General features: G+C 73.6%; 95 protein-coding genes and 2 pseudogenes (2 of these 97 running past the window's edge). 53 read left to right on the top strand and 44 right to left on the bottom strand.

All coding sequences use genetic code 11. The annotated features are described in order from the left end of the window. The 5 genes in view from ACIRBY_RS03880 to ACIRBY_RS03900 are tightly spaced (at most 52 nt apart) and all read left to right on the top strand, a layout consistent with a single transcriptional unit that may run on beyond the window. Window positions 1–780, top strand: partial view of a DUF6603 domain-containing protein gene (locus ACIRBY_RS03880; protein ID WP_403895670.1) — the final stretch only. Its footprint begins 3846 nt before the window's first position; 780 of the gene's 4626 nt are visible here — the last part of the coding sequence; its start codon lies beyond the left edge, outside the window; its stop codon occupies window positions 778–780. A gap of 52 nt (window positions 781–832) precedes the next feature. Beyond that, window positions 833–2017: a Kelch repeat-containing protein gene (locus tag ACIRBY_RS03885; protein WP_403895673.1), complete on the top strand. Its 1185-nt coding sequence runs from the start codon at window positions 833–835 to the stop codon at window positions 2015–2017. Next, the gene (locus tag ACIRBY_RS03890; RefSeq protein WP_403895676.1) at window positions 2014–5277 is read left to right on the top strand and encodes a hypothetical protein; all 3264 of its coding nucleotides are present in this window, start codon (window positions 2014–2016) and stop codon (window positions 5275–5277) included. The genes ACIRBY_RS03885 and ACIRBY_RS03890 overlap by 4 nt, the downstream gene beginning before the upstream one ends. Continuing rightward, window positions 5258–10552: a hypothetical protein gene (locus ACIRBY_RS03895; protein WP_403895679.1), complete on the top strand. Its 5295-nt coding sequence runs from the start codon at window positions 5258–5260 to the stop codon at window positions 10550–10552. Before ACIRBY_RS03890 ends, ACIRBY_RS03895 begins: the two co-directional genes overlap by 20 nt. After that, window positions 10545–12578: a hypothetical protein gene (locus tag ACIRBY_RS03900; RefSeq protein ID WP_403895682.1), complete on the top strand. Its 2034-nt coding sequence runs from the start codon at window positions 10545–10547 to the stop codon at window positions 12576–12578. The genes ACIRBY_RS03895 and ACIRBY_RS03900 overlap by 8 nt, the downstream gene beginning before the upstream one ends. A gap of 56 nt (window positions 12579–12634) precedes the next feature. Here the strand turns inward: ACIRBY_RS03900 and ACIRBY_RS03905 are convergent, their stop codons facing one another. Then, the gene (locus ACIRBY_RS03905; RefSeq protein WP_403895685.1) at window positions 12635–14143 is read right to left on the bottom strand and encodes a DUF4246 domain-containing protein; all 1509 of its coding nucleotides are present in this window, start codon (window positions 14141–14143) and stop codon (window positions 12635–12637) included. A 109-nt stretch (window positions 14144–14252) separates the two neighbouring features. Next, window positions 14253–15401, bottom strand: a complete 1149-nt coding sequence (locus ACIRBY_RS03910; protein WP_403895687.1) for an FAD-dependent oxidoreductase — start codon at window positions 15399–15401, stop codon at window positions 14253–14255. Window positions 15402–15507: 106 nt separating this feature from the next. Between ACIRBY_RS03910 and ACIRBY_RS03915 the strand changes: the two genes are divergently transcribed. Next, entirely contained in the window at window positions 15508–16068 is a 561-nt protein-coding gene (locus ACIRBY_RS03915; protein ID WP_403895690.1) for a TetR family transcriptional regulator, read from the top strand. Here the strand turns inward: ACIRBY_RS03915 and ACIRBY_RS03920 are convergent. After that, window positions 16065–16730: pseudogene (locus ACIRBY_RS03920) on the bottom strand (IS481 family transposase); the annotation flags it as partial. The gene ACIRBY_RS03915 and the pseudogene ACIRBY_RS03920 overlap by 4 nt on opposite strands. Window positions 16731–17211: 481 nt before the next feature. On the opposite strand from ACIRBY_RS03920, the gene ACIRBY_RS03925 reads away from it, so the two are divergent. Continuing rightward, window positions 17212–18468: a pentapeptide repeat-containing protein gene (locus ACIRBY_RS03925; protein ID WP_403895692.1), complete on the top strand. Its 1257-nt coding sequence runs from the start codon at window positions 17212–17214 to the stop codon at window positions 18466–18468. Window positions 18469–18527: 59 nt separating this feature from the next. Here the strand turns inward: ACIRBY_RS03925 and ACIRBY_RS03930 are convergent, their stop codons facing one another. From ACIRBY_RS03930 to ACIRBY_RS03940, 3 genes are all read right to left on the bottom strand, one after another. Continuing rightward, a complete protein-coding gene (locus tag ACIRBY_RS03930; RefSeq protein ID WP_403895695.1) occupies window positions 18528–18695 on the bottom strand; it encodes a hypothetical protein in 168 nt (55 codons plus the stop codon). A gap of 21 nt (window positions 18696–18716) precedes the next feature. After that, entirely contained in the window at window positions 18717–19073 is a 357-nt protein-coding gene (locus ACIRBY_RS03935; RefSeq protein ID WP_403895698.1) for a PRC-barrel domain-containing protein, read from the bottom strand. Window positions 19074–19256: 183 nt separating this feature from the next. Beyond that, window positions 19257–19460, bottom strand: coding sequence for a CsbD family protein (locus tag ACIRBY_RS03940; protein WP_403895700.1), 204 nt, complete (start codon window positions 19458–19460; stop codon window positions 19257–19259). Between the two features lie 176 nt (window positions 19461–19636). Between ACIRBY_RS03940 and ACIRBY_RS03945 the strand changes: the two genes are divergently transcribed. The 4 genes from ACIRBY_RS03945 to ACIRBY_RS03960 all read left to right on the top strand — a co-directional run bounded on the left by ACIRBY_RS03945 (window position 19637) and on the right by ACIRBY_RS03960 (window position 23917). Continuing rightward, window positions 19637–19912 (top strand): isoamylase early set domain-containing protein, encoded by a 276-nt coding sequence (locus tag ACIRBY_RS03945; protein WP_403895702.1) that lies wholly within the window; start codon window positions 19637–19639, stop codon window positions 19910–19912. Between the two features lie 158 nt (window positions 19913–20070). Continuing rightward, entirely contained in the window at window positions 20071–21186 is a 1116-nt protein-coding gene (locus tag ACIRBY_RS03950) for a CapA family protein (protein WP_403896878.1), read from the top strand. 250 nt (window positions 21187–21436) lie between these two features. After that, a complete protein-coding gene (locus tag ACIRBY_RS03955; RefSeq protein ID WP_403895705.1) occupies window positions 21437–22330 on the top strand; it encodes a universal stress protein in 894 nt (297 codons plus the stop codon). 306 nt (window positions 22331–22636) lie between these two features. Next, window positions 22637–23917 (top strand): MFS transporter, encoded by a 1281-nt coding sequence (locus tag ACIRBY_RS03960; RefSeq protein WP_403895708.1) that lies wholly within the window; start codon window positions 22637–22639, stop codon window positions 23915–23917. Window positions 23918–24048: 131 nt separating this feature from the next. Here ACIRBY_RS03960 and ACIRBY_RS03965 read toward each other — a convergent pair whose 3' ends face one another. Next, entirely contained in the window at window positions 24049–24468 is a 420-nt protein-coding gene (locus tag ACIRBY_RS03965) for a CBS domain-containing protein (protein ID WP_403895710.1), read from the bottom strand. A gap of 617 nt (window positions 24469–25085) precedes the next feature. Here ACIRBY_RS03965 and ACIRBY_RS03970 point away from each other — a divergent pair. Then, the gene (locus ACIRBY_RS03970) at window positions 25086–26429 is read left to right on the top strand and encodes a phosphoribosyltransferase family protein (RefSeq protein ID WP_403895713.1); all 1344 of its coding nucleotides are present in this window, start codon (window positions 25086–25088) and stop codon (window positions 26427–26429) included. 111 nt (window positions 26430–26540) lie between these two features. Here ACIRBY_RS03970 and ACIRBY_RS03975 read toward each other — a convergent pair whose 3' ends face one another. The 3 genes from ACIRBY_RS03975 to ACIRBY_RS03985 form a co-directional block, all read right to left on the bottom strand. Beyond that, window positions 26541–27044, bottom strand: a complete 504-nt coding sequence (locus ACIRBY_RS03975; protein ID WP_403895716.1) for a flavodoxin domain-containing protein — start codon at window positions 27042–27044, stop codon at window positions 26541–26543. After that, entirely contained in the window at window positions 27041–27499 is a 459-nt protein-coding gene (locus ACIRBY_RS03980; protein ID WP_403895719.1) for an Hsp20/alpha crystallin family protein, read from the bottom strand. The genes ACIRBY_RS03975 and ACIRBY_RS03980 overlap by 4 nt, the downstream gene beginning before the upstream one ends. A gap of 494 nt (window positions 27500–27993) precedes the next feature. Beyond that, the gene (locus ACIRBY_RS03985) at window positions 27994–28638 is read right to left on the bottom strand and encodes a helix-turn-helix domain-containing protein (protein WP_403895721.1); all 645 of its coding nucleotides are present in this window, start codon (window positions 28636–28638) and stop codon (window positions 27994–27996) included. Between the two features lie 360 nt (window positions 28639–28998). On the opposite strand from ACIRBY_RS03985, the gene ACIRBY_RS03990 reads away from it, so the two are divergent. Continuing rightward, entirely contained in the window at window positions 28999–29463 is a 465-nt protein-coding gene (locus ACIRBY_RS03990) for a Crp/Fnr family transcriptional regulator (protein ID WP_403895723.1), read from the top strand. A gap of 67 nt (window positions 29464–29530) precedes the next feature. On the opposite strand, the gene ACIRBY_RS03995 is transcribed toward ACIRBY_RS03990, so the two are convergent. The 3 genes from ACIRBY_RS03995 to ACIRBY_RS04005 form a co-directional block, all read right to left on the bottom strand. Then, on the bottom strand, window positions 29531–29782 hold the full coding sequence (locus ACIRBY_RS03995; RefSeq protein WP_403895725.1) for a DUF1918 domain-containing protein: 252 nt from the start codon (window positions 29780–29782) through the stop codon (window positions 29531–29533). Continuing rightward, window positions 29779–32370, bottom strand: a complete 2592-nt coding sequence (locus ACIRBY_RS04000) for a cation-translocating P-type ATPase (protein WP_403895727.1) — start codon at window positions 32368–32370, stop codon at window positions 29779–29781. Before ACIRBY_RS04000 ends, ACIRBY_RS03995 begins: the two co-directional genes overlap by 4 nt. 253 nt (window positions 32371–32623) lie before the next feature. Continuing rightward, entirely contained in the window at window positions 32624–33532 is a 909-nt protein-coding gene (locus ACIRBY_RS04005) for a universal stress protein (protein ID WP_403895729.1), read from the bottom strand. 300 nt (window positions 33533–33832) lie between these two features. Between ACIRBY_RS04005 and ACIRBY_RS04010 the strand changes: the two genes are divergently transcribed. The 3 genes from ACIRBY_RS04010 to ACIRBY_RS04020 all read left to right on the top strand — a co-directional run bounded on the left by ACIRBY_RS04010 (window position 33833) and on the right by ACIRBY_RS04020 (window position 36290). Continuing rightward, window positions 33833–34702 (top strand): universal stress protein, encoded by an 870-nt coding sequence (locus tag ACIRBY_RS04010; RefSeq protein WP_403895731.1) that lies wholly within the window; start codon window positions 33833–33835, stop codon window positions 34700–34702. 41 nt (window positions 34703–34743) lie between these two features. Next, the gene (locus tag ACIRBY_RS04015; RefSeq protein ID WP_403895733.1) at window positions 34744–35346 is read left to right on the top strand and encodes a CBS domain-containing protein; all 603 of its coding nucleotides are present in this window, start codon (window positions 34744–34746) and stop codon (window positions 35344–35346) included. A gap of 65 nt (window positions 35347–35411) precedes the next feature. Continuing rightward, window positions 35412–36290, top strand: coding sequence for a universal stress protein (locus ACIRBY_RS04020; protein WP_403895735.1), 879 nt, complete (start codon window positions 35412–35414; stop codon window positions 36288–36290). A gap of 98 nt (window positions 36291–36388) precedes the next feature. Here the strand turns inward: ACIRBY_RS04020 and ACIRBY_RS04025 are convergent, their stop codons facing one another. From ACIRBY_RS04025 to ACIRBY_RS04045, 5 genes are all read right to left on the bottom strand, one after another. Further along, complete coding sequence (locus ACIRBY_RS04025) at window positions 36389–36676, bottom strand: dsRBD fold-containing protein (RefSeq protein ID WP_403895738.1); 288 nt, start codon at window positions 36674–36676, stop codon at window positions 36389–36391. An 18-nt stretch (window positions 36677–36694) separates the two neighbouring features. After that, window positions 36695–39367, bottom strand: coding sequence for a cation-translocating P-type ATPase (locus ACIRBY_RS04030; protein ID WP_403895741.1), 2673 nt, complete (start codon window positions 39365–39367; stop codon window positions 36695–36697). Then, window positions 39360–39956 carry a hypothetical protein gene (locus ACIRBY_RS04035; RefSeq protein WP_403895743.1) on the bottom strand — a complete coding sequence of 199 codons (597 nt, stop codon included), beginning with the start codon at window positions 39954–39956 and terminating at the stop codon, window positions 39360–39362. The genes ACIRBY_RS04030 and ACIRBY_RS04035 overlap by 8 nt, the downstream gene beginning before the upstream one ends. Window positions 39957–39998: 42 nt before the next feature. Beyond that, on the bottom strand, window positions 39999–42440 hold the full coding sequence (gene ppsA, locus ACIRBY_RS04040) for a phosphoenolpyruvate synthase (RefSeq protein ID WP_403895745.1): 2442 nt from the start codon (window positions 42438–42440) through the stop codon (window positions 39999–40001). A gap of 568 nt (window positions 42441–43008) precedes the next feature. After that, on the bottom strand, window positions 43009–44094 hold the full coding sequence (locus ACIRBY_RS04045; RefSeq protein WP_403895748.1) for a zinc-dependent alcohol dehydrogenase family protein: 1086 nt from the start codon (window positions 44092–44094) through the stop codon (window positions 43009–43011). A gap of 392 nt (window positions 44095–44486) precedes the next feature. On the opposite strand from ACIRBY_RS04045, the gene ACIRBY_RS04050 reads away from it, so the two are divergent. From ACIRBY_RS04050 to ACIRBY_RS04085, 8 genes are all read left to right on the top strand, one after another. Next, on the top strand, window positions 44487–44828 hold the full coding sequence (locus ACIRBY_RS04050) for an MBL fold metallo-hydrolase RNA specificity domain-containing protein (RefSeq protein WP_403896881.1): 342 nt from the start codon (window positions 44487–44489) through the stop codon (window positions 44826–44828). Beyond that, window positions 44825–45484 (top strand): DUF305 domain-containing protein, encoded by a 660-nt coding sequence (locus tag ACIRBY_RS04055; protein ID WP_403895751.1) that lies wholly within the window; start codon window positions 44825–44827, stop codon window positions 45482–45484. Before ACIRBY_RS04050 ends, ACIRBY_RS04055 begins: the two co-directional genes overlap by 4 nt. 126 nt (window positions 45485–45610) lie before the next feature. Then, the gene (locus tag ACIRBY_RS04060) at window positions 45611–46165 is read left to right on the top strand and encodes a hydrogenase maturation protease (protein ID WP_403895754.1); all 555 of its coding nucleotides are present in this window, start codon (window positions 45611–45613) and stop codon (window positions 46163–46165) included. Window positions 46166–46318: 153 nt separating this feature from the next. After that, complete coding sequence (locus ACIRBY_RS04065; protein ID WP_403895757.1) at window positions 46319–47488, top strand: 4Fe-4S dicluster domain-containing protein; 1170 nt, start codon at window positions 46319–46321, stop codon at window positions 47486–47488. Continuing rightward, on the top strand, window positions 47485–47961 hold the full coding sequence (locus tag ACIRBY_RS04070) for a cyclic nucleotide-binding domain-containing protein (protein WP_403895760.1): 477 nt from the start codon (window positions 47485–47487) through the stop codon (window positions 47959–47961). Before ACIRBY_RS04065 ends, ACIRBY_RS04070 begins: the two co-directional genes overlap by 4 nt. Continuing rightward, window positions 47958–48764, top strand: a complete 807-nt coding sequence (locus ACIRBY_RS04075) for an FAD/NAD(P)-binding protein (RefSeq protein WP_403895763.1) — start codon at window positions 47958–47960, stop codon at window positions 48762–48764. The genes ACIRBY_RS04070 and ACIRBY_RS04075 overlap by 4 nt, the downstream gene beginning before the upstream one ends. 1 nt (window position 48765) lies before the next feature. Further along, window positions 48766–49584: an oxidoreductase gene (locus tag ACIRBY_RS04080; RefSeq protein WP_403895766.1), complete on the top strand. Its 819-nt coding sequence runs from the start codon at window positions 48766–48768 to the stop codon at window positions 49582–49584. Further along, entirely contained in the window at window positions 49581–50963 is a 1383-nt protein-coding gene (locus tag ACIRBY_RS04085) for a Ni/Fe hydrogenase subunit alpha (RefSeq protein WP_403895769.1), read from the top strand. Before ACIRBY_RS04080 ends, ACIRBY_RS04085 begins: the two co-directional genes overlap by 4 nt. Window positions 50964–51020: 57 nt before the next feature. On the opposite strand, the gene ACIRBY_RS04090 is transcribed toward ACIRBY_RS04085, so the two are convergent. Then, window positions 51021–51632 carry a hypothetical protein gene (locus ACIRBY_RS04090; RefSeq protein ID WP_403895772.1) on the bottom strand — a complete coding sequence of 204 codons (612 nt, stop codon included), beginning with the start codon at window positions 51630–51632 and terminating at the stop codon, window positions 51021–51023. Window positions 51633–51909: 277 nt separating this feature from the next. After that, window positions 51910–52398 (bottom strand): annotated as a pseudogene (locus tag ACIRBY_RS04095) (PEP/pyruvate-binding domain-containing protein); the annotation flags it as partial. On the opposite strand from ACIRBY_RS04095, the gene ACIRBY_RS04100 reads away from it, so the two are divergent. Both ACIRBY_RS04100 and ACIRBY_RS04105 read left to right on the top strand, forming a co-directional pair. Continuing rightward, window positions 52343–52987 (top strand): CBS domain-containing protein, encoded by a 645-nt coding sequence (locus tag ACIRBY_RS04100; protein ID WP_403895775.1) that lies wholly within the window; start codon window positions 52343–52345, stop codon window positions 52985–52987. The pseudogene ACIRBY_RS04095 and the gene ACIRBY_RS04100 sit on opposite strands and share 56 nt — an antisense overlap. A 52-nt stretch (window positions 52988–53039) precedes the next feature. Further along, window positions 53040–53921 (top strand): universal stress protein, encoded by an 882-nt coding sequence (locus tag ACIRBY_RS04105; RefSeq protein WP_403895778.1) that lies wholly within the window; start codon window positions 53040–53042, stop codon window positions 53919–53921. 143 nt (window positions 53922–54064) lie between these two features. On the opposite strand, the gene ACIRBY_RS04110 is transcribed toward ACIRBY_RS04105, so the two are convergent. The 6 genes from ACIRBY_RS04110 to ACIRBY_RS04135 all read right to left on the bottom strand — a co-directional run bounded on the left by ACIRBY_RS04110 (window position 54065) and on the right by ACIRBY_RS04135 (window position 62727). After that, window positions 54065–56002, bottom strand: a complete 1938-nt coding sequence (locus ACIRBY_RS04110) for an amino acid transporter (RefSeq protein WP_403895781.1) — start codon at window positions 56000–56002, stop codon at window positions 54065–54067. Between the two features lie 265 nt (window positions 56003–56267). Beyond that, on the bottom strand, window positions 56268–57506 hold the full coding sequence (locus ACIRBY_RS04115) for a serine hydrolase domain-containing protein (protein ID WP_403895784.1): 1239 nt from the start codon (window positions 57504–57506) through the stop codon (window positions 56268–56270). A 77-nt stretch (window positions 57507–57583) separates the two neighbouring features. After that, window positions 57584–57961 (bottom strand): DUF1048 domain-containing protein, encoded by a 378-nt coding sequence (locus ACIRBY_RS04120; protein ID WP_403895787.1) that lies wholly within the window; start codon window positions 57959–57961, stop codon window positions 57584–57586. A gap of 2 nt (window positions 57962–57963) precedes the next feature. After that, a complete protein-coding gene (locus tag ACIRBY_RS04125) occupies window positions 57964–58296 on the bottom strand; it encodes a PadR family transcriptional regulator (RefSeq protein ID WP_403895790.1) in 333 nt (110 codons plus the stop codon). Between the two features lie 118 nt (window positions 58297–58414). After that, window positions 58415–60565: a potassium-transporting ATPase subunit KdpB gene (gene kdpB, locus ACIRBY_RS04130; protein WP_403895793.1), complete on the bottom strand. Its 2151-nt coding sequence runs from the start codon at window positions 60563–60565 to the stop codon at window positions 58415–58417. A gap of 254 nt (window positions 60566–60819) precedes the next feature. Then, window positions 60820–62727 (bottom strand): APC family permease, encoded by a 1908-nt coding sequence (locus ACIRBY_RS04135; RefSeq protein ID WP_403895796.1) that lies wholly within the window; start codon window positions 62725–62727, stop codon window positions 60820–60822. A gap of 239 nt (window positions 62728–62966) precedes the next feature. Here ACIRBY_RS04135 and ACIRBY_RS04140 point away from each other — a divergent pair, with 239 nt between their 5' ends. From ACIRBY_RS04140 to ACIRBY_RS04175, 8 genes are all read left to right on the top strand, one after another. Next, window positions 62967–63716: a DUF4118 domain-containing protein gene (locus ACIRBY_RS04140; protein WP_403895799.1), complete on the top strand. Its 750-nt coding sequence runs from the start codon at window positions 62967–62969 to the stop codon at window positions 63714–63716. Between the two features lie 98 nt (window positions 63717–63814). After that, the gene (locus ACIRBY_RS04145; RefSeq protein ID WP_403895802.1) at window positions 63815–63970 is read left to right on the top strand and encodes a hypothetical protein; all 156 of its coding nucleotides are present in this window, start codon (window positions 63815–63817) and stop codon (window positions 63968–63970) included. After that, window positions 63967–64056 (top strand): K(+)-transporting ATPase subunit F, encoded by a 90-nt coding sequence (gene kdpF, locus ACIRBY_RS04150; RefSeq protein WP_267039940.1) that lies wholly within the window; start codon window positions 63967–63969, stop codon window positions 64054–64056. Before ACIRBY_RS04145 ends, kdpF begins: the two co-directional genes overlap by 4 nt. Before the next feature lie 6 nt (window positions 64057–64062). Continuing rightward, window positions 64063–65727, top strand: a complete 1665-nt coding sequence (kdpA, locus tag ACIRBY_RS04155) for a potassium-transporting ATPase subunit KdpA (protein ID WP_403895806.1) — start codon at window positions 64063–64065, stop codon at window positions 65725–65727. Next, complete coding sequence (gene kdpB, locus ACIRBY_RS04160) at window positions 65724–67829, top strand: potassium-transporting ATPase subunit KdpB (protein ID WP_403895809.1); 2106 nt, start codon at window positions 65724–65726, stop codon at window positions 67827–67829. The genes kdpA and kdpB (ACIRBY_RS04160) overlap by 4 nt, the downstream gene beginning before the upstream one ends. Window positions 67830–67835: 6 nt before the next feature. Then, window positions 67836–68552 (top strand): potassium-transporting ATPase subunit C, encoded by a 717-nt coding sequence (locus tag ACIRBY_RS04165; protein WP_403895812.1) that lies wholly within the window; start codon window positions 67836–67838, stop codon window positions 68550–68552. 101 nt (window positions 68553–68653) lie between these two features. Further along, on the top strand, window positions 68654–69343 hold the full coding sequence (locus ACIRBY_RS04170) for a response regulator (protein WP_403896884.1): 690 nt from the start codon (window positions 68654–68656) through the stop codon (window positions 69341–69343). Between the two features lie 55 nt (window positions 69344–69398). Beyond that, complete coding sequence (locus ACIRBY_RS04175; RefSeq protein ID WP_403895815.1) at window positions 69399–71945, top strand: ATP-binding protein; 2547 nt, start codon at window positions 69399–69401, stop codon at window positions 71943–71945. Window positions 71946–72067: 122 nt separating this feature from the next. On the opposite strand, the gene ACIRBY_RS04180 is transcribed toward ACIRBY_RS04175, so the two are convergent. Next, window positions 72068–72595: a hypothetical protein gene (locus tag ACIRBY_RS04180; protein ID WP_403895818.1), complete on the bottom strand. Its 528-nt coding sequence runs from the start codon at window positions 72593–72595 to the stop codon at window positions 72068–72070. A gap of 130 nt (window positions 72596–72725) precedes the next feature. Then, on the bottom strand, window positions 72726–73022 hold the full coding sequence (locus ACIRBY_RS04185) for a hypothetical protein (protein ID WP_403895821.1): 297 nt from the start codon (window positions 73020–73022) through the stop codon (window positions 72726–72728). 520 nt (window positions 73023–73542) lie between these two features. Between ACIRBY_RS04185 and ACIRBY_RS04190 the strand changes: the two genes are divergently transcribed. Further along, window positions 73543–73785 (top strand): hypothetical protein, encoded by a 243-nt coding sequence (locus tag ACIRBY_RS04190; RefSeq protein WP_403895823.1) that lies wholly within the window; start codon window positions 73543–73545, stop codon window positions 73783–73785. 285 nt (window positions 73786–74070) lie between these two features. After that, window positions 74071–74457 (top strand): hypothetical protein, encoded by a 387-nt coding sequence (locus ACIRBY_RS04195; protein WP_403895826.1) that lies wholly within the window; start codon window positions 74071–74073, stop codon window positions 74455–74457. Window positions 74458–74549: 92 nt separating this feature from the next. Here the strand turns inward: ACIRBY_RS04195 and ACIRBY_RS04200 are convergent, their stop codons facing one another. Beyond that, window positions 74550–75269: a hypothetical protein gene (locus ACIRBY_RS04200; protein ID WP_403895829.1), complete on the bottom strand. Its 720-nt coding sequence runs from the start codon at window positions 75267–75269 to the stop codon at window positions 74550–74552. A gap of 408 nt (window positions 75270–75677) precedes the next feature. Between ACIRBY_RS04200 and ACIRBY_RS04205 the strand changes: the two genes are divergently transcribed. After that, window positions 75678–77042, top strand: a complete 1365-nt coding sequence (locus ACIRBY_RS04205; protein WP_403895831.1) for an NAD(P)/FAD-dependent oxidoreductase — start codon at window positions 75678–75680, stop codon at window positions 77040–77042. A gap of 330 nt (window positions 77043–77372) precedes the next feature. After that, window positions 77373–78743, top strand: a complete 1371-nt coding sequence (locus ACIRBY_RS04210; protein ID WP_403895834.1) for a 3-hydroxybutyrate oligomer hydrolase family protein — start codon at window positions 77373–77375, stop codon at window positions 78741–78743. A gap of 19 nt (window positions 78744–78762) precedes the next feature. Here the strand turns inward: ACIRBY_RS04210 and ACIRBY_RS04215 are convergent, their stop codons facing one another. Continuing rightward, window positions 78763–81228, bottom strand: coding sequence for a heavy metal translocating P-type ATPase (locus ACIRBY_RS04215; RefSeq protein WP_403895837.1), 2466 nt, complete (start codon window positions 81226–81228; stop codon window positions 78763–78765). 371 nt (window positions 81229–81599) lie between these two features. Here ACIRBY_RS04215 and ACIRBY_RS04220 point away from each other — a divergent pair, with 371 nt between their 5' ends. Beyond that, entirely contained in the window at window positions 81600–82508 is a 909-nt protein-coding gene (locus ACIRBY_RS04220) for a GNAT family N-acetyltransferase (RefSeq protein WP_403895840.1), read from the top strand. A 53-nt stretch (window positions 82509–82561) separates the two neighbouring features. On the opposite strand, the gene ACIRBY_RS04225 is transcribed toward ACIRBY_RS04220, so the two are convergent. After that, on the bottom strand, window positions 82562–82936 hold the full coding sequence (locus ACIRBY_RS04225; RefSeq protein WP_403895842.1) for a VOC family protein: 375 nt from the start codon (window positions 82934–82936) through the stop codon (window positions 82562–82564). A gap of 261 nt (window positions 82937–83197) precedes the next feature. Between ACIRBY_RS04225 and ACIRBY_RS04230 the strand changes: the two genes are divergently transcribed. Both ACIRBY_RS04230 and ACIRBY_RS04235 read left to right on the top strand, forming a co-directional pair. Beyond that, entirely contained in the window at window positions 83198–85381 is a 2184-nt protein-coding gene (locus ACIRBY_RS04230) for a SpoIIE family protein phosphatase (protein ID WP_403895845.1), read from the top strand. A gap of 166 nt (window positions 85382–85547) precedes the next feature. Next, window positions 85548–85739, top strand: a complete 192-nt coding sequence (locus ACIRBY_RS04235) for a hypothetical protein (RefSeq protein WP_403895848.1) — start codon at window positions 85548–85550, stop codon at window positions 85737–85739. Window positions 85740–85775: 36 nt separating this feature from the next. Here the strand turns inward: ACIRBY_RS04235 and ACIRBY_RS04240 are convergent, their stop codons facing one another. Further along, a complete protein-coding gene (locus ACIRBY_RS04240; RefSeq protein WP_403895851.1) occupies window positions 85776–87029 on the bottom strand; it encodes a phosphatidylserine/phosphatidylglycerophosphate/cardiolipin synthase family protein in 1254 nt (417 codons plus the stop codon). Then, the gene (locus ACIRBY_RS04245) at window positions 87026–87781 is read right to left on the bottom strand and encodes a restriction endonuclease (protein WP_403895854.1); all 756 of its coding nucleotides are present in this window, start codon (window positions 87779–87781) and stop codon (window positions 87026–87028) included. The genes ACIRBY_RS04240 and ACIRBY_RS04245 overlap by 4 nt, the downstream gene beginning before the upstream one ends. Before the next feature lie 242 nt (window positions 87782–88023). Between ACIRBY_RS04245 and ACIRBY_RS04250 the strand changes: the two genes are divergently transcribed. The 4 genes from ACIRBY_RS04250 to ACIRBY_RS04265 all read left to right on the top strand — a co-directional run bounded on the left by ACIRBY_RS04250 (window position 88024) and on the right by ACIRBY_RS04265 (window position 92309). Beyond that, window positions 88024–88467, top strand: coding sequence for a peptidase inhibitor family I36 protein (locus tag ACIRBY_RS04250; protein ID WP_403895857.1), 444 nt, complete (start codon window positions 88024–88026; stop codon window positions 88465–88467). 41 nt (window positions 88468–88508) lie between these two features. Next, complete coding sequence (locus ACIRBY_RS04255; protein WP_403895860.1) at window positions 88509–88937, top strand: peptidase inhibitor family I36 protein; 429 nt, start codon at window positions 88509–88511, stop codon at window positions 88935–88937. Window positions 88938–88960: 23 nt separating this feature from the next. Next, entirely contained in the window at window positions 88961–89398 is a 438-nt protein-coding gene (locus tag ACIRBY_RS04260; RefSeq protein ID WP_403895863.1) for a peptidase inhibitor family I36 protein, read from the top strand. A 190-nt stretch (window positions 89399–89588) separates the two neighbouring features. After that, window positions 89589–92309, top strand: a complete 2721-nt coding sequence (locus ACIRBY_RS04265; RefSeq protein ID WP_403895864.1) for an AAA family ATPase — start codon at window positions 89589–89591, stop codon at window positions 92307–92309. Window positions 92310–92325: 16 nt separating this feature from the next. Here the strand turns inward: ACIRBY_RS04265 and ACIRBY_RS04270 are convergent, their stop codons facing one another. From ACIRBY_RS04270 to ACIRBY_RS04285, 4 genes are all read right to left on the bottom strand, one after another. Continuing rightward, window positions 92326–93396: an alpha/beta fold hydrolase gene (locus tag ACIRBY_RS04270; RefSeq protein WP_403895867.1), complete on the bottom strand. Its 1071-nt coding sequence runs from the start codon at window positions 93394–93396 to the stop codon at window positions 92326–92328. Between the two features lie 81 nt (window positions 93397–93477). Continuing rightward, window positions 93478–96264 carry an AAA family ATPase gene (locus ACIRBY_RS04275; RefSeq protein WP_403895870.1) on the bottom strand — a complete coding sequence of 929 codons (2787 nt, stop codon included), beginning with the start codon at window positions 96262–96264 and terminating at the stop codon, window positions 93478–93480. A 396-nt stretch (window positions 96265–96660) separates the two neighbouring features. Further along, window positions 96661–97068 (bottom strand): VOC family protein, encoded by a 408-nt coding sequence (locus ACIRBY_RS04280; RefSeq protein ID WP_403895873.1) that lies wholly within the window; start codon window positions 97066–97068, stop codon window positions 96661–96663. Between the two features lie 248 nt (window positions 97069–97316). Continuing rightward, window positions 97317–98255: a helix-turn-helix domain-containing protein gene (locus ACIRBY_RS04285; protein ID WP_403895876.1), complete on the bottom strand. Its 939-nt coding sequence runs from the start codon at window positions 98253–98255 to the stop codon at window positions 97317–97319. A gap of 224 nt (window positions 98256–98479) precedes the next feature. Between ACIRBY_RS04285 and ACIRBY_RS04290 the strand changes: the two genes are divergently transcribed. Beyond that, on the top strand, window positions 98480–98848 hold the full coding sequence (locus ACIRBY_RS04290) for a helix-turn-helix transcriptional regulator (protein ID WP_403895878.1): 369 nt from the start codon (window positions 98480–98482) through the stop codon (window positions 98846–98848). 64 nt (window positions 98849–98912) lie between these two features. After that, a complete protein-coding gene (locus ACIRBY_RS04295) occupies window positions 98913–99344 on the top strand; it encodes an STAS domain-containing protein (RefSeq protein ID WP_403895881.1) in 432 nt (143 codons plus the stop codon). 18 nt (window positions 99345–99362) lie between these two features. Here ACIRBY_RS04295 and ACIRBY_RS04300 read toward each other — a convergent pair whose 3' ends face one another. Both ACIRBY_RS04300 and ACIRBY_RS04305 read right to left on the bottom strand, forming a co-directional pair. After that, on the bottom strand, window positions 99363–100349 hold the full coding sequence (locus ACIRBY_RS04300; RefSeq protein WP_403895884.1) for an L-threonylcarbamoyladenylate synthase: 987 nt from the start codon (window positions 100347–100349) through the stop codon (window positions 99363–99365). Between the two features lie 236 nt (window positions 100350–100585). Then, the gene (locus ACIRBY_RS04305) at window positions 100586–102610 is read right to left on the bottom strand and encodes a putative Ig domain-containing protein (RefSeq protein ID WP_403895887.1); all 2025 of its coding nucleotides are present in this window, start codon (window positions 102608–102610) and stop codon (window positions 100586–100588) included. A gap of 245 nt (window positions 102611–102855) precedes the next feature. Between ACIRBY_RS04305 and ACIRBY_RS04310 the strand changes: the two genes are divergently transcribed. Further along, window positions 102856–103698, top strand: coding sequence for a TrmB family transcriptional regulator (locus tag ACIRBY_RS04310; RefSeq protein WP_403895890.1), 843 nt, complete (start codon window positions 102856–102858; stop codon window positions 103696–103698). A 293-nt stretch (window positions 103699–103991) separates the two neighbouring features. Here ACIRBY_RS04310 and ACIRBY_RS04315 read toward each other — a convergent pair whose 3' ends face one another. The 3 genes from ACIRBY_RS04315 to ACIRBY_RS04325 all read right to left on the bottom strand — a co-directional run bounded on the left by ACIRBY_RS04315 (window position 103992) and on the right by ACIRBY_RS04325 (window position 106626). After that, entirely contained in the window at window positions 103992–104276 is a 285-nt protein-coding gene (locus ACIRBY_RS04315; protein ID WP_403895893.1) for a hypothetical protein, read from the bottom strand. 16 nt (window positions 104277–104292) lie between these two features. After that, window positions 104293–105597 carry a ferric reductase-like transmembrane domain-containing protein gene (locus tag ACIRBY_RS04320; protein ID WP_403895896.1) on the bottom strand — a complete coding sequence of 435 codons (1305 nt, stop codon included), beginning with the start codon at window positions 105595–105597 and terminating at the stop codon, window positions 104293–104295. 477 nt (window positions 105598–106074) lie between these two features. Beyond that, window positions 106075–106626 (bottom strand): YceI family protein, encoded by a 552-nt coding sequence (locus tag ACIRBY_RS04325; protein ID WP_403895899.1) that lies wholly within the window; start codon window positions 106624–106626, stop codon window positions 106075–106077. A gap of 410 nt (window positions 106627–107036) precedes the next feature. Here ACIRBY_RS04325 and ACIRBY_RS04330 point away from each other — a divergent pair, with 410 nt between their 5' ends. Beyond that, window positions 107037–107444: a PPOX class F420-dependent oxidoreductase gene (locus tag ACIRBY_RS04330; RefSeq protein WP_403895902.1), complete on the top strand. Its 408-nt coding sequence runs from the start codon at window positions 107037–107039 to the stop codon at window positions 107442–107444. A gap of 141 nt (window positions 107445–107585) precedes the next feature. On the opposite strand, the gene cynR is transcribed toward ACIRBY_RS04330, so the two are convergent. Next, entirely contained in the window at window positions 107586–108494 is a 909-nt protein-coding gene (gene cynR, locus ACIRBY_RS04335) for a transcriptional regulator CynR (protein WP_403895904.1), read from the bottom strand. Window positions 108495–108619: 125 nt separating this feature from the next. Here cynR and ACIRBY_RS04340 point away from each other — a divergent pair, with 125 nt between their 5' ends. Together ACIRBY_RS04340 and cynS are read left to right on the top strand one after the other, a co-directional pair. Continuing rightward, on the top strand, window positions 108620–109207 hold the full coding sequence (locus ACIRBY_RS04340) for a carbonic anhydrase (protein WP_403895907.1): 588 nt from the start codon (window positions 108620–108622) through the stop codon (window positions 109205–109207). Between the two features lie 127 nt (window positions 109208–109334). Then, entirely contained in the window at window positions 109335–109805 is a 471-nt protein-coding gene (gene cynS, locus ACIRBY_RS04345; protein ID WP_403895910.1) for a cyanase, read from the top strand. A 15-nt stretch (window positions 109806–109820) separates the two neighbouring features. On the opposite strand, the gene ACIRBY_RS04350 is transcribed toward cynS, so the two are convergent. Next, window positions 109821–110429 (bottom strand): GPP34 family phosphoprotein, encoded by a 609-nt coding sequence (locus ACIRBY_RS04350; protein ID WP_403895913.1) that lies wholly within the window; start codon window positions 110427–110429, stop codon window positions 109821–109823. A 358-nt stretch (window positions 110430–110787) separates the two neighbouring features. On the opposite strand from ACIRBY_RS04350, the gene ACIRBY_RS04355 reads away from it, so the two are divergent. Together ACIRBY_RS04355 and ACIRBY_RS04360 are read left to right on the top strand one after the other, a co-directional pair. Beyond that, window positions 110788–111528: a class I SAM-dependent methyltransferase gene (locus ACIRBY_RS04355; protein WP_403895916.1), complete on the top strand. Its 741-nt coding sequence runs from the start codon at window positions 110788–110790 to the stop codon at window positions 111526–111528. Window positions 111529–111687: 159 nt separating this feature from the next. Then, window positions 111688–113347, top strand: partial view of a BTAD domain-containing putative transcriptional regulator gene (locus tag ACIRBY_RS04360; RefSeq protein WP_403895919.1) — the start only. The gene runs 1739 nt beyond the window's last position; 1660 of the gene's 3399 nt are visible here — the first part of the coding sequence; its start codon is at window positions 111688–111690; the stop codon falls past the right edge of the window.

A 113347-nucleotide genomic window follows, 5' to 3' on the forward strand; every position in this document is an offset into this window, starting at 1 on the left:
CGCGGCGACCACGCGGCGGTCCCGCTGGGCGACGGCCGGATCCTGGTCTGCGGCGGCACGGCCGAACGGGACGGGGAGGGCGTCCGTACGCTGGCCTGCGCCGAGCTCTTCGACCCGCGTACGGGGGCGTGGTCCACCACCGGGTTCATGACCGACGCCCGCTCGGGCCACCGGGCGGTCCTCCTGCCGCAGAGCGGCCGGGTCCTGGCCGTCGGCGGCGCCCTGGCCACCGGCACCGGCACGGCCGGAGCGGCGCTGGCGTACTGCGAGCTCTACGACCCGGCGACCGGCGCCTGGACCCCGGCCGGTTCGCTCGCCACGCCCCGCACGGGCCACGGGGCGACGGTGCTCGACGACGGCTCCGTCCTCGTCACGGGCGGCGGGGCGAGCGGGCTGCCGCACGCCGGGCGGTTCGGCCCGGATCCGCTCGCCACGGCGGAGCGGTACGCGCCCGGCGCCGACTCCTGGAGTCCCGTACCGCCCATGCCCGCAGGGCGCAGCGGACACCGCGCCCTGCTCCTGCGCTCCGGAAAGGTCCTCGTCACCGGCGGCGCCCGGGGCGCGGCGGGCACCGCCGGGTTCCGCAGCAGCCTGCTCCACGACCCGGCCACCGGCGCCTGGACGGCCACCGGCTGCTTGGCCGTGGGCCGGTACGACTTCGCGGCGGTGGAGCTCTCCGACGGCCGGGTCCTGGCCGTCGGCGGGATCGAACGCTCGGGTCCGGCGGCCCCCGGGGACACCGCGGTCACCACCGCCACCACCGAGATCCACACACCGTGAACCGCACACGGCGGACCGCCCGCCCCACACCCGGCACGGAGGGTTCCACGCGATGACCAGTCCCATCACGGCAGTCGGCGGAAGCTGGAGGAAGACCGGCGACCTGCCGCTGGCGGCCAGCTGGTACGGGCAGTACGACGGCCCGGTGCTCCTCGACGGCAGGAAGGTGTTCGTCGCGGGCGGCACCGACGCCACGGGCGCGGCCCTCGACAAGACCGCGCTCTACGATCCGGTCGCGGGGAAGTGGACGGCCGGCCGGGCGATGGGGATCCCGCGCCGGCACCACACGGTGACCCGGCTCGGCAACGGGAAGGTCCTCGTCGTCGGCGGCACGAGCGCTCCGGGCCGGATCGCGCCCGCCCTGGCCTCGGCGCAGCTGTACGACCCGGCCCACGACACGTGGACGACGGCCGCTTCCCTGCGGGAGGCCCGTTGGGACCACTGCGCGGTACTGCTGGCCGACCGGACCGTGCTGGTCTGCGGCGGGGTGGCCACCCGGTCCGGGGATTCGCTCAAGGCCCTGCGCACGGCGGAGATCTACCATCCCGACACCGACACGTGGTCCGACGCCGCCGAGATGAACGACGCCCGCAGCGGCCACGGGGCCGTCCTGTTCAAGGGCGGCCGGGTCCTGGTCTGCGGCGGAACCGCACCGGTCTCCGGGGCCGCGGACGCGGCGCTGGCCTTCTGCGAGCTGTACACCCCCGCCACGGCCCAGGCCCGCGACACGTGGACGCCGACGGGCAGCATGGCGGCGCCGCGCAGCGGCCACCAGACCGTACCGGCCTCCGAGACCACGGCCCTCGTCGTGGGCGGCGCCCTGCCCGGCGTTCCCGGGGACGGGACCTTCGACCCGCACCACGCGCTGACGCTCGAACGGTTCGACCTGGCGCAGGGCCGGTGGACGGCGCTCCCCCCGCTGCCGGGCCGCGGGCGCGAGGCGCACCGCCTGGTACCGCTCGGCTCCGGCTCCTTCCTGCTGATCGGAGGTACCGGGGAGGTGGGCGACGGGGTCGGCTACCAGAACACCCTGCTGGTCGACGCCGCTACGGGCGCGGCCTCGCCGGCGGCCGCCCCGGCGGCCGGACGGTGGGCGCTGGGCGCCGTCGCCCTGGCCGAGGACGAGGTCCTGGTGACGGGCGGCACCGTGCGGTCGGGTCTGGCCGCCTCGAAGCCGGGCGAGGACGACCTCACCGCCACCACCGAGGTGTTCGGCCCGGCGGGGAGCCTGACATGACCGCCAACGCCTACTCCTTCCTGCCCTGGCTGCGCACCGGCATCGCCACGAAGATCGTCCGGCAGGCGGGTGCCCAGCGCGCCGCCGTCGACGTGGCCCTGACCGTGACCAACGAGACCGGCGGCCCGGGCCGCACGCTCCACCGGCCCGTCCAGCTCTACGGGCCCGGCGACATCGTGGGCGTAGACCCGCGGGCCGTCTCCCGGGTGGAGCCGCGGCCCGGTGTCACGGACACCGAGCCCAACTACCTGGCCCACATCGAGTTCTACCCCGAGGACTACCTCTGGCGGTACAGCCCGGACGTGCCGGATCCCGTCACCGGCAGCCTCCGCCCCTGGCTCGCCCTGGCCGTCCTCGAACGTCCCGGCGACTCCGGCGGCCCGGGAGAGTTCCGGGAGGGGCCGCCACTGCCGGGCCGCCCGCTGCCGTACGTGGTGGTCGGCGACCCGGTCGCCTGCCTGCCGCCCGCCGAGCAGCTCGGGGCCTGGGCCCACGTGCACGTCCACGGCGCCGTCGACGAACCGCTCGTATCCGAGCCGCACGACATGCCCGCGGCGCTGGCCCGGCTGCGCGAGGTGCTGCGCACCGACCCGGACCGGGCCTGCTCCCGGCTGATCTGCCCGCGCCGGCTCCGGCCGAACACGCCCTACGACGCCTTCCTCGTCCCCGCGTTCGAGACGGGGCGGCTGACCGGCACGGGTGAGACCGTCCCCGACGACATGCCGGCCACGCTCGCCGCCTGGGGGCCGGGGCGGGCCGGTCTGCACCTGCCGTACTACCACCGCTGGTCCTTCCGCACGGGACCGTCCGGCGACTTCGAGCAGCTGGCGCGGGCGCTCAAGCCCAGGCGGCCCGATCTGCGGGTCGCCCGCCGCGACGTGGACGTGCTGCGGCCCGGGACCGGGCTGCCGCCCGTCGACGCGCCGGCGGCCCTCGGCGGAACGCTCAAGCTCGGCGGGGCCCTGCGCGTCCCCCTCCGCGATCCGGACGTGTGGGACAACTGGGACGGCCGCTTCACCCTGCCGCCGCCGGCGCGACCGTACCCGCACCCCTTCCAGGAGGCGCTGGCCGGGCTGGTCAACCTGGCGGAGGCCTATCTGACCCGTACGCCCGCCCAGGCACACCGGGAGCTGGCCGCGCGGCTCACGGAAGCCGGGGCTGCGCAGGCGCAGTCCCCCGCCCAGGTGGATCCGGTCATCACCCCTCCCCTGTACGGCCGCTGGCACGCCCGCACGGCCCGGCTGCTGTCCGACGACGCCGGGCGGCCGCTGCCCGCTCCGCTGAACCGGAACTGGGTGCACCGGCTCAACCTGGACCCACGGTTCCGGATCGCCGCGAACTTCGGCACCCAGGTGGTGCAGGCGCGCCAGGAGGAGTTCATGGCGGCCGCCTGGCAGCAGATGGGGGACGCACTGGCCGCCAACCACCGGATCCGGGCCGCTCAGTTGGCCCGCGAGGTCGGGCACGCGCTCCAGGACAAGCACCTGCCGAAGCCGCCTGCGGTCCCTCCGCCGGGCGGAGCGCAGGGCGCGGCCGCGCGCGTGGCGGCGCCGACGGGCCGTGCCCTGCGGCTGACGGCGCCCGCGAACTTCCGGGTACGCACGGCCGGGACGGCCCTGCAGGCGAGCGCGGGGGCGGGGGCGGTGAGCGGACCACCCGTGGCAGTCGGACACCAGGTGGCCAGCAGCCGGGTCTCGGCGGCGCCGCTGTCACCCGAGATGCGCCGGATGATGCGCCCGGGCTCGCGCCTCATGCGGGCCCTGTTCCCCCCGGACCGCACGCCGCTGCGCGCCGGATCCGAACCCCCCGACGCCCTCCTGGCCAAGATGGACCGCGACGCGGACCCGGTCACCGCGGCCGCTCGGAAGGGCACCCCGGCCACACTGGTGACCCCGCAGAACGTGGCGGACGTCCTCCACCCGGGCGCCCCGCCGCCCGGCGAGGACCCCGAGGCGGAGCTGCCGACCTGCGGGGCCTTCCGGATCAGCCTGCCCGCCGAAGGGTTCGTCCCGGCCCCCGGCGGCCCCGACAGCGAGGAGGCCGCACGGTTCAAGACGGCGCTGCGCGAGCTCCGGCTCGGCCGTGCGGCCGCGGCGGCCGCGGCGCGGGCCGACACCCGTGACCCGCTCGGGGTCGCCGGGGCGGGCGAGGCCATGCTCACCGGGCTGCGGGCCGACACCACCGTGCCGAGGAGCCTGCTCAGCGAGGTCCGGCTGCCGGGCCGGCTCACGCCGTTCGCCGAGCGGTTCATGGAGGTCATGGCCCACCCGGTCATCGACCTGCCGATGTACCGGGCCCTGGTGGACAAGTCCGTGGACACCTTCGTGCCCAACCTGGGCCTGGTCCCGCCGGACTCCGTCACCCTGCTCTCTCCCGACCAGGAGTTCATCGAGGCGTACCTCGTGGGACTCAACCACGAGATGGCCCGGGAGCTGCTGTGGCGGGAGTTCCCCACCGACCAGCGGTGCAGCGTCTTCCGCCAGTTCTGGGATCCCCGCTCCGGCCTGGCGCGGGCCGGCGAGAGCCCCGCCGAGCAGCGGGAACGCCTGTACGACATCCCCGCGATCGACACCTGGGACCAGCTCTCCGAGCTGGGAAGCCACGACCTGCGGGACGAGGAGAGCGGCGGCACGGGCGCGGAGGAGGACTTGGTCCTCGTCATCCGCGGGGAACTGCTGCGCAAGTACCCCACGGCCGTGGTGTACGCGCACCGCGCCGACTGGGCGCGTGACGAGGACGGGACCGAGCACCGCGACCGGGAGCGGGTCCTGGCCGAGGTCCCGGACGGCGCACGGCCGCCCGCCCACCTGGTGCGCCTGCCCGTCTTCGAGGCGAAGGTGGAGCCCGACATCACCCTGCTCGGCTTCGACCTGACCCCGTCCATGGCCAAGGGCGAGCGGCCGCGCGACCCCGGCTGGTTCTTCGTCATCGAGGAGCGGCCCGGCGATCCCCGGTTCGGTGCGGACGAGACGCCGTCCGGCCCGCTGGAGGTGTGGAACGACCTGTCGTGGCAGGACCTGGCCGTGCCCCCCGGCCGGTTCATCACCCTCGATCCCGGCGGCCCGGACCTGCCGCTCCTGCCCTTCGACGGCTCAGAGGACGACGCGGAGAAGACCGAGCAGCGCCGGGAGGACACCCGGCTGCCGCCCTGGTCCGGCCGGCTCGGCTCCGCCGACCTCGCCTACATGCTCTTCCAGGCACCCGTCCTGGTCGCCGTACACGCACAGGAGATGCTGCTCGATGCCCGACCCGCTGAGTGACGAGTACCCGGTGCTGCTCGGGCCCGTACGGATCGAGACCCGCTTCACGGCCGACGAGCTGCTCGTGCGGATCTTCCCGGACGAGTGGCAGATCGACTCCAGTGAACCGCAGCCCAGCGAGGCCGAGTTCGCGGCGCTCACGGCCTACTGGACCGCGCTGTGGCGGGCCGCCGGGGACCCGGCCGGTGAGGAGGAGGCCTGGCGGGAGCTCTCCGGCCGGGTCGCGCCCGGACGCGCGCTCTGGCTGCGCGACGAGCTGCCCCCGGCCAACCCCGGGGAGAAGCCGGCGCACCTCCCCGCCGGGACCACGGTGCTGGTGATCACCACCGCCGCCGCACTGCCCGCCGCCGACCGGCGGCCCACGGCCGACTACTGGACCGCGGTGTGGCGGGCGCACGGCGACCGGGCGCGGATCGTGGCCGCCGACGCCGCACTGCTCGCCGCCGTGGGGGCGGCCCGCGCCCGGGCCGTCCGGGGCCGTCCGCCGACCGGGGTGGAGGCGGCGCCCTCGCGCACCTCGGACGCGGTGGTGGTGGCCTTCCTCGTGGTACCCCGACCGGAGCGGGTGGGCAGGGACTCCTGGACCCGGGCGGCCCGGGCCGGGCTGCTGCCGGACCGCTTCACCGTCCTCGGCTGGGCGGGCGACGCGCTCGTCGTCGACGAGACCGGCGCGGACGTCCCGGACGGGCTCGCGGTCAGCCCCGACCCGGGCGCCACCGGGGGCCAGCTGAAGGTGGACGAGGAACACGGGACGCTGAACGTCCCGGACGACCTGCGCTGGCTCACCGAGTTCCGGCGGGCCGTCGACGTCGGCATGGGCCTGCGGATCGGCCTGGACGACCGGAGCAGGGGCGGACTGGACCGGCTGCTCGTCCTCGGCCTGCGCAGGCGCCAGGGCCCGGAGGCGTCGGCCGGGGCCCTGGCCGGGCTGATCACGCGCCAGCTGCGCAGCCCGGCCGGCTTCGGGCTCGTACCGCAGGGCACGCCGACCAACAACACCGAGCGGGACCCCGCGGGACCGGGTGCGCAGCGGGAGGCGGCGGCCGGACTGCGGGCGGCCGCCGCGGCCGCCGGACTGCGGGCGGACACCGGGGCGGACCCCGGTGACTGGACGACCAGGACCGACGGCAGGTGGCTCACCGACCTCCTCGGACTCGACCCGGCCGTCCTCGCCGGCGTACCGCACGCCGACGGCACCGACCTGCGCGACGCCCGGGCCGCGAACACCGCGCTGTGGCCCGCGACCTGGGGCGACTTCCTGCGCACGGCGCTGAGCCCGGTCCTGTCGGAGGAGGACGCGGAGCGGACCCGCGCGTTCTTCGTACGGTACGTGTCCGGGCGCGGCCCGCTGCCCGTCGTCCGCATCGGCCGGCAGCCGTACGGGATCCTGCCCACCACCTCCTTCGAGCGGATCCAGTGGCCGGCCGGTGCGACCGGGACCCACCGGGCGGCGCTGCACGGGGTGCTCGAGGCGATGGCGGCGGACTGGACCGACGCCGTCTCCAAGGTGGCCCGGCTCGACGCGGGGAGCGCCGACCCGCACCAGCGGCTGCTGGACATCCTGGCGCTGCACCCCACCTCCGCCGAGTACCACCAGCGGTACGCCCGGAGCGTCGCGGACCTCTACAACCAGGAGAACCTCGCGGGCCGCGGCCCGGCCGTCACCGCGGCGCTGGAGGACCCGCTCCACATGCCGCAGCCCGTACGGGCCCTGCTGGCCCGGCTCGGCTACGACGCCCGGCCCCCCGGCGGGCCCGCCCGTCCGGACCCCGAGCTGACGGGACGGCTCTTCGAGGGGACCCCGTACCCGCTGCTCGGCCCGCTCGTCGACGACCTCCCGCTCTCCGAGGACCGGCCGCCGCGCCCCTGCACCCCACCGCCCGAGCGGCTGAACTACCTCGGCTGGCTGGCCCGGTACGGGCGGACCGATCTCGACCGGATCCGGCTGGAGGACGGCTTCGCCGGGGCCCGTCCGCCGGCGGCGCTGCTGTACCTGCTGCTGCGGCACTCGGTGCTGCTGGGCTGGGAGGAGGCGGCCTGGCGGCTGGCGGCCGCCGCCGGGCAGTCGCCGGCGCCGATCACCGACCCGCCGTTCGTCCACATCAGGTCGCGCCGCGACGGCGAGGCCGCGGACCCGCCGAGCGAGAGCCGGTACCGCAGGCTGTACGCGCCCGACCGGGCCGTGACCGGGAGCACCGATCCCGCGATGCTCGTCCACCGGTACGTCCCGCAGGTGCTCGGCACGCATCCGGCGACCGCCCGGCTGGACGAACAGCTGCGCGCCATCGGGCTGCTGGCCGACGTGCCCACGGCCCGGCTGGACCGGGTCCTCGCCGAACACCTGGACCTGGCCACGCACCGGCTGGACGCGTGGCGGCTCGCCCTGGCCGGCGAACGGCTGGCGGAGATGCGGTACGGGCCGGGCGGGGGCGACGGGCCCGGCGCGACGGCGCGTCGCGGGATCCACCTCGGATGCTACGGCTGGCTGTACGACGTGCGCCCCCGCAAGGTGCCCCTCGCCGGGCACACCGTGCCACCCGAGCTCGTCCCGGTCTTCGGCACCGACCCGGTGAGCCGGGATCCGGACAACGGCGGCTACGTCCACGCCCCGTCGCCGGCGCAGGCCCGCACGGCAGCCGTGCTCCGGGCCGGGTACCTGGCCAACGGAGCGCAGGACGCGACGCGTTCCTTCGCGGTGAACCTCTCCTCCGAGCGGGTGCGCGACGCCCTCACGGTCCTCGACGGGCTGCGCGAGGGCCAGTCGCTCGGGGCCCTCCTCGGCTACCGCTTCGAACGGGGGCTGCACGAGCGCCGGCTGCCCGACGGATCGGGCCTCGACAGGTTCCTCCCGGCGCTGCGCGGCGCGTTCCCCCTGCGGGCCGGCCGGCTGTCCGACGTGACGCCCGGGCCCGGGGTCCCGGTGGAGGTGGTCGAGGCCCGCACCGTCGTGGACGGACTGGAGCTGGTCCGCCGGGCCACCCGCGACCACGCCGCCGCCTACCCCTTCGGCGCCGAGCACATGCCGGCGGCGAGCGCGGACGAGAGCACCGCCCTCGACGCCGAGCTGCGCCGGCTGCTCCACCTCCACGACGCCCTGGCGGACCTCGCCGTGGCCGAGGCCGCCCACCAGGCCCTGTCCGGCAACACCGAACGGGCCTCGGCCACCCTCGACGCCTACGCCAAGGAGGGCCTGCCGCCCGACCCCGAGGTGGTGGCCACCCCGCGCAGCGGGGTGACGCTCACCCACCGGTTCGGCATCCAGCTGACCCCGGGGCTGGCGGTGGGTCACCTGCCCCCGCTGTACTTCGGTGACGGACCGCGCGCCAAGGCGGAACCCGCGGTCAACGACTGGCTCCCCGCCCTGCTGCCGGCCCAGCAGGACCTCGCCGCGCTCGTCACCTGGACCGATCCGGTCAGCGGGGAACCGCGGAGCAGGGTCGTCACGATGCACGACCTGCGGCTCCAGCCGATCGATCTGCTGTGGGCCGTGCGCCCGGCGGGCGAGGCGGGCAAGAGCGATCTCGACGACCGGATCATCGGGATCGTGGTGGAGGAGGACCGGCCCCGCCCGGACGCGGAACTGAGCATCCGGTACACGCGGCGCGTACCGGACAAGATCAGCTTCTTCGAGGTCGCCCCGCTCGTCGACGCGCTGCGCACGCTGCTGACCACGGCCCGCCCGCTGCGCCCCACCGACCTCATGGCCGCCGCCGGGCCCGCGGGCGCGGACCGGTCCGCCGACGAGGAGGTCTCGCTCCCCCGGGAACGGCCCGACGCGGTCCGCGCGGACCTCGCGGAGCTGGGCCGCAAGGTGACCGAGCAGACGGCCGATCTGACCCGGCTGTACCCGGCCGCGCCCGCGCAGCCCGACCGGGAGGAGGTCATCGGCCGGATCGACGCGCTGTTGGCGCGCTGCGCGGAACTCACCGCCACGGCCGGCGGGTTCGGCATGGTGCGCAGCGGCTGGACCGAGCTGACCGAGTGGCGCCGGGGCATCTACGCGGGCGTACTGGCCGCCGTCGCGGTCGCCGCGAAGCGGATGGGCACCGCCCTGCTGGAGGCGGACCGGCTGCTCTCGGACTACGACACCCTGCCGTCCGGCGCCTCCGACGAGGAGCGGTTCCGGCTGCTGGAGGCCGCCGAGCGGCTGCTCACCACCTCCGCGACCCGCCCGCGCCCGGATCGCCCGGCCCTCCTCTGGGCGATCGTCAGGAACCGGCGGGAGGCCTTCCGGCGCCGGCTGGCGGATCTGGAGGCGGTGGCGCGCACCACGCAGACCACCCTGAGCGGGCTGCTGGCGGCGCTCTCCCGGCTGCTGCCGATCGGCGACGTCGATCCGGTCGGACTGGACCTGACGCCCTTCCACGACGCGATCGTGGCGTACGGGAGGGAGCTGCTGGAGCGCTCCCTCGCGCTGGGCCGGGAGATCGACGCCCGGACCGGGGCCGCGGACCGGGCGCTCGAAGCCTGCGCCGGGGCGGTGACGGGCCCGGACCGGGTCCGTGCGGCGACCGACGCGCTGCGGGCCCTGCTGGGGCCGGACGTGCTGGTGGTCCCGGAGTTCACCCCGTCGGAGGATCTGGCCGCGCAGTGGCGGCGGGCCCGGGCCGACAGCGCCGCGCTGACCTCCCATCTGGAGACGGACTTCGGCCGGGACTTCCCGGTCGACGACTGGGTGCACGGCATCGCGCGCGTGCGGGAGAAGCCTCGTCTGTGGGAGAAGGCGGTGCTGCTCGGGGACGCGCTGCGCGGTCCGGGCGGGCCGATGAGCGATGCGGGGGGCTGGCAGGAGCCGCTGCTGACCCCGGTCCAGCTGCCGTACCGGACCGGGGACCACTGGCTGGCGATGGAGTTCAAGGCGGGGACCGAGATCAAGGAGGACCGGGTCCTGTTCACGGCGCACTGCACGCCCGAGCCGCTCATCGGGACGGAGCGCTGCGGGCTGCTCTTCGACGAGTGGACGGAGGTGGTGCCCACCGTCCGGGAGACCACCGGGATCGCCGTCCACTACGACCGGCCCGGCTCGGAGCCGCCGCAGGCGATGCTGCTGGTCGTACCGCCCGTCCGGACCGGTGCGTGGCGCGAGGAGGACCTGGTGGCGGCGGTCACCGAGACGTTCGGGCTGGCGCGGGCGCGGGCGGTCGAGCCGGCCCACCTCGAAGGGCTTCCGTACGCCCAGCTGCTGCCCGCGACGGTGCTGCCGGCGGCCCGGCAGCCGATCACGCTCACGACGGATCTGGCGCTGTGCAACCTGCGGGGGAAGGCCGATGACTGAGGTGGACGCGAGGGGCGCGGCGGGCGGAGCGGGCGGAGCGGGCGGCACGACCGGCACGGGCGAGATCAGGATCGAGAAGCTGCGCGAGGCACTGGACGCGCGCAGCGCCCCCACGGTGGGCGTGTGGAACCGGCTGGAGGGCCGGCCGAGGACCACGGACTTCGACCGGGCCCTGCGGGTGGAGGTCCGCGATCCGCTGTGGATGCTGACCCGGCAGTGGCAGCTCGGGGAGTTCCGGGGCGAGGACGGCGGCTCGCCGGTGACCGCCACCTACTCCGTGGCCGCCACCGCCCCGGCACGGCTCCGGCCGGCGGGCGGAGCGGTGGAGCCACTGCCGGCGGACCGCCCCCTGGAAGGCGTGGTCGAGCGGCGGCCGCTGCCCCTCGCGTTCGGCACCGAGGCCCTTTGCCTCGACTGGCGGCTGGCGATCGGCCGGCGCTGGCTGAAGCTGGTGGCCTCCAGCCAGCGGGTCAACGCGGTCAGCCTGAACGTGCGCCGCCAGTACATCGCCCGGTATCCGATCGCCCTGCCCGATCCGGAGGGGGAGGCGGACCCGGACCTGTACCGGGTGGCGCATCCGGAGGTGTGGTCGGCGTTCCAGGCGGTGGCGGGGCGCAGGATGGACGGCTACGCCTTCTATCAGCGGCTCAAGGAGGGCCGTCCCGCGTACGAGGGCATCACCGGGCTGCTGAACCTGCACCGGGACGAACTGGTCAGGCTGGGCGCGCGGCTGGTGGCCTGGTTCGACGCGCTGGTGGACCAGCCGAACCAGGACCCGGCGCGGCGGCGGCCCAACACGGCCTGGGACCCCCAAGCGCTGGAGCACCGCTTCTCCGTGCACCTGGACGCAGCGGGCGGGCCGGGCGGCCCGGCGGAACAGGTGCTGACCGCCCCCGAGTACCCGGGCGGAACACTGGACTGGCACGCCTTCTCGGTCGCCCCGCCGGCCCCCGCGGGCGCCGCTTCCGCGGAGGCCGCGCAGGCGACGGCCGGCGCCGCGCCGCAGGTCCTGAACCGTACGGTCTTCCCCGCCCCCGTCCGGTATTCCGGGATGCCGCTGCCCCGGTGGTGGGCCGTGGAGGACGGCAGGACCAACTTCGCCGCCGTCCGCCCGGACAGCACGGACCTGGCCCGGCTGGTCTTCCTGGAGTTCGCGCTGGTCTACAGCAACGACTGGTTCCTGCTGCCCTGCGACCTGCCGGCCGGGACCCTCGCCTCGATCCGCGGCCTGATGGTCACCGACGTGTTCGGGGAGCGGCTGTGGATCGGGCCGGCCGACGAGCACCATGACGAGCACCGGGGCGGGGCGGACCACGAGCCCGCGGAGCCCCGGCCCTGGGCCATGTTCTGCCTCAACCCCCTGGGGCGCACGGGCGACGACGCGATGGACGGTTCCGGCCCGGGCCTCCTGCTGCCCTCCGCCGTCGCGAAGGTCGCGGAAGGCCCGGTGCTGGAGGAAGTGGCCCTGATCCGGGACGAGATGGCCAACATGGTCTGGGGCGTCGAGCGCACCGTGACCCTCGCGCACGGCGAGCCCCGCCGGGGCGGCGAGGCCGCGGCCGAGGTCCTCGCCCACCGGCTGCGCCTGCACCCGCCGAGGCCGCCCGCCGCCCCTGCCGCTCCCGACGCGTACAAGGCGATGAGCTCGGTACCGGAGAACTGGATCCCCTTCATCCCCGTGCACGTCCCGGACCAGGACCGGGACGTCAGGCTGCAGCGCGCGGCGATGCCGAGCGTCATCGGCGACGACACACTGGTGCACCCCCGTACCTCGCTGCTGCGCGAGGGCCTCGACGCGGGACGGCAGTACTACGTCAACGAGGAGGAGGTCCCCCAGGCCGGGACCAGACTCACGCTCGCCTACAACCGCACCCGCGGGCACGACGGCCGCGTCGCGCTCTGGCTCAGCGCCCGTACCCACGCGGGCCGGGGCGAAGCCTCCAGCGGCCTGTCCTTCGACCGCCTCACCGACACCCGGCCACCAGGACGGGCCCCCGGGCCGGCCGGCCCGGCGCAAGGCGGGTAGGCAGATAGGCAGGTCATCGACGGTGATCGACCCGCAACCGGTCCGGGGGCGGTGGTTCAGTGCTCGCAGAGGGAGAACTCCCGTTCGTAGAGCTGCTCGTTGTGTTCGTCGACGAAGAACTTCCTTTCCTGCATGAGTTCCTCGCGGTACGCCTTGGCCTGCTCCAGCGTCATGGTCGAGGTGTCGGACCAGGGCTGCTGCGGCGGTATGTCGGAGGTCGAGACGATCTGCTCCGTCGGGTCGACCAGGAAGAACGCGAGGATCTTGCGGTGTCCCGGCCGGGTGGGGTCCGCGAGGCGGAACGCGTCCACGCGGTGCTGCAGGGCGTTGGGGAACGCGAGGCAGCGGCCCGCAGGGGTCGGTACCTGCCCCAGCATCTGGTTCAGCGCGTCCTCGTCCTCCAGGCCGTAGACCTCGCGCAGGCCGGCGTCGTCGTTCTGTTCGTAGTGCGGGTCGTCGAGAGCGGCCCGGAACCCCAGCCGGCTCTCCGTGATGTTCTCGCTGTCCCAGTAGTAGATGCCGGTCGAGACGATCCGTTCGTTGAGCATGCCCTCGACGTGCCAGGAGCCGCCGGGGTACTCGGGCTTCTCCGGGGTGAGGTGGACGGTGGCGAGCTTGACGACGGCCTGGAGCCGGCGGCCGCGCAGATCGACACGGTCGGACGCGTCGGGCCGTGCGGGCGCGGTGAAGGCCGGGGCGTCGGGGACGATCGGGCGGCGGTTCTCCAGCCAGGCCTCGTAGGCCTCTTCCCAGGCAGCGCGGGCGTCCATGTAGGCCTCGTTGTCGCTGTAGGAGGACTGGCGCGGGTACTCCGGTTCCGAGTCGTACCAGCCGCAGGGATCGGCCTCGATCCGCAGGGGGCGCGGGTGGCGCAGATCGGTGAGGACGTTCTCGAACAGCGGGCGCAGGCGCGCGAACACGTCCGGCAGGACGGAGGCCAGCGCGCGATGGGTCTCGGGGTGGACGTTGTTGACGTAGGAGCGGAAGGCCACGGCGCCGTCGTCACTCACGTCGATGTCCGTGGGCAGCCACTGGAACCTCTCGGAGAACTCGTACTTCGCATAGTGGTTCGTCGGGTTCCGCCAGGCCCGCTCGGGCCCTCCGCTCGCCTCCCGCACCAGGCAGAACAGCGAGGGGTGCACGAGGTCCAGCACCTGGCCGTCGGATCCGGGATGCCAGTCCCGCTCCGCTTCAGGGACCTCTTCCAGGACCCGGACCGCCTCGCGCAACCGCGTCCTGAGCTGCTCGTCGACGAGGGCGTCCGACTGCCACACGCCGTCGACCGCGGACACCTCGATGCCGGTCCCCGCGTCCCGCAGCGCCGCGTAGTGCGCCAGTTCGGCGAGGACGTAGCCCACCTGTGCGCCGGTCAGGCCCTGCGCCACCGCTTCCCGCGTCCACTTGGCCACGAGGTCGGCGTCGTTCATCTTGTCGAACCATGCGGGCTTGGCGCGCAGGTGCGCGCTGCACTGCATCATCTGCAGTTCCCGCAGCGTCCGGGGCGCGGCGAACGCCGGGGAACGGGAGGTCTGGAAGGGGAGCGGGAAGGCGGACGGGCCGGTCACTTGTGCTGGTCCTCACGATCGGTGTGCGGTGCCGCGAAGGATAGCCCGGCCCACTGACACCCCGGCCGCGTGCCGGTCGTTCCCACGCGGGCGCGGGCCGGTCAGAGGGCTAGCGGTAGTCGAGCTCGGCCAGTTCGGCGGCCAGTCGGCGGCGCAGTGCGGGGATGCGGGAGGCGATCGGGAGCACGGTGTCGCGTGCGGCGCGCAGGGCCGGGTTGCGGGTGGCCGCGATCCGGGTCATGCGGTCGGTGAGGGCCACCACGCGCAGGGCGACGGGCCGGCGACGGGCCTCGTAGCCGTCGAGGGTCCCCTCGGCGAAGGCGCGGCCGAGCGCGTAGGCGTCCTGGATCCCGGTGTTCATGCCCTGGCCGCCGGCGGGGCTGTGCACATGGGCGGCGTCGCCGGCGAGCAGCAGGCGACCTGCGCGGTAGCGGTCGGCGACGCGGTGGTGGATGCGGAACCGTGAGGACCAGGCGAGCTCGTGGACGGCGGCCTGGCCGGGCGCGCGTTCGTCCAGCAGCCCCTGCACGAAGGCCAGGTCCGGTGCCGCGGGGGCCTCGGCGACGCTCGCGACCACCCGGTAGTGCCCGCCGGGCAGCGGGGCGACGACGGTGAGCCCGGCGGCGCCGAGGGTGAGGGAGACCTCGCCGGCGCCCGGAGCCCAGTCCATGAGGACGTCGGCCAGGACGAAGGACTCCTCGTACGCGCTGCCGGTGAAGGCGATCCCGGCGGCCTCCCGGACCGCGCTGCGCATCCCGTCGGCGCCGACGGCGTGGCCGGCGCGCAGGGTCTCGCCGGTGGCGGTGGTGAGGGTCACCCCGTCCGGGTCCTGGGTGATCCCGGTGACCTCGTAGGGGCGGTGGACATCGCCGCCGAGGGCCCGCAGGCGGGCGAGGAGGACGGCCTCGGTCCGGTCCTGGGGGACCATCAGCGCGTACGGGTGGGCGGTCGGCAGGCCCTCGAACCCGACCTCGGCGAGCGGGCGGGCGCCGTCGCGGATCCGGAACGTGCCGACCGGGACGCCGCGGCCGATCAGCTCGGCGGAAAGGGCGCGGGAGGGGTCGAGCTCGTCGAGGACTTCGAGGGTGCGGGCGTGCACGACGGCGGCGCGGGAGGTGTTGGCGCCCTCGGCCTGCCGGTCGAGGAGCACGAAGTCGATGCCGGCCTCGGCCAGGGTCACGGCGAGGGCGAGGCCGGTGGGGCCGGCGCCGACGACGGCGACGCCGGTGGTGGCGGGGAGCGGGGCGGGGCTGGTCATCGCTGGCCTCCTCCAGTAGGCCAACACATGTTGGCCAACGGCTGTTGACTGAAGGATGGCGCTGCCGGGCTGGCGTGTCAACGGTTGTTGGCCTACGGTTGTTGACATGACGGCACGACGCACCTCCGGCCACACCAAGGCGGCCATCCTGCGGGCCGCGCGCGAGCGCTTCGCGGTACAGGGCTACGAGCGCACCACCATCCGGGCCATCGCCGCGGACGCGGAGATCGACCCCTCGATGGTCATGCGGTACTTCGGCAGCAAGGAGCAGCTCTTCGGCGCGAGCCTGGCCATCGACCTGCGGCTGCCGGATCTGGGCGCGGTGCCGGCGGCGGAGCTCCCCTCGGCGCTGGTGCGGCACTTCGTGGCGCGGTGGGAGGGCGACCCGGCGGACGACGCGCTGCTGGTCCTGCTGCGCTCCGCCGTGACGAACGAGCAGGCGGCGGCCCGGATGAGGGAGATGTTCGCGGCACAGGTGGTCCCGGCACTGGCAGCGGCCCTCGGCCCGGAGCGGGCCGCGAGGGTGGCGGGCCTGGTCTCGACCCAGCTCCTGGGCCTGGCCCTCACCCGGTACCTCCTGAAACTCCCCGGGGTGGCCTCCCTGTCCCCGGAGGCCGTGGTCGACGGCCTCTCCCCCGCCCTGGCGGCCACCCTGGCGACCCCCTAGGTGTGTTGCTCGGGGAGGTTGGTGCCGCGGCCGGCGGGTGTTTGGCCGCCGATGCCGGTGTGGGGTCGGTGGTAGTTGTACCAGTGCAGCCAGTCGGTGAACGCCTCCATCCGTTGCCGGTCTGAGGTGTAGGGCCGCTGGTAGGCCCATTCCTCGAGCAGGGTGCGGTGGAAGCGTTCGACCTTGCCGCTGGTCTGGGGCCGCCATGGCCGGGTCCATCGGGGGCTGATCCCCAGGTCACGGCAGGCCTGGCGCCAGGTGTTCTTGCTGTAGGCCCAGGCATTGTCGGTCAGGACCCGTTCGACGGTGATCCCGAGGGACGCAAACCAGGCGGTGGCCCGCGCGAGGAAGGCAGCGCAGGTGGGTGCGGTCTCGTCGGCGAGGTCTTCGGTGTAGGCCAGGCGGGAGTGATCGTCGAGTGCGGTGTGGAGGTAGGCCCAGCCGGTGCCGGTCTTGTTGCGCCGGCCTTCGGCCCGGCCGAGGGTCCTGTGGCCGCCGCCGTCGGGGATCCGGCCCAATTTCTTGACGTCGACATGGACCAGCTCGCCCGGCCGGGCCCGTTCGTAGCGGCGCACGGGCTCCCCGGTGGCCCGGTCCAGGGCGGCAAGGGGCGGCAGGCCGTTGCGCACGAGGATGCGGTGGGCGGTCGAGGGGGCGATGCCTTGGGCATGTTCGGGGCCCGTTTCCGGGGCTCAGCGAGCGATCCGCCCGTGCTCGCGCTCGTGCGCACGGCCGCGGCAGGGCCAACCGGAGGAGGGTCCGGCGTGGTGGGCGGGGGTATGCCTGTGCGCCCGGTCGAATCTTGGCGTGAGACCCGGCGCGGCCGGCACGGGTACCGAGGAAGGGCGCTCTTCGATGTGGTGTTCGAGTCGTGGTCGGGCGCGGCTGGCTTTGGCTGCCGTGGTGATGGTGAGCGGCGGTTTGCCCTGGGTTGCGCCGACGGCCTCGGCCGCCGCGGCGGTGCCTTTGCCCCCTGGATGTTCTCAGACCGGCGGCACGGTCAACTGCACGATCACCGCGCAGGGATATACGCCGATTCCCGTCGCGCCCGGAGTGTCGGTGCACGTCACCAAGGCGCAGGGCGCTGCCGGCGGGCCCGGGGGCGGCGGCGTGTCCATGAGTCAGGGCGGTGCCGGGGACACCGTGAGCGGAACCATCGTGGTCCCGGCCGGCATCACGACCCTGTACGTCGGCGTCGGCGTGGGTGGCGGCGCCGCCGGCGCCACCAGCACGGGATCGCCTGCCGGGGCGGGTGGCGGGGCCAGCAGCGTGTCAACCTGCGAGCCCACCGTGAGCGGGTGCACCCTGACCGGCGATCCGTCGACCGACCCGCGCCTGATCGTCGCGGCCGGCGGCGGGGGCGGGGGCAGCGACCTCATTGCCAACCACACCAACGGCACCGGCGGTGCCGGAGGTGCGGGCGGTACGGGTACCCCCGCCGGCAGCGGCAACGGCAGTCCGGGCGGCATGCGGCCGAGCGGCGGCGCCGGGGGCGGGGGCGGTACGGCGACGGCAGGCGGTACCGGCGGTGGCTCCTGCTCCTTCGGTGCCACGGGCCCCGCCAGCACCAACGGTGATCACGGCACCGGCGGCCAGGGCGGCGGGGGCGGCGCAGCCGGCGGTGGTGGGGGCGGGGGCTGGTTCGGCGGCGGAGGCGGCGGAGGCTGCAACCTCGTTCAGTACACGCCCACGGTTGCATATGGCAGTGGTGGGGGCGGAGGCGGGTCGGACCACGTCCCGGCCGGCGGTCAGATCAACCAGGGGACGGGAACCGGCACGGGTGAGGTGACGCTCACCTACACGCTGCAGTCATCGACGAGCACGTCCCTGACCTCGGCGCCGAACCCCTCGCGGGTCGGGCACACGGTGACCTACACCGCCACGGTCAGCCCCACACCGGACGGCGGCACCGTCCAGTTCACCGACAACGGTCAGCCCGTACCCGGATGCACCGCGCCGGTCCCGGTGTCCACCACCACCGGCACGGCCGTCTGCACCACCACGCCGCAGACCACCGGCGCCCACAACATCACCGCCGCCTACAGCGGTGACGCGGCCTTCTCGCCCAGCACCTCCCCCATCCGCACCCAGATCGTCACCCAGGTGCCGTGCCAGACCCTGGTCGGGTGCAATCTGAGCGGCTTGAACCTGACCGGCGCGAACCTTCAGGGAGCGAACCTGATGGGTGCGAACCTGAACGGTGCGAACCTGACCGGCGCCAACCTCCAGGGGGCGAACCTGACCGGTGCGAACCTGAACCGTGCGAACCTGACCGGCGCCGTGATGACAGGAGCGACCGTCACCGGGGCGAACCTGAACCGCGTGATCTACGGCAACACCACCTGCCCGGACGGTACGAACAGCGACAACCACGGCGGCACCTGCACCGGACACCTGTAGCCCGTCGACCCGGGTGGGAACACCTCGGTCACCACGACTCCGCCGCGGCGGCACCCACCTCAGCGGACCAGGCGGCTGCCCCCGCGGCGGAGTCGGAAGGCCAGGACGACGATGTCGACGATCAGAACGGCCACGCCGACGACGAGGAGGTAGAACAGGCCTTCGGCGAGCACTCCGATGAATCCGAGTACGACGGCGACGAGGAGCAGGAGCAGGAACAGTGCCATCGGGTCCTCCCGCGGGAGTGGTCAGCGCCGGGCCAGGCGCCGCTCGCCGCCCGATCCCGGCTGGTGGGTCAGCTCGTAGTGGGCGAAGAGCGCCGGTTCGTCCTCGGCCGCCAGGACGTCGTCGATGCCCATCGACGGGGAGGCCTTGACCGCCTTCCGGGAGTGGGCGACCTTCAGGTAGCCGGGCCCCACCATCGCGCCGGCCAGGGGTACGAACACCAGGCGGTGGCGGGTCGGCAGCCCGACGGTGACGGTGGCGAAGGCCGGCTGGTCGGTGGCCGTGTCGACGTAGACGGACTCCATCGTGCCGATCTTGTGGCCGTCGGAGTCGAGCACGTCGTGGCCGCGCCACTCCCGGATGTCACTCGCCTCGAACATCACGTCTCCGCTTCTCCTGCGGGCATGCGCCCCACCCTCGGGGGCGGGAGTCGTCCCACACCGCACCTGCCCCGCCCACACGGGCCCAACCTCCTCCCGGGCCGCTACGGCCACCAGGTGCCCGGCAGCGCGTGCCGGGCACCTGGTGCAGGGGGGCCTGTGGTGGGTGCGTGCGTGAGCGGTTCAGGGTTCCTGGCGGCGGTCGCTCAGGGAGTCCTTGATCCCACGGGCCTTTTCCTCGGCCTTGCCCGCGGCCTCGCGGGTCTTGCCCTTGAGCTGGTCCGATTTGCCCTCGGCCTGCATCCGCTCGCTGCCGGTCGCCTTGCCCGCGACTTCCTTGGCCTTGCCCTTGGCCTGCTCCATCTTGCCCTTGGCCTTCTCCGCCATGAGGAATCTCCCTTTTCCGAAGAACGGTCGGTCGCTGCACAAGCTAGGCGAAGTCGGGAGGATCCGCTCGTCGGGGCGTGCGCCGAGCAGCCGGTGTGACGGTCCGGGGTGCGCACCGGCGGGCCTGGGACGACGATGGTCGGCGTACCCCGTCCGCCGTTGTGAGGAGCCGGCCCGTGCTGGAGCGCACGCTGAAGAAGGACCGCACCGAGGTCACCTTCGTCCTTCCCGCCGACAGCCCGCCCGGCCCCGTCAGCGTCGTCGGCGACTTCAATGACTGGAATCCCGGCGTCCACACCCTCAAGCCCCGTAAGGACGGCAGACGGGCGGTCACCATCGAGCTCCCCGGCGAAGCCGTCCACTCCTTCCGCTACCTCGCCGCGGGCGACTACTGGTTCAACGACGAGAGCGCAGGCGATCAGGACGGCCCCAACAGCCGCCTCCACACCTGACCTCCGGACGGTGTGACACCCGGCGTGCGGCCTCGACGGCGCCGCCCTCGCGAAGGCTCGGCCTCCCGCGAGGGAGCCGGGCCTACGGTGGAGGAGTGGGAGCGGGCGGCAGCGCCGAGGTGGACCGCGAGGTCACCGTCTGCCTCGCCGGCGACGTGATGCTCGGCCGGGGCATCGACCAGGTGCTGCCGCACCCGGGTGACCCGCGGCTCGCCGAGCCGTGGGTGTCGGACGCCCGCGCATACGTCGAGATGGCCGAAGCCGTGAACGGACCGGTCTCCAGGGCCGACGGCTACGACGGGCCGTGGGGCGACCTGATGGCGGAACTTCGGGCCACCGGGCCCGACGCCTGGGTGTTGAACCTGGAGACCAGCGTGACCCGGGCGGACGGTTTCGCGCCCGGGAAGAGCGTCCACTACCGCATGAACCCGGCGAACGTGCCCTGTCTGACCGCGGTCCGGCCCGACGTGTGTGCACTGGCCAACAACCACGTCCTCGACTTCGGCCGGGACGGGCTGGCCGAGACCCTCGACAGCCTCGGCGCCGCCGGGCTGCGCACCGCGGGTGCGGGTGTCGATGCAGCCGAGGCGTGGCGGCCGGTCCGGGTGGTGCTGCGGTCTGCCTCGTCCGGTACCGGGTCCACGTCCCGTCACGGGCCGCGGCTCCTCGTGTTCTCGATCGGATTCCCCTCGAGCGGCATCCCGCTCGACTGGGCCGCCGGCCCGGACCTCAGTGGCGTCGCCCTCGCCTCCGCGCCCTCGCCGGCCGCCGCCGCCGACCTGGTCTCCCGTATGCGGGCCGCCCGCCGGCCGGGCGACCTGACAGCCGTCTCGGTCCACTGGGGTTCCAACTGGGGCTACCGGGTCCCGCCCGAGCACATCCGGTTCGCCCACGCCCTCGTGGACGGCGGCGCCGACCTCGTCCACGGCCACTCCTCACACCACCCCCGCCCCCTGGAGGTCCATCACGGCCGGTTGATCCTCTACGGCTGCGGGGATCTGGTGGACGACTACGAGGGGATCAGCGGTCACGAGCAGTACCGCAGCGACCTCCGCATCCTCTACACCGCCCGCCTCGACGGGGCCACGGGGGCGCTGCGAGGACTGCGCCTGACACCTTTCCAGGCCCGACGCCTCACACTGCACCGGGCCCGCCTCCGCGACGCGTACTGGCTGCGCGCCGCGCTCACCCGGCACGGCAGTCCCTTCTCCACGACCCTCGCCGTCGGCAGCGACGGGGTGCTCACCCTCACCCCGGGGAAACGCGGGGTGTGACTCCAGACCGCGCGCCCGGCCCCACCCGGTATCGGCGCTCCCGCCGGACCGCCGGCCTTGGAACCACCGTGAGGTGCCGCAGTGAGGCCGTGCGCACTTCGGTGGCGCCCGCCGCTGCCGAGTGCGCGCACGTCCGCCCCGCCACTGCAGGGTGAGAATGGAAGCAGCGGGTACCGCCGGGATCGAGCAGGCCTGGCCGGGTATGGATGAGGCGGTTCGCCGATCCGAGTGCCGAGAGGTGGTGGCGACGATGGAACGCCTGGCCCCCCTGGTCGTAGGAGTCGACGGTTCCGATTCCAGTCTGGCCGCGGTGGATTGGGCCGCCGATGAGGCCGCACGACTCGCTCTTCCCCTGCGTATCGTGTACGCCTCCCTCTGGGAGCGCTACGAGGGGGCCGCACCGGACTGGAGCCTGGACCGCCCTTCCGGACAGGTCCTCGCCGAGAACATCGTGGCGGCCGGCGCCGAGCGTGTCGGGCGGCACAGACCCGGTCTGCAGGTCACGACGGACATCGCGGCCGAGGACGCGGTGAGCGCTCTGCTGCGCGAGGGCCCCATGGCACACGCCGTCGTCGTCGGCTCGCGCGGCCGCGGGGAACTGGCCGGTCTTCTGCTCGGATCCGTGGCGCTCGTCGTGGCGGCCAGGTCCTCCGGCCCGGTCGTCGTCGTACGGGGGGACCGGCAGGCCCTGGAAGGGCGCCACGGCCGCGTACTGCTCGGCATCGGCGCCTACGACGTGGAGTCCCCGGCCGTGCGCTTCGCCTTCCGCGAGGCAGCCGCGCGGGACGCGGACCTCGATGTCGTCTGCGCCTGGCGGCCGTCGCCGCACGGACCGGTCGACCAGATGGCCCTGCCCGGCGACCATGAGGAGCGGGCGGCGGCGCTCCTGGACAAAGCCGTGGCAGCCGCGGCCCGGGAACATCCGCAGGTGCGGCTCCACCGGACCGCCCTCGAAGGCACCGCACGCAAAGTGCTCACGGAGCGGTCTGCCGCAGCGGACCTCCTGGTCGTCGGCGCACGGCGTCCGGGCGCCCCGATCGGCATGGAACTCGGGAGGGTCGCCCACCGGGCCCTGCACCATGCCCACTGCCCTGTCGCAGTCGTCCCGCAGCACCACGGCGCACCGGTCCCGAAGGCATCGTGACGGGCCGGGCTCGAGGGCGTTCGCGCTCTCGGACGGTGTTCGCCCGGCTGCGTGTTCGGCGGTGCGGGATCGCGGCGCGGCCGTCGGACCCAGTGCGGCTGCGGTTGACACGGCTGACGCCCGGCGGGGCGGCGTGTCCCCCGTCGGGGCCCGCATCGCCGCCGTAGCGTGGTTTCGGGGTGCGTGGCCCTGCCGGGCGAACCGTCGATGCCGGCGGCTGCGGCACGGACCTGGAGGAGCGGGGATGAGCGTGTGGTCGCGGCCGGGCTCTGCCCCCGTCGCAGCGCTCGGGGCGGAGCCCGACCCGTGAAGGTCTCGCCGAAGGTGACGTTCGCGGCGCTGGCGGTGCCGAACTTCCGTCTCTTCTTCGCGGGCCAGTCCGTCAGCCTGATCGGCACGTGGATGCAGGCTGTGGCCCAGGCGTGGCTGGTGCTGCAGCTGACCGGGTCGGGGACGGCCCTCGGGCTGGTGGTCGCCGCACAGTTCCTGCCCGTCCTGCTGGGCGGCCCCTACGGCGGGCTGCTGGCCGACCGGGCCGACAAACACCGGCTGCTGACGGCCACCCAGTCCACCCTGGGAGCCCTCGCCCTGGTGCTGGGGCTCCTGACGGTCACCCATGCGGTCCGGCTGTGGATGGTCGTGGTCCTGGCGGTCGCGCTCGGTGTGGTGAACGCGGTGGACCTCCCCACCCGCCAGACGTTCGTACCGGAGCTGGTCGGCCCGGAGCTGCTGCGCAACGCGGTCGGCTTGAACAGCATCATGATCAGCGCGACACGCGCGATCGGCCCCGCGGCGGCGGGGATCCTGATCGCCACCGTCGGGGTCGGGGCCTGCTTCCTGGCCAACTCGGCCAGCTTCCTCGCCGTCCTTCTCGCGCTCCGCCTGATGCACACCGACCGGCTGCAACCCGCGGGGGCCGTCGAACGGGCACCCGGCCAGCTGATCGAGGGCCTGCGCTACGTGCGCCGCACGGCCGGTCTGTGGGCACCGCTGGCGATGATGGCCCTGATCGGCACCTTCGCCTACGAGTTCCAGGTCGTACTGCCGCTGCTGGTCAGCACCGTCCTGCACGGCGGAGCGCCTACCTACGGATTCCTCACCGCCGCCATGGGGCTGGGCTCCGTGGCCGGCGGACTCGCCGTCGCCGCCCTGGGCCAGGCCGGCGTCGTCCCCTTGGTCGGCGCTGCGGCCGGCTTCGCCGCAACGCTCGCCGCAGCGGCGGCGGTGCCGACCGTGCCCGCCGAAGTGGCGGTCCTGACCCTGGTCGGGGTGGCCAGCACGGTCTTCCTCGCCCTCGGCAACACGACCCTGCAACTGATCAGCGATCCAGCGTTCCGGGGCCGGGTCATGGCCCTGTGGTCCGTCACCTTCCTGGGCAGCACCCCCGTCGGCGGACCCGTCGTCGGCGTGCTCTCCCAGCACCTCGGTCCCCGCGCCGGGCTCGCCCTCGGAGCAGGAGCCTGCCTTGCCGCCGTCGTCCTGGGCCTGCTGGCCCTGCCGGCGATCCCGCAGGCGGACCGCTTCGTCGAACGTACGAGATCCCGCCGGCCGCCTCCTCCGCCCGACACCGAGACCGACCGGGCCTGAGGCTCCACCGCGAGACCCCACGGAGGAGGGAGCCCGCTCGCCGGCCCGGTGCACGGGCTCCGTCAGGCTGTCCGTCTCATCCCCGTCCCGTTCCCGGCCCCTCGTCGTGGGGCATGCGGCGCCGACGACGGTCAGGAGGCGGCGCAGACGGTCTCGACGAAATGACCGATCTGCTCTTCCGTGAGGTGTCGGGCGAGGTCGGCTTCACTGATCATGCCGACCAGCCGGTGGTCTTCGATGACGGGCAGGCGCCGGATGCGGTGCTCCTGCATGATCTCCAGCACCCGGCCGGTGTCCGCATCCGCGGCCACCGTGAACGGCTTGCCCTGAGCGAGCATTCCCGCCGTCATGTGGTGGGGATCCTTGCCCTTCGCCAGGCACTTCACCACGATGTCACGATCCGTGATGATCCCGTGGAGCCGGTCGTCCGGCCCGCAGATCGGGAGCGATCCCACCCCCAGTTCGCTCATGCGGCGCGCCGCGTCCATGAGGCTCTCGTCCTCCTGCACGCAGGACGCGCCCTCGTGCATGATTTCTCGCGCCGTCGCCATGGCCTCCTCCTCGCGCTGGGGGCACCGGCGGAAGTTTCCCCGAAACAAGGGCCCGCGCGGCTGCCCCCGGTCCGGTGCTGTCGCGAACGGCCTCGACCGGCCTTCGCGTCCTGTACCGGTCCGTCCCTCCCCATTCTCCGTCCCGGTGGTCGGCGGCGCGAGCGCGGTCGGGTCGGCCGTGTGCCACCTTCGTCGCGGCGGGCCGTGCGCCCCGGGCCCCCGTCCGTTGTCACCCCACGCTGGGCCGCGGCGACCCGGCCCGCCGCGGCGAGCGTGAGCAGACCCGTCGGGGGACACCCGTCGTCACCGATGACGGGAATGGCCGGCCGGTTGTGCCGGAGGGGCCGACCGGTGCCTTTCGCCGCCCCCACCGTCCCCGACCCGGCGATCACGCCCGGTGCCGGCCCGGGCGACCGGTCGCCTCGTACCCCTGACACCGCCCTTCGGGGTGCAGACCGTGCTCCCCGGCACGACGCTGGAAGCAGGGCGTGCTCCCCTCCGCACGAACGGCATCCGTCGCGGAGCCGGCCCGGGCTCCCCGTCGTCCGCGGCAGTACCGCGCACGGCGAGCGGCGGAAGGCCTGCAGGCGGGTCCCGGCCGCGACGGGAGGCCACGCATGGTGTTCTCTGACCGAACCGCCGCCGGCAGGCTGCTGGCTGCCGACGTCGCCCGGCTCGCCCTGGCCCGGCCGGTGGTCCTCGGTCTGCCGCGCGGCGGGGTACCCGTGGCCGCCGAGGTGGCGAGGATCCTGGGGGCGCCGTTGGACGTGATCGTGGTCCGCAAACTCGGGGTACCGTTCCAGCCCGAGGTGGCCTTCGGTGCCATCGGGGAGGGCGGCGTACGGCTCGTCGACGAGGCGACGGTCGGGGCCGCCCGCCTCGGGGAGCGGGACTGCGCGCGGGTCGAGGAGGCGGAGCGGGCGGAGCTGCAGCGGCGGCTGGCGCGCTACCGCCGGGGCCGGGAACGGACGCCGCTCGCCGGACGCGTCGTGGTCGTCGTGGACGACGGGATCGCCACCGGGTCGACGGCGTCCGTGGCCTGCGAGGTGGCGCGGCGGCAGGGAGCGGCGCAGGTGGTCCTGGCCGTGCCCGTCGCAGCGCCGCAGGCATGGGAGAAGCTCCGGCACGAGGCCGACGCCGTGGTGTGCCTGTCGGCGCCCGCGCGCTTCTCCGCCGTGGGCCAGTGGTACCAGGACTTCCCGCAGGTCGGCGACGAGGAGGTCGCGGCGCTGCTGGCCGCTGCGGCGAGGGCGGGCCCGCATCCGGCGCAACCGGCCGGGGCCGCGAGCCCGGTGGAGATGGGCGAGGTGGTGGTGGACGCCGGTGGAACGGCCCTGCCCGGGCTGTTGGCCGTGCCCGGGGATCCCGCGGGCGTCGTCGTCTTCGCGCACGGCAGCGGCAGCAGCCGCCTGAGCCCCCGCAACCGCCGGGTGGCCGAGGCTCTCAACGACGCGGGACTCGCGACACTGCTCTTCGACCTCCTCACCCCGACCGAGGCGCAGGACCGGACGAAGGTCTTCGACGTCCCCCTCCTCGCCCTCCGCCTGACGCAGGCCACGCGCTGGCTGCGGTCGAGGCTCCCCCTGCACGTCTGCTACTTCGGTGCGAGCACGGGCGCCGCGGCGGCCCTCGCGGCCGCGGCCGAACCGCGGTCGGAGATCGCGGCGATCGTCTCCCGGGGCGGCCGTCCGGACCTGGCCCTGACCCGGCTCGAGGCGGTGCGCGCTCCGACCCTGCTGATCGTCGGCGGCGCGGACCTGCAGGTCCTGGACCTGAACCGCCAGGCCGCCGCACACCTGCGCTGCGAGCACCAGGTCGCCGTGGTCGCCGGCGCCACGCACCTCTTCGAGGAACCCGGGGCGCTCGACGCGGTGGCTGACGCGGCACTGGGCTGGTTCACCCGTCACCTCGCGCCTCTGACCGCCACGGCACCGCGGTCGACCGACCGGCACAGGACGTGACGGCCGGCCGGGTGGGACCCGGACAGCCCTCGCGCCCCACGAGACGGTGGGGCACGGTGGTGGGGAGCGCGTTCCCCGGGGCGCCGGGGGCCGGCTGCGCGGCCGGGCCGCTCAGGCGGCCGTGGCCAGTTCGCCGCTGATGTGGTGGGCCCAGGACTGGATCCGCTCCGAGTCGCGGAAGTCGCCGCCCTTGCCGTGCCGGACCATCGCCTTGGCGATGATTCCCGGCGTGTGTTCGGTGATGCTGCCTCCGAACGTGACGTGCTCCCGGGCGCCGAGCCGTTCCATCTGCCTGGCCACGGCCGGCACCGGCGGGATCTCGTGCTGTTCGGCGCTGCTGTCCAGCGGGCCGCTGCTGAACAGGAAGACCGGACGGTGCCTGAGGTACTGCTCGTTGCGTTCCGCGCAGTGCAGGGCCTTGCCGCTCCAGCGGCCGGCGTACAGGGCACCGCCCAGGACGACCGCGTCGAAGCCCCGGACGTCGTCCACGTCGTCGGCCGGAAGCACCACGGCGTCAAGACCGTCCTCGCGCAGTGCCCGTCCGATCTCGGAGGCGATCCCGGCCGTCGCGCCGTGCCGGCTGCCGTAGGCGACGAGCACCCTCTTGGCGGTCATGTCCGCTCTCCTGTCCGCGGGGCCCGGGTTCGCTTGACGGGAATGCTGCGGCGGCCGGCGGGGGGTTCGGCCTCCATCGGGACCCGCACCGTGAGGATCCCGTCCTCATAGGCGGCCTCGACCCCCTCGGTCGGGATCTGTCCGGGCAGCCGTACGCTGCGGAGGAAGGATCCGTAGCGGAACTCCGAGTGGTCCTTGTCCTCCGTGCTCTCCGTGTGCTCGGCGCTGACCGTGAGCGTGTCGCCGTCGACGGTGATCTCGACGTCCTTCTCGGGGTCCAGCCCGGGCATTTCGGCGCGGAGCGTGTACGTGCCCCCGCTGCTGGTCACCTCGATCGGGATCGGGTGGGTGCCCGGGCCCGGCCGCCACATGGGGAAGCGCGGGAAATCGGCTCCGAGCCAGTCGGTGAGGTCGGGGAAGAGGCTGTGCCTCCGCTCCATCTGTGTGCCTGCCATGGGGTGCTCCCGGGTCCTCGGCACCGTGTGACGGCGCCTTCGTGGGGTTCCTGTCACCACTGTCGGCCTGTCGGCCCAGGGCCCGCTTGGGCCTGTCGGGGCACCGCCGGGACCATTCGGCCCCGGGCCGCAGGGCGGGGCTTCCCGGTCGCCGCCGGCCTGGAGCCCGCCCTCGACCGCCTGGCCCGGTAGGAGGTGACGGCGGACGACGTCCGCGTGTTCGCCGAGGCGCTCCACCGGCCGACGGCGGATCCGGCGCAGCTGGTCGGTCGCGGCCCGGGGGTGAGGTCCGCCCGGTCCCCGAGGGGCCGCCCGGTCCTGGCCGGTGAGCCCCTGCCGGAAGTCACGGCGCCGCTCGCCCGGGCCCAGCGCGTCTGCCGGGCCGGCTCCGCCACCGGACCGCCGTCGCCTCCGAGGCGCGCCGTGTCCCGGCCGCCCGCGGCCGATCGGTGGTCGACTCCTCGCTGTCCTCGGGTCCCCGAGTGCCGCCTGTTTCACGGACGGTACTCCACCCGGCGGCCCGTGAGCCGGTCCGGAGCCAGCGTCATCCAATGGGTGCGCTCTCCGCCCGCCCAGGGCGTGGCGTGGGCGGCCTCGGCCAGGCCTTCCAGCACGTCGGGACGGGAGGCGGCCGCGAGCACTCCCACGGCCAGGACGCTCCACCCCTTCGCGGCCACCTCGTCGATGCGCTCCGCCTCGAAAGCGGCCTCGGTGCCCGCGGCCCCTGCCAGCACCGTGCCGGCGGCGGTCCGGAAGGCGACCCCGTCGTCGACGACCAGGTAGTTCACCGGGAGGACGGCGGGGCCGTCCGCGGTGAAGACGGCCACCCGGCCGATGCCCCGGACGCCGAGCAGCCGTCGGCACTCCTCCTCGCCCAGGACGACAGGCCGGGCTTCGGTGTGGGGCGGTCTGCCCGGTCGCGCCGGACCGGGATCGGCGCGGGTGCCGGCCAGGGCGCCGACGGTGGTGCCGAGCGCCTCGGCGAGGCGGGCGAGCGTCCCGACCGTCGGAAGGGCGACGTGGTCCTCCAAGGAGGCGATGTAGCGCGCGTCGGCCCCGCAGCGCTCCCCCAGCTCCTCGCGACTCATTCCGGCCGCGGTTCGACGGGCGGCGATCCGCCGCCCCAGGTCGGTGGTCATGGTGGGGGTCCTCCTCCGGCCGGTGGATCGCCGTGTCGTGCCGCTTCCGACGGGACGCTCCCGTCGCTGTTCCCGCTACAGCCAGGCTGGGCCGCGACCGGGCCGCTCCGCATGGGCCGGTCGGTCCCCTCCGCGCGGCGGAGCCGTCCCCCGCGGTGCTCTCGGCGGAGGCCGGAACACGGCGGCGGAAGCCTTCGCCGCACCACGGGGCGCCGCATGGAACTCCGCCCGGACGTCGAGCACACTGGTGGAGCGGACGCGCCGGTGGACCGTTCGGCCCCGGGAGGGGGCCACGGGGCACGCGCCGGGAAGCCGGGGGCACGCGAAGACCGGAGATGGACTCGACCCAGGAGGCCGTCAATGAGCACCCCGTCACCCACCCGAATCGCCACGGCACTGCCGCCGGACTGCCGCACGCGCCTGATGGAGATGGCCCGAGAGGTGAACTTCACCGAGGGGGCCCGCCTCTTCCGCGAGGGCGGCCACGCCGACAGGTTCTGGATCGTCCGGTCCGGCACCGTCACGCTGGACGTCCACGTTCCCGGCCGCCGGGCCGCGGTCGTCGAGAATCTGGGCGCCGGCCAGCTCGTCGGCTGCTCCTGGCTGTTCAAGCCCTACACCTGGCACCTGGGCGCCGAAGCGATGACCCCGGTACGCGCCTACGAGTTCGATGCCGAGCGCGTGCGGATGCTGATGGACTCCGATCCCGTATTCGGCTCCGCCCTCGGCCGCTGGGTGGCCGAGGTCCTCGCCCACCGTCTGCAGGCGACCCGCGTCCGCCTGCTCGACCTGTACGCCCCCTACGGAAGCGGCAGCTCCCTGTGAGTACCGTCCGCCCGGCCGCCGTCGCCCCTGCACAGGCGGTGCCGGCCGTCTTCCGCTCCGGGCGGGCCTACTCGGCCACGGGGTGTCCGGCCGCCTTCTCGTGCAGGTGCCGGACGTGGGCGTCCGGGCCCGGGAAGAACACCGTCGTACGGCCGGTGTCGGACCAGCGCACGTCGTAGGGCGGCGTTCCGTCGTCGTGGTGCAGGGCCACGACCTCCCCGTCCCGGCCGGGCCGCCCGACGACGGGCCCGCCCACGACGATCTGGTCGCCGACCCCGGCGTGGATCCCGGACCCGTGTTCCCGTGCATGGGCGTTCATGATCGTGCCTTTCTGTGGAATGCGCCCCGCAGGAGCCGCGCGGCCGCGAATGCGCACAGTGCGGCGGCCGCGGCGAGCCACGTGCCGGCCCAGCCGACGGGCTCGGTGTCCAGCAGCGAGCGCAGGGAGGGGACGTACAGGGCGGCCACTCCCAGGACGGCGGACGCGGCGGCGGAGGCGGGCAGGAAGAGGTTCTCCCGGGTCATCAGACGGGCCCTCAGTCCCAGCGCGACGCCCAGCTGGGCTGCGAGCAGGGCCAGGAAGAGCACGCTCTGCCAGGGCAGCCCGAGGGCGCGGGCGGCAGCGCCGGCCAAGAGGCTGACGGCCGTCACGGCGGATGCGAGAACCAGGAGGCGCTGCCAGACGCCCGCGGCGAGGATGTGCTGACCGGGCGGCCGGGGCGGGCGCCTCATGGCCTGCGGCGCTACGGGCTCCGCGCCCATGGCCACGCCCGTGAGGCCGTGGGTGAGGAGGTTGATCCACAGGATCTGCCCCGCACGCAGCGGCAGGGCCAGGCCCAGCAGGGGACCGATCAGCATCACGAGGATCTCCGCGGCTCCGCCGGCCATGGCGTAGACGAGGAAACGCCGGATGTTGTCGTAGACCCGGCGGCCTTCCTCGACGGCCGTGACCACGGTGGCGAGCTCGTCGTCGGTGAGGACGAGGTCGGCGGCCTGGCGTGCCACCTCCGTGCCCCGGGCACCCATGGCGACGCCGATGTCGGCCTGGCGGAGGGCGGGGCCGTCGTTGACTCCGTCGCCCGTCATGGCGGTGACGGCACCGCTCTCCCGCCAGGCGTGGACGATGTCCAGCTTCTGTTGCGGGTCGGTGCGGGCGAAGACCCTGACGCCGGTCAGGTCGGTGTCCGGCGCGGCGGCCAGCTCGGGGCCGGTGAGGACCTCGCCCGGCTCCCCGTCCCGGACGAGGCCGGTGCGTTCGGCGATCGCGCGCGCCGTCGCGGGGTGGTCGCCGGTGATCAGGACGGGGGTGATGCCCGCGTCCCGGCAGGCCGCCAGGGTCGCGGCGGCAGCGGCTTTCGGCGGGTCGCTGATGGCGATCAGCCCGAGCAGCCGCAGTCCCTGCTCGGCCTCGACGGCCGGCAGGTCCCACAGGAGCCGTTCCGTGCCCGCCACGGCCAGCACGCGGAACCCGTGGGCGGCCCGGGCGGCGGCCTCCTCGCGGGCCCGGTCCAGCAGCGGGGGCGGGTCGGCGAGCACGCGGGGCGTGAGAACGGCTTCGGGTGCCCCTTTGAGGCAGACCAGCACGTTCCCGTCGGGCAGGTGGTGCACCGTGGTCATCCGCTTGCGCAGGCTGTCGAAGGGCGCTTCCGCGATCCTCGGGCAGGCCCGGTGGAGCTCGGCCGGGCCGGGGCAGCCCGCTTTGGCAGCGGCTGACAGCAGGGCGGCCTCCATGGGGTCGCCGACGGCGCTCCAGGTGTCCGATCCGGGTCCGGGTGGCTTGAGGACCGCGTCGTTGCACAGGGCCGCCGTGGTGAGCAGCTCCCGCAGCGGGCGGAGCGCTTCGGGCGTCAGCAGGCGCCCCGCGCGGGTCAGCTCCCCGTGCGGGGCGTATCCGGTGCCGGACACGTCGGCGCCGCCCGAGGGCGTCCACAGGTGCTGGACGACCATGCGGCCCTCGGTGAGGGTGCCCGTCTTGTCGGTGGCCAGCACGCTCACCGACCCGAGGGTCTCGACGGCCGGCAGGCGGCGGACGAGAGCGCCGCGTGCCGCCATCCGGCGGGCTCCGAGGGCGAGGGCGAGGGTGACCACGGCCGGGAGGGACTCGGGGACCGCGGCGACGGCCAGGCTGATGGCGGTGACGGCCATCGTGCCCGGAGCCAGGTCCCGCAGCACGCCGAGGGCGAAGACCAGCACGCACAGGGCGATGGTGACCAGGGCGAGTACGCGTCCCAGGGACGCGAGCCGGCGCTGGAGCGGGGTCGGTTCGTGGCCGCCGTCCAGGAGTGCGGCCATGCGGCCGAGGGCGCTCGCCGCGCCGGTGGCCGTGGCGGTGGCGGTACCGCGACCGCGTACGACGACGGTTCCGGCGGACACCGTCCCGCCCGCGTCCCTGTCGACCGGTTCCGACTCGCCGGTGAGCATGGCTTCGTCCATCAGGAGCGCGGACGCCTCCGTCAGCACGGCGTCCGCGGCGACGATGTCCCCCTCTCCCAGCAGCAGGGTGTCCCCCGGTACGACCAGGGCGGCGGCCACCTCGTGCGGGGCTCCGTCGCGCCGGACCCGGGCGTGAGGGGCCGAGAGGGCGGAGAGCGCGGCGACGGCGCGGTCGGCCCGGACCTCCTGGGCGACCCCCACCGTGGTGTTGACGACGATCACCAGTCCGATGACGACGGCGTCCGGGTGGTCGCCGATCGCGATGGTGAGCACGGCGGCACCGAGCAGCACCATGATCAGGGGGTCTCGGAGCTGGGCGAGCACGCGCTGGTGGAGGGGCGTCGGCGGGGGCGGTGCGACCTCGTTGCGGCCGTATCGGGCCAGCCGGCGTTCGGCCTCGGCCCGTGACAGCCCCGAAGGGTCCGGGGCCTGCGGGGCTCGGACGGGCTGCGCGTCCGTCGCGCGGCAGGTCACGTCGGCCTCATCGCTCCGGGACGGTGGTCACCGGGCAGCGGGCACGATGTGCGCACGGGGACGATGAGCGATCCCGCGATGACCGCGGAGGGGAGGCCTTCTCGCGGATCGGTTGCCACGGCCTCCTCCGGATGGCGTTCACGGAAGAGGTGGCGCGGGTGCGCTTCGTCGGCGGCCCGGGCCTGGGGCAGGCGCCACTCCCGTTCGGGGTCGATGCCCACGAGGACGTCACGAGGAGATTCCCACGGGCCGGTCATGACCCGCTCCCGGAGTCGGCCCCCGCTCGGGGGAGGAGGAGGACCGGGCAGTGGGCGTGGTGCAGCACGCGGTGCGGGACGCGGCCCAGGCTGCGGCCGAGTCCGAGGGCGGTGGGTGCCCTGCGCCCGCCCATGACGAGCAGGTCGGCACGACGGGAGGCCTCGACGAGAACGCCGGCCACGGAGAGGCTCTTCTCCGCGTCGCTCTCGACCGCAAGCTCGGGGAACTCCGCGTGGACCCTTTCCGTGACGGCCTCCAGAACCGACGCGTGCTCGTCGGCGATCGCGTCGACGTCGTCGAGCATGGGCGCCACGCTGCCGACCGACTGGAGGATGTTCCACACGTGCAGCAGCCGCAGCGACGCCTTGCCCAGCTCGGCCTCCCTCGCGGCGTACCGGGCGCACACGAGGTCGTGCTCGTCACGTACGGCGGCGAGGACCGTGCCCCGCCCACCCGCCTCGTCGACGCCGCGGACCACGATGACCGGGGTCCGCGCGGCGGCTGCCGTTTCGAGGCCCACAGAGCCCAGCATGAGCGAGTCGAAGCCGCCCAGACCTCGGTTGCCCACCACGAGCGTGCCGTGCAGGCCGCCGGCCCTGTAGAGGCTCGTGACGGCGTCCGCACGGCTGAACTCGGTGGTCACCAGCAGACCGGGATGCTCGGCCGCGACGGCCTTCGCCGTTTCGTCCAAGAGCGCGCGGCCGGCCGCGCGGACCTCTTCGACCTTCTCCGCGGACAGGTACAGGGCCCTGCCGTCGGTGTCGGCCCCGTGGACGATGCGCAGGGGGCGGCCGCGGCGCACGGCCTCCCCTGCGGCCCAGAGGGCAGCACGTCGGGCCGGCTCCGAGCCGTCCACCCCGACGATGACCGAGCTGGTGTCCGGGGTACGGATGGTGCTTTCCACGGTTACTCCCCACAGAGAGGCCGATGGGGGGGACACCACCCACGCTGACACCGGCGGTGCGGTGGGAAGAGGGCCGCACGGGACCGCTGCCAGGACCAAAGGTCCCCATCGTGACGGCCCGGCTCCGCCGCGCCGCAGCCGGGTGGCCCTTCCGGTCCCGGAGAGGGGCTGTTCGGCCCTCGACTGCCTCCTTCCTCCCGGCGGAGGGTGGGCAGCACACGACGCAGGGCGTCGGGCTCCCGCGGCACGGCACGACTTGCCGTGGTGGCGCCGGGCCGCCGCAGGAAGGAGCTGGTCGTCGTGAACAGCCATGTAGCGGTCGGAGTCGACGGCTCCGCCGAGGGCCGGGCGGCCGCCCGCTGGGCCGCCCAGGAGGCCGTCCTGCGCCGAGTGGCCCTACGGCTCGTCCACGCCGTGGACTGGCCCCTGGACCCGCTCGTCCCCGGCCTGGGCCCACAGGACGTGGACCGGTGGGCGGACCGGGCCCTGGCCGACACGGCGCAGGAGCTGCACCGGCGCCATCCTCACCTGGAGATCACGACGCGCTGCCCGAGAGGCCGTCCCGCGGCCGCCCTCGCCGCCGAGGCCGCCGACGCCTCGCTGCTGGTGCTGGGCTCGCGCGGGCTGGGCGGCCTGGCCGGCTTCCTCATCGGCTCGGTGGCGCTGTCCACCGTGGTCGCCACCGACGCCCCCGTCGTCCTCGTCCGCGTCGCCGACGACCCGGACGTCGTCGGCACCCGTACGGCCGCCGAGGTGGTCGTCGGCGTCGACATCCGCGAGGCGGGCGACCGGATGCTCGCCTTCGCCTTCGAGGAGGCGCAGCGACGCGGATGCCCGCTGCGGGCGGTGCACGGATGGAAGATGCCCCCCGCCTACGCGTACGTGCCCTTCTTCGACCCGGACAACGAGCGGGACATCGGCCGGAGCGTGGCCCACATGGTCGACGACATGGTGCTGCCCTGGCGGCACAAGTTCCCGGACGTCGAAACCACCACCGGCGTGTTCATGGGATCCGCCGGCGAACGGCTCGTCCAGGGCTCCCGAGGAGCGGGACTGCTCGTGGTCGGCCGCCACCGGCGCCGCTCCCCGCTCGGCGTGCACCTCGGGCCCGTCGCCCACGCGGCACTGCACCACGCGGCAGCGCCCGTGGCCGTCGTCGCGCACGACTGACGCGTCCCCGCCCTCCGCCGGCCCGTCGCAGAGGAAGAGCCATGGAACACCTGCGCACCGTCGACGACGTCATGACCCAGGCCGTGGTCTCCGTCGACCACGACACCGCCTTCAAGGACATAGTGGAAACGATGCGGATGTGGAACGTCAGCGCCCTCCCCGTCCTGTCCGCGGGGGGAAAGGTGACCGGCGTCGTCTCGGAAGCCGACCTGCTGCTCGCCGCAACGCACATCGACCCCGACCGTGCCATCACTGCGGAGCGGCTCATGACGCGCCCGGCCGTGACGGTGACGAAGGACACCACGATCCAGGCCGCGGCGCGCCTGATGGCGCGCCGCCACCTCAAGCGCCTGCCCGTGGTCGACGGCGACGGCCACCTGATCGGCGTCGTCAGCCGCGGCGACCTGCTGAAGGTGTACCTCCGGTCCGACGCCGACATCGGAGCCGAGATCCGCGAGCTGATCACGGGCCTCCTCGTCCAACGCGGCTCGGCCGAGATCCACGTCCACGTCGCCTGCGGCGTCGCCTACCTGTACGGCTCCCTGCCCGATCCCACGCTGGAAGACGTGGTGGTGCGCGCCGCCGCCGCCGTACCGGGAGTCGTGGACGTCAGAGCGGACTTCACGGTCACCGTCCCCGCGTGACACCCGGGCACCCGACGAGCAGCGGAACCCGGGAGCGGCCGGCGTCCCGTCCGAGGAGGAAGACCATGTCGAACAAGATCACCGCAGGCCTGGACGGATCGGGCGCAGACACCGCTTCCGCCGACTGGGCGGCCGAGGAGGCCGAACTGCGTGGTGCGGGGCTGGAGCTCCTCCACGTGGAGGACTGGCCGGAGTACGCGCCCTTCGCCCTACCGCTGCCCGAGGCGCGCAGACGGTGGACCGACGACCTCCTGGCCGACACGCGGAAGCGACTGGAGCGGGCGCACCCCGCCCTGGCCGTCCACACGCGCCGGATCGACGGGCGCCCGGTGTCCGACGCCCTCGCGGCAGCCGCCGCGGAGGCGGAGCTCCTCGTTCTCGGCTCCCGCAGGCTCGGCGCCGTCGCCGGGTTCCTGGTCGGCTCCACCGGCTCCGACACCCTTCCCCGGACCGAGACACCCGTCGTCCTCGTCCGCGCGGCCCCGCCCACCGGCGCTACGGCCGGGCGGAAGGGCGACGGCGGACCGGTGGTGCTCGCCGTGGACCTCCGCAGCAACTGTGACCGGCTGTTCGCCTTCGCCTGCGAGGAAGCCCACCGGCGGTCCTGCCCGCTCGTCGTCGTCCACGGCTGGTCACCGCCGCCCGTGCTCTCCTACGCGCCCGCCCTCGACCCCGGAGTCGGACAGGAGATCGCCGACGGGCTGGAAGCCACGCTCCGGGAACTGCTGAGTCCCTGGCGGTCGAAGTACCCGCGACTCGCCATCGACCCACGCCCTGTCATCGGACGGCCGGCGGTCCAGATCCTCGAAGCGGCCACCGATGCGGAAATCGTCGTCGTCGGCCGGCGCGTGCGCCGCGCGGCCCTCGGCTCCCACATCGGCCCGATCACGCACGCCGTGATGCACCACGCCACCTCCCCGGTCGCCGTCGTCGCACACGACTGAGCCCGCGCCACCGCGAGCGCCGGCCCGGTAACCCACCCGGCCGCGAACGGGAAAGGGGAACACGGATCAACGCGCCCCGTCGGCCTCACCCCGGGGCGTCATTCGGACGCGGTCGCCCACGGTGCGCTGTTCCTCCGTGGGAGTGCTCCGGCGCCCTCCATGTCACCGAAGGCGAGGACTTTCAGCTGCGTGCCGAGGTCTTCCATGGCGCGGGCGGCGGCGAGCTCGTCACCGATCTCCGGGACGTCCGCGTCGGTGGGGTTGCAGCGCGCGGTACCGCGGCCGGTGAGCTTCGTGGTGCCGGTGTCCAGCTCGACGCGTACGTCGGTCGTCCCGTCCTCCTCGAACAAGTAGACGCGGGTCTTCCATTCGGCGGTGTGCGACATGGTGTTCCTCCGGTGTTGTCAGGAGCGGTGGCGGCGTCGGCGGGCCCAGCGGCGGGCTTCGTCGGTTCCCCAGACCAGCGGCGGGAAGGCCGCGATGAGGAGGACGACGTCCAGGGGGAGGGCCGCGGTGCCGAAGAGGTGCTGGAGCGGGGGCGCGTAGACGAGCGCCGCGGTGAAGGCGAGTTCGAAGGCGATGCCGGCGAGCAGCAACGGGTTGGAGAGGAAGCCGATGTCGCGCAGGGCGGCGTGGTCGGTGCGTGCGGCGATGGCGGTGCCGACCTGGCAGGTGACGATCGCGGCGAAGGTGGCGGTGGTGGCGGTGAGGTAGGCGTGGTGGAGGGGGGCGCCGGGGCCGGTGGGGTCGCCGGGCTGCCATCCGGCGCGCTGGAGGACGTAGAAGAAGGCCGTCATGACCAGGGCCGCGGAGACGGTGCCCAGCCAGCCCCAGCTGCGGATCAGCATGTCCTTGTTGATCACGCCCTGGGTACCGGGGCGCGGCGGCCGGGACATGATGCCCGGTTCCGCGCTCTCGCGGCCGAGGGCGAGGGCCGGGAGGGTCTCGGTGCCGAGGTCGATGGCGAGGATCTGGAGCACGGTCAGCGGCAGCGGTACCGCACCGGCGGAGAGGGCGAACACGAGGAAGGGAACCACCTCGGGGGTGAGGTGGGCGAAGATGTAGACGATGAACTTGCGGACGTTGTCGTAGACCCTCCGCCCGGATTCGACCGCGGTGACGATGGTGGCGAAGTTGTCGTCGGTGAGGACCATGGTGGAGGCCTCGCGGGCCACGTCCGTGCCCGACTTCCCCATGGCCACGCCGATGTGGGCGCGGTGCAGGGCAGGGGCGTCGTTCACGCCGTCGCCCGTCATGGCCACGATCTGCCCGTGCGCCCGCAGGGCATCGGCCACCTTCAGCTTGGTCTCGGGCGAGGACCGCGCGAAGACGATCTCGGCGTCGCCCCGGAGGAGGTCGTCGAGGTCGTGGTCGGCGACCGCCTCGGACTGGGCGATCACCGTCAGCCGGGGTGCGCCGATTCCCACGGACCGGGCGACGGCGGCGGCCGTGGCGCCGTTGTCGCCGGTGACGATGTGCACGGTGAGGCCCGCCTCGTGGCAGCGTTCGACCGCGGCCGCCACCTCGGGACGCGGCGGGTCGTAGAGACCGACCAGCCCGAGCAGGTGCAGGTCCCGCTCGGCCTGCTGACGCCGCACCGGGGGCGGGGCACCCGCGGGCAGGTCGCGCACGGCGACGGCCAGTACCCGCATGCCGTCGGTCGCCAGCGCGTCGGCCGCCTCCTGCGCCTCGCGGGCCGGCTCCCCGTCCGTCAGCAGTGGCAGGACGGCCTCCGGTGCTCCCTTGGCGACCACGCGAAGGCGGCCGTCGTCGTCCGTCAGCTGGACCACCGACATCAGACGCAGGCGGGGATCGAAACGGAAGCAGGCCCGGCGGTGGGCGTCACGGTCTGCCGGGTCGACGGGCAGGGCCCGCTCCGCGGCTCCCTCGACCAGGGCGATCTCGGTCGGGTCTCCGTGCAGCCGGCCGTCGGTCTCACGGGTGACGGTGGTGCACAGGGCTGCCGCGCGGATCAGACCGGCGCTCTCAGAGCCGGTCTCCGACCCGTTCCCGGGTGTCCAGAAGCCGTGCAGGCGCATCTCGTTGCGCGTGAGCGTGCCGGTCTTGTCGGTGCAGATGACGTTGGTGGAACCGAGCGTCTCGACGGCGCTCAGCCGTTTGACGACCGCGCCCTGCCGGGCCAGCACGCGGACTCCGACCGCGAGGGCGAGGGTGATCGTGGGCAGCAGTCCTTCGGGGACGTTGGCGACGAGCAGGCCGATCGCGAACATCAGCGAATCGGTCACCGGCAGGCCCACCGCCACACCGGCCACCAGGAACAGCGCTCCCATGGCGACGGCGACGGCCGCGATCAGCCAGGCGACCCTCTTGACCTGCTTCTCCAGCGGGCTGGGCTCGCGCCGGGTGCGCTGGCTGAGGGCCGCGATCCGGCCCAGCTCCGTGTGGTCGCCGGTGGCGAAGACGATGGCCCGTGCCTGTCCTTCCGTGGCGCTGGTGCCGCTGAACACCAGGTTCGGCTCCTGGAGCACCGGCACCGCCTGCAGCCCGGGGCCGGCCACGCGCTCGACCGGGGTGGACTCTCCGGTGAGCATGGACAGGTCGGCCTCGATCCCGCCCTCCGTCAGACGGGCGTCCGCCGGGATGCGGTCGCCCTCCTCCAGGGCGATGAGGTCGCCGGGGACCAGATCACGGGCGGGAACGTGCTGCGGCTGCCCGTCACGGATCACCTGGGCCTGGGCGGGAAGGTAGTGGGCCAGGGTCTCGACGGCCTTCTCGGCCTGCTGTTCCTGGACGAGGGCGAAGCCCGCGTTGACCAGGACGACCGCGACGATCGCCCAGCCGAGTACGTCGATGGCCGCGATGAAGGAGAGGGCGGCCGCCGCCCACAGGAGCAGGGCCAGGGGGTGGAGCAACTGCCTCAGGAGTTCCCGCAGGATGCTCGGCCGGGCCGTGCGGCGGACCTCGTTCGGCCCGTAGACCGCCAGACGCCGCTCCGCCTCCCGGCTCGACAGACCCAGGGGCCCGGTGTGCAGCTCACGGCGGAGCAGCGGCAGGGGCTCGAGCGGATCCGGGGTGACGTCCGGCCTCAGGTCCGGGTCCACGGCGCTCTCAGCCATCGTCGACTCCCCGGCCCGGCCGCAGGCGCCCGGACCACAGGGGTTCGACGCCCTCCCACTCGGTCTCCCAGGAACGGGAGTTGCGCGCGTCGACGGTCCGGAGCCCGAAACGGACGAGGACGCCCGAGACGAGCAGGATCCCGGTGCTCGCTCCCATTCCGAGGCCGGACGCCTCCAGCCCTATGTCCATCGCGCCGGGTGGCGCTCCGGCCGCGCCGCCCGTGTCGTCGACCCAGACGCGGACCGTATCCCCCTCGCGCGTGCCCACGGGGACGGGAACGGCTCCCGTGCGGGTGCGACCGGCGGGGTAGTGCCACGTGGCGGGAGCGACGGTCACGGGCGCCCCGCTCGGCCCGTCTCCGGCCCGGTAGGTGGTGCGGCCGACCGTGACGGCCCGGACGTCGTGCCGGTGCCGGGCGATCGAATCGGCGGCGCGGCTGCCGTCGTTCCAGGCGGCCCGTCCGACGGCGACGCCGCAGACCACCGCGACGAGACAGGCCAGGACGAAGGCGGCGTGCAGAAGGGTACGGATGCGGTCGGCCCCCCGCCGCAGCGGATGGTTTCCCGCCACCGTCGTCCGGTCGTCCATGGCACGCCTCCGCACTGCGCTCCTCATGGGGCGATGTCACTGTCACGCGGCCGACGGCGGTCGCGCATGGGCCGGACGGATCCCGGAGGGGACCATTCGGTCCCCTCCGCAGCGGCTCCGCTCGGCTGCGGCCACGTGCTGCTTGACGTCGGCGAAGCTGTCGGGGACCACGGAGATCGAGTCGACCTCGACACCGACCAGGAACGCCGCGAACGCGGGGTCGTCGCTGGGGCGCTGGCCGCACAGGCCCACGGGGCGTCCGACGGCGTGGGCCCGTGGGACGAGCATCCGGATCAGGGCGGTGACGGCCGGGGCGTTCTCGTCGAAGACGTCGGCGAGGGCTTCGGAGTCCCGGTCCACGCCGAGGGTCAGCTGCGTGAGGTCGTTGCTGCCGATGGAGAAGCCGTCGAAGCGCTCGGCGAAGTCCTGGGCGAGCAGGACGTTGGCCGGGATCTCGGCCATCACGTAGACCTTGAGCCCGTTCTCGCCCCGGCGGAGCCCTTCCGCGGCCATGACGTCGAGGACCTTGTCGGCCTCTTCGAGGGAACGGCAGAAGGGGATCATGACGATGACGTTGGTCAGGCCCATCCGGTCGCGCACCCGGCGCAGGGCCCGGCATTCGAGGGCGAAGCCCTCTCTGTAGCCCTCGCTGTAGTAGCGGCTGGCGCCCCGCCAGCCGATCATCGGGTTGGCCTCGACCGGCTCGAAGGGCCGCCCGCCCAGCAGCTTGGCGTACTCGTTGGTCTTGAAGTCGCTGGTGCGCACGACGACGGGGTCCGGCCACCGGGAGGCGGCGATCCGGGCGATGCCGTACGCGAGGCGGTCGGTGAAGTAGCCGGTGCGGTCGAGGCGGCCCTCGGTGAGCTGGTCGACGGCGCACCGGTCGGCCGCGTCCAGGCGTTCCGGGTGGACCAGCGCCATGGGGTGGACCTTGACCTGGTGCGCGACGATGAACTCCAGGCGGGCCAGTCCCACGCCGTCGGCCGGCAGCCGCCACCAGCGGAACGCCGCCGAGGGGTCGGCGAGGTTGAGCATCACCCGGGTGCGGGTGGCGGGCAGGGCGGCGAGGTCGGTCTCGGTCTCCTCGAACGGCACCAGGCCGGCGTACACACGGCCGCGGCTCCCCTCGGTGCACGAGACCGTGACGTGCCCGCCGTGGCGCAGGACCCGGGTGGCGTCGCCGGTGCCGACGACGGCCGGGACGCCGAGCTCGCGGCTGACGATCGCCGCGTGGGAGGTCCGGCCGCCGTGGTCGGTGACGATCGCGGCGGCCCGCTTCATGATCGGTTCCCAGTCGGGGTCGGTGATCGACGTCACCAGCACGCCGCCCGTGGGGAAGCGGTCCAGGTCGACGGGGGTGTCCAGGCGGCACACGGGGCCGGCCCCGATGGCCTCGCCGACGGCGATGCCTTCCGCGAGCGGCTCGCCGGGCATGCCGGTGAGGCGGCAGCGGCGCAGGGTCGTGGACCGCCGACGGGACTGCACCGTCTCCGGCCGGGCCTGGACGACCGCGAGCCTGCCGGACATCCCGTCCTTGGCCCACTCCAGGTCCATCGGGCAGCCGTAGTGTTCCTCGACCGCCACCGCCCACTCCGCGAGCTGCCGCGCCTCGGCGTCGGTCAGGACGCGGCCGCCGCGCTCCTCGGCGGTGGTGTCGACGGTCTCCGTGAACCCGCCTTCCGCGTAGACGGCCTTGCGCCGCTTGGCCCCGATGCGCACGTCGATGACGGGATGCAGGGCCGGGTCCTTCAGAGAGGGCTTGAAGACGGTGTACTCGTCCGGGTCGGTCTGCCCGCTGACGACGGTCTCGCCGAGACCCCAGGCGGCGCTGATCACGACGACCTCGCGGAAGCCGGTCTCCGGGTCGAGGGTGAAGATCACGCCGGCGCCGGCGAGGTCGGAACGGACCATCGCCTGGACTCCGACGGAGAGGGCCACGCCCAGATGGTCGAAGCCCATGCGCTCGCGGTAGTCGATGGCCCGGTCGGTGTAGAGGGAGGCGAAGCAGCGGTGCACGGCCTCCAGCAGGCGCTCGGCGCCGCGGACGTTCAGGAACGTCTCCTGCTGCCCGGCGAAGCTGGCCTCGGGGAGGTCCTCGGCCGTGGCGGAGCTGCGCACGGCGACTTCCGGGTCCGGTCGGCCCAGTTCCCGCCCGAGGGCCTCGTACGCGGCGGTGATCTCGCCCCGCAGTGCCTCCGGCAGCGGCTCGGCCGTGATCAGCGAGCGGATGGCGGCACCGACGTCCTCGAGCGCGGCGCCCTCGCGGTACCGGTCCAGCTGCTGCGCGATGCGGATGCGCAGCCCGTGCCGGTCGAGCAGTTCCCCGTAGGCGTCGGCGGTGGTGGCGAAGCCGGGCGGTACGGTGACGCCGGCCGGGGCCAGCCGTACGGTGAGCTCGCCCAGCGAGGCGTTCTTCCCCCCGACGCGGCCGAGGTCTCCGCGGCCGAGCCGGGTGAACGGCATGACGCGTCGCATCTGTCCCATGACGACCTCCGCGGCCTGGCTGACGGTGGGTGGGCTCAGTAGGGCAAGGGGCGGCCGGACGGCGTGCGCAGGTCCAGTGGAGCGGGCTCGCGCGGCTGCTTCGGCCGGGTCTGCATCCGTATGCGCTGCATCAGGGGTCACCCTCTTGGAGAAGCGGCGCCGCTCCGGCGTCCGGGTTCCACGATCACACCGTGTCCCGCCCCGTCCCCAGTGCCGAGGGGGTCCGTCGCCCGGGGCCGAGTGGTCCGCTCACGCGGGGGCCGGTCGGGCCGCGGGAGGGGCCCCGAGCGGCGGGGAGTCCGGGGCCGCGGCACCCGGTGCGGCTCACGCCGCGGACACGTCCGGTCGGACGGTCGTGACCGGACACGGGGCGGGGAGCCCCACGTGGCGGCTCACCGGGCCGAGGACCCGGCGCAGGGCGGTCCGGGAGGAGCCCGACCCGTCGACGCCCACGACGACAGGCGGACCCTCATGCCGCCCGTCCATGTCCTCGCCCCCTTCCGGGACGTACCTTCAGCGTGTGCGAGATCACCGGCCCCCGCCACGTGAGGCGGTGGCGTTGCACCGGTCACGGCGCCGACCGCCCCCGCGGCGGTACGGCGACCGCGTCGTGGTGGTGGCCGCCGAGCACGACCTTGAGGGCGCCGGTGTCCGCGGCGCGGGAGAAGACGTCGTACGCCTCCTCCATCTGGTCCAGCTCGAAGCGATGGGTGACCATGGCGGGTCCGGGAAGGCGGCCGGCGGCCATCATGCGCAGCAGCATGGGGGTGGAGGAGGTGTCGACGAGGCCGGTGGTGATGGTGACGTCCTTGATCCACAGGTCTTCGAGGTGCAGGGTGGCGGGCTTGCCGTGGACACCGATGTTGGCCACGCGTCCGCCGGGGCGGACCATGCGCGTGCACATCTCGAACGTCGCGGCCACACCCACCGCTTCGATCGCCACGTCTGCGCCGAGCCCGTCGGTCAGGTCCTCGACCAGACGCCCGGGCTCCTCCCGCGCGCTCACGGTGGCGTCCGCACCGAAGTCGCGTGCCGCGGTCAGGCGGGACGCCGCGAGGTCCACGGCGATGATCCGGCCGGGGCTGTAGAGCGACGCGGTGGCGATGGCCGCCAGCCCGATGGGCCCGGCACCGACCACGACGACCGTGTCACCGGGGCGCACGTGTGCGTTGAGCACACCGACCTCGTAGGAGGTCGGGAAGATGTCCGCGAGCAGCACGGCGTCCTGGCTGCTCACCGCGCTGGGAAGCGGGTGGACGGAAAGGTCGGCGAACGGGACGCGGACGTATTCGGCCTGGGTGCCGTCGATGGTGTGGCCCAGCACCCAGCCGCCACCACCGCGACACTGCCCGTAGCGGGCCTCGCGGCAGAACCGGCAGCGTCCGCAGGCCGAGATGCAGGAGATCAGCACGCGGTCGCCGGGGCGGACGCTGCGGACGTCCCCACCGGTCTCGACGACGGTACCGACGGCTTCGTGGCCGAGTACGCGACCCGGGGTGACCTCGGGGACGTCGCCCTTGACGATGTGCAGGTCGGTGCCGCAAACGGTGACGGCGTCGACCCGTACCACGGCGTCGGCGCCATCCTTGATCCCAGGGTCGGGAACCTCCTGCCAGGAGGTCAGTCCCGGGCCTTCGAAGACGAGTGCCTTCATGATCGGGTCCTCTCTGCACCGGGCGGTACGGGGTCACCGTCAGGCTGCGCTCCCGCGCTTCCACGGCGCTTGGGCCGGTCGGCCCCTGCCGAGGGGACCGGTCGGGTCTCGTCGGCGCATCACGGTGGATGCCACGGTGGAAGCCGGCACCCGTCCCCGGAAGGAAGGCCGCCGCCATGTCCCCGGCCCCGTCTTCGTCTCCGCGCCCGGCGCTGCGGAGGCTCCTCGGTGGGGTCAGGACGGTCACGGGCAGCACGTTCCTGGTCGAGAGCGACCATGCCCGGATCCTCGTCGACTGCGGGCACTTCCAAGGTGTCGCAGACCTGCGGCGCCGCAGCGGCTACCTGCCGCGGCTGGTCCGGCACGGCTTCCGAGACAGCGCGAGGCCGCAGATGGAGGCCGCCGAGCACGCCACCCCCTCCCCGCCGCGTCCCCGTCTACGTCGACAGCCCCATGGCCCTGGCCGCCCTCGACGTCTACCGCGACGCCGACGGCCCCACTTCTCCGCGCACGCCGACGCGGATCAGATCGTCGACTGGCTGCGCGGCGCGCGGCCGCGCACGCCACCTACCTCGTCCACGGCGAGGAGGCCGGCGCCGAAACCCTCCGGGCCCGCATCGACCGCGAGCTGGGCTGGACGGCCGTGGTGCCCAAGCCCGGGGAGGCCGTCCTGGTCCGCTGAGCCGGCGGCACCCTCCGATCCCGCCCTCCACACCACAGGAGCCACACCGTGAACACCACCCGTAGTGCCGCCCGCCGCGCCGCACGGACCGGCGCGGCCGGCGCCGCGGCCCTCGTCCTGTCCGTGACCGGCGTGACCGGCGTGACCACCGCGGCGCACGCCGTGAGCACCGCCGGTAGCGTCGGCGCGGTCCGCGCCGCGGACCGCACCGACGACCACGACGAGGCCGACGTCGCCTTCGCCCAGCAGATGATCCCCCACCACCGCCGGGCCCTCGTCATGTCCCGGATGGCCCTCACCCACAGCGACGACCCGGACATCAGGGCGCTCGCCACCAGGATCCTGCAGACGCAGGCGCGCGAGATCGACACGATGACCGGCTGGCTGAGGGCGTGGGGCGAAACCGTCCCCCGCGGTGGGGGCACCATGGACGGCACGACCGGCATCGGGCGCGACGACGACGGAGCGACCTCCATGCCCGGCATGATGGACGGCCGGCCGACGACGAGACCGAACGGGACCACCGGTCGGGCCTTCGACACCATGTTCCTGACCATGATGATCGAACACCACGAGGACGCCCTCGACATGGCGCAGACGGAGCTGGCAAAGGGCTCCTACGGCCCGGCCAAGGACCTGGCCGCCGACATCATCCGGACCCAGACGGCCGAGATCGCCGACATGCGCGTGATGCTCAGGACCGACTGAAGCGTCCGGGAGGGCCGGACCCGGGGCCGTGCGGTCGTCGGCGGGCGCGCTCCGTGCCCACGGGCGACACTGCGGGAGGGGTGGTCCGCAGGGCGGGCGGGGCAGGCCCGGGAAGAGGGGATCGGCGTGGCCGAGATCGCGGTCCGTGCGACGGTCATCGGCGTGGGCAACGACTTCCGCCGGGACGACGGGATCGGATGGGCCGTGGTCGCGGCGCTGAGGGAGCGGGCGGCCGGGCTGGAGCTGCCCGCGGGGACCGTGCTGGCGCAGTGCGACGGCGATTCCGGTCGGCTGCTGGAGCTGTGGGCGGGCACCGGCCCGGTGATCGTGGTGGACGCCTGGTTCCCGCCCTCCGCACGGCCGGGGCGGACCTGCCGCTGGGACAGCGCGGCGGGCGGCGCCCCGCTCGCGGCCGGGCCGGGCCGGCACAGCACGCACGCGCTGGGGCTCGCCGAAGCCCTGCGGCTCGGTGCGGCACTCGGGCGCGGCCCCGATCGTCTGGTCGTGTACGCGGTGGAGGGGGCGGACCGCTCGGTGGGACCGGGCATGACCCCGGCGGTGGCGGCCGCGGTGCCGCGCCTGGTCCGGCGGGTCGAGGCGGAGATCGCCCGGCACGCCGTCTCCCGGGACGGCGCCCGCACCCGTACGGCCCCCCGGACGGGACTCGCCGGACGGCGTTAGCGGCCCGCGGACCGCCCGCCTGACACCCTGTCCGTACGCAGTCGCACGCCGTGGCGCCCGGCGCTCGGGCAGGGCCCGCGTTCCGTCCCCGGCAGCGCCGGAAGCGCCCGCGCGCCCTCCCGGGCCGCGGGGGCGGCGGAGGAGAGGCAGGAGATGGACGACCCCGACGGCACCGCAGCCGCCACCGGCGGCGGAACCGACGCGGTGCTCGGCCCCGACGGGCTGGAGGCGCTGGTACGGGCCTTGAAGCGGCGCGGCCGTACGGTGATCGGCCCGACCGTGCGCGACGGGGCGATCGTCCTCGACGCACTGGACTCGGCGGACGCGCTGCCGTACGGGTGGGGGGTGGAGCTGGAGGCGGGCCGCTACCGGCTCCGCCCGCGCGCCGACGGGGCGGCCTTCGCGCACAGTGCGGGGCCCCAGTCGTGGAAGTCGTTCCTGCACCCCGAGCGCGTCCGCCAGTGGTCGGCCGACCGCGGCCCCGACGGCGGGCTGACCGTGCGCGAGGAGGAGCCGGCGGACCCCTCGTACGCGTTCCTCGGCGTGCGGCCCTGCGATCTGCGCGCCATCCGCATCCTGGACCGGGTGCTGACCGGCGGCCGCCACCGGGACCCCGCCTACGCCTCCCGCAGGACGGGCGCCTTCCTCATCGCGGTCGAGTGCACGGAGCCGGGGGCCACCTGCTTCTGCGTCTCGATGGACACGGGCCCGGCCGTGGACACCGGGTACGACCTGGCCCTGACCGAGGTGGTGGACGGCGCCGGGCACCGCTTCCTGTGCCGCAGCGGGACGCCGGAGGGGGCCGAGGTGCTCGCGGAGCTCCCGCGCCGGGCCGCCGACGAGGCCACGCGCGCCGCCGCGGCCGAGGGGGTGCGCGGGGCGTCGGAGCGGATGGGCCGGTCCCTGCCGCTGGTGGACCTGCGCACGCTGATGCGGGACTCCCTGGAGGCGGACCGCTGGGACGACGTCACGGCCCGGTGCCTGAGCTGCGGCAACTGCACCATGGTCTGCCCCACCTGCTTCTGCACCACCACCGAGGACGTCACGGACCTGACGGGCGACCACGCCGAGCGGTGGAGCCGCTGGGATTCCTGCTACGACCTGGACTTCTCCTTCCTGCACGGGGGCCCGGTCCGGGCGAGCCCGCGCAGCCGCTACCGCCAGTGGCTCACCCACAAGCTCGGCACCTGGCACGACCAGTTCGACAGCTCGGGCTGCGTGGGGTGCGGACGGTGCATCGTCTGGTGCCCCACCGGGATCGACCTCACGGAGGAGGTGCGCGCCTTGCACGAGGAGGCCGTACGCCCGGAGGGCGCGCCGTGACCGCGGCCGCCGGAGGGCCCGTCGCCGAGGGACTGCCGGGCGCCCTCACGCCGGAGGGGCGCGAGCGGCTCATGGCCCTGGCACGCCCCGTCACCCTGCCGGGCGGCACGCGCGTCTTCGAGGAGGGCGGGGAGGCCGACCGGTTCTGGATCGTCCGCTCGGGCGCCGTCGCGCTCGACGTGCAGGTGCCCGGCCGGGGGCGCTCCGTGGTCGAGACGATCGGCGCGGGCGGCCTGCTCGGCTGGTCCTGGCTGTGCCCGCCCCACCGGTGGCACCTGGGCGCCGAGGTCCTGGAGCCGACCCTCGCCTGGGAGTTCGACGCCGCCGCGGTGCGCTCCCTGTGCGCCGAGCGGCCCGCGCTGGGCCTGGCCCTCGTCACCGTGGTCGCGGGGACGATCGGGGAACGGCTGCGGGCCACCCGGACCCGGCTGCTCGACCTGTACGGGCCGCAGCACGACGGGCCCGTGCCGTGACGGCCGCACCGCTGCCGTACCGCGTACGGGACCGCCGGGAGGAGACCGGTGACGTGGTCACCCTCACCCTGGAGCCGGCCGGCGGGCCGCTGGCGCCGTTCGCGCCCGGCCGGTTCGCCATGCTGTACGCCTTCGGGGTCGGTGAGATCCCGGTCTCCGTGTCCCGCATCCTCGACGGGGGCGCGCTCGCCCACACCGTACGGGCCGTCGGTGCCGTCTCGCGGGCGCTGTACGGGCTCCGGCCCGGCGCGGTGGTGGGGGTCCGCGGTCCCTTCGGCACCGGCTGGGACGCCGCCTCGGCCCGGGGCGGCGACGTGCTCGTCGTCGCGGGCGGCATCGGCCTCGCCCCGCTGCGCCCCCTGGTCGACGCCGTGCTGGCCGAGCCGCAGGCGTTCGGACGGCTGAGCGTGCTCGCCGGGGCCCGCACCCCGGCCGATCTGCTGTACCCCGAGGAGTTCCCCGCCTGGCGCCGGCCCTTCGCGGCCGTCACCGTCGACCGGCCCTCCGCCGGCTGGACCGGGAGGGTCGGTGTCGTGACCGCGCTGCTCGCCGAGGCCGCGTTCGACCCGGCGCGGACGACCGCCTTCGTCTGCGGCCCCGAGGTCATGATCCGCGCCACCGGCCGAGCGCTCGCCCATCGCGGGGTGCCCCAGGACCGGATCCGGGTCTCCCTGGAACGCACCATGCGCTGCGGCACGGGCCACTGCGGGCACTGCCAGCTCGGCCCCCTGCTGCTCTGCCGCGACGGCCCCGTCGTCGGCCACGACCAGGCCGAGTCCCTGCTCTCCGTCCGGGAACTGTGACATGACCACCCCCCGCACACACCCGCCCCGGCCCGCCCGGCCCCGGCTCGGCGTCTTCAAGTTCGCCTCCTGCGACGGCTGCCAGCTCACCCTCCTCGACTGCGAGGACGAACTGCTCGGCCTCGCCGCCGAACTGGAGGTCGTCCACTTCGCCGAAGCGTCCAGTGCCGCCGGGCCCGGCCCCTACGACCTCGTGCTCGTCGAGGGCTCGGTCAGCACCCCCGAGCACATCGACCGGATCAGGCGCGTCCGCTCGCAGGCCCGGCACCTCGTCACCATCGGGGCCTGCGCCACCGCCGGCGGCGTCCAGGCCCTGCGCAACCACGCCGACGCCGACGCGTACCTCGCCACCGTCTACGCGCGACCCGAATACATCGCCACCCTCGCCACCTCGACGCCCGTCTCCGCCCACGTCCCCGTCGACTTCGAACTGCGCGGCTGCCCCATCGACCGCGGCCAGCTCCTCGAGGTGATCACCGCGTTCCTCGCCGGGCGCAGGCCCGGCATCCCCGACCACAGCGTGTGCTTCGCCTGCAAGCGGCGCGGCACCGTCTGCGTCACCGTCGCCCACGGCACGCCCTGCCTCGGCCCCGCCACCCACGCCGGCTGCGGGGCCCTGTGCCCGGCGTACGGGCGGGGCTGCTACGGCTGCTTCGGACCCGCCGGCACCACCAACCTCCCCGCGCTGGTTCCGCTGCTGCGGCGTGACGGGATGACGGAGGAGGACGTCGGCAGGTTCCTGCACACCTTCAACACCACCGCGTTCACGGCCGTGGAGGAGCGGGGACCCGGCGCGGCGGACCCGGAAGGAGCGGGATGAGCGAGCCGGTCCCCCGCTCCCGGGTGCTGCGCGTCCCCGCCCTCACCCGCGTCGAGGGCGAGACCGCGCTCCACCTGCGGATCCACGGGTCCACCGTCACGCAGACACGGCTGGCGATCTACGAGCCGCCGCGCTTCTTCGAGGCCTTCCTGCGGGGCAGGGCCCATACCGAGCCCCCCGACCTCACGTCGCGCGTCTGCGGGATCTGCCCCGTCGCCTACCAGATGAGCGCCTGCCGGGCGATCGAGGACGCGTGCGGCGTGCAGGTCGACGGACAGCTGGCCGCCCTGCGGCGCCTGCTGTACTGCGGGGAGTGGATCGAGAGCCAGACCCTGCACGTCCACCTGCTGCACGCCCCCGACTTCCTCGGCCACGACGACGTGATCGGGCTGTCGCGCACCCACCGGGAGCACGTCGAGCGCGGGCTGCGCCTGAAACAGGCCGGCAACGCGGTGGTCGAACTGCTGGGTGGGCGTGCGATCCACCCCGTCAACGTCCGTCTCGGCGGCTTCCACCGCACGCCCGCCCGCTCGGAACTGCGGCCCCTCGCGGAGCGGCTGCGCACCGCCCTCGACGACGCCTGGGACACCGTGCGCTGGGTCGCCGGCTTCGAATTCCCCGACGCCGAGTGCGACGCCGACCTGTTCGCCCTGGCCGAAGCGGGCACGTACGCCATCGAGTCGGGCACCCCCACCGTGCTCCGGTACGACGCTCCCCGCACGCCCCGTCCGTTCCCGCTGCGGGACTTCTGCGACCGCGTCGCCGAGGAGCAGGTCCCGTGGTCCACGGCCCTCCACGCGCGCCTCGACGGCCGGCGGCACCTCACCGGTCCCCTCGCCCGCTGGGCCGTCAGCGGCCGCCTCCTGTCGCCGACGGCCCTGGAAGCGGCCCGCGAGGCCGGGCTGGGCGATCCCCCGCCGGGACCGGGTGCGCCGGACGGCGTGCGCGGCTCCGCCTGCAGGAACCCCTACCGGAGCATCCTCGTCCGGGCGGTGGAAGCCCTCTACGCGGTCGAGGAGGCGCTCCGCATCATCGACGCGTACGAGCCCCCGCCCCGCCCGTACGTCGAGGTGCCGGCCCGCGCCGGCACCGGGCACGGTGCCACGGAAGCGCCGAGGGGGCTGCTGTACCACCGCTACGCGCTCGACGGAGCCGGCCGCGTCACCGAGGCCCGACTCGTCCCGCCCACCGCCCAGAACCAGGGCGCCATCGAGGAGGACCTGCGCCGGACCGTCCAGGCCGGGCTCGACCGCGGGGAGGACGACGAAGCGGCCCTGGCGCACCTGTGCGAGCGGGTGGTCCGCAACCACGACCCGTGCATCTCGTGCGCGGCCCACTTCCTCGACCTGGACATCGAGCGGACCCCGGGGCCCGCCTGACGACAGCGCCGGCCCCGGCACGGATCCCGGACCGCCCTGCGGGCGCGGCACCGCCGTTCACGGTCGCGCCCCGCCGTGGAACGCACCCCGCGGGAGCCGGGCCGTGGGCGCCGTCCTGAGTTCCAGGATCCACAGCCTGCCGCGCTCGATCGTGAACTCGACGCCGTACAGGTCCTCGTGCTCGGCCCCCAGACGGCCCATGCACGCGTGCAGCCGTGCGTAGGCCTCCGGGGCGACCTCGCCCAGCCGTTCGAGCGGAAGGGGGGTGCGGACTGCGGCCAGGACGTCCTCGCCCTGGGCGTCGGGCAGGTAGGCGCCGTGCAGTCCGGGCCGTCCCGTCGCCGGATCCCGGACGAAGGCGACACCGCTGCCGGAGTCGGGGCCGAGGTTGCCGAAGACCATCGTCTGTACGGTGACCGCCGGGCAGGGGGCGTCGGGGAGGTGCTCCGCCGCCGGTTCCCCGTCCGGTGCCCCGAAGACGGCCAGGACGGCCCGGCGCAGTTGCTCGGCCGGGTCCTGGGGGAACTCCTCGCCGGCCCGTTCCGCGATCAGGTCCTTGAAGGATTCGACGAGGGTGATCAGGTCGACGGTGTCGAACCGGCTGTCGTCGGGGACGGCGTGCCGCCGTCCGAGCCGGTCGGCGATGTCCTCGAAGAGCGAGCCGTCCACTCCCAATCAGAGTGGTGCCGAACATGTGGACCAGGCGCCGGTAGGAATCCCAGGCGAATCGCTCGCGCCCGGGCGCCGTGCCCAGGCCCAGCACCGCGAGGTCGTTCAGGCCGATGTCGAGGACCGTGTCCGTCGCACCCGTCGCTGCGGAGTCCGAGCGGACGGAGAGCAGCAGCGGGTCGTCCACCCGCCCGAGCCGCTTGCCCGTCGCCCGCTCCAGTGCCGCGAGGTGGTGCGCGATCCGCTCCCACAGCCCCTCCGGCGGCGCACCCGTCGCCCGGAAGACGCGGGACGCCCCGGAGGTGACGGTGAATCCCGGCGGGACCGGCAGGCCCAGGCGGGTCATCTCCGCCAGGCCGGCTCCCTTGCCGCCGAGGAGCCCGGCCGGGTCCGGGCACTCCTCGGTGAAGCCGTACACGTACTTCCCCATCAGACCTTCTCCGTCCGCACGCGCCCGGAACGCTTTCCCTTCCACTGTCCACTGTCGTCTCGGAGGGGGAATCCGGCGCTGCGGCGGGCCCAGCGGACCGGGAGTGCCGATCGCGGGGCCACGCGTCCGGGGGTGGGCCGAAAGGGTCGGCTCGCTGGGCCGCTCGGCCCTCCCGGTGCGACGGACCGTGCAACAGACTGAACCGTGGACACGACCTGTACGCCCGGCAAACGGCAGCCCCCCTGCCCCGTCCAGCGGCCGATCGCCCCAGGAGCCAGCCATGCCCGCCTTCCGGTACACCGTCAGCGACGTCATGTCGCACACCGCGGTCGCCATCGGCCGCAAAGCCTCCTACAAGGAGATCGTCGAGCTGATGCACCAGTGGAAAGTCAGCGCCCTGCCCGTCCTGGAGGGGGAGGGCCTCGTCGTGGGCGTCGTCTCCGAGGCGGACCTCCTTCCCAAGGAGGAGTTCCGGCGCACCGACCCGCAGCTCCCCGAACAGCTCGACGGGGCGGCGAAGGCGGGGGCGGTCCTGGCCGAGGACCTCATGTCCAGCCCCGCGGTCACCGTCCGGGCGGACGCCGCGCTCGCCGAGGCCGCGCGCATCATGGCACGCAGGGCCGTCAAGCGGCTGCCGGTCGTCGACGACGTCGGCATGCTCGAAGGCGTCGTCAGCCGCAGTGACCTGCTCAAGGTGTTCCTGCGTCCCGACGAGGAGATCGAGCAGGAGATACGCCAGCTCGTCCTCGGCGAACTCCCTCTGCCCGCCCACATCGAGTTCACCGTGCTCGACGGCGTCGTCACGCTGCGGGGGCCGATCCGGGAACGTGCCCTCGTGCCCCTGCTGGCCCGGGCGGTCCGTGCGGTCGAGGGAGTGGTGGAGGTGCGCACGGACGCGGAGCGGGCGGACGCCGCCGCCGCGTGACCCCGGCGAACGGGCCCACCTGTCCGGCACAGCCCTCCCCGAAGAGGCCAGCATGGACCAGCGCATCACCGTCGGACTCGACGGATCACCCCAAAGCGCCGCCGCCGCCCGCTGGGCCGCCCGCGAGGCCGAGCTGCGCCACACGCGGTTGCACCTCGTCCACGCCGGTGAGCGGTCCGCGCCGATCGGCGTTCCCGAAGCGGCCGGCGCGGTACGGGCCGAAGGGGCCGGGGCCGACGCCCTCCTCCGGGAGTCCGCCGCCGCCCTGCGCCGCGTCCACCCGGATCTCGACGTCACCACCGGGACCGTCTGCGGACCGCCGGCGGCCGCGCTGGCCACCGAAGCGGCCGGCTCCGACCTTCTGGTCCTGGGGTCCCGCGGGCTCGGGACACTCACCGGGTTCGCGGTCGGCTCGGTCGCACACGAGGTACTGCGTTCCACCGAGCGGCCCGTCGTGCTGGTGCGCAGCGGGGAGGACGCGCTCCCCCACCCGAACGGCGGCCACACCGGGCGCGATCTCGTCGTGGGGGTCGACATCAGCCACCCGTGCGGCCCCGTGCTCGCCTTCGCGTTCGAGGAGGCTTCGCGTCGGTCCTGCCGCCTCCACGTTCTCCACGCCTGGACACCCACACCCTTGTTCGGATCCGGAACGGCCTACGATCCGCGCGTCCGCGCCCAGCTCGACGAGACCATGGCAGGCGACCTGGACGATGCCCTCGCGCCCTGGCGGAACAGGTTCCCCTCGGTGGCGGTGACCGCCCGGGCCCCGATGGGGCACGCCGCGCAGAAGCTGCTGGCCGCGGGCGCCGACGCCGGCCTGATCGTCGTCGGGCGCCGGGTCCGCCGCCCGACGTACGGCGCGCGCGTCGGCTCGACCACGCACGCCGTGATCCACCACAGCACCTCGCCCGTGGCCGTCGTCGCCCATGACTGAGGCCGGACCTGCACTGCGGCGGTGGCGGCGGCGCGTCTTCGCGGTACGGGCGCGCGCGAGGCGTCCCGGTAGCCGGAATCCCGCCGGCCCGTCGCCGAGGCGACGGGCCGGCGGGATTGCTGTCGGCTGGCCTGCGGCGCCCGTCAGCCGGCGTGGATGTGGGGGCGGCGGGAGCGGTCGGGCTCGGCCTCGCGGATGACCTCGCGGGTGACCGGGGCGACCTCGCCCTGGCCGAAGAGGAAGAACCGGAAGAAGTTGGCCATCGGATTGCCCTCGGTCCACTCGAAGTAGATGTGGGGCCGCTGGCCGGTCTCGTCGCGGACGTGGAGCAGGAGGGCGGCCAGCGCGTTGGGGATGCTGGAGCTCTCCAGGGTCAGGACGCGGTAGCGGTCGTGGAGGACCTCGCCGCGCACGCGCATGCCGGATTCGAATTCCGAGGCGTCGAGGACCGTGACCTCGACGAACATCACGTCGTCCTCGGCCGGGATGTCGTTGTCCGCGCGGATCTGCGCCTTCTTCTGCCGGTACTCCTCCAGGTCCCGGCTGTCCGGCTCGTTGGCGATGAACCGGATCGTCCGGTTGGCGGTGTCGCGGATGAACCGCTGCGCCATGTCGTCGAACTCGATGTGCGTGACGCGCAGCTCGAAGACGCGTGCGAGGCGCGAGAGGAGCGAGAGCGCCATGATGCCGCCGATGAAGCAGGCGCCGATCTTCACGCCGTCGGGGCGCTCGGCGACGTTGATCGCGGTGGTGTAGATGAAGACGGCCGAGATGATGCCGAAGCCGATGGTCCAGCCGCGCTCCCCGGCCCGGCGGGCCGCGATGGTCACGGCGACGGCCGCCGAGGTGATCAGGACGAGGACACCGGTCGCGTAGGCGCCGCCCTGGGCGTCCACGTCGGCGTCGAAGATCCAGGTCACGAGGAAGGCGATCAGCGTGAAGACGATGACCATGGGGCGCAGGGCGCGGGCCCAGTGCGGGGCCATGCCGTAGCGGGGCAGGTAGCGCGGCATCAGGTTCAGCAGGCCGGCCATCGCCGAGGCGCCCGCGAACCACAGGATGCAGATCGTCGAGACGTCGTAGACCGTGCCGAAGGCGGAGCCCAGGTACTCGTGGGCCAGATAGGCCAGGGCGCGGCCGTTGGCCTCGCCGCCCGGCTGGAACTGTGCGGCCGGGATCAGCAGGGTGGTGATGAGGCTGGAGCAGATCAGGAAGATGCTCATGATCACGGCTGCCGTGGTCAGCAGCTTCTTGGCCCCGCGGATCCGCCCGGCGGGCTTCTCCTCGGTGTCCGTGGGGTCGCCGTGGACGTGCGGCATGACGGCAACACCGGTCTCGAAGCCGGAGAGGCCGAGCGCGAGTTTCGGGAACACGACGAGCGCGATGGCGACCATCATGAAGGGGTTGCCGTGCTCGGCGGTCAGCGCGGTCGTCCAGTCGGTGATGACCTGGGGCTCGGCGAACACGTGCCACAGCCCGACCGCCACCACGATGACGTTCAGGCCGAGGTAGGTGGCGACGAGGACCACGGCGACGCCGATGGCCTCGCTGAACCCCTTGAGGAAGACGCCTCCGAGCAGCGCGATCAGGATCAGGGTGATCAGGACCTCGTGCCCGTGCAGGGTGCTGGTGAGGTGCGGGTTCTCCACCATGTGCGCGGTCGCGTCGGCGGCCGACAGGGTGATGGTGATCAGGAAGTCCGTCGCCGCGAAGCCCAGCAGGGTCAGGACGAACAGCTTGCCCTTCCAGAAGGAGAGCAGCTTCTCCAGCATCGCGATGGAGCCCTCGCCGTGCGGGCTCTCCTCGGCCACCCGCCGGTAGACGGGCAGCGCGCCGAAGAGGGTCAGCAGCACCAGCACGATGGTCGCCAGCGGCGAGAGCAGACCGGCTGCGAGGAAGGCGATGCCGGGCTGGTACCCGAGGGTGGAGAAGTAGTCCAGTCCCGTCAGGCACATGACCCGCCACCACGGCCGGCCGTGCGGCTGGGCCGCCGCTTCCTTGGCGGCGGGGGAGCTGGTCTGGGCGGTCAAGCCTTCCAGCATCCACGCGCGCAGGCGCGAGGAGCGGGCAGGGGTGGCCATGGTCGGGCGCTCCTGTCGTACGGTGTGGATTCAGCCATCGGAGTCGACGGCTGGGCCAGCGTACGCAGCGAGAACGCAGCCAATACGTCTATAGCCTCGTCTGACGGAATCCTGACGCCCTCTTAACGCCTTTCCTTCCGGTGGCGTAGAGCACCCCCCGTTCTGGTGGCGGAGCCCACACGCCGGGTGAAGACATGGAGATGTCGAAGGCCCGGGCCTGGTCGAGGGCTCCCCCTGGCGGGGTGGCCTCGACCAGGCGGGCGGGTCAGTCGTCGATCGCCTGGTAGAGGGTGGTCCAGAAGTCGCTGATGACCCGTGCCGAGTCCGGAGTGGACATCCCGGTCTGGGTGAGGAGGATGCCGACGAGGCCGTTGTCCGGGTCGGCGTACGTGGTCGTGCCCGTTCCGCCGTCCCAGCCGAACTGGCCGACGGGAGCGTAGTCACCGCGGTAGGTGCGCACCGCCATCCCGAAGCCCCAGCCTCCGTGCTGCCCCTGGCCGTGTGACAGGTGGACGAGGCCACGGGCCCGGTCCTCCCGGTCGGCCAGCTGCGCTGCCGGGAGACGGTTGCCGGTCATGAGCTCGACGGCCGGCCGGGACAGGATCCGCCGGTCGCCGTGCGTCCCGTGGTTGAGGAGCATCCGGAAGTAGGCGTGGTAGTCGTCGACGGTGGAGTCGAGTCCGCCGCCGCCCGACGGGAACGCGGGGGGCCGGCTGTGGTGTCCCCCTTCGGCCGCGTCCGCGACGACGAACTCGCCGGTCTGCGGATCGGGGGCGTACAGGGGCGGCAGCCGGTCGATCTGGTCGGCGGGTACGTGGAAGCCGGTGTCCTTCATCCCCAGCGGCTCGAAGACGCGCTCGCGCAGGAACGCCTCGAACGACTGGCCGGTGACCCTGGCCACCAGCACCCCGAGCACGTCGTCGCCCACGTTGTACAGCCACCGTTCGCCGGGCTGGTGCATCAGCGGGAGCGTGCCCAGGCGGCGCATCCACTCGTCCGGCTCCGGTGCCGGCAGCAGCCAGCCGTCCTCCTGGCCGTACACGCCCCGCTCGAAGAACGCGCCCATGATCGGGGAAGTCGGCGCCGTCATGTCCAGCCCCAGCCCCAGCGTGGAGGTGAGCAGGTCCCGCACCGTGATCGGGCGCCGGGCGGGGACGGTGTCGTCGAGCGGACCGTCGGCCCGCTTGAGGACCTGGCGGTCGGCGAGCTCGGGCAGCCACCGGTCCACCGGGTCGTCCAGCCGTATGCGGCACTCGTCGAGCAGGACCATGGCCGCGGCGGACGCCACCGGCTTGGTCGTCGAGGCCATGCGGAAGATGGTGTCCCGGCGCATCGGCGGGCCGCCGTCGTGGCGCATCGTGCCGATCGCTTCGACGTGCGTCTGCCCGCCCCGGCTCACCAGGGCGACGAGTCCGGGTATCTTCCCGGACTCCACGTGCCGTCGCAGCACCTCGCCCAGTCTGCGCAGTCCTGCTTCGGAGAAGCCGCTGTTGCTCTGTCCCACCGTGAATCCCCCTGATCCTGTTCGATCTTGTGAAGCCCAGTACGGCGTCGCGCCCGCAAGGTGCGCCGCCGTCGCCGTCAGACCGCCCCGTCCGCTTCGGCGGCGGCCTGCTCGATGTCGTCGGTGAGCCGCTTGCGCGCACGGGCGGGTACGTAGCCGCCGTCCGAGTAGTTCTGGGCGAAGGCCTCGGCGAACTCCACCGGGTCCTCCCCGACGATCTCGCGGATCGGCGTGCCGTCCGCGGCAGCCTGCTCGAACAGGTCCGCGAGGTCTTCGAACATCGACGCGCTGCTGTCGGCGTCGACCGGCACGAAGTGCATCAGGTGCCGCTCGATCGCCTCGACGGCCGCGCGGTGCCCGCCGGGCAGTTCCTTGACGCGCGCCTTGTACGCCCTCCACCGCTTCTTGGGCCCGATCACCTTCGCGATGATCCCGCTCTTCTCGACGTCGGACATGACTAACCGCCCTCCCCTTCGCGGAGCTGTTCCAGTCGTTCCGCGAGGAAGCTCCACGTCCCCCAGAACTCTTCGAGGTATTCCCGCCCCTGGGCGTTGAGGGAGTGCACCTTGCGCGGTGGCCCCTTCTCCGAGGCGACCTTCTCCACGTCGACCAGACCGCGCTTCTCCATCCTGATGAGCAGCGCGTAGACGGTCCCCTCGGCGATGTCGGAGAAGCCCTGTTCCCTCAGGCGTGCCGTGATCTCGTACCCGTAGGCGGGCCTGCCGGCCAGGGACGCGAGGATGATGCCCTCCAGCGTGCCCTTGAGCATCTCGGTCAGCAGCTTGGCCATGGAACGCCTCCACCTCCCCCTGAGCTATTTAGCGACGCTGATTACCGGTACACCGTAACGCTGACTACCAGTACTTAGCAAGACGGATTAGCCACTGGAGGAAGACGCGGTCCGGAGCTCATCCCATGCCGGGGAGGAGGGAGACCAGCAGGTCGATGAGCTTGATCCCGACGAACGGCAGGACGAGCCCGCCCAGGCCGTAGACGCCGAGGTTGCGGCGCAGCAGGTCGTGGGCGGAGGCGGGCTTGTAGCGGACGCCGCGCAGGGCGAGCGGGATGAGGGCGACGATGATCAGCGCGTTGAAGATGATCGCCGAGGTGATCGCGGACCGGGGGCTGCTCAGGCCCATGATGTTGAGGGCTTCGAGGCCCGGGTAGGCCGTGGCGAACATCGCGGGGATGATCGCGAAGTACTTCGCGACGTCGTTCGTGATGGAGAAGGTGGTCAGGGCTCCGCGGGTGATCAGGAGCTGCTTGCCGATCTCGACGATGTCGATGAGCTTGGTGGGGTTGGAGTCCAGGTCCACCATGTTCCCGGCCTCCTTGGCGGCCGAGGTGCCCGTGTTCATCGCGACGCCGACGTCCGCCTGGGCGAGTGCCGGGGCGTCGTTCGTACCGTCGCCCGTCATCGCGACGAGCTTGCCTCCGGCCTGCTCCCGCCTGATGAGGGCCATCTTGTCCTCGGGCGTGGCTTCCGCCAGGTACTCGTCGACGCCGGCCTCGGCGGCGATGGCGCGGGCCGTCAGCCGGTTGTCGCCGGTCACCATGACCGTACGGATCCCCATCCGGCGCAGTTCCGCGAACCGCTCCCGGATCCCTTCCTTGACCACGTCCTTGAGGTGGATGATCCCGAGCACCCGCGGTCCGTCCCAGTCGTGGACCGCCACCAGCAGGGGCGTGCCCCCGGATTCCGAGACCGTCGCCGACCAGGCCGCGGCCTCCGGCGGTACGGTGCCGCCGCGCATCGTCACCCAGTCGCAGACCTGGACCGTCGCGCCCTTGCGGATGGCGCAGCCGGCGCCGCCCGCCCAGCTCAGGTTGACACCGCTCATCCGGGTCCTGGCGCTGAACTCGGTGAACCGCGGATTGCTGAGGTCCGCCGCGGTGGCCGGCCGCAGTCCGTACTGCTGGGCCAATGCCACGACGGAGCGGCCCTCGGGCGTCTCGTCGGCGAGCGAGGACAGCTGGGCGGCGTCCGCCAGCTTGAGGTGGTCGACGCCGGGGAGGGGGATGAAGGCCACGGCCTCACGGTTGCCCAGGGTGATGGTGCCGGTCTTGTCGAGCAGCAGGGTGTTCACGTCTCCGGCGGCCTCGACGGCGCGTCCGCTCATGGCGATGACGTTGCGCTGGACGAGCCGGTCCATGCCCGCGATGCCGATGGCCGACAGGAGGGCGCCGATCGTGGTGGGGATGAGGGTGACGAGGAGGGCGACCAGGACGGTCGTGGACTGCGCGGCGTGCGCGTAGTCGGCCATCGGCTGGATCGTCACGACCACCAGGACGAAGATCACGGTCAGGGCCGCCAGCAGGATGTTCAGTGCGATCTCGTTCGGGGTCTTCTGCCGGGTGGCGCCTTCGACCAGGGCGATCATCCGGTCGATGAAGCTGTGCCCGGGGCGCGAGGTGACCCGTACGACGATCGAGTCGGACAGGACGGTCGTGCCGCCGGTGACGCCGGAGCGGTCACCGCCCGATTCCCGCAGGACGGGCGCCGATTCGCCGGTGACGGCCGACTCGTCGACCATCGCGGCCCCGTCGACGACGTCGCCGTCCGCCGGGATCAGCTCGCCGGCCTCGACGAGCACGAAGTCGAAGGGCTGCAGCTCGGCCGGCGTGACCACCTCCGTCTCCGCCCGCTTGAGGTTCGCCCCGTACGTCCAGTGGTTCAGCCGCACCGCGGCCGCGTCCGTGCGCGCCTTGCGCAGCGACTCCGCCTGGGCGCGGCCCCGGCCTTCGGCCACGGCCTCGGCGAGATTGGCGAACAGGACCGTCAGCCAGAGCCAGACGCTGATCACCCAGGTGAAGACGGACGGGTGGATGAGCGCCGAGAGCGTGGTCAGCGCGGATCCGACGGCGACGACGAACAGCACCGGTTTCCTGACCAGTTCGCGGGGGTGGAGCTTGCCGACGGCCTCCCGTGCGGAGGAGGCGAGGAGCTCGGGGTCCACGACGTTCACCCTGCCGGACCGTCTCCGGGAGGGCCGGTTGACCGGGGTTCGCGGAGGGGTCCGGAGACCCGGAGGAACGTGCTGCGCGGCGGCAGGAGGCATCGAGCGACCTTCTGGATGGGTTCGGAGGTGGCAAGCCCCGGGCAGCTCGTGGCCGGGGCGCGGGAGGGATGTCGCCGCCGGGGACCCCCTCCATGGACCCCCTCGGCCGTCATGTGAGTGATGTCGAGGTCCCCGGCGGCGCAACAGGCAGGAAGCTACTGCCCGTTCCCTCGCTTGCGCCCATGCCGGCGTCGGAATTGGCGCCTCTTTGACGGCGGTCGCACGCGACGTGTCAAAGCGCCGTCAGAGGTGCGTCAACGCGTATCCGCCGTGATGCGGAAGCGGAGTCGGCAGATCGCGGCGTCAGTGTCGCGGCGGACCGCGTGGGCGACGACGGAGCCGCGCTGGTTCTGGAGCAGCCGCTGCCACAGGTGGGCGGGCTCGGTCTCCGGGATCAGGACGGTCACCTGCGCGTCCTGGTGCTTCTGCGCCAGCTCCCGCACGTACGCCGACAGGGGGCGGCCGAGCGAGCGGGTTTCCGAGGCGAGCTCGACCAGCTCGACACCGGGCTTCCACAGCTCCCAGTCGCGCCGCAGCGCCTCGGCCGCCTCGCGGTCCTCGGGGGACGGGTGGGTGACGGTCACGGCGAGGACGTCGTCGCCGAGCGAGCGGGCGGCCGTGAGGGCCTGGCTGGTGAGGCGGGACAGGCCGGACACGGGGACCACGACCAGGGAGCGGGACCGCCTGGGTGCCTGCGGGATCCGGCCGAGCTCCAGGCGTTCGCCGATCTCGGTGTACGCCCGGTGGACCTTCTCGAAGCCGAGGACGAGCAGCGGCAGCGCGACGACGATCAGCCAGGCGCCCCCGGTGAACCTGGTGGCGGTGACGACGACGGCCGAGACGCCGGTGAGCAGGGCGCCGAAGCCGTTCAGGGCCGCCTTCGCCCGCCAGCCGCGCGGGCGTTCCCCGTACCAGTGCCGGACCATGCCGACCTGGCAGATGGTGAAGCCGATGAAGACGCCGATGGCGAAGAGCGGGACGAGGGTGTTGGTGTCGCCGCCGGAGAGGACGAGCAGGAGGGCGGAGACGAGCGCCAGCCAGATCACCCCGTGGCGGTGGACCTGGCGGTCGGCCTTGAGGGCGAAGACGTGGGGCAGGTGGTTGTCGCGGGCGAGCAGGCTCATCAGCACGGGCAGGCCGCCGAAGGAGGTGTTGGCGGCGAGCGCGAGCAGCACCATGGTGGCGAACTGGACGACGTAGAAGGCGGCGTTGTGCCCGAAGGAGGCGTCCGCGAGCTGCGCGAGCACGGTCACGCCCTCGACGGGCTGGAGGTGGAAGCGCCCGATGAGGATCGACAGGCCGATCAGCATCACGCCCAGGAGCGCGCCGAGCGCGACCTCGGTGCGCTGGGCCCGGCGGGCGGCCGGGGCCCGGAAGGACGGCACGGCGTTGGCGACCGCCTCGACTCCGGTCAGGGCCGAACAGCCGGCGGCGAAGGCCTTGAGCAGCAGGAGCGCCCCCACGGTGGTCGCGCCCTCGCCGAGGGCCGAGGGGTGCCCGGCGGCGGACGCGGTGCTGACGGGACCGTCACGCAGGAGCCCGACGACGACCATCGCGAGGATCGACCCGACGAAGACCGCGGTGGGCACGAGGAACGCCTTGGCGGACTCCACGACCCCGCGCAGGTTCACGGCGGTGACCAGCACCAGGATGCCCAGGCAGATCCACACCCGCTCCCCGTACAGCCCGGGGAAGGCCGAGGTGAGGGCGGCCACGCCGGCGGTGACGGACACGGCGACGTTCAGGACGTAGTCCAGGATCAGCGAGGCCGCCGCGACCAGGCTCGTGCGCCGGCCCAGATGGCGCTTGGCGACGGCGTACGCACCCCCGCCGTCCGGGAAGGCGGCGATCACCTGCCGGTACGAGGCCACCAGCACCGCCAGCAGGGCGGCGATCGCCAGGGTGACGGGGAGGGTGAAGCCCATGCCGTGGGCACCGGCCGCGGCCAGGACCAGCACGACGGACTCCGGCCCGTACGCCACGGACGCCATCGCGTCCAGGGACAGTGCGGCCAGCCCCTGGAGGGCGGTCAGCCGGTGGCGGTCGCCCGCCGCCGGTGTCCGTACGCCGGCGTCAGGAACGGCATCAGGGTCGGCATCAGGCGGCTGCTCCGTGCCCGGGGCCCGTCCTGCCGTGCCCGGCTTTCCCATGTCCATGGACATCTCTCGCTGTTCCTCCGTCGGACCAAAGTGAGGAACAGCGTCCGGGCGCCATGGCCGGATCACCAGTGTTCTTGGCGTTCTCCATACGGCCGCCCCGCCGGTCTTCACGCGTCTTTGACGCCGGGGCGTGAGGGCCGTATGAGGGGCGTCAAGACCTCGCAGGGGCGGGCGGCCGCGCCTTCGACAGGGGGCAGGGTTGACAGTGATCCGAACACTCATGTCCGGACAGGAGGCCCCCCATGTCCGGGTACCGAATCCATGACGCCGCCGCCCTGCTCGCGGCGCTCGCGGCCCCCTTCCTCGTGGCGCTCGCGCTCGTGCCCTTCCGTACGGACCTTTCGGCGGTGAACGCGGCCCTGGTCCTCGTCGTCGCGGTGGTCGCGGTCGCCGCTGTCGGCACGCGCATCGCCGGAGTGGTGGCCGCGCTGTCGGCGGCCGTCTGGTTCGACTTCTTCCTCACCGAGCCCTACCGGCGGTTCACGATCACCGACCGCGAGGACGTCGGGACGGCGGTTCTGCTGCTCGTCGTCGGCCTGCTCGTCTCGCAGCTCGCGGTACGCGCCCGCCGGCTCCGGAGGACCGTGATCAGCGACGCGGCCCATATGACGAGCCTCCGAGGGACCGCCAGGCTCGCCGAGGACGGCCGGTCGCCGGAGGCCGTGGTCGAGTACGTGCGCCGGGAGCTCGTCGGGCTGCTCGGACTGCGCGGCTGCCGCTTCGAGTACGGGACCCTGATGGGCGGCCTGCCGCGCCTGGAGCACGGCGGCGGGGTGTGGCTGCACCGTCCGGGCCGGGTGACGGAGTACGCCGACTGGCCGGACGGCGAGACCGAGCTGCGGGTCGTCGGCGGCGGACACTACTACGGCCGCTTCCTGCTGGTCCCGGTCCCCGGCCCGCTGCCCCCGGAGCAGGACCGTCTGGTGGCCGTCGCGCTGGCCGCACAGGCCGGCTCCGCCCTGGACACGGCCGGCCTCTCCCGCCAGGCCTGACCGGACCTGACCGGGCCTTCCCCGGTGCTTCCCGTCAGGGAGGCGTCAAGAGTTTCGGTGGGCCCGTATGGAGCCCGTCAAGGCGTCTTAACGCCGGGATGAAGACACGGTTATCTCGTCATCGGCCATCTGGCCGATTCATTTCCTCCCTCTTCACCCAGGAGCTCACGGTGGCCGATCTGGCCTTCGTCGTCACCACGGTCGCGGTCTTCGCGCTGGTGGCCCTCATCGCCCGGGGGGTGACCAAGCTGTGACCGTCGAAAACATCGTCGGCCTCGCCGTGGCCGTCTCCCTCCTCGGATACCTCATCCTCGCCCTCGTGTACCCGGAGAGGTTCTAGCCACCGATGAGTCCCGTTCTCGCTGGTGTGCTCCAGCTCCTCGCACTGGTGGCAGCGCTCGCGCTGGCCTACCGCCCCCTGGGCGACCACATGGCCCGGGTCTACTCCTCCGAGAGGCACTACAAGCCGGAGAAGTGGATCTACAAGGCCATCGGCGCCGACCCGACCGCCGAGATGCGCTGGCCCGCGTACCTGCGCGGCGTCCTCGCCTTCTCCGCGGTGGGCGTCCTGTTCCTCTACGCCCTCCAGCGCGCCCAGGGCGTCCTGCCCGGCTCGCTCGGCTTCTCCGCGATCGACCCGGACCAGGCGTTCAACACCGCGGCGTCGTTCGTGGCCAACACGAACTGGCAGTCGTACGCCGGCGAGCAGGCCATGGGCCACGTCGTGCAGACCGGCGGCCTGGCCGTGCAGAACTTCGTCTCCGCCGCCGTCGGCATGGCCGTCGCGGTGGCCCTCGTACGGGGCTTCGCGCGCTCGCGCACCGGTGAACTCGGCAACTTCTGGGCCGACCTGGTCCGCGGAACCCTCCGCATCCTGCTGCCCATCGCCGTCCTCGGCGCGATCGTCCTCGTGGCCTGCGGGGCGATCCAGAACTTCGCCGGGATCCACGAGGTCGGCCAGTTCGCGGGCGGCAGCCAGCAGTGGAACGGCGGGGCCGTGGCCTCCCAGGAGGTCATCAAGGAACTCGGGACGAACGGCGGCGGCTACTTCAACGCCAACTCCGCCCACCCCTTCGAGAACCCCACCCCCTTCTCCAACCTGTTCGAGATCTTCCTGATCCTCGTCATCCCGTTCGCGCTGACCCGCACGTTCGGCCGCATGGTGGGAAGCCTGCGCCAGGGCTACGCGATCCTCGCCACGATGGCGACGATCTGGCTCGGCTTCACCGCCCTGATGATGTGGACCGAGTTCGCGCACCACGGCCCGGCCTTCGAGGTCGCGGGCGGCGCGATGGAGGGCAAGGAGACCCGCTTCGGCGTCGGCGCCTCCGCGATCTTCTCGGTCGCCACGACCCTGACCTCCACGGGCGCGGTCAACTCCTTCCACTCCTCCTTCACCGGTCTGGGCGGCGGGATCCAGCTGCTGGGCATGCAGCTGGGCGAGATCGCCCCCGGCGGTGTCGGTTCCGGCCTGTACGGCATGCTCGTCATGGCGATCATCGCGGTGTTCATCGCGGGCCTGATGGTCGGCCGCACCCCCGAGTACCTGGGCAAGAAGATCGGCACCCGCGAGATCAAGTTCGCCGCCTGCTACATCCTCGTCACCCCGGCCCTGGTCCTCGGCTTCACCGCCGCGGCGATGGCGCTGCCGACCCCGCCGCACTCGATGCTCAACTCCGGTGCGCACGGCTTCTCCGAGGTGCTGTACGCCTACACCTCGGGCGCCAACAACAACGGCTCCGCCTTCGGCGGCCTGAACGCCGACACCCAGTGGTACAACTCCACGATCGGCATCGCCATGCTGCTCGGCCGCTTCCTGCCCATGGTGTTCGTCCTCGCGCTGGCCGGCTCGCTCGCCGAGCAGAAGCCCGTCCCCGAGACCGCGGGCACCCTCCGTACCGACAAGCCGCTCTACACCGGCCTGCTCGTCGGCACGATCCTCATCGTCACCGGTCTGACCTACTTCCCCGCCCTCGCGCTGGGGCCGCTCGCCGAAGGGCTCGCATCATGAGCACCGCCACTGAGACCCGTGCCCCGCACGAAGACCTGCCCACCGGCCACAAGCCGCCCGCCGGCCGTGTCGGCGGGGGCCTGTTCGACCCCAAGCAGCTGCTGAAGTCCTTCCCCGACGCGGTCCGCAAGCTCGACCCGCGTGTGATGGTCAAGTCCCCGGTCATGTTCGTGGTCCTGATCGGCTCGGTGGTCACCACCGTGCTGTCCGTCATGGACGCGGGCAACTGGTTCGGCTGGGCCATCACCGCCTGGCTGTGGCTGACCACGATCTTCGCCAACCTCGCCGAGGCCGTGGCCGAGGGCCGCGGCAAGGCGCAGGCCGACACCCTGCGCAAGGCCAAGACGGACTCCGTCGCCCGCCGCCTGACCGAGGGCGGCCAGGGCGAGGAGCAGGTCCCGGGTACCGATCTGAGGATCGGCGACCTGGTGGTCTGTGAGGCCGGCGACGTCATCCCCGGCGACGGTGACGTCGTCGAGGGAGTCGCGTCGGTCGACGAGTCCGCCATCACCGGTGAGTCCGCGCCCGTCATCCGCGAGTCCGGCGGCGACCGCAGCGCGGTCACCGGCGGCACGAAGGTCCTGTCGGACCGGATCGTCGTCAAGATCACGACGAAGCCCGGCGAGACCTTCATCGACCGCATGATCGCCCTGGTCGAGGGCGCGGCCCGGCAGAAGACCCCGAACGAGATCGCGCTGAACATCCTGCTCGCGTCCCTCACCATCGTCTTCCTGCTGGCGGTCGTCACGCTCCAGCCGTTCGCGGTGTACGCGGGCGCCGAGCAGTCGATGATCGTGCTGACGGCCCTGCTGGTCTGCCTGATCCCCACCACCATCGGCGCCCTGCTCTCCGCCATCGGCATCGCCGGCATGGACCGCCTGGTGCAGCGCAACGTCCTGGCCATGTCGGGCCGCGCCGTCGAGGCCGCCGGCGACGTGTCCACCCTGCTGCTCGACAAGACCGGCACCATCACCCTCGGCAACCGCCAGGCATCGGAGTTCGTCCCGGTCAAGGGCACGACGGAGGCCGAACTCGCCGACGCCGCCCAACTGTCCTCCCTCGCTGACGAGACTCCCGAGGGCCGCTCGATCGTCGTCCTGGCGAAGGAGAAGTACGGGCTGCGCGAGCGCCACCAGGGCGAGCTGGAGCACGCCGAGTGGATCGCCTTCACCGCCCAGACCCGTATGTCGGGCGTGGACGTGGACGGCAAGCAGACCCGCAAGGGCGCGGCCGGCTCCGTCATCACCTGGGTCAAGGAGCGGGGCGGCCGGGTCTCCGACGACGCCGACCTCCTCGCCAACCGCATCTCCGAGGCCGGCGGCACCCCGCTCCTCGTCGCCGTCGACGACGGGAAGGGCGCCCGGGTCCTGGGTGTCATCCACCTCAAGGACGTGGTCAAGGAGGGCATGCGCGAGCGGTTCGACGAGCTGCGCCGCATGGGCATCAAGACCGTCATGATCACGGGTGACAACCCGCTGACCGCCAAGGCCATCGCCGAGGAGGCGGGGGTCGACGACTTCCTCGCCGAGGCCACGCCCGAGGACAAGATGGCCCTCATCAAGCGGGAGCAGGCCGGAGGCAAGCTCGTCGCGATGACCGGCGACGGTACGAACGACGCCCCGGCACTCGCCCAGGCGGACGTCGGCGTCGCGATGAACACGGGCACCTCGGCCGCCAAGGAGGCCGGGAACATGGTGGACCTGGACTCCAACCCGACCAAGCTCATCGAGATCGTCGAGATCGGCAAGCAGCTCCTGATCACCCGGGGCGCCCTGACGACGTTCTCCATCGCCAACGACGTCGCGAAGTACTTCGCGATCATCCCGGCCATGTTCGCGGTGGTCTACCCGGGCCTGGACAAGCTCAACATCATGGGCCTGGCCTCCCCCGAGTCCGCGATCCTCTCCGCCGTCATCTTCAACGCGCTGATCATCATCGCCCTCGTCCCGCTCGCCCTGAAGGGCGTGCAGTACAAGCCGACCAGCGCCGACAAGATGCTCCGCCGCAACCTGGGGCTGTACGGGGTGGGCGGTCTGATCGCCCCGTTCATCGGCATCAAGCTCATCGACCTCCTCATCTCCCTCATCCCCGGAATCGGCTGATCGGTTATGAACAACTCTGTACGCGGCACGGCACGGTTGATCGGGGCGGGCCTGCGGGCCCTGCTCGTCCTCACGGTGGTCTGCGGGGTCCTCTACCCGCTCGCCGTCACCGGCGTCGCCCAGGCCCTCTTCCACGACCAGGCCAACGGCTCGCAGTTCAGGGACGGGAGCGGCAACGTCGTCGGCTCCTCCCTCATCGGGCAGAGGTACGACCTGCCCAAGAAGGACCCGGACGACGCCGAGGAGACCGCGAAGCCGGACCTGAAGTGGTTCCAGCCCCGCCCCTCCAACGGGCTGGGCGCCAACAGCGTCAACACCCGGTACTCGCTGCTCCTCTCGGGCGCCACCAACCGCTCCGCCGACGACGGCGCCGTCAACGGCAGGTGCACGAAGGCCTCGGCGGAAGGCAGCCTCTGCGCCCAGGTCATCGCCGCCAAGGAAGCCGTCGTCGCCGACAACTCCACCGCCGGCTACCAGGTCGATCCGCGGGACGTGCCGGCCGACGCGGTCACCTCCTCCGGTTCCGGCCTCGACCCGAACATCTCCCCCGCGTACGCCGCACTCCAGGTCCACCGTGTCGCGGAGAAGAACGGCCTGACCGTCAAGCAGGTCGAGGAGCTCGTCGAGGACCACACCCAGGGCCGGACCCTCGGCTTCATGGGCGAGCCCCGCGTCAACGTCCTGGAACTGAACACCGCCCTCAAGGCACTGACCCACAGCTGATGTTCCACCTCGCACGGACCGGGAGCCGGCAGGGCGCGGAATACTCGCGCCCTGCCGGCTCCTTACCGTCCTGATCCCAACGAAGGAAAGGCTGCATGCCCATGACCCGGGTGCTGGTGGTGGAGGACGATCCCCAGCTCGTCCGCGCGCTGAAGATCAATCTTCAGGCGCGCAAATTCGAGGTCGAAGAGGCTCCCGACGGCGGCTCGGCCCTGCGACTCGCGGCCGCGCGCAAGCCGGACGTCATCGTCCTCGACCTCGGGCTGCCCGACATGGACGGCGTCGAGGTGATCAGGGGCGTTCGCGGCTGGAGCCGCGTGCCCATCCTGGTGCTGTCCGCCCGCCACACCTCGGAGGACAAGGTCCGAGCCCTGGACGCCGGCGCCGACGACTACGTGACGAAACCGTTCAGCATGGACGAGCTCCTCGCCCGGCTGCGGGCGGCCGCCCGGAGACATGAGCCGGCCGGCGCCTCGCAGGCCGACGAGGTTTCGATCGTCACCACGGACGAGTTCACGGTCGACCTGGTCGCGAAGAAGGTGTACCGGGGGGACCTCACGGTGCGGCTGACCCCGACCGAGTGGCACCTGCTGGAAATCCTGATCACCCACCCGGGCCGGCTGATCACCCAGAGCCGGCTGCTGCTGGAAGTCTGGGGCCCCACCTACAGCGAGAACACCAACTACCTGCGCGTCTACATGGCCCAGCTCCGGCGCAAACTGGAACCGGACCCCTCGCACCCCCGCTACCTGATCACCGAACCCGGCATGGGCTACCGCTTCGAACCCTGATCCCCCCGATCACCCCTCCAACCGTCCAACCGTCACAGAGAAGAAGAGTCTGAACATGGGACGCGGCAAGCTCCGCATCTACCTCGGCGCGGCACCGGGCGTCGGCAAGACGTACGCGATGCTCTCCGAGGCGCACCGCCGGGTGGAGCGGGGCACCGACTGCGTCGTCGGCTTCGTCGAGCACCACGGCCGGCCGCGGACCGAGGTGATGCTGCACGGCCTCGAACTCATCGAGCGGCGCGAACTGGAGTACCGCGGCTCCACGTTCACCGAAATGGACGTGGACGCGGTCCTCGCCCGCCGCCCCGCCGTCGCCCTGGTGGACGAGCTCGCGCACACCAACGTCCCCGGCTCCCGCAACGCCAAGCGCTGGCAGGACGTCGAGGAGCTCCTCCAGGCGGGCATCGACGTCGTCTCGACCGTGAACATCCAGCACTTGGAATCGCTGGGCGACGTGGTCGAGACGATCACCGGGGTCCGCCAGCGCGAGACCGTTCCCGACGAGGTGGTCCGCCGGGCCGACCAGATCGAGCTCGTCGACATGTCCCCGCAGGCCCTGCGGCGGCGCATGGCCCACGGCAACGTCTACAAGCCCGACAAGGTCGACGCGGCGCTCTCCAACTACTTCCGGCCCGGGAACCTGACGGCGCTGCGCGAGCTCGCGCTGCTGTGGGTGGCCGACCGCGTCGACGAGTACCTCCAGGAGTACCGGGGCGAGCACAACATCCGCTCCACCTGGCAGGCCCGCGAGCGGATCGTCGTCGGCATCACCGGCGGCCCCGAGGGCCGCACCCTCATCCGCCGCGCCGCCCGCCTGGCCGAGAAGGGGGCCGGCGGCGAGGTCCTCGCCGTCTACATCGCCGCCAGCGACGGCCTCACCTCCGCCTCGCCCAAGGAACTCGCCGTCCAGCGCACCCTGGTCGAGGACCTCGGCGGCACCTTCCACCACGTCATAGGGGACGACATCCCCGACGCGCTGCTGGAGTTCGCCCGCGGCTGCAACGCCACGCAGATCGTGCTGGGCGTCAGCCGCCGGCGCTCCTGGCAGTCCGTCTTCCGCCCCGGCGTCAGCGCCACCGTCGCCCGCGAATCCGGTCCGGACCTCGACGTCCACATCGTCACCCACGACGAGGCCGCCAAGGGCCGCCGCAGCCTGCCCGTCGCCCGCGGTGCGCGGCTCGGACGGTCCCGCATCATCTGGGGCTGGCTCACCGGCATCGTCGGCCCCGCCGTGCTCGCCGTGCTGCTGAACCAGCTCGTCCCCGAGCTCGGGCTCGCCAACGACATGCTGCTCTTCCTCACGTTCACCGTGGCGGCTGCGCTGCTCGGCGGGCTGCTCCCCGCCCTCGCGTCGGCGGCGTTCGGGTCCCTGCTGCTGAACTACTACTTCACCCCGCCGCTGCACGAGTTCACGGTCTCCGACCCCAAGAACATCGTCGCCATCGCGATCTTCGTCGGCGTGGCCGTGTCCGTGGCCTCCGTCGTCGACCTCGCCGCCCGCCGCACCCACCAGGCCGCCCGCCTGCGCGCCGAATCCGAGATCCTCTCCTTCCTCGCCGGCAGCGTCCTGCGCGGCGAGGACTCCCTCGACGCCCTCCTGGAGCGGCTGCGCGAGACCTTCGGCATGCAGTCGGTGGCCCTTCTCGAACGCACCAGCGAGGTCGACCCCTGGACCACGGCCGCCTCCGTCGGCACCGGAACGGTCCTCCGCCCCGAGGACGCGGACGTGGACCTGCCCATCGGCGACACCATGGCGCTCTCCCTGACCGGCCGGGTGCTGCCCGCCGAGGACCGCCGCGTCCTCGGCGCCTTCGCCGCCCAGGCGGCCGTCGTCCTCGACCGCCAGCGCCTGGTCGACGAGGCGGAGAAGTCGCGCGAACTCGCCGAGGCCAACCGCATCCGTACGGCCCTGCTCGCCGCGGTCAGCCACGACCTGCGCACCCCGCTCGCCGGCATCAAGGCCTCCGTCACGTCCCTGCGCTCCGACGACGTCGAGTGGTCCGAGGACGACAGGGCCGAACTCCTCGAAGGCATCGAGGACGGCGCCGACCGCCTCGCCGCGCTGATCGGCAACCTCCTCGACATGTCCCGCCTCAACACCGGCACCGTCGTGCCGCTCATCCGCGAGACCGACCTCGACGAGGTCGTCCCCATGGCCCTGGGGGGCGTACCGGAGGACAGCGTGGGCCTGGACATCCCCGAGACGCTGCCGATGGTCGCGGTCGACCGGGGCCTGCTGGAGCGGGCCGTGGCCAACATCGTCGAGAACGCCGTCAAGTACAGCCCCCACGGCCAGCCCGTCAACGTCTCCGCGAGCGCCCTGGGAAGCCGCGTCGAACTCCGGGTCGTCGACCGGGGACCCGGGGTCCCGGACGAGGCCAAGGAGCGCATCTTCGAACCCTTCCAGCGCCACGGCGACGCCCCGCGCGGCGCCGGCGTCGGCCTGGGCCTCGCCGTCGCCCGCGGCTTCACCGAGGCCATCGGAGGCACCCTCGCGGCCGAGGACACCCCGGGCGGCGGCCTCACCATGGTCCTCACCCTTCCCATAGCGGGCGACGGCCCCCTGGTGCCGCCGGAGCTCCCGACGTCCGCGGTCACCTGACACCGGGGCACGGCGCCCCCGGCGGGGTGCCCCGTCCGAGCTGGGGAGTGCAGTCGCCCACCGCTTCCTGCCACGCCTTCCGCCTGAGAGCGTGGCCCACCTCCACGCCGGCCCGGCCTGGGTCAGACGGCTCGGCGGCGTCGGTGGTAGGCGTAGGCGAGGGCGAGCACGATCGGGCCCCACAGCATCACCGGGCTGATGCACACGCGTGCCAGGACCATCCACCAGCCGTTGCTGAAGGCGACCTCGTGAAAGCCCAGCAGGCCGAACCAGGCAAGCGGCATGGTGTCCCACAGCGCGACCAGGCCCAGTCCGCCCAAGGCCGCCGGAACGATCGCGGCGAGCGGCGCGACCCGCCGGCCGCCGATCAGCGGCACCCGGTCCGGAACCCTCTCGCCCCACCCGCTGACCAGGCCGGTACAGAGCAGTGCCAGTGCCTCGGTGAGCACGCTCAGCCCGAACACGTAGGCCGGGGCCCACCACGGCAGGGGCGGTGCCGACGGATCCACCATTCCCATCGGGAAGCCGAAGGCGAACGGCAGCCGCCACAGGCAGTGCGGCAGGACGACGAACGGAAGGGCCTTCGCGAACCGCAGCGCCCAACGCGGAACCGGACGCTCGGTGTCGCCCAGAGCAAGATGGATCGGCATGGCTCCAACGTCGCCGAACCTCCGACGACAGGGCATCGGCCGTGCGGACGATCACGATCCCCCACACGGGGGAGCCGGCTGTCGATCGCCGCGGTGGCGATGGTCGCACACCTCTTGGGAACCAGGTGCCTCAGGTGCCCGAGTTGTCGACGAATCCCACGATGTCAAGGAATTCGATGGTGGGCGGGGCGCCATAAACACCCGTCACCTTTTCGACGATCTCCTCCGTGAAGAAGGAGCGGGCTTTCTCCTCGTCGTCCCACACATAGAAGTTCCTTGCCCGAGCACCGTCTTCATCGATCATGAAGCTCTTGAATCGAAGGCCGGGCATTCCTTCGAACGGTGCGCGGAGTTCGGCGGCAATCTTTGCGGCAGCTGAACGATCGAACTTGCCGGTCTGCGTGAAAGTCACGAGCACGCCGATCATCGGGCCTCCTGTCGGTTGCATGAGCAGCGGTCGATCGGGGGACGCTAGCGGCGGATCCTAGTACACGCAGCCGGAAATCCAGGTCGTCGCTCCGCGAGTCGGATGCGAGTCTCGCAGTCGGCGGTGCGGGCCGGGAGCCCGGGGAAATCCGGCACGCGGTCGCTCAGGTCCGTACCCCCACGGTGGGCCCCTGCGCGGCTTCGGCGGTGTTCAGGTCACCGCCCGCCGGACGCTTGCCCCGGCGTCCCCGATGCGCTGGGATCGGTCCATGAACAGCGGCCCGCGCCACGACGATCGGCCATCGGATCCGGTGCTGCCGACGGCGCCCGCCGTCCGCACGGCCGGCGGGCGTGTCGTCAACGTAACCTCCGGGCTCCGGCACCATCCAGTGGAACGAGACCAGGCCCCTGTCCCTGCCCGCCGCGGATGAGGCCGCAAGGCGGCTCTGCCCCCTTGACCCCGGTGGCAGTTCGCTGAGGCAATGCGGTGGACGGAGGAACTCCTACCGAGGACGCAGCCTGTGCATCACGACGACGAACCCGTCTTCCGGCGGAGCGCGTGGGGGACCCGCTACTCCTACAACCCCCGCAACCCCCTCGGTCTCGCCCTCATCGTCCTCACCCTGCTCTTCGTGGGGACGATGATGGTCCTCATGGCGAACCGGGCCGGACCGTTCAAGCCCGCGCCCGCCCCCACCCTGTGGAGCCCGCCTCCGTACGAGTACGCGCCGCCGTCGCCGTGGAGCAGCCCGGCGGGCCCGTGAAGCCGAACGGGTGCCCGCCCGAGGGGAATGCCGTCAATACGGCGTAGCGATCACGACAGCAAGGCGTCAGGGTCCGGTCACCAGGGCTCCAGCAGCCCTAACGTCGCCTTCATGGAACGGCCTTTGACACCTGCCGCACCCGGCGCACGGGGCGCTGGAGCGGAACATCCCGGCCCCTGTGCGCACGACGCCCGGTGGGGCGCAGCACTGCGCTCGGCGATCGGCCTCGCGTTCCTCCTGCTCACGGCGCTGCTGTCGATGGACGCCGGTCTGGGGAGTCTCGACGTGACACGCGGGATTCTCTGGACCGGCCTGGCCGGCCTTCTGTTCGCCGTCCTGCTCCCGCACCGGGTCTCCGTACGCCCGGGACTGTTGAGCACCCGCGGCCTGCTGACGACGGACACGGTCCGGACCGACTCCCTCGTCTCGGTCCACTGGTCGGACGGGGTGGCCCAGCGGCTGGTCCTCCGGGACTCGCCGGGAAGCCGGGTGGAGATCGATCCGGCGGTCCTGGCCGGCAATCCGGCGATGTGGCACCTCTTCGACGCGGACAGCCGCACGTCGATCGAGCGCGGCACCCTGCGGCACGGCACGACCGCCCTGCGGCAGCTCGCGCAGCGCATCGACCGCGAGACGGCCCACACGGTCTTCAAGGTCTCCGACCTGCGGTGACCCACCCCGGTCTCGGGCGTCGGCCGCGCCCGGCGACCTGGTGGGCCGGGCCGCTGCACCTCGGCCGCCAGGGTGGTGAGCAGCGTCGGCGATCACGTCACCTGCTGGGGCGCACGCCGCTCGGCAGCGCTCAGCCACAGGACCGTGGCGACGATGATCACGGCGAGGACGAGGCTGACGGGGCCGGTGCCCAGTCCGAGGCCGCCCCGCTCGGCGCCGACTCCGGCCCAGTCGGCGAAGGAGGCGCCGAGGGGGCGGGTGAGCACGTAGGCCCACCAGAATGCGAGGACGGGCGAAACGGCGAGGAGCCGGCGGGCCGGCGCCGGAAGGGCGATCAGGACGGCGAAGAGCAGCGCGGAGGGCAGGTAGCCCCAACCGAGCGTCGCGGCGGTCAGATCGCCGACGGCGGTGCCGAGGGCGAAGGTGGCCATGACCACGGTCCAGTAGTAGACCTCCCGGCGGCCTCCGGCAACGGTTTCCACCGCGAGCGTCCCCTCTGTCCACCGCCACAGCACGAACACCAGGGCCAAGGCCACGGCGAAGGCGCCCGCGGACAGGGCGTACGGCACGCCGAGGGCGACATGGGCCACATCGGCGGCCATGGTGCCGAAGACGCTGACCATGATCACCGCGAACCAGTACACGGCCGGGACGCAGCGGCGGGTGCGGGCCTGCGCGGCGAGGGCCGCGGCCAGCACCAGAGCGGCCGAGGCGACCGCCGGGACCGGCCCGAGCACGCGGGCCAGGTAGTCGGAGGCGGTCTCCCCCATCCCGGTGGTGAGGATCTTGACGATCCAGAACACGGCGGTCACCCGGGGGACCTTGCTCGCCGCGGCGCGAACGGCCGCGGCGTGGACGCGGCGCCGCGCGTGGGGGTTCGTCGTGGCACACGGGGCGTCGGCGCTCCCCTCCGGGGGCGCAGCCGGATCCGCGCCGGCCCGGTCGTTCGCTTCAGCCGTCCGGGACGGCCAGGTCTTGCCCGCAGAGTTGCTCACTGTGCCCACCGCTGCCTTTTGTGCACGGTCCGGGCCGTGCACCCGGACATCCGGGCACAGGATCGCCGGGGCACGCTGAAGAGGCGCTGAAGGGGACGGCCTCCGGCCCCGCAGCGCCCGCTCGCGCGGGACCTCTTCGTGGCGGTCTCCGGTACGGGCGTGCAGGGGCCGCAGGAGTGGGCAGGCGGGGAGGTGACCCGACAGCGCTGGGAAGGGACGGACACCGTGGCACGACCGAGGATCCTCGTGGTGGGTTCGGGCTTCGCCGGAGTGGAATGCGTGCGCCGGCTGGAGCGCCGGCTGGCCCCCGGCGAGGCCGACATCCGCATGGTCACCCCGAACGCGTACCAGCTGTACCTGCCCCTGCTCCCCCAGGTGGCCTCCGGAGTCCTGACCCCGCAGTCCATCGCCGTCTCCCTGCGCCGCAGCAGCCGCCACCGCACCCGGATCATCCCCGGCGCGGCCATCGGCGTCGACACCGCCGCCAAGGTCTGCGTCATCCGCGGGATCACCGGCGAGGAGACGGCCGAGGCCTACGACCACCTCGTCCTCGCCCCCGGCAGCATCACCCGCACCTTCGACGTCCCCGGCCTGCTGGAGCACGCGCGGGGGATGAAGACCCTCGCCGAAGCCGCGTACCTGCGCGACCACGTGATCGCACAGCTCGACCTCGCGGACGCCAGCCAGGACGAGGCCGAGCGTGCCTCCCGGCTGTGTTTCGTCGTGGTCGGCGGCGGCTACGCGGGCACGGAGACCGCGGCGTGTCTGCAGCGGCTCACCCATCACGCGGTCCGGCGCTACCCCCGGCTGGACCCCGGTCGGATCAGCTGGCACCTGTTGGACATGGCTCCGAAGCTGATGCCGGAGCTGGGCGACGCGTTGGGGCGTGCGGCGCTGGAGGTCCTGCGGCGCCGGGGCATCCGGGTGTCGCTGGGGGTGAGCGTCGCCAAGGCGGGGCCCGAGGAGGTGACGCTCACCGACGGGCGCGTACTGCCCAGCCGGACCCTGATCTGGACCGCCGGAGTGGCCGCGAGCCCGCTCATCGGCACGATGGACACCGAGACGGAGCGCGGGCGCCTGGTGGTGACCCCGCAGCTGACCGTTCCGGACGCGCCCGGGGTCTTCGCACTGGGGGACGCGGCGGCCGTGCCCGACCTCGCCCGGGGCGGGGACGGTGCGATCTGCCCGCCGACGGCGCAGCACGCCCTGCGGCAGGGGCGGACCCTGGCCGACAACATGGTCGCCTCCCTGCGCGGCCTGCCGTTGCGGCCCTACGTGCACAGGGACCTCGGCCTGGTGGTCGACCTCGGGGGCACCGACGCCGTGTCGAAGCCGCTGGGCATCCCGTTGCGCGGCCTGCCGGCCCAGGCGGTGGCCCGCGGGTACCACTGGTCGGCGCTGCGCACCAACGTGGCCAAGACACGGGTGATGACCAACTGGCTGCTGAACGCCGTGGCCGGGGACGACTTCGTGCGCACCGGCTTCCAGGCGGCGAGGCCGCCCAGGCTCCGGGAGTTCGAGGGCACCGACGCGTATCTGACGCCGGCGCAGGTACGGGAGCACGTGAGGGCCCTGCGCGCCGCGGGCTGAGCGCCACCGGTCCTCCGGGGCGGCCCGCCCGCCGGTAGCAGGAGGGGCGCACGGGCGCAACGGGCAGGCGACACAGGCCGGTTCGCGGCCTGTGGGCCGCCGCACCATTCTCCGCAGGCCGACGCGGCTCCTACCGTTGCGGACACCGCGGCACGGCGTTCACCTGCACCAACGGCCGGCTCCGCGGTCAAGCAGTCGAGTTGGTCCCGCGTCAGCCGTACAGGGAGAGCCGCCATGCCGTCGCGCGACGTACGATCGAACCGGGTGTCGTCCACGGCGCGCGTCCCTCCGGCGGAAGCGGGGGGACGCCGGCTCCGCGCGCTCCGCCTGATGGCCACGGTGGCCGCCCTCGTGGGCATCGCCGCGGCGCCCGCGGCCGCCGGGCACCCCGGCGGAGCTGCCACGGCGGACGGACACTGTGCCGGCCTGTCACGGCTGAAGGTGCCCGGCGCCGAACTCCAGCTCCCCACCTGCCTGGACGAGCTGACCACGGCCGGGACCGTCGCCTCGGGGCACACGGACCGGGCCGACTGGGCCGGGCTGACTCCGGCCGGCCTGGGCGTGCCGAGCGGTGTGCCCGGGATCCAGATCGACGGGTACTTCCCCGACTCCTCGACCGGCAACACCCATCACGGCTGGAACCACGACTCCCAGTTCGTGATCCGCCTGCCGGACCACTGGAACGGCGGCCTGGTCGTCACCGGGTCCCCGGGCGTGCGCGCGCAGTACGCCAACGACCGGGCCATCGGCGACTGGGTCCTGGCCCGCGGATACGCCTTCGCGGCGACCGACAAGGGGAACACGGGCACCACCTTCTACCGCGACGGACGGGCGCCGGGGGACGCGATCGCCGAGTGGAACACGCGGGTCACCCAGCTCAACCGTGCGGCCCGCGCCGCCGTGGCCCAGCGCTACCTGCGGCCTCCCTCCCGCACCCTGGCCACCGGGATGTCCAACGGCGGCTACCTGGTGCGCTGGCAGCTGGAGAACCACCCCGAGCTGTACGACGGCGGCGTGGACTGGGAGGGCACCCTCTGGCGGGAACAGGGGCCGAACCTGCTCACCTTCCTGCCGCCGGCCCTCGCCGCCTACCCCCGCTACGCCGCAGGGGGCCCGGGCGCGGACCAGGCCCGTCAGGAGATGACCGCGGCCGGCTACCCGGCGGGCTCGGAGTTCCTGTGGGCCTTCCACCACCAGTACTACTGGGACCTGACCCAGCGCATCTACCGCGAAGAGCTGGACCCCGGCTACGACGGCCGGCAGGAGGCGGGAACCCCGTTCTGCACGCCCGGCACCCCTGCCTGCGACGCCGACTACGACTACGGCCTGCGGCCCCGGAGCGTCCACGACGCCGTGTCGAAGATCGCGCTGACGGGACGGATCGGGAAACCCCTCGTCACGCTGCACGGCACGCTGGACGTCCTCCTGCCCATCAGCCGGGACTCCGACGTCTACGCCCGCATGGTCGCCGACGCGGGCCGCGGCCGTCTCCTGCGCTACTACCGCATCGAGGGAGGAACGCACGTCGACTCCCTGTTCGACGCCTTCCCCGACAGGCTCCGCCCGCTCGTCCCCTGCCACCGCTCCGCCCTGACCGCCCTGGAAACCTGGCTCGGCCGCGGCGTGCCGCCGCCGCCCGGCCGGACCGTGCCCCTTCCCGGCCCCGGCGAGGACCCCCTCACGAGCTGCCCGCTCGCCTGACGGGCGCGGATCCGCGCCCTCAGCGGTCCGGGGTCCCCTGGTCCGGGGTCCCCTCGGGGGGCGGGGCCGCGGGGGCCGGGCCGGGCAGGCGGAGGCGTTTGAGGGCGAGGGCGTTGACGGCGACGACGACGCTGGACCCGGACATGGACAGGGCCGCGATCTCGGGGCGGAGGACCAGGCCGGTGGCGGGCTCGAAGACGCCGGCCGCGATCGGCAGGGCGATCGCGTTGTAGCCGATGGCCCAGCCGAGGTTCTGGCGCATCTTGCGCAGGGTGCCCCGGCCGATGCGCAGGGCGGTGGGCACGTCGAGGGGGTCGGAGCGCATCAGGACGAGGTCGGCGGTCTCGATGGCGACGTCGGTGCCGGCTCCGATGGCGATGCCGAGGTCGGCCTGGGCGAGGGCGGGGGCGTCGTTGACGCCGTCGCCGACCATGGCGACCTTGCGGCCGCCGCGCTGGAGCTCGGCGATGGTGGCGGCCTTGTCTCCCGGGAGGACCTCGGCGATGACCGTGTCGATGCCCAGGCGCCGCGCGATCCGTTCGGCGGTGGCCCGGTTGTCGCCGGTGAGCATGACGACCTCGACGCCCAGGGCGTGCAGTTCGCGCACGGCGGCCGGGGAGGTCTCCCGTGGCGCGTCGGCGAGGGCGATGAGGGCGGCGGGCCGGCCGTCGACCACGGCGACGACGACGGTACGGCCGGTGGCGGCGAGCTCGTCGCGACGGGCGGCCAGCGGGCCGAGGGGCGCGCCCTCGCGTTCGGCCAGCCGGCGGTTGCCCACGGCGATCCGGTGGCCGTCCACGACGGCGGTCGCCCCGTGGCCGGGCACGTTCTCGAAGTGCCGGGCCTGCGCCGGCTCCGCGCCGCGCGACTCGGCGTACCGCACGACCGCCTCGGCGAGCGGGTGCTCCGACTCCCGCTCGACCGCCGCGACCAGCCGCAGGACCTCGTCCTCGGAGCGGCCGGGCGCGGTGATCACCTCGGTGACCTCGGGTGCGCCCCTGGTGAGGGTGCCGGTCTTGTCCATCACCACGGTCCGGATCCCCGCGGAGGCCTCCAGCGCCATGGCGTTCTTGAACAGGACCCCCCGCTCGGCGCCCAGTCCGGTGCCGACCATGATCGCGGTGGGGGTGGCGAGGCCCAGCGCGTCGGGGCAGGTGATGACGACCACCGTGATGGCGAACAGCATGGCCTCGCCGAAGGGCCTGTCGGAGGCCAGCAGCCAGACGGCCAGGGTCAGCGCGCCGCCGGCGAGGGCGACGAAGACCAGCCAGAACGCGGCCCGGTCGGCCAGCCGCTGGCCCGGCGCCTTGGAGTTCTGCGCCTCCTGGACCAGCTTGACGATCTGGGCCAGGGCCGTGTCCGCGCCGACCCTGGTCGCCCGTACCCGCAGGGTGCCGTTGGCGTTGAGGGTGGCGCCGACCACGGCGGAGCCCGGCGCCTTGTGCACCGGCAGGCTCTCCCCCGTCACGGTCGACTCGTCGACCTCGCTCTCGCCGTCCTCCACGACCCCGTCCGCGGCGATCTTCGTGCCGGGGCGTACGAGGAGCAGGTCGCCGACGGCGACCTCGGCGGTGGCGACCTCGACCGGTTCGCCGCCCCGCAGGACGACGGCTTGGGGCGGGGCGAGGTCCAGCAGGGTGCGGATGGCGTCGTTGGCGCCGCCGCGGGCGCGCATCTCGAACCAGTGTCCGAGCAGGACGAAGGACGCCAGTACGGTCGCGGCCTCGTAGAAGACCTCCCCGCCGCCGGTGAGCGTGACGATCAGCGAGTACAGCCATCCGGCGCCGACGGCGACCGCCACCAGCACCATCATGTCCAGCGTCCGGGCGCGCAGGGCCCGGAGGGCACCGGTGAAGAAGATCGAGCACGAGTAGAGGATCACCGGTAGGCTGAGCAGGAGTGCCCAGACGTCCTGGCGGAGGCCGAACGGTACGGGCGCGCGCAGGCCGAAGACCTTCTCGCCGATGGGCGACCAGATCAGGATCGGTACGGAGAACAGCGCCGCGACGAGGAAGCGGTTGCGCAGGTCGGCCACCATCGCCGCCATCGACATCCCCGCATGGCCGCCACCACCGCCATCACCGCCACCACCGCCGTGGCCCGTCCCTTCCCGGGGCGAGCGCCCGTCCTCCTGCTCGTGTGCCGGGTGCGCGGGCGGCGCGGGCCGCCGTACGGGGGCAGCGGGCGGGTCCGGCTCCTCCATCGGGTCGCAGATGTGGGCCGGCACCGACTGGCCGGCGCAGTGGTAGCCGCACGCGGTCACCCAGCCGCGCAGCTCGGCCAGCGAGGTCCGACGCGGGTCGAAGACGACGGTGGCCGACTGCGCGACGGGGTTGACCTCCACGTCCAGGACGCCCGGGCGCCGGCCCAGCACGGCGGCGACCGTGTTCTGCTGGGTCGCGCGGATCATGCCCCGCACGTCCAGCACCGCCGTGCTGCGCTCCTTGCCCCGGTCGCCCGGTTCCAGGTCCCGCGAGTGCCGCATGCCCCTTCACCTCCCGGATGCGCGGAGCCCGAATCGGCCGGAGCGCTTCCCTCCGCCTGACAGCAGCCTGTGCCCGGCGCGGCGCCGCCGCAACGCCGGACGGTGCCCGACACGGCGACCGGCACCGCGCACGGTCACCGTCGGCGTCGGCGTCGGCGTCGGTCATGAGCCCCTCCCTCAGAGGGCTCGGAAATCCGTGGACGGGCACACGGAAGATCACGTACGGTGTGGCTCCACGCCTTGAGACGAACGGAAGGAGGCGAGTGCCGTGCAGTTCACACCTTTCCCGCGCTCCCTCTTCCGCTGTCCCGGCGTGGTTCGTCCGTTCTGACCGGGAGCGCTCCAAGCAGCCCGTTTCCCGGAGGAATCCCATGACCGACCTGGTCATCCGCACGCTTTCCGCGAGCGACGCACATCTCTTCGACGCGCTCCCCGACCCCCTCGGCGCCCGTGAAGGCCATCGGCGCACCCGGTTCCGCCCCGACTGGAAGCGCGTCGCCCTGCGCGACGGCGAGGTCGTCGCGCGCGGTGCGTGGTGGGGCGGCCCCGACGATGCGGAGCCCGTCAACATCAACTGGTTCGACGTGGCCGAGGGCGAGGAGGAGGCAGGGGCCGAACTCCTGCGTTCCGCTCCCTGGCAGGTCGAACTCGAGATCAACCTGCCCGGCGACTGGCGGGAAGAGGCCGGCCTGCGCGCCGCCGCCGAGGCGCGCTTCGCCGCCGCACGGGCCGCGGGGTACGCACTCCTGGTGGAGCGCTTCCTGTACCGCTGGACCCCGGAGCGGGGCCTGCCCGAGCGGCCCGGACGCCTGCGCTTCAGCGCCGAACCCGACGAGGCGGTGTTCTTCGACGCGTTGCGCCGCATCCACTCCGCCACCCTGGACGCCCACGCGCTCAGGGCCATCGAGGAGGGCGGACTCGACCAGGCCGCCCAGGAGGAACTCGACTTCTTCCACTGGTGCCCGTCCCCGCGGGAGTGGTGGCAGGTCGCGCACACGCCGGAGGGGGAGCTCGCCGGCATCCACATCCCGGCCCACAACCCCTCCGGCCCGACCATCGGGTTCATCGGAGTCGTCCCGGAACAGCGCGGCCACGGCTACGCCTACGACCTCCTCGCGGAGTGCACCCGCTTCCTCGCCGAGCGGGGCGCGGAGTTCGTCGGCGGGGCGACGGACCGGGCCAACTTCCCGATGGCCGCGAACTTCGCGAAGGCCGGCTTCCCCGTCATCAGCGAGCGCATCAACTTCCGGCCGAAGACCGAGCGGCCCGGCGCGGAGTAGCACCTGCCTGGTCGGGGGCCGCGCCCCGGGCCTCCGACCAGGCGTGGTTCCGGCTACAGGTACGGTCGGGTGATCAGCTCGATCAAGTGACCTGCGGGGTCCTTGACGTACACGCCCCGGCCGCCGTGTTCGTCGTTGACCTCGCCCGCGCGCCGCATCTGCGGATCGGCCCAGTGCTCGGTGCCGCCGTCGCGCAGTCGCCGGTACGCCCGGTCGAAGAGCTCGTCGTCGAGCAGGAACGCGTAGTGCTGCATCTGGATCTCCACCGGCGGCTCGGCGAACTGCAGGAGCACGCCGTCGCCGAGCCGGACGTTGGCGAAGGGGCCCCAGGACGGTGCTTCCGAGAGCTCCAAGAGGTCGCGGAAGAACTCGGCCGACTCCCGGCGGTCCTTGGCGGCGATGATGGTGTGGTTGAAGGTGGCTGGCATGCGGTGGGCCTCGCTGTGGTTCGACACGGATTCCGGACGCGTGGTGCACGAGCTCGGGGAGGTCCGCGTGCCGAACCGGTGGGGTGCCGTCCGCGCACCCGGTGCGCACTCAGCCCTCCACCGGATGGCCCATCCGTGTGTGGCGCAGCGCCGGTCCGGTGTTCATGGTCCGGACCCTATGGGGTCGCGCCGGCTGCGACCACAGGGCTTCCGGCCATCGACCGGCGCGATCGGTTCGGTTCGTCGGCGTATGGTCCTGGTATGCGAGCTGCTGGACCCGGCTACGGTGAGCGGCCCGACTGGACGGAGCTGCTCGGTGCCGCGCTGGTGGGGGCCGTGCGCCGCACCGGGGCCTCCGGCGGCGTCCTGTACCTGCTGGACGAGGCCGCGCGGACGCTCGGCCTGGCGGTGCTGTGCGGGCTGCCGGAGGAGATCGCCTGGCCCTGGCTCCGGATACCGCTCGCGACCGCCGCTCCGATCAGCGAGGCCGTCCGGGAGGACCGCCTGGTGTGGGTCGGCTCCCAGGAGGACATGGCGCGCCGGTATCCGCGCGTCGCGGCGAGCATGCCGTACCGCTTCGCCCTCGCGGGTGCGCCGCTGCGCGGCCGTGCCCGCTGCTGGGGCGGTCTGGTCCTGCTGTGGCCGGCCGCCCACCCGGAGCGCGCCGGGCGCCGCGAGCGCGGCCACGTCACCGCCGAGGCCAGCGGCCTCGCGCACGCCCTGGACGAGTGCGCGGACCCGCCGCGGGCGCCCGAGCAGCCCCTTCGCGTGTCGCTCACCGAGCCCCACCCGTACGCGGGCCGCACCGCACAGGCGGCTGCGGACTATGCCGAGCGGCTGCCCGAGGGGGCGCTGGCCCTGGACCTGGAGGGCAGGATCACCTTCGTGAACGGCGTGGCGGCCGCACTGCTCGGTCGCGCCGAGGACCGGCTGCTGGGGACCCGGCCGTGGCAGTCCCTGCCCTGGCTGGACCAGCCCGCCGTCGAGGACCACTACCGCACGGCCGTCATCAGCCGTGAGCCCGTCGAGTTCACGGCCCCCGCCCCCTCCGGCCGCCGGCTGCGCTTCCGGCTCTACCCGGACGCCAGCGGCATCAGCGTCCGCATCACGGGCGCGCCCGACGCCGCCCCCGCGGACGGTCTGCCCGAGTCCTCGCGCCCCGACCGGCCCGTGACCGCCGCCTCCCGGACCGCCCACACCGGCCGCCTCTACCAGCTCCTGCACCTGGCGGCCGCCCTGACCGAGACCGTGGCCGTCAGCGACGTCGTCGAGCTGGTCGCCGGGCAGGTCCTGCCGGCCTTCGGCGCCGACGGCCTGGTGCTTTCCGAGGCCGAGGCGGGCCGCCTGAAGATCACCGGCTGGCACGGCTACGACCGGCGGAACATCGAACACCTCGACGGACTCCCCCTGGGCACCGACCTCACCCCGGCCGGGCACGTCCTGTCCACCGGCCTGCCGTCGTTCTTCGCCACCGCTGAGGAGATGGCCGGCGAGTACCCCCGGGCCCCCCTGATGAGCGGCAAACGAGCCTGGGCCTTCCTGCCCCTGCTGATCTCCGGGCGCCCCGTCGGATGCTGCATCCTCTCCTACGACCGGCCCCACGCGTTCACCGCCGACGAACGGGCGGTCCTCACCTCCCTGGCCGGCCTGATCGCCCAGGCCCTGGACCGGGCCCGCCTGTACGACGCGGTGCACGGCCTCGCCCTGGGCCTCCAGGAAACGCTCCTGCCGCCGGGTCTGCCGGCCGTGCCCGGCCTCACGATGGCCGCCCGCTACCTGCCCGCCAGCCGCGGCATGGACATCGGCGGCGACTTCTACGACGTCATCCGCCTCGACGCCACCACCGTCGCCGCCGTCATCGGCGACGTCCAGGGCCACAACGTGGCCGCCGCCGCCCTGATGGGGCAGGTGCGCACCGCCATCCGCGCCACGGCCGGCGCCCCGCCGGACCGGGTCCTCGACCGCACCAACCGGGTTCTGATCGACCTGGGCGGCGACCTGCTCGTCTCCGCCCTGTACGCCCGGATCGACCTCGCCCAGGGGCGGGCCGCCCTGGCCAGCGCCGGCCATCCGCCGCCCTTCCTGCACCGGCCCGGTCAGCCGGGGCTGGTCGTCGGACTCGACCCCGCCCCGCTGCTCGGCATCGATACGGGGACCCCCTACCCGGTCGCCGACCTCGCACTCCCGCCCGGCAGCACCCTCGCGCTCTACACCGACGGGCTCGTGGAGGTGCCGGGCACCGACCCCGACCGCACCGCCGCAGACCTCGCCGGGTACCTCGCCCGCCACCGGGACGAGGACGTCGAGCACCTCATCGACGGCCTCATCCGCCGCGCGTGGCCCACCGGGCGGTACACCGACGACACCGCCCTGCTCCTGCTGCGTACCACCGGGGCGGTCCCGGCAGCCCACCCCACGGCCCCGGCGGACCGCCGACACCCCTGAAGGCCGCCCCCCTTGACCGGCCTCGGCATCCGCACGAGGCGGGCCGTAGAGCTCCTGGGGCTTTCGCCGGGCACAGCGGTACGACGGGTTTCGGTTTAGCAGCTCACATTTCGGTAACAACATGTAGCGACAGGTAGACAGACAGTGTTCGACGAAAGGAAGGAACATGACCGTCGCCACCGTGCTCATCCTCGTTGCGGTCCTCGCCCTCGTCGCCCTGCTGGTCCTGGCTCCCAGCGCGCCGGCGCAGCGGAACCCCTTCCCGGGCCGGCGCCGCCGGGGCGGGCACCGCCGTCCCGGTGCACGCAGGACGGGCGAACTCCCCCACCAGCGGGGCTTCCAGCGCCACGCCCGCTGATGCCGGCTCCGCCCTACGCACTGCGGGACGCGCCGCTCACAGGAAGCGGCGCAGCGGCTGCACCGAGAGTTCCCGCACGCGCTGGAGGGCTGACCGGCGGCGCCAGCGCTGCGGGGAGATGCGCGTGCTGTTCCGGAGGTCCTGGTCGTAGTGCTCGTCCAGCGTGCGGGTGACGTCCGGGTCCATGACGGCCAGCATGACCTCCTCGTCGTGGTCGAGGGAGCGGCGGTTGAAGTTCGACGAGCCGACGAGGGAGACCACCCCGTCCATCGTGACGATCTTGGCGTGCATCATCGTCGGCTGGTACTGGTGGATGCGCACCCCCGCGGCGGTGAGCGCCTCGTAGTGGTGCTGGCCCGCCAGTTGGCACACCCGCTTGTCGGTGTGCGGGCCGGGCAGCAGGATCTCGACCGTGACGCCCCGGCGGGCGGTGGCGGACAGCAGCTCGACGAAGTAGTCGTCGGGGGCGAAGTACGCGGTCGCCAGGCGCACCCGCTCCTCCGCCGATTCGAGGACGACCCGCATCAGCGTCTGCATGTCCTGCCACCCGAAGGCGGCCGATCCGCGCACCACCTGGACGACGGCGGAGCCGGCCGGCTCGTGGCCGACGAATCGGTCGCGGGCGTCGAAGAGTTCGGGATGGCACTCCGCCCAGTTCTGGGCGAACGCCGCGGCGATCCCGTCGACGGCGGGCCCGCGGACCTCGGCGTGCGTGTCGCGCCACTCGTGCGGGTTGCGGGCATCGCCGCACCATTCCTCGGCTATGCCGACGCCACCTGTGAAGGCGGTCCGTTCGTCGACGACGAGGACCTTGCGGTGGCAGCGGTGGTTCTGCTTGAGCGGGGAGAGGAAGAGGGGTCTGCGGAACCAGGCCACGTCCACCCCGGCCGTGCTCATCCGGTCCAGCAGGTCCTGCTCGATCAGCCGGCTGCCGAAGCCGTCCAGCAGCAGCCGCACGCGCACGCCGTGGCGGGCGCGCTCGGCCAGTGCCTCGGCGAACCGGCGGGCGATGTCGCCCTTCCAGTAGACGAAGGTCATCATGTCGACGGTGTGGCGGGCGCCGGAGACGGCGTCGAGCATCGCGGTGAAGATCTCGTCCCCGTTGCGCAGGGGGCGCACGGAGTTCCCCTCGGTCGCGGCGATGCCGATGAGGCGTTCGAGGCGGCGGCGGATGCGGTGGATGCGTTCAGCGTTCTGCGCGGCGGGATCGGCCGGATGCCCGGGGGTGGATCCGGCGCCGAGGGGCCTGGTGTTCCGGGCCGGGGTGCTGCCCGTGTCGGTGGTGGTCATGACGCGGCTCCTCGGGTCAGGGCGGACGGGGCGGGTGCGGGCGCGCCGAGGCCGGACTCCCACGGTGCGGGCGCCTGTTGTTCGGTCCAGGCCGCCAGGGCCTCGCCGTCGACGCGGGCTATTCCGCAGGTGTCGGCGTATTCGGCGGCGGGCGCGGTGAAGGAGCTGGTCGTCACGATGACGGCGACGTCGGCCTCGTGGACCGCGAAACAGGTTCCGCCGAAGCGCTGGAGGTCCTGCGAGCCGACCCGGTGGTCCTCGGCGTAGTGCTTGCACTGGAGCACCACACGCCGTCCGTCCGCGGTCGTGGCCAGGACGTCGGCGCCGAGGTCCCCCGCTCCGCCGACCACCTCCACCGAGGTGCAGCCGTCCCGTGCGCAGAGGGCCGCCACCGTGTGCTCGAAGCCGTCGGCGTCGACCGCGGCGTGGTCGAGGGCCTCGCCCCCGATGTCGGGCAGCTCCACCGGCCCCTGCTCGTACCGGGTGCGCCGCGGGGCACCGGGCCGGCGCCGGACGGGCGCGAGGCTCCACTTCGCCAGGAGCGCGCCCAGGAGCAGTACGGCCAAGGCGGCGATCGGGGCCACGGGCAGCCTGGTCCCGTCCGCCGACACGGCTTTCAGGAAGGCGGCCGCGCCGGCCGCACCGGTGCCGAGCAGCCCGAGCGCGAGCGCCGCGTCGCGCCCCAGGGCGGAGCGCCGCGGGGATCCGGTACCGCGTACGGACGCGGGCGCGTCCTCCTCAGGCGTGGTCATACGAGTCCCCCTCGAAGTCTGTTGGACGTTCGTATGGCCGGGATCGCGGATCTCAAACCGCATCGGGGTCCCCTGACGCCGCCCCTCTGTCAGTCACGGGAGCAGTCACATGACTGATGCCGCCCCTGTGTCCGCGACGGCACAGTGAGGTTGCCCCGCAAGCAGGGGCAGCGGAGCAACACCCCGGGTGGGAGCAGCAGATACGCCGGCCCGGGCCGGCGGAGAGGGCAGAGGAGATCATGATGAACGCGCGGAGGACGGCGATGAGGCTCGCGGTCGGGGCCGCCACGCTGACCGCGGCGGTCGTCGCCACGACGACGAGCGCGAGCGCCTACGTGCTCACCGACATCCAGACCGGATCCGGCAAGTGCCCCGCCAACTGGGTCTGCCTGTGGAGCGAGGGCGATTTCGTGCGCGGAAACCCCGCTGGTGGATACGACTTCGGGGCCGTGGGTTCGGACCAGAACGTCTCGGACATGGGGAAGTTCGTCTTCGAGAGCAAGCTCTTCCGCTGGAAGGGGATGCAGGATTCCGCCTCCTCGGTCGTGAACAACACCGGGAGCGGCATCTGCTTCTACGAGCACAACAACTACGGCGGCCTGGAATTCAGGATCGGCCCCCGGGAGAAGTGGGCGTCCGTACCGGGATGGATCAACGACAAGATCAGCTCCTTCAAGTACTGCTGATGCCGCACTCCTACTCCACTTCAAGAGGGATCGTGTTTTCGATGAACAGGATGAAGATGCTCGGCTTGTCCGCCGTCGTCGCGGCGGGGCTGATCGTGTCCACCGCGGCGTCCGCGAGCGCCACCAGTGTCTTCGACATCGGCCACGGCGCCGGTTCGTGCCCCAACGGCCACGTCTGCCTGTGGTCGGAAGGAAACTTCATCCAGGGGAAGTTCGTCTACGACCACAAATTCGGCTCGTTCGCGTCGAACCAGAACGTCGGAGACATGGGGAAGCTGGCACGCACCTCCACCGGGGACAAGGGGATGCAGGACATCACCTCGTCCGTGGTGAACAACACGGGGAGCAGCATCTGCTTCTACGAGAACAACTGGTACGGGGGCCTGGAGTTCAAGATCGGGCCCCGCGAGCAGTGGCCCTCCGTCCCCTCCTGGATCAACGACAAGATCAGCTCCCTCACATTCTGCTGACCGCCCCTCAACGATCTGAACGGATGATGATGACATTGCGCAGGAAGACGGCACGGCTCGCCGTCGGTGCCGCCGCCGTCGCCGGGCTGGTCATGACCGCGTCGGCTTCCGCGAGCGCCTCCGTGCTCATCGGTATCGGGCAGGGCGCCGGAGCCTGCCCCGCCCAGCACGTGTGCCTGTGGTCCGAGAACGACTTCGTCGGCGCCACCAGCGGCTCCAAGTTCGGCGCGATCGCGTCGAACCAGAACGTGGGCGACCTCGGGAAGCTGAAGCGGGACGGGGCGCTGTGGACGGGGATGCAGGACGTCACCTCGTCCGTGGTGAACAACACGGGGAGCGGCATCTGCTTCTACGAGCACAACAACTACGGCGGCCTGCAGTTCAGGATCGGCCCCTGGGAGAAGTGGCCCTCGGTCCCCTCGTGGATCAACGACAGGATCAGCTCCTTCACGTACTGCTGACGCGCCGGCGGACGCCCGCCGTGTGAGAGGTCCCGCCGTCCCGAGCCCGCTCGGGACGGCGGAGCCGTTCCCCTCACCTACCAGCGGGGCGATGAATCCTCGGTTGACCGAATCCATGCAGGTCAGCGGGTCTGGAACTCCGTAGGATGGGGTGGAGCTCCTCCGGGAGGAACCCCTACCCGGAGGTGCCATGCCCCACCACGCGTCACGCCGGCTGCTCGGGCGGGACCGCGAACTGGAGGCGCTGGACCGGCTGCTGCGCGACGTGCGGGACGGGCGCAGCCGGGTGCTGGTGCTGCGGGGCGAGGCCGGGGTCGGCAAGTCGGCCCTGCTCGGCCGTCTGGCCGAGCGGGCCGCGCCGTTGCCGACCGTGTTCGCGGCCGGCGTGGAAGCCGAGTCCGACTTCGCCTACTCGGCCCTGCAACGCCTGTGCGCGCCCCTGCTGTCCCACCTCGACCGGCTGCCGCCGGTCCAACAGGAGGCCCTGCGCGTCGCGTTCGGCCTGAGCGCGGGGAATCCGCCCGAGATGCTGCTGGTCGGGCTCGCCGTCCTCGGCCTCCTCGCCGAGGCCGCTGCCGAGTCCCCGCTGGTGTGCCTGGTCGACGACGCGCAGGCCCTGGACCTGATGTCCCGGCGGATCCTGGCGTTCGTCGGACGCCGACTGGAGGCCGAGTCGGTGGCGTTGGTGTTCGCCGAGCGGACCTCCGGCGGGCAGAGGACGGAAGGCTTCGCCGGCCTGCCGGACCTCACGGTGCGGGGGCTGGCCGACGACGACGCGCGGGCCCTGCTCGACGGGGCCCTCTCGGCACCGGTCGACGCACGGGTGCGGGACCGGATCGTCGCCGAGACCGGCGGAAACCCCCTCGCCCTGCTGGAGTTGCCCCGGGACCTGTCGCCGGCGGAGCTGGCGTTCGGCCTCGGAGGGCCCGGCGCGGGACCGCTGGCGTCCCGGGTCGAGGACGGCTTCCGCCGGCGCGTCGAGGCGCTGCCGGCCGACACCCGCGCCCTCCTGCTCGTCGCGGCGCTCGAACCGGTCGGCGACGCACCCCTGTTGTGGCGGGCACTGCGCCTGCTCGGGATCGGGATCGAGGCCGCGGCGCCGGCCGAGGCGGCGGACCTGATCACCTTCGGAGCCCCGGTGCGGTTCCGCCACCCGCTGGTGCGTTCGGCCGTCTGGCGGGGCGCGGACGCCGGTGCCCTGCGGGCGGCGCACCACGCGCTGGCCGAGGCCACCGACGCCGGACGCGACCCCGACCGGCAGGCCTGGCACCGGGCCCACGCCGCGGTCGGGCCGGACGAACGGGTCGCCGCCGCACTGGAGCGCTCCGCCGACCGGGCCCTGGCCCGCGGCGGACGAGCGGCCGCCGCCGCCTTCCTGGAACGCGCCTCCGCGCTCACCCCCGATCCGACGGAACGGGCACGTCGGGCGCTGGCCGCCGCGGCGGCCCACCTCGCGGCGGCCCTGCCGGACCGGGTGCCCGACCTCGTGGCCGCCGCCGAACTCGGGCCGCTGGACCCGCTGCAGTCGGCCGAAGCCAGCCGGCTGCGGGCCAAGGCATCGTCCATGACCCACCCGGGGCTCGGCGCGGTGCAGCCCCTGCTCGACGCGGCGGCCCGCCTCACGCCCCTCGACCCGGCGGCCGCACGCGAGACCTGCCTCGCGGCGTTCGGCGCGGCCGTCTGGGCCGGCCGGCACGACGCGAGCGGGCTGCGCCGCGCGGCGCAGGCGGCACGCGGCCTGCCGCCCGGCGACGAGACGGCGGGCGTCTTCCTCAGGGCGCTCGTCACCTGGACCGCGGACGGGCCGGTCGCCGCCTTCCCGCTGCTGGCGCGGGCGCTGCGCGCGCTCACCCGCGACGAGGACCTGGCCGTCCTGTGGCCGGCCGCGAACGCGGCCGTGGAGCTGGGCGACCTGCGGGCCTGGCTGGACATCACCGGCCGGGCGGTGCGCTTCGCCCGGACGACGGGCACCCTGTCGGTCCTCTCGACGGCGCTCCCCTACCGGGCCGCCTCGCTCGTCTACACCGGACGCTTCGCCGAAGCCCGGGACCTGCTGGCCGAGACGCCCGCCGTCGCCGAGGCGGCCGGGATGGCGACGCACCTGGTCTCGACGTCCCTGCTCAACGCCTATCAGGGGCGGGAGCGGCCGGCCCTGGAGGTGATCGGAGCCATGGAGCGGGAGGGCGAACAGCGCGGTCTGGGCCGTCTCAACGCCATGGCGGCGTGCGCGCGGGCCGTGCTCCACAACGGCCTCGGCAACTATCCGGCCGCGATGGACGCGGCGCTGCGGGGCGGCGAGTACCAGGACCTCGTCGTACACCACTGGACGTGCGGCGAGCTGGTCGAGGCCGCGTCCCGGGCCGGACGTCCGGACGTCGCGGCGGGGGCGCGCGAGCGCCTGGCCGACTGGGGGCGGGCGGGCACGCCCTGGGCTCTCGGCGCGCAGGCCGTGGCCGACGCCCTGGCCGGCGCGCCGGAGCGGGCCGAGGACCACTACCGGGAGGGCCTCGACCACTTCGCCCGCGGCGGCCTCGGCGTGTTCGAGGCGCGCACCCGGCTGCTGTTCGGCGAATGGCTGCGCCGCCAGAACCGGCGTGCCCGGGCCCGGGAGGAACTGCGCGCGGCGCACGCCGCGGCCTCGGCCATGGGCATGGAGGCGTACGCCGAACGGGCCCGGCGCGAGCTGCTCGCCACCGGTGAGACCGTCCGCGTCCGGACCCCCGGCCCGCAGGTCCTCACCGCGCAGGAGGCCCGGATCGCCCGGCTGGCGGCCACCGGACACCCGAACGCGGACATCGGCGCGCAGCTGTTCCTCAGCCCCCGCACGGTCGAATGGCACCTGCGCAAGGTCTTCGCCAAGCTGGGGGTCTCCTCCCGCCGCGAGATCGAAGGGGCCCTGGCCGACCGGTGACCGCCGCCGTCGCGGTTCACAGCCGGTCGGCGTCCACCACCGCCCGGGCGAACTCCGCGGGCGCCTCCTGGGGCGCGTCGTGGCCGACGCCGGGCAGGACGCGGTGCTCGTACGGGCCGGTGAAGAAGTGCCGGTAGCCCGTGCCGTCGGTCGTGGACAGGAACGGGTCGAGGGCGGGGTCCAGGGTGACGGTCGGCACCGTGATGACCGGCCGGGCGGCGAGCAGCCGCTCGTAGCGGTCGTAGCGGCGTTCGCCGTCGGCCAGGCCCAGGCGCCAGCGGTAGTTGTGGACCACGATCGCGGCGTAGTCGGGGTTGTCGAAGGCCGCGGCCGTCCGCTCGAAGGTGGCGTCGTCGAAGTCCCAGGTCGGGGAGACCTCCTCCCACACCAGGCGGCAGAGGTCGTGCCGGTTCTGCCGGGTCTCCATGGCGGCGCGGCCCCGGTCGGTGGCGAAGTAGTACTGGTACCACCAGGTGTGCTCGGCCTTGGGCGGCAGCGGGTCCTTCTGCGAGGGGACGTGGGTGATGAGGTAGCCGCTCACCGGTACCAGGGCCTTGACCCGCCGCGGCCACAGCGCGGCGATGACGCCCGCGGTCCGCGCGCCCCAGTCGAATCCGGCCAGGACCGCCTCGTGGATCTTCAGGGCGTCCATCAGGGCGATGACGTCCAGGGCGATCGCGGACTGCTGCGCGTTGCGGACCGTCGTCGGGGACAGGAAGGTGGTGCTGCCGTGGCCCCGCAGGTACGGGACGATCACCCGGTAGCCGGCGTCCGCGAGCAGCGGCGCCACGTCGACGAAGCTGTGGATGTCGTAGGGCCAGCCGTGCAGGCAGATGACCACGGGGCCGTGCGCGGGCCCGGCCTCGGCGTAGCCGATGTCGAGCACGCCGGCCCGGACCTGCTTCAGATCGGCGAAGGCGGTGTGCGCACCCGGGGCGACGGCCGGGACGACCGGGGCCGCCGGGCGGCCGGGCCGGTCGGGACCGGCTGCCGGCGCGGCGGCCGCGTCCGGCGCCGCGGCGAGCGGCAGGGCGGCGGCCGCCGCCCCGAGGCCGATCGTCTGGGTGAAGGTACGCCTGTCGATCATCTCTGTTCCTTCCCGGAGGGCCGCTGGCCTCCCCACTCTGCACCGGCACCGGACGCCCGGCATCAGTCACATGACGGTGATTCACCCGCAGTCGGCCCGGGGGGCCGCCTCGCTCCGGGTCAGGGCGTCGCGCAGTGCCGCGCGGGTCGTGATGCCCAGCTTGGGGAAGGTGCGGTACAGGTGTGAGCCGACCGTGCGCGGCGACAGGTGCATCTTCCGGCCGATCTCCTTGTTCGTCAGTCCGCTCGCGGCCAGGTCGGCGATGCGGCGTTCCTGCCAGGTCAGCGCGACCGGGTGCGACGCCGAGGAGCGGGGCGCGACCCCGGTCGCCCGCAGGGCGGCCCGGGCCCTCTCGGCCCAGCCGGCCGCGCCCAGCCGCTCGAACGCCCGGGCCGCCGCCGCCAGATGCGGCCGCGCCGCCTCCCGGTCCTGGGCGTGGCGCAGCCGGATGCCGTGCGCGAGGCGGATCCGGGCCAGCTCGAACGGGAAGCGGGCGGCGTCCGGATGGGATGCGGCCCGGGCGAACATCGCCGCGGCCTCCCGCTCGTCCGCCGCGGTCATCGCCAGCGCGCCGTGGGTGATCAGTGCCTGGCGGGGCGAGACGGCCGCCAGGCCGGCGTCCCGGGCCGCCAGGGCGTGCGCCCGGGCCTGTTCGGCGCGTCCGGTGTGCCGGGCGGCCTCGACGAGGTCGAGGAGGGTGCGCGGGGCCTGGTGCGCGAACGGCCGGAACGTGCCGGGCCGGGTGATGGCGGTGGCGCGGAGGTAGGCGCTCTCGTGGTCGCCGCAGCCGAGCGCGGCGGTCGCGGCGGCCGCGTCGGCGATCTGGGTCAGGAACCCCAGTCCGCGGGGACGGGCCCAGGCCTCCACCTCGGCACACAGGTCGCGCGCTTGCTCCGCCCGTCCGCGCAGGGCGGCCAGTTGGGCGAGGTAGGCCCGGCTCTGGGCCGCGAACAGGTGGTGGCCGTGCTCGACCGCCAGGTCCAGGCCGCGCCGGCCGGTGGCCTCCGCCGCGGCCCATTCGCCCGCCGCGGTCTGGTCGAGCATGACCAGGTGCAGCATGACCATGCCGGCGGCCGCGGCCCCCGTCTCCACCTCGTGGTCCACGACGCGCTGCAGGTGCGGGCGGCAGGTGTCGAGGACGTCGAGGTGGTAGGCGGCCACGCCCAGCCGGGTGGCCTCCCAGGGCTCCAGGTCCGGCAGCTGCGCGGCGGCCCGTCGCAGCGGCGCGGCCCACTCGGCTCCGTACCGGGTGACGTCGCTCCAGGTGGCGCTGTAGAGGCGCGCCCGTTCGGTGGCGAGGCCGCCCAGGGAGGCGAGGAGTGCGTGGGTGCCCTCCCAGACCGCGCGGTCCCCGCTGTACTGGCTGATCGCCAGCAGGAGGATCACCAGCCTGTCCAGGACCTCGTCGGGTTCGGCGCCGCCGGCTGCCGGGCCGGCGTCCCTGATCCCCTCGATCGCGGCCGAGACCTGCTGTCGCGTGGAGCGGACGTCCCCGTCCTGGTAGAGCGCCCGGTAGGCGCCCGCCAGCACGGCGGCCGGCGCCCGCGTCGAACCGGGCGCGCGGTCCGACCGGACCAGTTGGTGCGCCCGGCCCGGGCGGGCGGCGTGACCGGCGACGAAGGAGGCGTCGGCCAGCCGTCGTGACCGGTCGCCGGAGCTCTCGCTGAGCTCCGCGGCCCGGGTCAGCCAGGTGACGGCCGTCAGCGCGCCGCCGCGCCGGGTCGCGGACCCGGCCGCGGCCTCCAGGATGCCGGCGACCTCCTCGTCGGGATCGACCGTGGCCGCCGCCAGGTGCGCCGCCCGGTGTTCGAGGCTCCCCCGGTGTACGTGCGCCAGCGCCAGGTGGGCGGTGCGGCGCTGGCTCGGAGTGGCCATCTGCACGACGGCGGACCGCACGAGCGGGTGGCGGAAGACGAAGTCGCCGGTGGCCGCTGCGACCTCCAGCAGTCCGGCGGCCACTGCCGCGTCGACGTCGCGCATGACGGGGCGCGTGCCGGGGACGGCGTCGGCGCCGCCGGGGGTCCCGGCGGAGTCGAGCGCGCCCCTCAGCAGCTCGGCCCGCACCCGCTCGTCGAGGGCTGCGATGCGGGCGCCGTACAGCCCTTGCAGCCGCCGGGACAGCGGCACGTCGTGCGGGCCGACGGGGTCCTCGGCCGGGAGGCCGCCCGACCGGCCGAGGAGCTCGGCGGACAGCTCCAGCAGGGCCAGCGGGTTGCCGCGGGCCTGTGCGAGAACGGCTCGGCGCACGTGCCGGCCCAGGTCCGGGTACCGGTGGTCCAGCAGGCGGGCCGCGTCCTCGTCGGGGAGGGCGGGGACCGGCAGTTCGGGCAGTGCGGCGGTGTCCCAGCGCGACGCGGTGTCCGTGCGGACCGCGACCAGCAGCTTCACCGGGCTGCCGGCCAGGCGTCGGCCCACGAAGGCGCAGACGTCGACGCTGGCGTCGTCCAGCCACTGCGCGTCGTCGAGCACCAGGAGGGGCGGCCGCTGGGCGCGGCCGTGCGTCAGCAGGTCGAGGACGGCGATGCCGACGGTCATGACCGACGGCGGCTCGCCCCGGCTTCCGTCGAACACCGTGTCCAGCACCGTCCGGCCGGCGTCGTCCGAGCCCGCGGTGTCGGCGAGCAGCGGATGGAGGAGCTGGTGCAGCCCGGCGTAGGGCAGCGCGGACTCCGCCTCGGCGCCGGCGGCCCGCAGGACGGCGTGGCCCTCCTGCCCGGCCAGCGCGGCGGCATGGCCCACCAGCGTGCTCTTGCCGACGCCCGCTTCCCCCCGCAGGACGAGTGCCCGCCCGGTGGCCGACTTCACGAACGCCGCGAGCTCGGCCCGTTCCTCCTCGCGGCCCACCATCGCCGTGGTGTTCGGTTCCATGCCCGTCCTGTCCCTACCCGGTGTCGTGCCCCCGCGCGGCGGGGCGGGGGCGACGGCGGATCCCCCGTCGCCCGCCGGCTCCTGCGCGCGGTGGATGCCGGTCGGCATCCCGCCGCCCACGATCCCCCGGGCCGGGGTGCGTCGAACCCGTGCCGGACCCTGGCCGGTACCCGGGCCCTCCGGCCCGGGTCCGCGGCCGAGGCGCCGACCTGCGGTTTCGTCTCCGCCCTCAGGTCGGGTGTTTGGGAACGCGCGGAGGGGACACACGCGGGGTGTCGGCGTGCCGCCCCTCTGAGCGGTGTGGCGCCACCCGGCACCCGTGGCCGCGCTCCGTTTTCCGTCCCCCCGGAACGGAGCGCGGCCCGCTGCCGTTGCGGCTGGACGGTTCAGGGGGTTTCAGGGGGTGGGTATGCGGCCGGCGGCCAGGACGAAGGCGTGGCCCGCCGGGTCGGCGTACCGGCGCTGCGTGGTCCTGCCGCCGGGCCGGGAGTCGTCCCCCTCCGCCGCCACCGGTCGCGCCCCCAGGGCCACGGCTTCGCGCTCCGCCTCGTCGAGCGCCTCCGGCGTGACCAGGATCCGCAGGTGGGGCTGTTCGGGTCCGTCGGGGACGGGCCAGCCGGGCGGTATGCGGTCGGGGTCCCGGCGGATGCCGAGCACCGTGCCCGAGGGGCCCGCAACGAGGAGGAGGTCGGCGTCGCCCCCGGCCGGCTCGACCCGGGCGCCCAGCAGGGAGCCGTAGAAGCGGGCCAGCTCTTCGGGCTCCGCGCAGTCCAGTACGAGAACGCTTGTCTTGGGTACGGTCATGCACCCCGTGTGCCCTGTGCGGCCGCGCGCACACGCGGCGTCACGCCGGGGTCCGCACCCGCGTGCCCCTTCGGCGGTGTCGTCATGCGCGACGGCGCGCGACAGGGCATCGGGGAACGCCGGAAGGGAATGCCCGAGCAGGGCCGCGAGACACCGGGGAGCCGGCTCCCCGCCGTTCCGCGGTACCGGGTGGGCGAGCCGGCTCCAAGCGGTGCCCGCGACGTATCACCGACGCCGCCGCAGCCCCGTCACCGGCGACCGCGGAGCAGGGCGCCCGGGCTGACGCCGTAGGCGGCGCGGTGTGCCCCGGCGAACCGGCCGCAGTTCCCGAAGCCCCATTTCGCGGCGATCGCGGTGACCGAGGCGGTGGTGGGATCGGCGGTCTTCAGCTCCGCGTGGGCGCGGGCGAGGCGGACCCGTCGGAGGTAGGCGAGGGGCGTGGTCCGGGCGTGCCGGTTGAAGGCGTACTGGACGGCTCGGGGGGTGACGGGGATCGAGGCGGCGATCTCGGCGAGGCCGATGTCGCGGTGGGCGTTGCCCTCGATGAAGTCGATCGCGCGGCGCAGCGTGTCGCTGGTGGCTGCGCGGCCGTCGGTCCGGCTGGGGACGTCTTCGAGGCCCGTGTGGGGGAAGGAGGCCAGGGCGGCCGCGGCCAGGAGACGGACGGCGGTGGCGACGACGAGCGGCTGTTCGGCCGCGGCTGTGGCCATGACGTCGTCGCGGAGGTAGGCGACGGTCCGTGCCAGGAGCCGGTCGCCGTCGGGGCTGTGCGCGCGCTGCCCGGTCAGGCGCACGGGGCCGGGACCGTCGGCCACGCGGGTGAGGACGTCGGGGTCGAACATGGTGATCGTGTAGGAGGCGGACCTCACTTCGCCCGTGTACGGCCGGTCCGGCTGGGAGATGAGGAAGGTCTCTCCGGGGCCGTGGATCTCCTCCCTGCCACCGGTGGTGTCGACGACCGTGCCCTCGTGGATCGTCAGGAGGCAGATCCGCTCCAGGCAGCCGGCGTCGTAGGCCATCGTGTAGTCGAAGGCGAGTTCGTCCAGGACCAGCCCCTCGGCCGCGCGCCGCTCGACCCGCGTTCCGGTCCGCTCGGGGCGGCCTCCGATGCGCATCGGCGTGTAGGCGGAGGAGAGGAACGCCTCCGTCTCGCTCAGGCTGCCACTGGCGAACGACAACCGCTCCACGATCCGACACCCTCCCTCACACGACGCCGGGCGCCGGCCGGGCCCGAGCGGCAGCACCCGCACGACGCTACGCCGCGCGCCCGGCGAACGCGAGCCGTGCGGCTGAGGACCAGCGACCCCGATACGGCCGGCCGGCGCCGGGCGGTGACGGGGGCGGTCCGCCTCCGGAGGATTTCGTTTTCCGGTCTGGCGAAACCGGAACGGCGAATCGCATGATTTCGGACATGGAGTCGGCAGAGCCTCGGACCAGCTGGACGTTCGTCACACAGCACGCCCGGATCCTGGCCATGATCCTCCGCAATCCCGAGGTCCGCCTACGGGACCTCGCCGACAGCTGCCGGCTCACGGAACGGGCGGCCCAGGCCATCGTCGGCGACCTGGAGCACGCCGGATACCTGACCCGGGTCCGCCACGGACGCCGCAACCACTACGAGGTCACACCCGGGACCCTCTTCCGCCACCCGGCCGAGGGCCACCGCGAGATCGGGAACCTCCTGCGCCTGATCGCCCCCGGCCCACCCGACGGGGCGACCGGGGCGACGGGCCCCCCTCCCCCGGACGACGGCCACCGTGAACGCGGCCCGCACGGCTGACCCGCCCACCATCCCTGCCCGGCTTTCTTCCCCATGTCTCGGGGCTGTGAAGGGAGCAAGGCCAATGACCTCCCACCCCGACTGCCCGCCCCCGGCGGCAGCAGACCTCAGCAGCACCCTGCGCTCGTCCGTCGTCAGCGTGACCTTCGAACCCGGTCCACAGCGGGTACTGGCCCATGTGCGCGGCGAAATCGACATGGACGACGTCGACGGCCTGCACACGGACCTCGCCGCGGGTCTGGCCGCCAGCCGCGACGGCCTCGACGTCGACCTGTCCGCCGTCACCTTCTGCGACAGCTCGGGGCTGCACATCCTCCTGGACCTGCACCGGCTGGCTCAGGCAGGCGGGAAGTCCGTCGTACTGACCGCCCTCAGCAACCCCGTCGCCCGCCTGATACGCATGACAGGGGCCGACGACGTCCTCACGGTCCACGGCCGGCCGGCGCCCCGGGCCGCTCGGGCCGACGGCGGCCCTGCGCGGCGCGACCGCGCATGACCGACGGCGGCGGCCGCGTCACGGGGTGGAGCGGGGCCCCGCGGCGCGGCGGAGCCGGTTGGCGATCGCCAGGCCGAGTCCCTGCTGCGGCGGCAGGGAGGCGACGATGAGGTCACAGCCCTGTTGGTCCAGCTCCCGGAGGTACCCGTAGAGCCCGCGTGCGTAGGCGGCCGCGGAGGCGGGGAGGGCGACCACGGCGTGCGCCTTCACCGGAGCACCGGCGAAGGACGGCGGGAGGAAGACGCCCACCCGGTGCCCCCGCTCCTGTGCCTCCTCCGATGCGGCGACGACCTCGTCCGGTTCGACGAGGACGACGCGCGCCCGCGGCGCGTAGTGGGACGGGTGCTGGCCGGGCACCCGGACGCCGCCGGTCGAGGGGACCGCGAGCGGGTGTCCCAGCACGGATTCGAGGTCCTCCCGGGTCACCCCGCCGGGGCGCAGGATCGTCGGGACGTCCGCGGTCGCGTCGACGATGGTGGACTCGACGCCGACCTCGCAGGGGCCGCCGTCCAGTACGAAGTCGACGGCGTCGCCGAGCTCGGCGCGGACGTCGTCCGCGGTGGTGGGGCTGACGGAGCCGAAGCGGTTGGCGGACGGGGCCGTGACGCCGCCGCCGAAGGCGTGGAGCAGTTCGCGTGCGACGGGGTGGTCGGGCACGCGCACGGCGACCGTCTGGAGGCCCCCGGTCGCTTCCAGCGGCACGCGGGGCCCTCGCCGCAGGACGAGCGTGAGGGGTCCCGGCCAGAAGTGCTCGGCCAGCAGGCGGGCTGCCGGGGGCACGTCCTCGACCCAGTCGTCCAGGTGCTCCGCGGCCGCGATGTGGACGATCAGCGGGTGGGAGGGCGGGCGTCCCTTGGCCTGGAAGATGCGCGAGACGGCGACGGGGTCCTCCGCGTTGGCGGCCAGTCCGTAGACCGTCTCGGTCGGGAGGGCCACCAGGCCGCCTGCGCGCAGCACGCCGGCTGCCTTGTCGATGTCAGTGGATGTTGCCGTCACCCTCGCCATCCTAGGGGTGACGGCCGGGGTCCCCCTGTCGGGCGGGCGACCGGGACCGGGCGCGGCATCCGGCGCCCGCCGCCCTCCGCGGCCCGCCGCGGCGGCAGGGGCACAGGTTCGCGGCAGGGGGGGACGGCGCCCCCGGCGTTGACGGAACCGCGCGGCCGGGCCACCGGAACCGCGATCGCGCGCGGAGCGGCGGGCCGCCGCAGGGGTGCGGCGGCCCGCCGCGTGCCGGCGTGGGATCAGCCGGTGGTGAGGGCCGTGTCGTCGATCACGAACGAGGTCTGCAGGCTGGAGTCCTCGGTTCCGGTGAACTTGACCGTGACGGTCCGCCCCGCGAAGGAGGACAGGTCGAAGGTCTTCTGCGCGTAGCCGGAGTTCTTGTCGAGGTTGGAGTAGGCGGCCAGGGTGGTGGAGTCGGCCTGGACTCCGAGCTTGTCGTAGGCGACGCCGGTGGTCGTCTCGGCGGTGTCGATGTGCAGGTAGAAGCTGAGGGTGGCGTGGCAGCCGGCCGGGATCGCCACCGTCTGGGAGAGCGAGTCGGTGTGGGTGGAGCCGTAGCCGTCGAGCCAGGCCTTCCAGGACCCGGCGTGCGCGGCCTCACCCGTGCCGCCGTCGATGACGCCGGCGCTGGCGGTCCAGGGGGCGGTGCCGGATTCGAAGCCCTGGTTGCCGAGGAGCTGCGCCGGGGTGCAGCCGCCGGTGGGCGTGACGGTCCAGGTGAACGAGGCGCTGCCGCTCGCGTTGGTGGTGTCCTTCGCGCTGACCGTCACGTTGTAGGTGCCCGCGGTGGTGGGCGTGCCGCTGATCAGGCCGGTGGAGGCGTTGACGGACAGGCCGGGCGGGAGGCCGGTGGCGCTGTAGGCGAGGGTCTGGCCGCTCGCGGAGTCCGTGGCCTGGATCTGCAGGGTGGCGGCGGTGCCGACGGGGGTGGAGCGGTTGCCGGGGTTGGTCACGGTGACGGTGTTGCCGCCGGTGGTGCCTGCGGTGAAGGCCGCGGTGCCCTGCGGGGTGCCGAGGCCGGTCGGGCCGTCGTACCCGGACTTGGCGGTGCACAGGTAGCCGCCGCCGCAGGAGCCGTTGGCGCCGGAGGTCACGTCGTTGAGCGAGGCGGTGTGGGCGTAGGGGAAGGACGACGGGGTGGAGCCGGCGGCCGGGGTGCCCGCCAGGGCGTACACGGAGGCGATGATGGGCGCCGAGGCGCTGGTGCCGCCGTAGACGTTCCAGCCGCCGGCCTGGTAGCTGTCGTAGACCGCGAGGCCGGTGGCCGGGTCGGCGACGGCGGACACGTCGGCGACGGTGCGCTTGGCGCAGCCGGTGTCGGTCTGCCAGGAGGGCTTGGTGGTGTAGGCCGAGCAGCCGGAGCCGGCGCCGTTGCCGCCGGACGCGGTGCCCCAGACGCTCTCGGACCAGCCGCGGGACGTGCCGCCCGCTCGGCTGAGGGAGGTGCCGCCGACGGCGGTGACGTACTGGGAGGCGGCCGGGTACTCGACGCCGTAGCCGCTGTCGCCGGAGCTGACGGTGATGGCCACCCCGGGGTGGTTGAAGTAGGAGGCGTCGGAGGCGGGGTCGGTGGAGTCCTCGCCGCCGCCGTAGCTGTTGGAGACGTACTTGGCGCCCATGGTGACGGCACGGTTCACGGCGGCGCCCAGGTCTTCCATGGACGGCTGGGCCGCTTCGACGAGGAGGATGTGGCACTGCGGGCAGACGGCGCTGACCATGTCCACGTCGAGGGAGATCTCGCCGGCCCAGCCGGAGTCGGCGGTCGGATAGCTCGTGCCGCCGTTCTGGTCGACCTTGCGGAAGCAGCCGTTGGCCGTGGTGCAGGCCGGCAGGCCGTACTGCGAGCGGTAGGCGGCCAGGTCGGACTCGGCGTTCGGGTCGTCGTAGGCGTCGATGACGGCGACCGTGGCGCCGGCTCCTGCGGCGGCCGGCAGGGCGTACGCGCTCTGCAGGTCGGCGGGCCCGTAGCCGGAGGGGACCAGGCCCGGCGCGAGGCTCGCGTGCCGCGGGACGTCGGTGCGGGCGAGGGCGTGGCAGGCCATGAAGTCGGGCTTGGCCGGCTCGGAGCACAGCCGTCTGGTCTGCACGGATGCCGCAGCGGTGCCCGCGGCGGCCGAGGGGCCGGCCGCGGCGGCGGACGGGGAGGCGAAAGCGAGCATGCCTGCGGAGACCAGGGCTGCCGCCGAGAGTAAGGCGGTCGCGCCGCGGCGGCCGAGCCGTGCGGCGCGCTGGGACAGGGCGTTGCGCAAGGAACTGCCCTCCATGGGGGGTTGGGTGCCGCGTCGCCGGGATTCCAGGCATGGCAGGTCCATGACATTTGAACCTCATGGGTGCCGTCCCGGAAAGGCGACGCGGGGGTGCGCTGGTGCGAGTACGGCGGTGCGCGTGCTGTCACCACGTGCAGTGGTGGCCAACGCCGAAGGTATGGAGATTCCGGCCAAGGGGACACCCGGCCAAGGGCAAAGGGTTGGCTCTGGTTCGGTGTTGGCCGCCTATACCGTGTCTTTCCATGGAGTTGGACGACGGCGCGGTCAACGATCTGGTATCCCTGGGGCTTTCCCGTTACGAGGCGCTGGTCTACCTCGCGCTCGTCCGGCGGGAGTCCTACACCGCCGCCGAGGCGGCGCGGGCCGCGCAGGTACCCCGCCAGCGCGTCTACGACGTACTCGACGCCCTCGTGCGGCGGCAGCTCGCCGTACCGCGTCCGGGCCGGGTCACCGCCTTCTCGGCCGTGGCCCCCGAGCTGGCACTGGCCCGGCTGATGGCCCGTCAGCGGCAGTCCCTGGAACGCCTGGACCAGGTGTCGGTGGCGCTCACCCGGGCCCTGTCGCCGGTCTGGAACGACGGCCGGACGCACACCGACCCGCTCGACTACATCGAGGTGCTCCGTGACCCGCGGGCCATCGCCGCACGGTTCGCGAGCATCCAGGAACAGGCCGCGCGGGAGCTCCTCAGCCTCTGCAAACCCCCCTTCGTCGCTCCCCCGGCCAACACCGAGGGCATCGAGGCGGTCCGCCGGCTGCGCGGGGCCGGGGGAACCGCGCGCGCCGTCTACACCCACGACGCGCTCGCGGACGGCGAGGTCCTGGAGAACGTACGGCGGTTCGCCGCGGCGGGCGAGGAGTCCCGCTTCGCCCCCGCGCTCCCGATCAAACTCGTCGTCGCCGACGCCTCGCTGGTGCTGTGCGACATGCCCGACCCGGTGGCCGAGACCCGCACCACCACCGCCCTCTTCATCGAGCACCCCGCACTGGCGGCCTGCCTGCGGACGGCCTTCCTGGCCATCTGGGAGCGGGCCGAGGACATGCCGGGCACCCGGCCGAGCACTTCCTCCCCCTCGTCGACGCCCTGAAGGGGCGGAAGCTGACCGAGGAGGAGATCGAGGGGCTGAGCGACGACCAGTGCCGGGCGGCCGCGACCGTCATGGGGGTCGCCAACGCCGAACGGGTCCGCGAGCCGGGAGCGTCCTCGTCGGACGAGAGCACGGACCGTCAGCGGAAGCAACCGGCGGCGGCGAGACCTGGACCGGCCGGTACCTGATATGCCGTGCCGCGGTTCGGCGCCGTCCTCACCGGCGGCCAGTACGACGGGTTCGGCGCGCGGGGCATGCAGTACCTGCCGGGGTACCGGCTCGGGCCGGGGCGGTCAGCGGGCGGACGGGGCGTGCGGGCGTCCGCCCGGGGCCGGTGCGGCCGGCTCGACCGTCAGCGTGATGCCCGTCGCGGCCAGCACGCTGACCAGGGCGAGGCCGACGGCGAGCCGGCCCGAGCGCGAGGGCCTGCGGTGCCGGGCGTCCGTCCGGCGGCCCTTCGGGGGCGCCCCGGCGGGCGGGGTGGCGGCGCGCTCGGGGACGGGTTCGCGAGGGGTGGGGTACGGGCCGGCCGGCCGGCCCGGCCACGGTCCCACCGGATGGTGCGTCGGCTGGTTCATCGCAGGCTCAGGGTCCTCAGTAGGTGAAGCACTCGGAATGGATCCGCCCGGAGGGGACGCCCGCCCGGATCAGCGCCGCGGTCGTGGCATCGGCCATTGCGGGCGGCCCGCAGAGATAGACGTCGTGGTCGGACAGGTCGGGGACGAGCGAGCGCAGCGCCTGCGGTGCGAGCGGGTCGTAGGCGTCGTCGGAGCGTCCCACCAGGTAGTGCAGGGCGGCCCGGCGCTCGGCCGCGATGGCTTCCAGCTCGTCCCGCAGGACCAGCTGGCCGGCGTCGCCCGCCCGGTAGAGCAGCGTGAGGTCGCCGGGGCCGGCCGGCAGCGCCTCGAACAGCGCGCGCATGGGCGTGATCCCGATGCCCCCGGCGATCAGCAGCACCTTCGGGCGGGTGCGCCGCCGCCGGGTGAGCGCGCCGAACGGTCCGGTCGCCAGCACCCGGGTGCCGGGGCGCAGCCTCCGGACTCGCCGGGAATGCGCTCCGAGCGCCTTCACGGTGATGCGGAGGCGGTCGTCGCGGGCGGGCGCGGAGAGCGAGAACGGCAGGGCGGTGTGCCACAGGCCGCGCCGCATGAAGCGCCAGCGGAAGAACTGGCCCGGCTCGGCCCGGAGCTCGCGGAGCCGACCGCCCTGGATGGTCACGGAGACCACGTCGGGGCCCTCGCGCTCGACGGTGGCGACGCGCAGCCCGTGCCGCAGCGCCTGGCGGACCGGCACGAACCCCCGGTACCAGACGAGCAGGACGCCGACGACGGTGTGCAGCAGGGCCCAGAACCAGGTGGTGAGGGACGTGACGGCGACATCGGGGCCGGCGAGCTGGTGGACGAAGCCGAGGGCGGCGGCGACATAGGTGAGCAGATGGATGCCGCGCCAGGCCTCGTGCGGGATCCGGCGGCGTACGGCCCTGGCGGAGACCAGGCCCACGCAGGCCAGCAGCGCGGCTCCGGCGTAGGCGGCGGCCACGGCCGGGTACCGGAGGAGGTCCCCGTTGGCGGTGAGCAGGTCGGTCCCGCTGCGCAGGGCGTACACGAGGAGGGCGAGGAGCCCGTGGGCTCCGCAGAGGAGCAGCACCCACCGGCCGCCGAAGGCGTGCCAGCGGGCCAGGCGGTCGGCGCCGATGCCGTGCTCGACCGCGGGGACGCGCGCCATCAGGAAGAGCATGACCAGGATGCCGTAGCCGGCGAGGAGGCCCGCGAGGTGCGCGCCCGCCCCGATGAGGTCGTCGGGGCGGGCGGACGGCTGCAGCCGGGCGGCCCACGACAGGACGACGAGGGCCGCTCCGGCGGCCAGACCGGCGCGCAGCCGCTGGGGCGCGGTCTTCATCGGCGCACGTCCCTTCCACTGTGTGATCGGCATGATTCCCCGCCCGGCCGCGGAGCGGTGCCCGGATGACCGAGGGAGGCAATAGCAGTGGCAACTATGTGCAAATTCGCTCGCGCCGGGCAATGACGATCTATGGGGAATGACTTCTGTCACGCACAGGAATTTGGGCTGAATGTCCAGTTATAGGGAATTGCGACACGCTCGGGCGATCCCACCCGCTCGCAGTCCTCGCGTATTCGAATGCGCATTCATGCAGGACAGGCGTACAGGAACCGACCGCCTACCACGCCCGGAGGCCGGCTTGGCGAACTCTTTACGCTTCTGCCGCCCGCCCCTCCCGGGGGCGGCCAAGACGCATATGTCCCCAGACAAGGACAAATCGTCGAACGGGCCTCGTTCGGGGCCCTGGCCTTCGGCCCGTGGCGGCGCGGGCCCGACGTCGAGGACCGCGCCGCGTGATCGTTTCCGGGGGTGCGGCTAGCCCTGCTTGATCGCGGAGATGTCGAACTCCAGGACGATCTTGTCGCCGACCAGGACGCCGCCGCCTTCCAGGGCCGCGTTCCAGGTGATGCCGAAGTCCTTGCGGGAGACGGTCACCGAGCCTTCGAGGCCGACGCGCAGGTTGCCGTAGGGGTCGACGGCGTTGCCGGTGTACTCGAAGTCGATGGTGACCGGCTTGGTGGTGTCCTTGATGGTGAGGTCGCCGGTGACCCGGTAGTCGGTGTCGGACTTCGCCTCGATCTTGCTGGTGCGGAAGGTGATGTCGGGGAAGTTGGGGGCGTCGAGGAAGTCGTTGGTGCGCAGGTGCTGGTCGCGCTGTTCCACACCGGTGTCGATGCTCTCGGTCCGGATGACCACCTGGGCGGAGGACTTGGCCGGGTCGGCGCCGTCCAGGTGGGCGGTGCCCTCGAACCGGTGGAAGGCACCGCGGACCTTGGTCACCATGGCGTGGCGGGCGACGAACCCGATCCGGGTGTGGGCGGGGTCGATCACGTAGTCGCCGGTGAGCTCGACGAGGGAGACGGTCAAGGTTCCTCCGTAGGACCGGGATACCGGCAGAGGCCTGCCGGGATCGTTCCCGGATCACGCTAGAGAACGGGTGGTCCCCGGCCCCGCCGAACGCGCGCGGGCGCCGTGGATTGCACCCTGACCGGTGACCCCGGACCGCCGCCCTGCCGCCTCCCCGCCGCCCCCTCGCCGCCGTCGGGCCGAGCCGCGGCCCACGGCCGGCGTCGGACCGATCGGGTGAACCGGCCCCTGGCCTTCGACCGGTCGCCGGGGGTCCCCGTCCGGCCGCCCCCAGCGGAATCCGGCGCCTCGGGCCCCCTCCTGGCGGATGGCGGGCGGCGGTTCGCGGCTTGCCTGGAGTCCGGCGGTCTTCGCAAGCTGTTCTCGTCGCCCACCCCGAGGGCGGCGCCCTCCCAGGAAAGGAACCGACCGTGACGGCTGCGCTCTCCGAGGACCTGAAGAAGATCGTGGACGACACCCCGGTCTTCGCCTCCGTCGCCACGATCCAGCCCGACGGCAGCCCTCAGGTGTCCGTCACCTGGCTCGCCCGCGACGGCGACGACCTGCTCGTCTCCACCACCGTCGGACGCCGCAAGGAGAAGAACCTGCGCCGCGACCCGCGCGTGACCGTGCTGATCAACCCGCACAACGCCCCGTACACCTACGCCGAGATCCGCGGCACGGCGGAGCTCTCGACCGAGGGCGGACAGGAGCTGATCGACGAGCTCTCCCGCAAGTACACCGGCAAGGACTACGCCGACTTCAACCCCGCGTCCGGCGACGACAACACGCGCGTGGTCGTCCGCATCACCCCGCGCAAGGTCGTCGGCTCCCTCTGAGGTCCGCCACCCCGGTCCTGGCCCACCGTGTCCGCGCGCGACCGTCTGACGACGCGGGCCGGACGGTCTGCGGCGCGGTGTGGTGGTCGCGCCCCCGCCGCGCCCCCCACCCACCGTGCCCGTCGCCGCGCCGGTCCCGCGCTACGGGGCGGACGTGAGGCCGTGGGTGCGGGCGTGGTCGCGGGCGATCCCGGTGAAGGCGCGGGCGGCCGCGCTGCGGTAGGCGCCCTCGCGGTGCAGGAGGACGACGGTGCGGGTCGGGAGGGGAGGGTCGAGGGGGACGGGGGTGAGGTGGGGGTGGCCGTCGGCGATGGCCTGGGGCAGGACGGTGGCCAGGCCGGTGCGGCGGACGATCTCGGTGAGGGCCTGGATGGAGTTGGCCTCGACCGTGATGCGTGGCTGGGCCCCGTGCCGGGCGAAGTAGGCCTCGATGTGGCTGCGGGTGGCGAAACCGCCGGTGAACAGGGCGAGTTGCTCGTCCTTGAGGGCGTGGACCGGCAGGGGCGTGGGCATCGTCCGCGCGCGCGGGGTGGCGGTGACGAGGGTGAGGGTCTCGGTGAACAGCCCGGTGGCGCTGATGCCGGGCAGGTGGGGGCCGGCGAAGGCGATGCCGAGGTCGAGTTCGTCGGCGAGCAGGGCGGCTTCGATGCGGTCCTGGGTCATCTCCGTCAGGGTGAGGCCGACGCCGGGATGCCGGGCGTGGAGCTCGGCGGCGAGCGGGCCGACCAGGTAGGCCGTGAAGGTCGGGGTGACGCCCAGGCGCAGGTGCCCCCGGGAGAGGTCCTGGAGGTCGTGGACGGCCCGTTCGGCGGCGGCCAGGTCGCGCAGCGCGCGGCGGGCGTGGTCGGCGTAGACGGCTCCCGCATCGGTGAGCCGCACGGTGCGACCGGTGCGGTCCAGTAGCTGCACGTCCAGGGCCCGCTCCAGCTGCTTGACCTGCTGGGAGAGCGTGGGCTGCGAGACGTGCAGGTCCTCGGCGGCGCGGGTGAAGCTGCCGTGTTCGGCCACGGCGAGGAGATAGCGCAGGTGACGCAGTTCGAGAGCGGCCATGACCACGACTATAGATGCGAGCTATGAGTTCCAGGCATATTGACTCTTGGACACTATAGATGCAGGTCATGCATGGTGGATTTCAGCGGCCCGCAGGGGCCGACCACCACTCGGAGGGAGTGACCGTGCAGAACCTGGCCCACGGCGTCGCCCGTTTCCAGCGGGACGTCTTCCCGGCCAAGGCGGAGCTCTTCGCACACCTTGCCGCGCATCACACACCGCGCACCCTGTTCATCGGCTGCTCCGACGCCCGTGTCGTGCCGGAGCTGATCACCGGCTCCGAGCCGGGTGACCTGTTCGTCATCCGCACCGCCGGCAACCTGGCGCCCGCCCACGGCCCCGCGGCCGACGGGGTGGCGGCGAGCGTCGAGTACGCCGTCGCCTCCCTGGGCGTGGAGGAGATCGTGGTCTGCGGCCACTCCGGGTGCGGTGCGATGACCGCCCTCGCCGAGGGCCACGACCTGAGCGGGGCCCCGGCGGTCGCCGCTTGGCTGCGGCACGCGCGACCCTCCCGGTCCCGCACCACCGCCGCCGGTGACGTTCCCGCCCTGGTCCGGCAGAACGTGCTCGACCAACTGGCGAACCTGGCCACCCACCCCTCGGTCGCCCGCGCCCTGGCGCAGGGGGAGCTCTCCCTGCACGGGTGGGTCTACGACATCCCCACCGGCCGCGTGGAGGACCTGACCGCCCCCGGCCGCACGCTCGTCGCCTGATCCTCCCGGCTCCGCCGTCCCGCCCCCGGCGGGCCGCCGGGAACTCCGGTGCCGCCCCGCCCCCATCCGTTCCGCTCCACCCCGCCGCCGCTCGTGGGGTGGCTCATGAGAAAAGGACGTATTGATCATGCTGCACGCCCAGTTCGACCCGACCGCCCGTGAGGCCCTCGCGGCCACCGCCGTGGAGGCCAAGACCCGTAGGAACCTCTCCTGGCAGCAGATCGCCGACGCCTCCGGGCTGTCGGTGGCCTTCACCACCGCCGCCGTCCTCGGACAGCACCCGCTGCCGGAGGGGGCCGCCAAGGCCGTGACCGAGCTGCTGGGCCTGGACGGGGACGCGGCGCTGCTGCTCCAGACCGTCCCGGTCCGCGGTTCGATGCCGAACCGCATCCCGACCGATCCGACGATGTACCGGTTCTACGAGATGCTCCAGGTCTACGGGACGACCCTCAAGGCCCTGGTCCACGAGCAGTTCGGCGACGGCATCATCTCCGCGATCAACTTCAGGCTCGACGTGAAGAAGGTCGCCGACCCCGAGGGCGGCGAGCGTGCCGTCATCACCCTGGACGGCAAGTACCTTCCCACCAAGCCGTTCTGACCGCTCGGGAAAGGGTCAGGCGCGCCAGACGTTGGCGAAGGCCGCCTTCTCGATGGACCGCCTCTGGCGCACGGCCTCCAGCTCCATCACCGCGTCGTGGACGACGGCCAGGACGGTGGTGACCGCTTCGTCCCCGGGGGCGGCCTCGGCGTCGGTTCCGGGCTGGGGGTCGTCGAGGCCCACGGCCGTGGCGAGGACGGCGAGCACGGGTTCGTGGCGTGCGCGCCGGTCGAGGGCGCGCCGGCGGTCGGGGGTGTCGGCCGGTTCCACGTGGTCGGCCCCGACCGGCGAGCGGCCGCCGCGCGTGCGGACGAGCTGCCCGTCCTCCTCCAGGGAGGTGAGGTAGGTGGTGGCGAGGTCCCGGCCCCGCCGCCACAGCCAGTCCTCGACCCGCTCGTAGGGCGTGGTCCGGGTGAGGGCCGACTCGGCCTCGGCCAGGAGCGGGTCGGTGGGAGTCGCCGTCCCGCCCGGCACGATGCGGTCGCCGTCCAGGGTGACGGTCCCCGCCCCGATCAGATCGATCAGCTCCGCTCCCGCGAGGGCGAGCGAGAGATCGCCCTGCCCCACGGGCCGCTCCGCCTTCGGGTCGGTCGCGATGACGAACAGGTCCTTCGCGGTACTCATGTACGGCTCCCCTCGCAGACACCGACGATGGTAGGCACAACCGACCGTCCGGAGCGAGCACCACCATCCCGGCGGCATCCGCGTCGCCGCGGCGGGCGGGCCGGGCGGGGCGCGGCGCCGGCCGACGCCGCGCCGGAGCCGAGCACCATCGACACGACCCGTGCGACGACCGGGGCGAGAGGGCGCCCCCACGACCTGAGGGCGCGCCATGCGGCGGTTGGATTCATCTCGCCGAAACCTGCGGGAGGTTCGTAGTTTCCGCCAGTTCGAAGTCATGTGGGCGACACACGAGACTCTCCATCGAGGGCCGCGGCTCGTCCTGAGAGCCGACGCCACAAATCGAGGGGGAACCACCACGATGAGTGGTCAGTTGTACGACGGCATCGGTGAGGCTTTCGAAGGCTTCAAGACCCTGCCCGTCATTCGCTACGCCGAGGTACCGAGCTTCCTCGCCCTGGTGGGCGACGTCACCGGGAAGTCCGTACTCGACATCGCCTGCGGTACCGGCTTCTACAGCCGTGAGCTCAAGCGCCGGGGCGCGTCACGCGTGTTCGGCTTCGACATCTCCGGCGCCATGGTCGACACGGCCGACGCCCTCGAGCGGGCCGAGCCGCTGGGCGTCGCGTACGAGGTCGCCGACACGGCCACCCTGCGCGCGTTCGACGAGCCGTTCGACGTCGCCATCGCCGTGCAGGCGTTCAACTACGCGAACGATGTCGCCGAGATCGAGCGGATGATGCGCAACATCCGGCGCAGCCTCGTCGACGGCGGCTCGTTCTTCCTGTTCGTCCAGAACCCGGACTTCGACTTCGACGGCCCGTCGCTCGCGAAGTACGGGTTCCTGTGCGAGTCCACCGGCAAGGACGACGAGATCGGCGCGGGCATCCGGCTCACCGCCCTCCTCGACCCACCGGTCTCGTTCGAGGCCACCGTGCCGTCCGAGGAGACCTACGAGCAGACGCTCACGGCGGCCGGCTTCACCGGCATCGAGTGGGTCCCGCTGCACGTCTCGGAGGCCGGAGTCGCGCAGTTCGGAAAGGAATTCTGGGCGGACCACGACGCGAACCCGCCGCTCACCATGATCCGCTGCACCGCCTGACCGCTCGCCCCGGGGAGTACGAGGTCCCCGGGGCGAGCGGAGGGGCAACGCGGCTTCGTCCGGGGGGCGACAGCACACCGGTCGCCCCCTGGATCGCCCGACGGGCCCATGGGTGCACGGTCCCCGGACCCGATCGGGGCCGCCTACCATGTACCCGTCATGATCACTTTGAAGGTGCTCGGCCCGTTCCGGGTCGAACGCGACGGCCGCACGGTCGATACGGGTGGCCGGCTCCCCCGCATGGTCCTGGCCCAACTCCTGCTCGCCCGCGGGTCGGTCGTGCCCACGGAGCTGATCGTCGAGCGACTGTGGCCGGCCCGCGTCCCCTCCAGCGCCCAGACCTCGCTGCACGCCTACATCGCGCGGCTGCGGCGCGCCCTCGAACCGGACCGCGCGCCGCGAACGCCCGCGCGGCTCCTGGTCAGCGCGCCCTACGGCTACGCCCTGGCCGTGGAACCCGACGCGGTCGACGCCTGGGTGTTCGAGGACCGCGTGGCGGCCTGCTCGGTACCGGAACTGCCCGCCCGTGCGGCCGCCGAGGAGCTCGCCGGGGTCCTCGCCACCTGGGGCGGTCAGCCGTACGCGGAGTTCTCGGACGAGCCGTGGACCGCCGGCGAGCGCACCCGGCTGGAGGAGGTCCGCCGCACCGCCCGCGAGCGGCTCGCCGCGGCCCGGCTGGGCTGCGGGCAGGCCGCCCGGGCCCTCGACGAGGCGGGCGCGCTGACCCACGAGCAGCCCCTGCACGAGGAGGGCTGGCGGCTGCTGGCCCTCGCGCTGTGGGCCCGCGACCGCCAGGGCGACGCCCTGGCCTCGCTGCGGGAGGCCCGGAACGTCCTGGGCGAGGAGCTCGGCGTCGAACCCGGTCCCGCCCTGCTGGAACTGGAACAGGCCCTGCTCCACCAGCGCCTGGACGTACTCCGCCGGGCGACCGGAACGCCCGCGCCGGTCGTGGTGGCGCCCGCCGCGCCCGGCGTACGGCCCGAGGAGCAGGCGGTACGGGCCCGTGCCGACGGGGCTCCCGGGACGCCGACGGTCCTCGCCGCCGGCCGGCTCCTGGGCCGCGACGGGGAGCTGGCCGCGCTGGCCGGCGCCGCGGACCGGGCACGGGGAGGCCGCGCCCAGGTGGTCCTCGTCTCCGGTGAGCCCGGCATCGGCAAGTCGAGCCTCCTGGAAGCCGTCGTACACCAACTGCCCGAGCAGGGATGGCTGGTGGGTTCCGGCCACTGCCCGGAGACCGACGGCGCCCCGCCCGGCCGGGCCTGGTTCGACATGCTGCCGGGCCTGGCGCAGGACGCCCCGCCGGGCCCGTACGCCGACGAGCTCACCCCGCTCCTGGCACCGGGGACGGCGGGCGCCTCCGGTCAGCCCGACGGCAGCCCGGCCGGGCGGTTCCGCCTGCACCGGGCGCTGCTCGGCTGGCTCCGGGAGGCGGCGCTGCGGCGACCGCTGGCCGTCGTACTGGACGACCTGCACCGCGGCGATCAGGAGAGCGTCGAGCTGTTCCTGCTCTGCGCCGAGCGGCTGCGCGACGTACCGCTGCTCCTGGTGGGCTCGTACCGCACCGGTGAGGGCGATCTCACCGGTGCGCTGGCACGGCTGGCCGCCTGCTCGCCCGTACGGCTGGCGCTCGGCGGGCTGTCATCGGCGCAGGCCGAGGAGCTGCTGCGGCGCGGGGCGGCCGGTATGAGCGATCACGCGGCGGCGGCCCTGGCGGAGCGTGCCGGCGGCAACCCCTTCCACTTGCGGGAGAGTTCGCTCCTGCTGGCCGGCGAGGGAGAGGAGCAGGCACTCGCCCGCGTCCCGCAGGGGGTGCAGGAGG

Source organism: Streptomyces sp. NPDC096136, assembly GCF_044763325.1.
GTDB lineage: Bacteria > Actinomycetota > Actinomycetes > Streptomycetales > Streptomycetaceae > Streptomyces.

Coding starts and splice junctions, on each gene's coding strand:
- ACIRBY_RS03885 (WP_403895673.1), top strand. CDS start 833: ATGACCAGTCCCATCACGGCAGTCGGCGGAAGCTGGAGGAAGACCGGC.
- ACIRBY_RS03890 (WP_403895676.1), top strand. CDS start 2,014: ATGACCGCCAACGCCTACTCCTTCCTGCCCTGGCTGCGCACCGGCATC.
- ACIRBY_RS03895 (WP_403895679.1), top strand. CDS start 5,258: ATGCCCGACCCGCTGAGTGACGAGTACCCGGTGCTGCTCGGGCCCGTA.
- ACIRBY_RS03900 (WP_403895682.1), top strand. CDS start 10,545: ATGACTGAGGTGGACGCGAGGGGCGCGGCGGGCGGAGCGGGCGGAGCG.
- ACIRBY_RS03910 (WP_403895687.1), bottom strand. CDS start 15,401: ATGACCAGCCCCGCCCCGCTCCCCGCCACCACCGGCGTCGCCGTCGTC.
- ACIRBY_RS03915 (WP_403895690.1), top strand. CDS start 15,508: ATGACGGCACGACGCACCTCCGGCCACACCAAGGCGGCCATCCTGCGG.
- ACIRBY_RS03930 (WP_403895695.1), bottom strand. CDS start 18,695: ATGGCACTGTTCCTGCTCCTGCTCCTCGTCGCCGTCGTACTCGGATTC.
- ACIRBY_RS03935 (WP_403895698.1), bottom strand. CDS start 19,073: ATGTTCGAGGCGAGTGACATCCGGGAGTGGCGCGGCCACGACGTGCTC.
- ACIRBY_RS03940 (WP_403895700.1), bottom strand. CDS start 19,460: ATGGCGGAGAAGGCCAAGGGCAAGATGGAGCAGGCCAAGGGCAAGGCC.
- ACIRBY_RS03950 (WP_403896878.1), top strand. CDS start 20,071: ATGCTCGGCCGGGGCATCGACCAGGTGCTGCCGCACCCGGGTGACCCG.
- ACIRBY_RS03955 (WP_403895705.1), top strand. CDS start 21,437: ATGGAACGCCTGGCCCCCCTGGTCGTAGGAGTCGACGGTTCCGATTCC.
- ACIRBY_RS03965 (WP_403895710.1), bottom strand. CDS start 24,468: ATGGCGACGGCGCGAGAAATCATGCACGAGGGCGCGTCCTGCGTGCAG.
- ACIRBY_RS03970 (WP_403895713.1), top strand. CDS start 25,086: ATGGTGTTCTCTGACCGAACCGCCGCCGGCAGGCTGCTGGCTGCCGAC.
- ACIRBY_RS03975 (WP_403895716.1), bottom strand. CDS start 27,044: ATGACCGCCAAGAGGGTGCTCGTCGCCTACGGCAGCCGGCACGGCGCG.
- ACIRBY_RS03980 (WP_403895719.1), bottom strand. CDS start 27,499: ATGGCAGGCACACAGATGGAGCGGAGGCACAGCCTCTTCCCCGACCTC.
- ACIRBY_RS03985 (WP_403895721.1), bottom strand. CDS start 28,638: ATGACCACCGACCTGGGGCGGCGGATCGCCGCCCGTCGAACCGCGGCC.
- ACIRBY_RS03990 (WP_403895723.1), top strand. CDS start 28,999: ATGAGCACCCCGTCACCCACCCGAATCGCCACGGCACTGCCGCCGGAC.
- ACIRBY_RS03995 (WP_403895725.1), bottom strand. CDS start 29,782: ATGAACGCCCATGCACGGGAACACGGGTCCGGGATCCACGCCGGGGTC.
- ACIRBY_RS04015 (WP_403895733.1), top strand. CDS start 34,744: ATGGAACACCTGCGCACCGTCGACGACGTCATGACCCAGGCCGTGGTC.
- ACIRBY_RS04020 (WP_403895735.1), top strand. CDS start 35,412: ATGTCGAACAAGATCACCGCAGGCCTGGACGGATCGGGCGCAGACACC.
- ACIRBY_RS04025 (WP_403895738.1), bottom strand. CDS start 36,676: ATGTCGCACACCGCCGAATGGAAGACCCGCGTCTACTTGTTCGAGGAG.
- ACIRBY_RS04030 (WP_403895741.1), bottom strand. CDS start 39,367: ATGGCTGAGAGCGCCGTGGACCCGGACCTGAGGCCGGACGTCACCCCG.
- ACIRBY_RS04035 (WP_403895743.1), bottom strand. CDS start 39,956: ATGGACGACCGGACGACGGTGGCGGGAAACCATCCGCTGCGGCGGGGG.
- ppsA (WP_403895745.1), bottom strand. CDS start 42,440: ATGGGACAGATGCGACGCGTCATGCCGTTCACCCGGCTCGGCCGCGGA.
- ACIRBY_RS04045 (WP_403895748.1), bottom strand. CDS start 44,094: ATGAAGGCACTCGTCTTCGAAGGCCCGGGACTGACCTCCTGGCAGGAG.
- ACIRBY_RS04050 (WP_403896881.1), top strand. CDS start 44,487: ATGGAGGCCGCCGAGCACGCCACCCCCTCCCCGCCGCGTCCCCGTCTA.
- ACIRBY_RS04065 (WP_403895757.1), top strand. CDS start 46,319: ATGGACGACCCCGACGGCACCGCAGCCGCCACCGGCGGCGGAACCGAC.
- ACIRBY_RS04080 (WP_403895766.1), top strand. CDS start 48,766: ATGACCACCCCCCGCACACACCCGCCCCGGCCCGCCCGGCCCCGGCTC.
- ACIRBY_RS04085 (WP_403895769.1), top strand. CDS start 49,581: ATGAGCGAGCCGGTCCCCCGCTCCCGGGTGCTGCGCGTCCCCGCCCTC.
- ACIRBY_RS04100 (WP_403895775.1), top strand. CDS start 52,343: ATGCCCGCCTTCCGGTACACCGTCAGCGACGTCATGTCGCACACCGCG.
- ACIRBY_RS04105 (WP_403895778.1), top strand. CDS start 53,040: ATGGACCAGCGCATCACCGTCGGACTCGACGGATCACCCCAAAGCGCC.
- ACIRBY_RS04110 (WP_403895781.1), bottom strand. CDS start 56,002: ATGGCCACCCCTGCCCGCTCCTCGCGCCTGCGCGCGTGGATGCTGGAA.
- ACIRBY_RS04120 (WP_403895787.1), bottom strand. CDS start 57,961: ATGTCCGACGTCGAGAAGAGCGGGATCATCGCGAAGGTGATCGGGCCC.
- ACIRBY_RS04125 (WP_403895790.1), bottom strand. CDS start 58,296: ATGGCCAAGCTGCTGACCGAGATGCTCAAGGGCACGCTGGAGGGCATC.
- kdpB (WP_403895793.1), bottom strand. CDS start 60,565: ATGCCTCCTGCCGCCGCGCAGCACGTTCCTCCGGGTCTCCGGACCCCT.
- ACIRBY_RS04135 (WP_403895796.1), bottom strand. CDS start 62,727: ATGTCCATGGACATGGGAAAGCCGGGCACGGCAGGACGGGCCCCGGGC.
- ACIRBY_RS04140 (WP_403895799.1), top strand. CDS start 62,967: ATGTCCGGGTACCGAATCCATGACGCCGCCGCCCTGCTCGCGGCGCTC.
- ACIRBY_RS04145 (WP_403895802.1), top strand. CDS start 63,815: ATGAAGACACGGTTATCTCGTCATCGGCCATCTGGCCGATTCATTTCC.
- kdpA (WP_403895806.1), top strand. CDS start 64,063: ATGAGTCCCGTTCTCGCTGGTGTGCTCCAGCTCCTCGCACTGGTGGCA.
- kdpB (WP_403895809.1), top strand. CDS start 65,724: ATGAGCACCGCCACTGAGACCCGTGCCCCGCACGAAGACCTGCCCACC.
- ACIRBY_RS04165 (WP_403895812.1), top strand. CDS start 67,836: ATGAACAACTCTGTACGCGGCACGGCACGGTTGATCGGGGCGGGCCTG.
- ACIRBY_RS04170 (WP_403896884.1), top strand. CDS start 68,654: ATGACCCGGGTGCTGGTGGTGGAGGACGATCCCCAGCTCGTCCGCGCG.
- ACIRBY_RS04175 (WP_403895815.1), top strand. CDS start 69,399: ATGGGACGCGGCAAGCTCCGCATCTACCTCGGCGCGGCACCGGGCGTC.
- ACIRBY_RS04180 (WP_403895818.1), bottom strand. CDS start 72,595: ATGCCGATCCATCTTGCTCTGGGCGACACCGAGCGTCCGGTTCCGCGT.
- ACIRBY_RS04185 (WP_403895821.1), bottom strand. CDS start 73,022: ATGATCGGCGTGCTCGTGACTTTCACGCAGACCGGCAAGTTCGATCGT.
- ACIRBY_RS04210 (WP_403895834.1), top strand. CDS start 77,373: ATGGCCACGGTGGCCGCCCTCGTGGGCATCGCCGCGGCGCCCGCGGCC.
- ACIRBY_RS04215 (WP_403895837.1), bottom strand. CDS start 81,228: ATGCGGCACTCGCGGGACCTGGAACCGGGCGACCGGGGCAAGGAGCGC.
- ACIRBY_RS04220 (WP_403895840.1), top strand. CDS start 81,600: ATGACCGACCTGGTCATCCGCACGCTTTCCGCGAGCGACGCACATCTC.
- ACIRBY_RS04225 (WP_403895842.1), bottom strand. CDS start 82,936: ATGCCAGCCACCTTCAACCACACCATCATCGCCGCCAAGGACCGCCGG.
- ACIRBY_RS04230 (WP_403895845.1), top strand. CDS start 83,198: ATGCGAGCTGCTGGACCCGGCTACGGTGAGCGGCCCGACTGGACGGAG.
- ACIRBY_RS04235 (WP_403895848.1), top strand. CDS start 85,548: ATGACCGTCGCCACCGTGCTCATCCTCGTTGCGGTCCTCGCCCTCGTC.
- ACIRBY_RS04240 (WP_403895851.1), bottom strand. CDS start 87,029: ATGACCACCACCGACACGGGCAGCACCCCGGCCCGGAACACCAGGCCC.
- ACIRBY_RS04245 (WP_403895854.1), bottom strand. CDS start 87,781: ATGACCACGCCTGAGGAGGACGCGCCCGCGTCCGTACGCGGTACCGGA.
- ACIRBY_RS04250 (WP_403895857.1), top strand. CDS start 88,024: ATGAACGCGCGGAGGACGGCGATGAGGCTCGCGGTCGGGGCCGCCACG.
- ACIRBY_RS04255 (WP_403895860.1), top strand. CDS start 88,509: ATGAACAGGATGAAGATGCTCGGCTTGTCCGCCGTCGTCGCGGCGGGG.
- ACIRBY_RS04260 (WP_403895863.1), top strand. CDS start 88,961: ATGATGATGACATTGCGCAGGAAGACGGCACGGCTCGCCGTCGGTGCC.
- ACIRBY_RS04265 (WP_403895864.1), top strand. CDS start 89,589: ATGCCCCACCACGCGTCACGCCGGCTGCTCGGGCGGGACCGCGAACTG.
- ACIRBY_RS04270 (WP_403895867.1), bottom strand. CDS start 93,396: ATGATCGACAGGCGTACCTTCACCCAGACGATCGGCCTCGGGGCGGCG.
- ACIRBY_RS04275 (WP_403895870.1), bottom strand. CDS start 96,264: ATGGAACCGAACACCACGGCGATGGTGGGCCGCGAGGAGGAACGGGCC.
- ACIRBY_RS04280 (WP_403895873.1), bottom strand. CDS start 97,068: ATGACCGTACCCAAGACAAGCGTTCTCGTACTGGACTGCGCGGAGCCC.
- ACIRBY_RS04290 (WP_403895878.1), top strand. CDS start 98,480: ATGGAGTCGGCAGAGCCTCGGACCAGCTGGACGTTCGTCACACAGCAC.
- ACIRBY_RS04295 (WP_403895881.1), top strand. CDS start 98,913: ATGACCTCCCACCCCGACTGCCCGCCCCCGGCGGCAGCAGACCTCAGC.
- ACIRBY_RS04300 (WP_403895884.1), bottom strand. CDS start 100,349: ATGGCGAGGGTGACGGCAACATCCACTGACATCGACAAGGCAGCCGGC.
- ACIRBY_RS04305 (WP_403895887.1), bottom strand. CDS start 102,610: ATGGAGGGCAGTTCCTTGCGCAACGCCCTGTCCCAGCGCGCCGCACGG.
- ACIRBY_RS04310 (WP_403895890.1), top strand. CDS start 102,856: ATGGAGTTGGACGACGGCGCGGTCAACGATCTGGTATCCCTGGGGCTT.
- ACIRBY_RS04315 (WP_403895893.1), bottom strand. CDS start 104,276: ATGAACCAGCCGACGCACCATCCGGTGGGACCGTGGCCGGGCCGGCCG.
- ACIRBY_RS04320 (WP_403895896.1), bottom strand. CDS start 105,597: ATGAAGACCGCGCCCCAGCGGCTGCGCGCCGGTCTGGCCGCCGGAGCG.
- cynR (WP_403895904.1), bottom strand. CDS start 108,494: ATGGCCGCTCTCGAACTGCGTCACCTGCGCTATCTCCTCGCCGTGGCC.
- cynS (WP_403895910.1), top strand. CDS start 109,335: ATGCTGCACGCCCAGTTCGACCCGACCGCCCGTGAGGCCCTCGCGGCC.
- ACIRBY_RS04350 (WP_403895913.1), bottom strand. CDS start 110,429: ATGAGTACCGCGAAGGACCTGTTCGTCATCGCGACCGACCCGAAGGCG.
- ACIRBY_RS04355 (WP_403895916.1), top strand. CDS start 110,788: ATGAGTGGTCAGTTGTACGACGGCATCGGTGAGGCTTTCGAAGGCTTC.